Raw genomic sequence first — 86,075 nt, 5'->3', positions numbered from 1 at the left:
GGCGCACGCGGTGCACGCGGGACCCTCCGCGCTGCTGCCCGGCGGCAATTCGGCCGGGGCCGGGTTCGCGAGTTCCTGGTGCCGCGGCCCGCTTCGCCGTTGTCCTGTGGATCGGTCCCGGTCAGTGCGAGGCGAGGACGCGATCGTCGCCGGCGGCGGTATCGGAATCGAGCCGTTGGGTGAGCTTCTCACCTTCGATATCGAGCGACGGCACCAGGGGCGCCAGCCATTTCGGCAGCCACCAGATCCGTTCGCCGACGATGAGCATGAACGCCGGGACGATCAGCATCCGGACCAGGAATGCATCGGCCAGGACACCGACCGCGAGGGCGAAGCCGATGGTCTTGAGGATGACGTCGTCGGTGAGGGCGAACCCGGCGAAAACACCCACCATGATGATGGCCGCGGCGACGACCACGCGGGCACTGTGGGCGAACCCGTCGATCACGGCGCGGCGGGCGGGGGCCCCGTGGACGTAGGCCTCACGCATCCGGCTGACGAGGAACACCTCGTAGTCCATCGCGAGCCCGAACAAGATGCCGGTCAGCAGGATCGGCAGGATGAACAGCACGGGACTGGTCGAATCGAGTCCGATGAGCTGGTTGAGCCAGCCCCATTGGAAGACCGCGACCGTGGCGCCGAGGGAGACGCCGACCGAGAGCAGGAAGCCCAGCGCCGCCTTGATCGGCACCCACAGGGAGCGGAACACCGCGATCAGCAGGAAGATCGCCAGGCCCGCTACCACGGCCAGGTAGATGGGGAAGACCTGGCTGAGTTTGCCGGCGATATCGACCCCGACCGCGGTCTGGCCGGTGACCAGGGCGCGGGCGCCGGTCTCGGACGGGAGGTCGGCGACGGTGGTGCGGATCTCGTCGACCAGATCCTTGGTGGCCTGCTCCGAGGGGCCGGACGTGGGAATCACGGTGATGGTCGCGAACCGGACCGTCTCGAGCTGCCGGGTGAAGATCTGCTGGTCCTGCGGGGAGGTACCGGTGACCGCCGGGACGACGGTGGCGATACCGGACCCGGCCCGGCCGGCCAGGGTCTGCAGATCGTCGGTGGCGGCCTGCACGGCCGCGGCGGGGTTCGACGCCTGTGCGGTGTCGACGACCACGACGAGCGGACCGTTGGCGCCCGCGCCGAAGTTGTCGGAGATGAGGTCGTAGGCGGTCCGGGCCTCGCTGCCGACGGGTTTGCTGGAGTCGTCGGGCAGGGCGAGTTGCATGGACGTCATCGGGATGGCGGCCACGGCCGCGAGGGCGATACCGCCGGCGAGCGCAGGCCATTTGTGCCGGGAGAGGGCCTCCACCCAGCGGCGGCCGTGGGTGCGGTAGTCCGCACCGCCGTCCGCGGTGGTCATATAGCGGGGCCGCCCCTTCATGACCTTCGCACCGGCGAAGCCGAGGATCGCGGGCAGCAGGGTCAGTGAGATGAGGACGGCGATCGCCACGGTGAACGCGCCGCCGAGGCCCATCTGGGTCAGGAACCCGATATTGCACACCGCCAGGCCGACCAGCGCGATGATCACGGTCAACCCCGCGAATACCACCGCCGAACCGGCCGTGCCGACCGCGCGTCCGGCCGCCTCCTCGAGCGAGCGGCCCGCGCGGACCTCGCTCTGGTACCGGGACATGATGAACAGCGCGTAATCGATACCGACCGCCAGGCCGAGCATGGTGCCCAGCGCCGGGGTCACCGAGCTGAGCTCGACGAACCCGGTGAGGGTGGTGATGGCCAGCATCCCGATCCCGACACCGACGAGGGCGGTCAGCAAGGGCATGCCGGCGGCCACCAGCGAGCCGAAGGTGATGGCCAGCACCACCAGGGCGACGGCGACGCCGATCACCTCGGCGAGCGGCATCTCGACCTCGTTCAGCGCGTCGCCGCCGATGGCGACCTGCAGCCCGCCGCGTTCCGCGGCGTGCCCGGCGTCCTCGAGCGCCGTCCGGTCGGACTGGGGGAGTTCGGTCGAGGTCTTGTTGTAGCTCACCGCGGCGTAGCCGACCCGGCCGTCCTCGGACAGGGTGCCGCCGGTGAACGGATCCGCCACCGATTGCACGTTCTCGGTGGTCAGTCCCCGCAGTGCGGTGGTCACGGCGGCGTGATAGTCGGGTTCGGTGAGCGACCGTCCCTCGGGCGCCTCGAACACGACGCGTGCGGTGGCGCCGTCGGGGGCCGCCTGCGGGCTGCGCTGCTCGATGAGTTCGAACGCCTGCGTGGATTCGATACCGGGGAGTTCGAATTTATCGCTGGTCTTTCCCGACAGGGTCCCCGCGCCGACCGCCAGCACGGCGAGCAGCACCACCCAGATGGCCGCGACCGCCTTGCGGTGCACGAATGACCAGCGGCCGAGCCGGAACAACTGCCACGCCATGGGGTCTCCTCCAAGCGGCTATGTGGACCATATGGTCCGGTTATGCTTCAGGGTATGAGTGAGCGGACCCGAGGGTCCACTTGAAGGAGGCGGATGTGGAGGAACTCACCCCGACCCCTGTTGTGAGACGTGGGTCTCACTGCGAATGGATATGTCCCGATACGGGTTACGCGAGACCATGACCGGTATGACGACAGCGAAGTCGGATGCGCCGGTGACCGATGCGGAGAACTGGGCCGGACGCCGTGCCGATGCCCGCCAGAACCACGAGCGGGTCCTGGCCGCCGCGATCGATGTATTCACCGAACACGGAATCGGCGCCACCATTCCACAGGTCGCCGCCCGTGCGGGTGTCGGCAAGGCGACGGTCTATCGCAGCTATCCCACCAAGGCCGATCTGGTGCGCGCGCTGGCCCGGATGCATTTCGAATGGTTCCACGAACTCACCGCCGCTGCCGTGGCGGATGCACGGGTCGATGCCTATCACGCGCTCGAGGGCCTGCTGGAGCGGATAACCGCCCGCCTGGCCCAGGACCGGCTGATGATCGAAGTCCTCAGCGGTGTCGAGGGGCTCGGCGATGAGCGCCTCGAACGGCAGCTGGAACAGATCCTGGCCCTCGGTCGTGCGCAGGGCAGTCTGCGCGCGGATGCCAGCGGGATGGATGTCCAGGTGCTGGTGTCCGGTGCGGCCCGCGTATTGATCGATCTCGGTATCCGGGACCCCGATATCTGGCGCCGCTACGCGCGCCTGGCGCTGGCGGCACTGCGCGCGCAGCCCGGCGCGGACGAGGGCTGACCGGGGTCCGGTCACCCGCCGGCCGGGTTCCGGTCAGACCAGGGGTTTGCCGAGGGCCCGTCGTCGCCGCATATCCGCGAGATGCCGGTTCAGCGGGTACAGCCGCCAGCTTTCGGGACCGGCCGCCGTGATCGTGCCGATGACCCGCATGACCAGTTCGAAAGCCCGCTGCCTGCCCGGACCCCACCGCAGGCCCAGTTCCTCGCGGAAGCGCGGAGGCAGGAAGCCGGTGGTGAAGAATCTGTTCACGCGGCGGAAGAGCAGCTGTTCGAGCCGGTTGTAGGGGCCCAGATCGACCACCTGCTCGAGGAGGTAGGCCTTCACCTCGTCGTCCAGGCAGATCAGGGCACTCGTCGATGCCCAGTATTCGGCGAAGGCCGAGCGATCGGCAGGCCACATCTCCGGGCGCATCTGCAGTGTGGTGCCGAACCTGGCCGATTCCCGATACAGCTCGTCGGCGTCCTCGTCGCCGAGCGGGCCGTAGAGGAAGGTCAGCGAATCCACAACCCCGCGGTAGATGCACGCGGCGACCCACCGTTGCAGCTCCGGGTCGAAGGCGTTGTATTTCACCGGGCTTCCGGGCCTCGACCGCACGTGCCGATGCGAGGAATCGGTGGCGGCACGGTAGGCCTCGCGTTCCTCGTCGGTTCCCAGCATGGCGACGGCCAGGTAGGTCAGTGTCGTCCGCCCGCGCTTACGCGGATGTAGATCGAAACGCCCGCTCTCGACGGTGCTCTCGACGACGCCGCGGCCGACCGGCGCCAGGCTCAGTTGCATCACCACATTCGCCGGACCGCCGAGCAGGGCGCCCGGACCGGCCAGGTACTTGTGGCGTTCCCTCGGATCGGGCTGCCGTTCATCCGGCTTCGCCGACGCAGAACCTGACATCGCGCCTCCATGCATGATCGAGAGGAATTCTCTTCCATACTCTCACAAGCTATGTAGTATTCCAATCCATGATTGATGGTTTACATGCATAGTTGAGGCATTAAGTGATTCAGTATTCACACCAAATGTGGTTTCCGACCTCACACTGTCGGCCTCGGCGGGCATACGTGGAGGTGGATGGCCGCCGAACGTCCGGAGGTTTCTGTGCCGATGAAATTGCCCTCGCCGCGAGCGTCGTTGCGGACGATCACTGATGCGGTGGCTGCGGCCGCCGTCCTGCGCCGGCGCGGCATGCTCGACCCGAAGCGTCCCGACGAGCTGGTCCGCACCGCGCGCAATGCACGGGTGTACGGTCCGTTCGCCACCGTGCTCGCCCATGCCGTGCGCCGCCGCCGGCACGCGGCCGCTCTCGTCGACGAGCGCGGGACCCTGACCTTCGACCAGCTCGATCGTCAATCGAACGCACTCGCACGGGGTCTGCGGTCGGCCGGAATCGGACCGGGGACGGTGGTCGCGGCGCTGTGCCGCGACCACCGCGGTCTGGTGCTGACTCTGCTGGCCGCCGGCAAGCTCGGCGCCCGGGTGGTGTTGATGAACACCGGGTTCGCGAAACCCCAGCTGGCCGATGTCGCCCGGCGCGAAGGCGTCGGGGCGATCCTCGCCGATGTCGAGTTCACCGCGGTGCTCGACGGCATCGGGCCGGCGACGCCACGGATCTACACCTGGACCGATGCCGTTCATCCGCTGGACCCGTCGGCGGTGACGATGGACGCGCTGATCGCCTACAACTCCGACGACGCGCTGCCGGCTCCCGAGCGGGCCGGCGGCACTGTGATCCTGACCAGCGGCACCACCGGAACGCCCAAAGGCGCACCCCGCGACAAGGTCTCGCCGTGGCAATCGGCGCAGTTCCTGGACCGGGTGCCGGTGCCGCGCGACGACACCATGGTGATGGCGGCCCCCATCTTCCACGGCACCGGTCTGTCGCAGTTCACGCTCGGCTGGGCGCTGGGCAACAAAGTGGTGCTGCGCCGGCGGAGATTCGATCCGCGGGAGACCCTCGCGGCGGTCGCGCAGAATCGCGCCGCGAGCCTGGTCCTGGTGCCGACCATGCTGCAGCGCATCGTCGACCTCGGGCCCGACGTCCTCGCGCAGTACGACACCTCGTCGCTGCGGGTGATCTTCTCCGCCGGATCTCCGGTGTCACCGGACCTCGCTCACCGCACCGCCCGGGCATTCGGGGATGTCCTCTACAACCTCTACGCCTCCACCGAGGTCGCGGTCGCGGCCGTCGCGACGCCGGAGGATATGCGGGTCGCGCCCGGTACGGTGGGCCGCCCTCCGGTCGGATGCCGGGTCGCGATCTACGACGAGCACCGCCGGAAGGTCACCACTGCCGGTGTGGTGGGCACGATATTCGTCGCCAGCGGCCTGAGTTTCGCCGGCTACACCGACGGCCGGAACAAGGAGATCGTCGACGGGATGCTGTCCAGCGGCGATATCGGCCATTTCGACGTCGGCGGACGGCTGTTCATCGACGGTCGCGACGACGATATGATCATCTCCGGCGGTGAGAACGTCTTTCCCCTGGAAGTAGAGAATCTGCTCGCGGGGCGCGCCGATATTCTGGAGGCTGCGGTCATCGGCGTGCAGGATCGCGATTTCGGCACCCGCTTGCGGGCGTTCGTCGTCCCGGCCCGGGACGCGGTTCTCGACCAGGAGGAGATCAAACTGTACGTGCGGGCCAACCTCGCACGGCACAAGGTCCCCCGCGATATCGTCTTCATCGACGAACTGCCCCGCAATGCGACCGGCAAACTGGTCCGCCGCGAGCTCGAAGGCTACGAGATCGCCTACGAGACAAGGCTGCAGATGCCGCGGGCGGACTGAAGCCGCCGCATCGAGCGATCCGGAAAGCGGTCCCGGATACCGGGGCCGCGGCGGACTGCCGGTATCGGTGGCGGCCGCCGCCGGTGCGCAGGAGCATCGTGTTGCGGGCAATTCAGGTTTCGGTGTCCACCGCGTCCTGCTCGACCAGCTGCCGGACCTGTGCCTTCGCGATCTTCCCGCCGGGAGCCATCGGCATCCGGGGGAGTACCCGCAGCCGTTCCGGGAGATACTCGCGGGTGATACCGCGTTCGCGCAGCCAGGTGGTGAGTTCCCCGAGGGTGAGGTGACCGGATCCCGGCGTCAATGTGACGGCCGCGCAGAGCCGTTCACCGAAGATCGCATCGGGGACCCCGACGGCCGCGACCATTTCCACCGCCGGATGCTCACGCACGAAATCCTCCACTTCGAGTGCGGAGATGTTCTTTCCGCCCCGGATGATCAGATCCGCCAACCGGCCCACCACCCGCAAGCGGTCCGCGTCGTCGACTTCGACGATATCGCCGAGCAGCATCCAGCCGTCGTCGGTGAACAGTTCGGCGTTCGCGGCCTCGTCGTTCCAGTAACCGGGGGACATGAGCGGCCCGCGTACCGCCGGCTGCCCGCGCCGGCTGCCCGGGATCGCCGGGGGTGCACCGTCTTCGAGGATACGGACGTTCATCTCCGGCAGGAGGCGGCCGCCGGTGCGGAGCCGGGTCCGCTCGTCGTCGTCGACCGTGGTGGCGCTGGCCGCACCCGTCTCGTTGGAACCGTAGAACTGCAGGACCAGCGCCCCGGTGACGTCCTCGAAACGTTTGGCTTCGGTGTAGGGCACGGCCTCACCGCCGGTGAACATCACCCGCAACGCGTCCGCCCGGGCCAGGGCCCGGTCCGGTGTTTGCAGCATCATCCGGAATTGCGTGCTCACACAGGCCAGAACGGTGGCACGGTACCGGGCCATCAGGTCGATCGCCGCGGCCGCGTCGAAACGATCCATCACCAGCGCCGGCCGCCCGAGCAGCGCGGGCAGGAAGTGTGAGGTCCACAGCCCGAATCCGAACGGCGCGGGCACGAAAGCGGCGATGGTCTCCCCTTCGCTCATCGCGGCGTTGCGGCAGGCGATCGCGGCGAAGCTGCTCCATCGTCGCTGGGTCTGCATCACCAATTTCGGCCGGCCGGTGGTGCCCGATGTGCTGTTGAGCAGGCATACATCGTCCACCGTGAACGCCGGACCGGTGCGGGGAGCGCGTGGCCGGTCGACCGGCGCGGTGGTGGAGAGCCGGTCGCCGTCGACCAGCACCAGATCGGCGTCGGGGGCGTCCCTGGCTCGCAACTCCCGCAACAGGTCCGATACCGGCCGTCCTCTGTTGTCGCTGGTGGTGACCAGCACGGTGGAGTTCGACTGCGACATCAGATGGGCGAGCTCCGCCGGCCCGGAGCGCGCCCCGACGGCGACGGTGAGCACTCCGGCGCGGTAGGCACCGACCAGGGTCGCGTGGAACTGCACGGTATCGGGCAGATACACCGTGGCCGCCGGAACATCGCCGAGCGCGAGCAGGGTCTCGCAGACGCGGTCGGCGAGCCGATCGTATTCGGCCCAGGTCGTGACCCCGCCGGGGCCGATATAGGCGGGGTCCGCCGACCGGGTGCGGGCCCAGTGCCGGACCAGGTCGGCGACGGAGTATTCGGTGAACGCGGCGGGGTCGGCGGCGAATCCGGCCGAATCGGCGAGAGCGGCGGTGGGTGCGTGCTCCTTCACAGAGCCTCCTCGAGTATCCCCATGGCGGCCCGGTAGGCGCTACCGAGCGCGTCGGCGTCGGCCTCCGGTGCGGACACGGACCCGCGGAGCATGACATATCCGCGGTCCACGATCCGGGACACGCGGTGCAGTGCCGGTTCGGCGACGATCACCGTCATTCCGGAGTCCGCGAAGCCGCGCACATGGTCGAGCAGCTCCCCGGCGATCTTCGGTGACAGCCCGGTGGTCATCTCGTCCAGGAGCAGTGCCCGGGGCATGACCAGCAGGGCACGTGCCAGAAGCAGCATCTGCTGTTCACCGCCGGACAGGACACCGGCGAGCTGTTTGGACCGGGTCCGCAGAATCGGGAACCGCTCGAACGCTGTGTCGAGTACCTCGTTTCGCGCGCCCAGGACCCGGGCACCGATCTCCAGATTCTCCCGGACGGTCAGGCGCGGGAACAACTGCCGGCCCTGGGGGACGAAGGCGACGCCGGCGCGCAGCCGCCGCTGCGCCGCGGTCCCGCCGAGGTCATCGCCGTCCACGGTGACGGTGCCGGTCGCCGGGGTGCTGCCGAAAATCGCGGACAGCAGACTCGATTTTCCGGCGCCGTTGGGTCCGACCACGGCCGTGACCTCACCGGATCGTGCTGCCAAGGCGACGCCCCGGACGGCGACGGCCTTTCCGTACCGGACGGTGAGTTCGCCGGTGGTGATCATCGTGCCTCCTCGGCGCTACCGAAATACACCGCGCGCATCTCCGTGCTGCGCATACAGTCCTGCGGGGTGCCGGTGAACGCCACCCGGCCGTCCGCCAGCAGTACCACCGAATCGGCGAGTTCGGCGAGCAGGTCCACATTGTGGTCGACCAGTACGACCGATCGTCCGGAGTCGCGTACCTGGTGGATGGCGTGGGAGATCGCCGCAATGCCTTCCGTATCCGATCCGGCGAACGGTTCGTCCAGCAGCAGCACCCGTGGCCGCGCGGCCATGGCGCGCGCGATTTCGACAAGCCGCTGGGACCCGAGACCGAGGCTGCCGGTGGGCACGGGATCGGTGGTGACGCCGTACTCCTCGGCCACGGACCGCGCCCGGGCGAGCACCGGCGGCGGCATTCCACCGAGACCTCGCAGGAACGCGCGTAGTGCGGCGCCGTAGGAGCCCATCGAGCGTCCGACGATACCGGGCACGATGTTCTCGACGGGCGTCAGCTCCAAGGCCAGCTGCGGGTGCTGGAAGGTGCGGGCCAATCCGGCCCGGGCCCGCGCGGCGGGACCGGCGGGCAGTGCCCGGCCGTCCAATCGCATCGTGCCCGCGTTCGCGGACTGGGTGCCGACGATGCAGTCGACCAGCGTGGTCTTGCCCGCGCCGTTGGGGCCGACCAGGCCCAGGACAGTACCGGCGGGCAGGTCGAATCCGACATCGTCGACGGCGGTGACGCCACCGTACTGTTTGGTCACTCCGGCCACGGACAGCAGGGCCGGGGAGTTCGCCGGGGCCATCGTGGTCACCCCCTGTCCTGTGCGCGCGACGGTACGAGTCGTTCGAGAATCTGCCGGGCCCAGCCGATGACGCCGCCGGGTGCGAGCAACAGGATCACCAGCACCACGACGGCCAGCAGGAGTTCGCCCGAACCCTGGTAGCCGGGCATGTTCAGGGTGACGGCCACAACGATCAGCGCGCCCAGCGGAGCGCCCCAGGCCGATCCGCGACCCCCGATGATCGGCATGAAAATGGCCAGGAAGACCAGGTCCAGACCGAACGTCTCCGGGGTCACCGCCTGCACCGACACCGTGAACAGGGCACCGCCGGTCGAGGCGATCGCCGCGCCCGCGGCCAGTGCCACCACGGTCAGATGGGTCGGCGAGATTCCGGCGGACTGCACCGCCGGCGCATTCTCGCGGGCGGCGGACAGCGCAAGCCCCCACGGGGATCGGCGTAGCCGGTCGATCAGCACCGCGACCACGCAGACGAAGACCACGGCGGCCACCACCTGGGCATAGCGGGGCGGTTCCCAGCCGAACACGGTGGGCACCGGGATACCGGAGATACCCGAGGCGCCGCCGGTGATCGTGGTGGCGTCGCCGAGCCAGTGTTCGAACGCGATCGCGAAGAGCAGAGTGACGGCGGCGAGATAGAAGCCGGAGAGCTTCCTGGTGGCCATCGCGAGCACGAGGGCGACCCCGGCGGCTATCACCGTGCCGGTGAGCCAGCCCCACCACGGGGACAGCCCCTTCTCGACCGACAGGTACGCGACCGCGTACGCGCCGAGCGCGGCATAGGCGCTGTAGGCCATGGACAGCGAGCCGGCCAGCACGAAGGGCAGATACATGCCCAGCGCCACCAGTGCGTAGGTGGCGGCCAGGAAGACAAGATCCTGGCGGTACAGACTGGGTCCCATCCAGAGCAACACCACCGCGACGACAGCGACGCCGACGACGAGTTCCCCGAGTGCGGTCCGGACGGCGGGCCGGGCGGTCACGAGCGCGGTATCACTCATCACACACGCACCTTTCGTTGGAACAGGCCTTCGGGCCGGAACGCGAAGAACACGAGGGCGACCAGGAAAGTGGCGAACGAACTGCCGGTCGCGCCGAAGTAGAAGCTGCCGAACACCTGGACCCAGCCGAGCGCGAGTCCGCCGATCAGTGGCGCCCAGGGTTTACCGGTACCGCCGACGACGAGCGCGAGGAACCCGGTGAGGGTCCAGGACAATCCGCTGGTGAACTGGGCGCCGGATTTGGCCGCGAAGACGATTCCCGCGATTCCCGCGATGGCTCCGGACAGGCCGAACGCCCACAACCGGACCCGGTTGACGTTCACACCGACCATCCGCGCGGCGTCGTGGTTGTCGCCGACAGCGCGTAAGAACTGCCCCGTGGCGGTGATCCGTAGCCAGAGGACGGTGGCGAGCAGGACGACCAGGGTGACCCCGACGATGGTGGCGGTCATACCCTGCACGGCGACCGATCCGATGTGGAAGTCCGGGATGGGAAAGACATTCGCCACCGGTACGGGGGTCCGGCCGAAAATCGTGCCGGCGAACTGCTGGATGGCGAACAGGGTTGCCGTGACCGCGACCAGGGCGGGAAGTTCGGCGCCCCCCGATCTCCGCTGCACCGGCCGGACGACGACGACCTCGGTCACCAGTGAGACCGCCACCGCCGCGGCGATTCCCAGCACGGCACCCAGCAGGATCGGCAGGCCCCAGGTGGCGGCCGCGTATCCGGTGAGCAGGGCGGCGGCCATCGCGTACGGTCCCGCCGCGAAGTTGAAGAACGAGGCGCCCACGACCACCAGGTAGATCGACAGGGCGACGAGAGCGAAGAAGCAGCCGATCTCGGCTCCGGCGAGCCACAACTGTGGATCACTCATCGCGCGGCCCCCTTCGGTGTGCAGTCCGGCTGGTATTCCGGCCAGGGACCGGTGGGCACATTGCCGGGGCCGAACTCGGTGAGCACCAGCCCGCAGGCCGAATCCGGGGCGATATGGTCGTCGGGCGCGAACGACAGGGTCAGCGGTGCCCGCCCGAAACTGGCCGGAAGGCCGCGGACCTGCTGCATCGCCTGATTGAGGCGCTGCCGGTCGGTATGGGTTCCGGCGAGTTCGATCGCGCGGGCGAGCAGCATCACCGAGTCGTAGGCCTGTGCGTCGTAGGCGGTGACGGAATAGTCGGGTCCTTTGACCGTGCGCAACCATTTCTGCAGATCCGCGGTGCGTGGATTGTCGTTGCTGAGACTTCCCATGTACACGAGACCGTCGAGGGAGCCGGGCGTGGCCAGCTTCCACGACTTGGGCTGGTTGCCGATCGAGGCCAGGGAGAATCGCTGTAACCCGGGCGCCAGCCGGTGCAGCGTGTTCTGCGCGAGGAGCTCGAAATGCCCGCCGACGCTGGCGACGAGCACGACATCGGGATCGCTGTCGAGCAGCCGGGTCACACCCGCGGTGAGATCGGCGGTGTCGACGGCGGCCTTCTGGGTGCCGACGACTTCGATGCATTTGTCCAGCGCCGGATCGAGCGTGGCGAGGATGCCCGCGATCGCGGGGCTCGAGTCGGCCAGGACACCGAGCCGCTTCTTGCCCTGCGCGGCAAAGGCTCCGCAGTACACGTCCGCGTACTGGGCCAGCGGGTTGGGAACCATATAGGCGAACTCGTTGCCCGGGGGCCCGGCCACCGCATCGGTCAGCGCGGCGGGCGCGATGGTGACGACCTCGGTGGACTGCGAAATCTGTTTGGCCTGCAGGGCCGATCCGCTGCCGGTGGCCAGGATGATCGCCGAGGCGCCCTGATCGACCAGTTTGCGGATGATGGACGGCGTGTTCGTCGGACTGCTCTCGTCGTTCTCCACCACCAGACGGACCTGTTTGCCGGCGATACCGCCTTCGGCGTTGAGGCGCTCGACCGTCGCCCGGACGGTGTCGCCGGCGATCGTCGAGTAGGACGCGCCCGGTCCGGTCGAATCCTCGTCCATACCGAGGACGATGTAATCGTCCACCGGTTCCCGGACCTGAGCGCATCCCGCGAGCAGTAACGCCGCGGCCAGTACCCAGGGAAGCATCCGGGTACGTCTCATGAGACCACCACCAATCAAGCGAACGCTTGGTTTGAACCAAGCGAGTGCTTGAGAGTGTGTCCTGTGCCACTCCGGCTGTCAATGGGTTGCCTGCGCGGCTGCCCTGCCGGCGCCCGGCTAGGAGTCGGTGAGCAGCGAATTCGCCAGGATTTCCAGCTGCCGTTCGATACGGTCGAGCCGATCGGTGATCGTCCGGGAGTCGGTGGGCGGGCCCGTATCCGGGCGGGCGGCCGGCGCTGCGCCACCGTCGACGAACGCGGCGACCACCGTATCGGTCACCTCATCACAACGCTCCGCGAGGTGTTCCCGGTGATAGCGGATCGACCACCACACACCCTCGCGGAGCATCCGCGCGAACTCGACGGGATCGAGACCGGCCCGCAGTTCGCCGCAGGCACTGGCCTTGGTCGCCGCGGCGATCCAGAAGGTGTGCGCCTCGCGGACCGCGTCCGCGATCTCGGCGGGTGCCTCGGGGCCGTGATACGTCTTCTCGTTCTGATAGATCTCGGTCGCGTACGCGTGCGCGTCGGCGACCTCGATCGACGAATGGACCAGCGCGCGCAACTCCTCGCGCATCCCCGTGACATGCGGTAACACCGAGCGGTAGCGCGCGTTCAGATCGGTCAGGAAATCGCTGAGGATCGCGAACGCGATCGCATCCTTGGACGGGAAATGGTGGTACAGGCTGCCGGACAGGATGCCGACGCCCTCGGCGATATCGCGCACGCTGGTACCCGCCACCCCGTGCTCGACGAAGAGCCCGGCGGCCACACGTTTGATCTGGTCTCGGCGGTTACCCATCCGCACATGCTTACCGCCGGTACGCGCCGCTGTCGAGCGTCACAGGGGTGCGTTCACAGACCTGAGCAGGTCTCGGCGTTCGGCAGCGCCCGGTCATGGTCCGAGGGCCGTCAGGCCATGCCGCCGGCGCCGGTTGCCCGATCCAGGCGCCTACAGCATTACCGGGTGATCGGGCACCACGCGGCCGCCCAGGTGGACCCAGCCGTCGGGATCGTAGTCGGTGAACAGCTGGGAGCCCCGCCCCTGGGTGATCTCCAGACCACGACCGAGGCGGCCGGTCAGGGCGATGGCGGCGGCGCCGGTGGCCTCGTCCTCGGCGATGCCCATGGCCGGGGCGAACATCCGGGCGCGGACGGCGCCCCGCCGGCGGTCGGTCCAGGCCCAGAGATAGTGGTGGCCACTGTCGAATTCGGCGGGGTCCACGGTGGCGAGAAGTTCGAGGTCGTCGAATTCGTGGAAGGTGAAATCGGGCGCCCACTCCGGGCGCGCACGGACTCGGACGAGACCGTCGGCCTCCGCGACGGCCACCGGCCCGGCGGGTACCTCCAGGGTGGTGACCGGTGTGCCCTGATCGGCCAGCCACCAGGCCGCGCCGACCGTGGGGTGACCGGCGAAGGGGAGTTCCACAGTGGGCGTGTAGATGCGCATCCGGGCGGTGCCGCTCCGCGGGTTGTCGACGACCACGGTTTCGCTGTAACCGAGCCGGGCGGCCAGGGCCTGATGGTCGGCGCCGATCACATCGCCGGCGCGGGCGATGCCGAGCGCATTGCCGAATCCGCCGGTGGCGTCGGTGAAAACCCGGACCACCTCGATCTGAATGCCGCCATCCACCGGAGTATTCACCCGGGTGAGCCTACCCGGTGCGCCCAGCGGGATTCCTCAGGCGGACAGGGCGCGGGCCTGTGCGAATTCGATGATGTCGTGCGCGTAGCCGGACGGCTCACGACCGGCGAAGCACTGCCGGAGCCGGCCTATCGCGTCCTCGAGGTCCGGTCCGGGCCCGCGTTCGGCCAGCAGAACCACGATCGCCTCCCAGGTCCCCAGGCGGGGGTCGGGTTGCCGCAGCAGTTCGTCGAGGTACCGGCCGGGATCCGCGAGTTGCAGGGCGCGGCGGGCATGGGCGTGGACGCGCCGGGGCAGCTCGTCGCGGATGGTGTCGATATCGTGTTGCAGGGCATGCCCACCGGGCCGGTCCGGGTCGATACGCAGGGACCACACCGGTTCCGGCCCGCCCGGCGGACCGGTATCCACCAGATCGGGGCCCGTGGCATCCTCCAGCGGTACGGGTGGCAGGCCCATCCGGGCGTTGCGCCAATTGCCGAACTCCCACCACGCCGCGGGGGTGGCGCTCGAGTACAGCCCGAATCCGACGACCTGCTGCCCGGCACTCCAGGTCCGCGAGATCCGGGTGCGGCCGACCGAGGCGACCCCACCCGCTTCGATCCGCACCCAGCGCGGTTCGTCACCGTGGAAGCCGTACGGCTGCAGCAGTTTCGCCGTGTCGCGCATGAGGCGTCGCAGTGCCGGATCGGGTTTGACCATCCCCGCAGAATAACGACGCGGCCCGACAGGTGCCCGGGGCTCGCGCTCCGGCATCGGGGACCGGCGCATTCCGGCTACAGCTTCACCACCATCTCCAGTCCGCCCCGGAACGGGAGGGTCTGGGTGAGCAGGCCGTTCGCCGGGTCGTCGAGGTAGTCGAAAGTGTCGCGATAGATTTCGGGCCGGTCCTCGGTGTTGTCGATGAGAAGTACCCCGCCCGCCCGGAGTTTCGGTGTGAGCAGTTCGAGGGCGGGCCGTGCCATCGCGGGCCAGATATCGATCAGCGCGAGGTCGACGGGTTCGTCCAGATCGAGCAGGGTGCGGCGGAGGTCGCCTTCCCGGAGGTCGATATAGGACTGCAGGCCCGCGGCGCGGAAATGGTCGCGGGCGGCCGCCGCCTTCGCGGGCTCGTGCTCGGTGCCGATCACCGTTCCCGAGCCGCCGTCCGCCGCCACCACCATCCGGACGGCCTGGGCGAGGTAGAGCGTCGAAACACCGTACGAGGTACCGATTTCCACGATTCTGCGGGCCCGCAGCGCCAGGCAAAGGCGATGGCAGAGCAGCGCCTTGTCGTGTTCGAGGGCCACGAGCTTATCGGCCAGGAACGCGGCGGAGCGGGAGTCGAGATCGACGAGGTCCGCGGCGTCGCCGCGCTCGGCGCGCCCGGCGAAATAGGACGTGATCGACGGGACCTGGTCGGCGCTGCGCCGCTGGAGTTCGGTGACCAGGGTGTCCAGTGCGGGATTGCGGAGATCGCCGGTGTTCATCGGCCAGCCTTTCGTACGGGAGATACCGGCACCTCGGGGCAGTGGCGGCCTCACCAGTGTGCGAACGCCGCTCCTTGATGTCAATGCATTGTGAACGGCAATGATCGTGGGTAGGGTGCGGTCATGTCCCAACCGCTACCGCCGGGACGGCGCCGCCGCAGTCCGGTGACACGGGCCGGTCGTGCGACGCTGAACGCCGAGTCCATCGCGGCCGCCATGCTCGAACTGGCGGGCCGGTCCGGATTCGCGGCCGTCACGATGCAGGATCTCGCCGCCCACCTCGGTGTGACGGTCCGGGCCCTGTACCGGCACGTACGGGATCGGCAGGATGTCGTGGACCGGGCGGTGGAGCTGTGGCTGTCCGGATTACCCGATCCGGTTCTGGACCCGGGGGAGTGGCGCGCGAGTCTGCGCGGTTTCTGCGAGCTCCATCGCGCCGCCGGCCGGCGGCACCCCCGGGCTCTGCTGGTCGCGTTGGACGAACAGGTCGGTGACGCGCGGATACCCGCTCGGCGCCTGACCGCGCCCGAGGACTTCCTGGAATTCCTGACCGCTGTGGGACTCGAGCTGCGCGATGCCCTGCTGGTGCACAGCGATCTGATGATCCGGCTCTACGGTTTCGTGCTCTTCGTCGACTACCGGGCCGATGCCGGAGCTCCGGTCGCCGAACAGTATCCGGTGCCCCGGGCGTGGCTCGACAATCGCCCGGAGCTCGAGCTGCCACTGCTGCGACGGGCCCGGGCCGAAACCCGCTTCGACGCCGACGCGCTGTTCGACCATATCGTCGCGGACGTGATCCGCGCCGTGGAAATTCGCGCGTCCCGGACGGTGCCCTGACCGAGGCTGTGCCGTGTCGTCGATGGCCGGGAGCCGCCCGCCACCGCCGGTGACGGGCGGTCCGCAGCGTCTACGGCTTGGGTTCGAGAGTGGTTCCGACGTCGGACTTGCGATCGGCCTTGGCCTTCTTGTCCGCTCGCTTTTCCTTCAGGGTCTTACCGGACTTCTTGGAATTGGCACTCCGCGGAGATTTATCGGACATCGGCGTCCTCCTGATGGGGGAGACCCGTGCGGCCCCGTTGGCCCGACGGTACGCCACGACGGTGGACAACCTGCGGAAATACGATGGTGTGCCGGTGTTGTGTCGACCCGAGCCGGTCTCATCGGACCCGGACCGCGACGGCGTCCGTGCCGGTGGCGAACTGGTGGGCCTGGAAGACGAACAACAGCGCGAGCAGGCCCAGCAGACCGAGGGCTGCGTCGAGCCCCAGCACGGCGGTGAGAGCCGCGATGAGAACACCCTCCAGGGCGATTCCCGTGTAGGCCACCCGGTTCAGCTTGCCCAGCGCCGTTTCCTCGGACCCGGCCGCGGCGGTGTGGCCGACCGTGGCCGTGCAGAAGGGGTGCAGATTCGACAGCCCGAGGCCCGCCGCCGCGGCACACAGCAGGGTGATGGCGGCGGGACCGTGCCAGAACGGCTGGACGATCCCGGCGATGCCCGCGACCAGGAGTACGCCGCAGTACCGGGCGAAACGTACCCGGTCCAGCCGTCCACTGAGTGGTCCGTAGGCCAGACGGCCCGCGCACAGCGCGCCGATGAACACGGTCAGCGCCGTGCTCGCCGCCGTCAGCGAACCGCCCGCGTTCACCACCACGACGGTGAGCCAGTTCATCAGCGCGCCCTCCAGCAGCAGGGCGGCGAAACTCATGGCGGTGAGACGGCGCAACTGCGGCGGATAAGCCGCGCGCAATCGGGCCGACAGCGATCTGTCCGGGCGGTCCGGCGCCGCGGTCGCGTGTGTGTTGCCCGGTGTGGGATCGGCAACCTGCCCGGGTGGCGTTCCGCTCGCGGGCGTGGCACCTCGGTCGCCCGCGGTCACCGTGCCGCGGTCGCGCTCGGGGGAACTACCGCGGGTGCCGGCCGGTGCCGACGGATCGAACCGGCGCAGGAGTGCGAAGACCAGGACTGCGCCGAGGGCGCCCACCCCCGCCAGGACGGTGAACGAGACCGTCAGCCCGACGCGCCCCGCGGTGGCGGCGCCGAAGGCGGCACCGAGTACACCGCCGACCGCCTGGAAGCCTTCCAGTGGTGAGAGCAGACTGTTGGCCCGCGTATCCGGGCCGGTTTCCATCCGGAATTTCTCGAGCCGGACAGCGATGACGTTCTGGCCGATATCGAGCAGCGCGTTCGCCGCTCCCGCGACCAGCAGCCAGCCCACCATCGACCACAACCCCAGGCCGGCGCCCGCCAGCCCGATGCCGAGGAGGTAGATCCCGGCCGCGATCGGCGCGGCCCGGCGGGCCCGCGCCCGCCGCACCAGCTGCGGTGCGACGAACATGGTCGCGGTCAGGCCGACGACGAATCCGGTCCGCGCGAAGCCGAGCTGGGCGTCGGTCAGCCCGTAGGCGTCCCGCAGTTCCGGCAACCGCGATGCCAGTGCCGCATAGCCCAGACCGTTGAGCATGAACAGGCCCAGGGCTGCCACGTACCAGCGATAACGTTCGGCCGCCGCGACCGGCCCACGCTGTGCCATTTCGCCTCCTCCTCAGCACATCGACCTGTGTGCACCACGGTCGGCGAGCGCGTGGTGGACCGGGATGGCGACACCGTCCCAGGTCGCCGAGGCCTGCGCTGCGGCGACGGTTCGCACCAAGGTCATCTCCTGGTCCCGGATCGTGGCGGGGGCCGGTCCGGAGGACAGCCCGCCGGACACGGCGCCGGCCTGGAGCAGATGGCATTCGGCAGTGGTGGGCACCGGGGCGAGCCTGCGCACCGCGGACCCGTTCCGCGGGTACAGGATGGGCGGGTTGTTGCGGGCCCACCGCGAATCCTGGTCCGTCGGCAGGTCCACATGGATCGACCCCAGAGTCCCGTACAACGTGATCCCGCAATCGTCGGAGGTGCTCACATGAGGCGCGTCGTAGGCGGCGTGGATCTGCAGTTCGACATCGGCGCCGTCGCGGATGGTCACCCGGGCGGTGTCCTCGCTGCCCCAGCCGGTGTTGATCTGCCAATCCCGCGCGACCACCGTGAGCTGTCCGGGTGCCAGGAAACGCAGCGTCTGCGACAGCATATGGGGCACCAGATCACCACGGACGCCGTCGCCGCGACGGAACATACCGCGCCGGGAGTCCGGGTGACCGCTGCGGCGCATCCACCAGGCGTTCACCCAGTAGAGATCGCCGATCAGCCCGGCGGCGACGAGATCCCCGAGCTCGGCGAGCATATGACGTCGCTGATAGGCAACGGCCAGGAATAGTCCGGATTTGTCCGCGCGCGCGAACAACTGCTCGGCCATGGCGATATCGTCGGTGAGCGGTTTCTCGCACAGCACATGCCAGCCGCGATCGAGACATTCGGTGACCACCGGGCCGTGGGCGGGATCCGGTACACAGACCACGGCGAGGTCGATCGGCGCGGATACTTCCGCGATGCTGCCGAACACCGGGATATCCGGATGAGCGGCGCGCAGCAGTTCCGCCTTGCCGGGGTCGATTTCGACGAGTGCGCGTATTTCTGTCGATGGGAGTGCGCCGAATGCTTCCGTGTGGCGTGGCGCGACCGCCGACGATGCCCCCACGATCGCGATACCTCGGATGCTCACAGTTCTCCTACTCGAATTCGTTTGCGGTGCCTTGTTCGATATCGGTGAACGGCGTCGTTGCCGGGAGGACGGGCAGGCGAAGCGAGTGTCGCTCACTACGCGGACAGCAGGTGCTCCGCGCGATCACCGAGGATTTCGCTCGCCCGGATGAACAGCTCTGGGAAATCCGGATCCAGCAGTACGGCGTGTTCGAAGGCGAATGTCGTCTCGGCCAGCGCATGCGCGCGGGAGAGATCGAATCTCCGCGGGTCGAGTGCGGCGAAGTAGCTCTCGGACCAGCGGTTGGCGGGATCGGTCAGCGGCTGGTAGACATCGGTGCGGTCCAGTGGCTCGTACACCGGTGTGACCTCGCATCCGAGGAGGTGAGCGTAGGCCCGCGCGAGTAGCGGCAGGGGTAGCCCAGCGAATGCGCCCGGTTCGGCCCGGGCCAGCACCTTGTAGGTGATCTGCCGGTCCACATGAGGTTGTGAGGTCATCGGCGCCAGTCCCGGCGTATCCGAGATCGTCGATTCCAGAGCCATGAGGCCGTGCTGCTTCGCTGCCAATTCGCCGGTGTAGAAGCGTCTCATCCGGGCGCGCAGGAGTGCGGCGCCGAGTGCAGGAAGCCGCTCGTTACCGGCCTGGAAGGGCACCGAGGTGCCCAGCGGGCGACCGCAGGTGGTCAGCGACACCAGTTGATCGACCAGCGGTCCGTGCGGCGTCGAGATCATGCCGCCCTCGCCGATTCCGATGGATTTCGAGGACTGGAAGGACCAGGTCCCGAAATCCGCGACGGATCCCGCGGGCCTGCCGCGGACGACCCCGCCGTGCGCGTGCGCGCAATCCTCGATACTCGTGACGCCGTACTCGGCGCAGACCCGCGCGATCTCCGGCATATCGACCATCCGGCAGTAGAGATCCGGAATGACGGCCGCGGCGATTTCGCGGTCCCGATCGGCCTCGAGCGCGCGGACGACGGTGCCGGTGTCCAGGACCCCGGTCGCCGGATCGATGTCCAGGAAAACCGGTGCGAGCCGCCGGTCCACGGGCGCGGCCGGGGTGGCCTGCCAGGTGAGGCCGGGGACCAGGACTTTCATCCCGGGCAGCAGGGCGCGACGTCCCAGCAGCGGCGCGGCGACCGCCGCGGCCATCAGCGCGACCACGATCGCCCTGGTCCCACTCGACACCGGTACGGCGTGCGGAACCTGCTGGTAGTGCGCGAACTCCGCCGCGGCGCGGGCCTGTTCCACGCCGAGCCCCGCCGCGACGGTCTCGTCTATCGCGGCTCCGGGCAGCAGTGGCCTGCCGCCGACACTGTCGAGTCCCCAGTGTCCCGATTCGAGTACGGCGTGCACGAACTCTCGTTCGGTGTCGAAGTTCGTCGTGGTGGCCGCCGGATGGTGGTTGCGCAGCGGCCGTCCGAGTACGGACAGTGCCGCCGTTTCCGCGCTTGTCAATGGAACCCCCTTCAGGAGCATCGATCCGCCGAATAGCGGTGTGACACCGCGACCCGATTCCGTGCGCATCCCCGAGCGTGCGGAGTACGTGATCTCATGAGCTCTGCTTCAGGCTCGCACGGCGGCCGTCGGACGTGTGGAAACCCGATATGAACATCTCCGGTAGCGTTCCTTAATGGACGACCGGCCGATGGGTGATGGAAAGTGTTGCGCGAAAAGCAGTTTCGGTGATACGTGATGCTGCTCGGCGGCAGTGGCGAAATCCCGGTTAGCATCGACGTCCGTGGCTACCGAGGCGGCGAAGCCGGACCATCCGATCCTGGTGATCGGCGCCGGGCAGGCCGGCCTGTCCGCGGGTTATCACCTGCGCCGCCGCGGCCTGCTGCCCGGCACCGATTTCCTCATCGTCGACCACGCCCCCGGCCCGGGCGGGGCATGGCAGTTCCGCTGGCCGACGCTGACCCTGAGTACGGTGAACCGCGTGCACGACCTGCCCGGTATGTCGTTCACGGATAATCTGCCGCCCACCACGACTCCGGCCGCCGAAGTATCCGCGGCGACCGCCGTGCCCTACTACTACCGGCGGTACGAAGAGCATTTCGATCTGCGGGTGCGCCGACCCGTGACGGTCCGGGTCGTCTGCGATCGCGCCGACCGCGACGGGCTGCTGCACGCCGAGACCGACAATGCGGGCACCATCCGGGTCCGCGGCCTGATCAACGCCACCGGGACCTGGGAACATCCGTTCATTCCGCACTATCCCGGCGCCGAGACCTTCGCCGGGCGGCGGCTGCACACCCGCGACTACCGCGGGCCGGAGGAATTCGCCGGGCAGCATGTGGTGGTGGTCGGCGGTGGCATTTCCGCGGTGCAGCTGCTCGACGAGATCTCCCGGGTCACCACCACGACGTGGGTCACCCGGTCCGAGCCGGTGTTCCGGGAGATCCCGTTCGGCGAGGATGCCGGCCGGCGCGCAGTGGCGATGGTGGAGGACCGCGTGCGGCGTGGACTGCCGCCCGGTTCGGTGGTGTCGGTGACGGGGCTGCCGCTCGACGACCGGCTGCGCGCGGCCCGGGACCGCGGAGTGTTGCGGCGCCTGCCCATGTTCGACCGCATCGAACCCGACGGCGTGCGCTGGGCGGACGGCAGTTTCCGGGCCGCGCAGGTGATTCTGTGGTGCACCGGTTTCCGCAGCGCACTGGACCATCTGGCGCCGCTGCGGTTACGCGGCCCCGGCGGCGGGATCACCATGACCGGCCGGCTCGCCACCCGGGTGGCGGCGGATCCGCGCATCCACCTCATCGGATACGGCCCCTCGGCCAGTACCGTGGGCGCGAACCGGGCCGGCCGGACGGCCGCGGCCGAACTCACGGAGTACCTCGGGCCGAATCCGGGGTAAGCCCCCTGAGCGGCAAATCTGTTGCTGCCGGGCGTGTTTCCCGAAACCCGCCGGTGGGTAATCCGTTGCGACCCCCATTCGAGCGGCGTCGCTCGGCACCTATGTGTAGTGTCTCTGAAATCTGAAACACTCATGGGACGAGTAGAGGCGCAGTGATCGGAATCGACGGATGTCTGGAACGCATCATGGACATCCCGGGGGCTCGCAGTGTGACATTGGTGGACGGTGCGAGCGGTCTGGCCGTGGCCGGCGCGGGACGGCACGAACTGGTCGACCAGCACGAGGACGCGGCGGCCACCACGGATGTGGTGCGGGCCGTGCTCGCCTGTCCGGCGCTGGCCACCGGGGACACCGATGACGACATCACCGAGATCATCGTGTGCGGAACCGGTGGCTACCACCTGCTCAACCTCGTCGACGGGGATTTCGACGGCCGCCTCTTCGTTCATGTGCTGTTCGACGAGGACACCGGCAATCTGGCGATGGCGCGCTTCCGGTTGCGCGGCATCCTCGCCGAACTGACCGAGGACGAGCATGGCCGTTGAGCTCGCCGAGGAACTGCGGCGGCTGGAGGACGAGGGGCGCACCGGCGTCCTGCACGCGGGGGACGGGGTGTTCCACCTGGCCGGCGGTGCCATCGCCTCCGCGGCCTGCCGCCGGACCACCGGTCTCGACCGCCTGGTGGTCGAGGCGGGGGTGGCCAGCGCCGAGGACTGGCAACGCGCCGGGGAGGGCGATCCGAGCCCGGTCCTGGGACGCCCGCTGCTGGAGACCCTGGCGCTGCTCTCGGTGTTCGATGCCGCATATTTCCTGCTGTCCACGCCGGTGATTGCCGAATTCCGGCCCGCGCCCGCGCATTGGCTTTCGGAAGTCTGCCATATCCGGCCGCGGGCACTGGTCCACGAATGCGTCCGGCGCGGGGATCCCGAATCCGGGCCGTGGCCGGCGGAACTGGTGGATCGGGCCGTGGTGGTGCCGGTTCGCCGGGTCCGGCGACGGCGGGTGGTGCTCACCGGAGGTCAGGCCGAGGTCCTGGCGGCGGCCGACACCCGCCGCAGTGTGACCGGTATCGCCCGGGAGCTGGGCCGGACCGCCTACGGCTGCCTGGAGGCGGTCCGGGAACTGACCGAAGCCGGGCTGATCGAGCCGCCGGTGACGGCCGCGGGTCCTGCGGCACCTCCGGTGATCGCCGCTCCGATTGCCCAGCAGGTGATCACCGGCCCGGTCCCGGCCGAGCCACCACTGCGGCGACGGGTCCGGCAGGCCACCCCGGTTCCCGAAGCCGATGACTGGGAGCCGGTGGACCGTGACCTGCTCGTCCGCCTCCGGGCGGCGCTGGAGGACCTCGCGTGACGGCGCGCAAGAATTTGTTCGGTGAACTGATGGGGAGGCTGACCAAGGTGCCGATATCCGGACCCGATCCCGATGCGCTGGTGCTCGCGGAACTACGGCGATTGCGGGACCGCGTCCCCGGGCTGACCGGTTCGCTGGTCGCCTCCAGCGATGGGTTGCTGGTCACCCACGATCTACCCGAGCATATCGAACCCACCGGGATGGCCGCGCTGGCCGCGGCCCAGCTGTCGCTGTCGGATCGGCTGGCAGGCACCGCGCACGGGGGTGTCTTCCAGGCCGTGGTGGTGGACGGTAGCGCCGGGCATGTGGTGATCTACGCGGCCGGCTGGGCGGCGCTGACGGTGCTCGCCGGTCCGGAGGTGAACATCGGCCGGCTGCATCTGGAATGCCGGCCGGTGGCACGCGCGATCGCCGAGCACCTGGCGGTGCGCTCCCGGCAGTCCGGGACCACGAACGCACGGAACTAGGCCCGCGGGGCCCGGAAAAGAAACAGCGAGAGGAATGACCTATGTCCGATCTGGATTTGGCGCTCAAGGACATGATGTCGATCGACGGCGCGCTCGGCGCCGCCGTCGTCGACTGGAACAGCGGTATGGCACTGGGAATCGCGGGTAGCTCGAAAGCGCTCGATCTGCACGTCGCGGCGGCAGGTAACACCGAGGTGGTGCGGGCGAAACTGCGCACCATCGAACAGCTGGGCCTGCAGGAGGATATCGAGGACATCCTCATCACGCTCAGTGCCCAGTACCACATCATCCGCCCGATGACCGGCCGCAAATCGAAGGGCCTCTTCCTCTACCTGGCTCTCGATCGCAGCCGGGCCAATCTCGCGCTGGCCCGGCACCGCCTGCGTGGGATCGAAGAAGAACTCGAGGTCTAGTCCCGGCGGGAAGCCGGGGATCGCCGGCACGGTGGTCGATCCGGACGCCATGCCGGCGCCGGGATCGAACCGCCGGCGACGCCGGGGCTCAGCTCGCGGGGGCCGGAGCGGGTTCGGCGGTGGGTTCGCGCACATCCGCGGCAGGCCGGTCGCTGTAGAGCCCGTCGATCCGGTCCGCGTACTTCCGCTGGATCACGGCGCGTTTGAGCTTCATGGTGAGGGTGACCTCGTCCCCGCCCGCCTCCCAGAACACCGGCAGGATCACGAACCGTTTGATCTGTTCCACCCGGGCCAGCCGGGAGTTGCCGGCGGCCACCCCCGCCGAGATCGCCGCCACCACCGAGGGTTCGGCGGCCAGGGCGGCGGCGGATGCGTCGGTGAGTCCGTGCTGCCGGGCATAGGGTCCGGTGGATTCGGCGTCGAGCACGATGAGCGCGGTGTTGTACGAGCGGCCCTCGCCGATCACCGCCATGGCGCCGATCAGCGGGGTCGCGGCCTTGATGGTGTTCTCGATATGGGTGGGGGACATGTTCTTGCCCGACGCGTTGATGATGATCTCTTTTTTGCGATCGACCACGCGGAGATAGCCGTCGTCGTCGGTGGTGACGATATCGCCGGTGTGCAGCCACCCGTCGTCGTCGATCGCCTCGGCGGTCTGGTCCGGCTGCCGCCGATAGCCCTTCATCACCAGCGGGCCCCGGATATGGAGTTCGCCGTCCGGGCCGAATCGGGATTCCATTCCGGGTAGCAGCCGTCCGACGGTGCCGAGCCGGACGTCACGGGGATGGCTGACACTGCAGATACACGATAGTTCGGACATCCCCCAGATCTCGGTGATCGGCACCCCGAGACCGGCGAAGAACCCCAGCGTCGCAGGCGGGATCGGGGCCGCACCCGACATCGCCCAGCGGACCCGGTCCAGCCCCAGCGCCGTCCGCAGCCCGCGCAGGACCAGTTCGTCGGCGCGCTGCCATTCGGCGTCGAGTTCGCCGGGAATCGGTTCTCCGGTGAGCAGGTGTTCACCGCGGGCGGTGGCCACCGACAATGCCCACCGCAGGGCGCCGCGCCGTTGCTCGTCGGGTTCGGCGGCGACCTTGAATTCGATACCCGCCCGCAGTTTCTCCCAGACCCGCGGCACCGCGCCCCAGATCGTGGGGCGCAGATCGGCCAGGGCCGCCGCGATGTTCTTGGGGTCGTCCACGCAGGTCACCTGGGTGCCGAGGACTTCCTGGACGTAGAGCGCGGTGAGCCGGTCGGCGATATGGGCGCTCGGCATGAACGAGGTGATGGTGTCGCCGAATTCGATGCCCAGCACCTCCGCGATCCCGTAGACCTGGAACAGCAGATTGGCGTGAGTGGTTTCCACGCCTTTGGGCGCCCCGGTGGTACCGGACGTGTAGATCAGGGTGGCGATATCGCCGGGGCGGACCGCACGCCAGGCCGAGTCGAAATCGAAATCGATACGCGCCGAGGCGAGGAGTTCGTCGATCGACCAGGTGCCGTCCGGTGCGTCGTCGATACAGACCAGGTGATCGATATCCGCGCCGCCCGCGCGCAGCCGGCCGGCGTACTGCGATTCGCAGATCACCACGCGGGGACCGGCATTGCCGAGCACATGGCCGAGCTGGTCCGCGGCCAGGGTGTTGTACACCGAGAACGAGGTCGCTCCCAGATGCTGCGCGGCCACCTCGAGCGGATAGAACTCGACCCGATTCGACATCATCAGCGCGACGGTGTCGCCCCGGCGTACGCCCAGCCCGGCCAGCCCGGCCGCGTATTCACGCACCTGCTCGGCGTATTCGCCCCAGGTCAGGGTCTGCGCGCTGCCCGGAGTGCGCAGCGCGATCGCATGGGGCGCGAGTGCGGCGATGTGCTGGAACGCGGCGGGCAGGGTGCTGAAACGAGCTGTGCTCACGGGGATCCCTTCCGGATCAGACCGCGGCTGCGGTGGAGTCGAGTACCGAGGAGACGAAACGGGCGGTGCGGGCGGAGACCTGCCGTACAGTGCGCGACTGCCATGAGCCGCGCCGGGCCGGTGGTCATCGCCTCTTCTCGATCGCCCGGACGAGTTCTTGCACCGTCGAATCGGCGGCGAGACGGCTGTCCAGCACCGTATTGATCACCCCGCGCAGCAGTGCGTAGGGCTGCCATCCGCTCGGCGCGATGGTGCGGGGTGCCCGGCGGCCGATACCGTCGGCGATGGTCCGCGCCGCGGCGGCCGCGGTGATCCGGACGTTCAGCGGCCACGGCAGCAGCCCGTTGATCCGGCGGCCCAGATCGTCGGCGTCGAGCATCTCGTGGGTCATCGAGGTTTCGACGAGCCCGAAGTAGGCGATCCCGGCGGTGGCGCCGGAGGCGGCCAGTTCGACCCGCAGCGCCCGGCCGAACTGTTCCACGGCCGCTTTGCTCACCATGTAGGGCGAACCGCCCATCCCGGGGGCGAAGGCGGCGCACGAGGACACCACGACCACATGGCCTCTACTGCGGACGATCTGGTCGAGCGCGGGATGCACGGTGTTGAACACACCGGTGAGGTTGATCCGCACCACCCGGTCGAAATCGTCCGGTTCCATGGTGCGGATGGTCGCGGGCACCGGTGTCACCCCGGCGTTGGCGACGACGATATCCAGGCGGCCGTACCGCTGTGCCACCTCCTGGATCACCTGTTCCATCCGCTCCCGATCGGCGACATCGGCGCCGACGCCGTGCGCGCGCGAGCCCAGCCCGTCGGCGGCGCGCCGGGCCGCGGCCTCGTCGATATCGACGACCACCACCTCGGCGCCGCGCCGGTGCAGGAGGGTGACCAGTTCGAGGCCGATGCCCTGTCCGGCGCCGGTTACCAGCGCGACCTTGTCCTTCACATCGAAGGTGACCGCCGAGCGCAGCCCCAGGGGGTCCGGCAGTTTCGGCTTCATCGGGTCACCTCGTAGGAGCCGGCGTCGAATCGTCGGGTCCGCCGGCGGTATTCGAAACTCCAGTTGGGGTACAGCCCGGCGTTACCCCCGTCGGGGGTGGTGTAGTAGCTCTGGCAGCCGCCGGTGAGCCAGACCGTATCCGCACTGCGGCGCGCCATTTCGTCGACGAACGCGTCCTGGGTGTCGCGGCGGACCTCGACGCGGTGGGCTCCCTCGTCACGGAGGGTGGTCAGGGCGTCCACGATGTAGGTGATCTGGGATTCCAGCATGAAGATCGCCGACTGGTTACCGGCCGCGCCGAAGGGGCCGAGCGTGCAGAAGAAGTTCGGGAACCCCGCGATCGCCGTGCCGAGATAGGTCTGCGGATGGTCGTGGTAGAGATCGGCGATCGTCACGTCGTCGCGTCCGGTGATCCGCTCGAAAGCACTCGGGATCGGAGTGAAACCCGTGCCGTAGATGATCGTATCGACCGGAATCTCGTCTCCGGCGCGGGTGACGATCGACCGGGCCCGGATCTCGGCGATCCCGTCGGTGACCACGTCGACATTGTCGCGGTCCAGGGCCGGAAGATAGGCGTCGGAGAAGATCGCGCGTTTGCAGCCGATGATGTAGTCGGGGGTCGCCTTCCGTCGTACCCGGGGATCACGGATCTGGCGCCGCAGCTGGAACCGGCCGAGGAGTTCGTAGGGGTGGCGGAACCGGTTGTCGACGAACCCGACCAGGCCGAATCCTTCGATCAGCGTGTACCAGGTACCGCGGATCGCTTTCTGCGCGAGCGGCAGCCGGCGCAGCAGGCTGCGTTCGATCCCGAGGGTTTCGCGGTCCATCCGCGGCACGATCCAGGGTGCGGAACGCTGGAAAACGGCGAGCGCGGCGACCCGCGGCTGGATTTCGGGGATGAACTGCACCGCGGAGGCGCCGGTCCCGATCACCGCGACCCGTTCACCGGTGAGGTCGTGGTCGTGGTCCCAGTGCAAGGAATGGAACGCGGTGCCCTCGAAATTGTCGATCCCGGGCAGTTCGGGATATTTGGCCTCGGCGAATACCCCGGCCGCGGAGATGAAATAGTCCGCGGTGAGCGCGCCGCGCGAGGTCTCGATCCGCCAGCGGGCGCCGTCCTCGTCCCAGCGGGCCTCGAGTAGTTCGGTGTTCAACCGGATATGGCGCAACACATCGTGCTCGGTGGCGACTCCGCGCAGGTATTCGAGGATCTCCCGCTGTTTGCCGTACATCCGCGACCAGTCCGGGTTGGGCGCGAAGGAGTAGCTGTACAGATGCGACGGCACGTCGCAGGCGGCGCCGGGATAGGTGTTCGCCTGCCAGGTGCCGCCGAGATCGGCGGCACGTTCGACGACCACCAGATCGTCGAACCCGGCCCGGCGCAGGGCGATCGCCAGGCCGATACCGCCGAAGCCGGCGCCGAGGACGACGATGCGGTGGTGTTCCGCGGCCGTCGCGCTCATCGCCGGGCCCCGGAGGGGGCGGTGCGGACACGGCGGGTGGTGCCCTGGGCGATGGAACGGGTGACGAACCGGTTGACCGGGCTCGCCGCGGTGAGCAGCGGACGCAGCACCGGATTGCCTTCGAGTGCGAAGGTCCAGACCAGCCGCGTACCGGTGGCGAGCGGGAGCAGAGTGAGGTCCTCGGCGAAACGGCGCAGGCCGGGGACCGAGGCGGCGTCGACGGTGAAGGTCATCCGCGCCCCCTCGTCCCAGCGGTAGAAACGTTCGTCGAGCCGCAGGAAACCACCCAGGGTGACCTGACGGGTGGTACCGACCCCGAAGGGGCGGGCCGAGGTCCACCGGGCGGCCGTGATCACCGGGGACCACGAGACCAGCGCGTCGTCCGCGGTCAGGGTGTCCCATACCTGCTCGACGGGAGCCGGAATATCGACGACGTGGGTGTAGCGGTGCGCGGCGGTGTCGAGGAAGGTGTCGTCGGCGGTGCCGAGCGCGAATCGTGTAGCCATGAGGCGGATTGCCTTTCGCTTCAGAGATCGAGAACCAGCGATTCGCCCGCGGCGCGGGATACGCAGGTGAGCATGTGGTCGCGACGTTCACCGGCGGTGAGGGTGCGGTCGCGGTGATCGATATCCCCGGACAGGACCCGGGTCTTGCAGGTGCCGCAGAATCCCTGGCGGCAGGAGAAGACCGCGTCGGGGAGTTCCCGCCGGACGGCCTGCAGCGTGGTCTCGGTGGCGCCCACCCGCACTTGGCGGCCGGATCTCGCCAGCGTGATATGGAATTCGCGGCCGTCGCGCACGGGCGGGGCCGAGAAGCGTTCGGTGTGCAGCGATCCGGTCGGGTTCAGTGCGAACAGGGCACGCTGGGCCGCCTCGAGTACAGGTGGCGGTCCGCAGACGTAGACGGCCGCCCCGGGTGTCGCGGTGGCGAGTATCGCCGGAATATCCGGGGTTCCGGCCTCGTCGTCGGGCCGGATCTCGGCGTCCCCGGGGAGTTCGCCGAGAAACGGCATGGTCTCCCGGGATCGGCCCAGGTACACCAGACGCCCACGGTCGCCCGCCGCGCGCACCATCGGAAGGATCGGGGTGATCCCGATTCCGGCCGCGACGAACAGGTACGACGGGGCGGAATCGACGTAGGTGAACGCGTTGCGCGGACCCCGCACGCGCAGGGCCGCGCCGGGCCGCAACCCGTGGACCTCCAGCGAACCACCGGCGCCGTCCGCGATCCGGCGCACCGCGATCCGGTACCGGAAGCGCTCCCGGGGGTCACCGCACAGGGAGTACTGCCGTTGCCGTCCGGAGGGCAGGAATACATCCAGATGGGAACCGGGTCTCCAGGACGGAAGTTGCCCGCCGTCCGGGCGAACCAGGGTGATCGAGACGACGTCCCGGGCTTCCTCGCGTACCGACTCGATCCGGGCCTCGAAGTCGAAACCGCTGCGCCGGACCGGACGCGGTGGCGACAGGGCCGGATTGGTGAACACCATCTTGTAGGCGTCCATGGCGAGACCGAGCAGCCGCAGGCCCGGGGTCGCGGCGGGATCGCGGGTGGTCATGCGCGGGTCGCGGGGGAGTGCGCGAGATAGCGCAGAGCGTTGTCCATCGGCCCCAGCTGGGAGGGGTGGAAACCGGGCCGTAGATACCGCGGCATCTCGGTGAAGAACGTGGTGAAGCTGGGGATGACGCCCCGCAGCGTCGCGCTGACGAACTGCTTGCCCCAGAACCGGCCCTTGGCCGGGCTCGGGTCCTTGCGGTACATGTACGCGGTCGAGAACACGAACAGCGGCAGCAGCAGTCCGCTGGCCAGCAGACCGGTACGCATCCGGCGGGCGTAGCCGCCGTCGACGTGCATATAGGCGTCGAAGACCACACTGCGGTGTTCGACCTCCTCGGCGCCGTGCCAGCGCACCAGGTCCAGCATCGTCGGGTGCATCCCGAGTTCCGCGAGCACCTCCGATTCGAGCAGCCATTCGCCGATCACGGCGGTGAAGTGTTCCATTCCCGCGAAGAGCCCGAGGCGCTCCTTGAGCCACTCCTCTTCGGCCCGGCCGGTCAGTCCGTGATCACCGAGGACGCGGTCGACGAGCCAGGCGACCTTGTCGACGTAGGACTGCACATCCAGGCCGATCGACTGCAGGTGGTCACGGGCGCCCTCATGACTGCCGGCGTGCATGGATTCCTGTCCGATGAAGCCGGTGACCTCTTCCCGGAGCCGTTCGTCCTCGATGAACGGCAGGGCTTCGGCGAGGCAGGTCGCCATGGCGCGTTCGCCCTCGGGTAGTACCAGATGCATCACATTCGTGACATGGGTGGCGAGCACTTCCCCGGGGATGTAATGCATAGGGACGGTCGAGAAGTCGAAATGCACATCGCGGGCGTGGATGGCGTGGGCTTCGTCCCGGTAGGGGCGCGGCGCTGCACTGTCATCAGACATACCGAGAACCGTACAATGCAACAGATTGCATAGCAATGTTGTCGCAACGATTTCTTCCAATTTGTTGCAGAAGGCCCGATCGCTGCTAGCGTGGTGCCGTGTCCGCACCCGCCTCCACCTCGAAAGACCGCCCGATCGCCGACGGAATCGATACCCGCATCCTCGACGCGGCCCGTACGCAGTTCGAGGAAATCGGCGTGAAGAAGACGACGATCGGCGATATCGCCCGGCGGGCCTCGGTCGACCGCGCCACCATCTACCGGCGGATCGGATCCCGCGACGATCTCGTCCGCGCGGTCACCGCGCGTGAGGTGGGAGACCTGCTGGCCGAACTGCAGAGCATCCCCGCCCGGCACGAGGATCTCGGCGCCGTGGTCGCCGATCTGTTCGTCACCGTCATCACTCGCTGGCGGACCCATCGGCTGGTCAACCGGGTGATGACCCTCGAGCCTGGCCGGTTGCTGCCACAGATCACCACCGAGGGCGGGGCCTTCTTCACCATGGCGATCACCACGACCACCGCGCTGCTGGACACGGCGCTGCGGCAGCGGCGGCTGCCGGAGATCGCCGACCTGACCACCCGGGTGGAGATCGCCGCGCGGCTGGTGCACTCCCTGATCCTGCAGCCCGCCGGCACCCTCGATCTGGACTCCGAAACACAACTGGCGGCCTTCGCGCGGACCCGTATCGTGCCGCTGGTATTGGGCTGACGCGCGTCGAGTGGTGCGGCGACGGTACAGGGCTCGCCGCAGCCGACCGACCGACACGGCATGTGGTTCTGCGGAGGCGTCCGTGCGCGGCCGTAGTCTCTGCGGGGACACCGGTCCACGAGAGGGAGTTCGTGATGCTCTCCGATCCACGAAAATCACCGCCGCGGGCCGTGATCCGCACGGTGGAGCGGATTCGCGATGTCCTGCCGTCGCTGCATCGTCGTCTGGTGCCCGGCCATTTCGCGCTCCTGGAGATGGTGGCCGCGGGCTGGCTGTCCCAGGCGATCCACGCGGCGGCGGTCCTGGATATCGCGGGTGCGCTCGCCGACGGGCCCCGCGACGGGGCGGATCTGGCCCGGGCCGTCGGAGCCGACGAGGACGCCCTGCACCGGCTGCTGCGGCTGCTGGCCGGGCACGGGATCTTCGCGCGCCGGCGCGACGGCCGCTACGCGCTCACTCCGTTGGCGCAGGCGCTGCGGGCGGACGCGCCGGTTTCGCTGCGCGACGCGGTGCTGTTCTACGGGTCCGCCGAGCATCGGGACCGCTGGACCCACCTCGTGGACGCCGTCCGCACCGGCAGGCCGACGGTGCATGCCGACACCTTCTTCGCCCGGATCCGCGGCGACCGCGCCCTCGGTGAACTGTTCGAGCGCGCCATGGTCAGCATCGACGGTCTCGGGCAGGAACCGCTGCTGGCCGCCCACGACTTCACCCGCTACGGCACCATCGTCGATATCGGCGGCGGCCGGGGTGCGCTGCTGTCCGCGATCCTGCGGCGCGCACCCGACTGCCGGGGTGTCCTGTTCGACCTCCCGGAGGTCGTCGCCGACGCGCCGGAATGGATGCCCGAGGCGCGACCCGGTGGGCGGTGCACGGTGGTCGCGGGTTCGTTCTTCGACAGTGCCCCCGTGGGCGCCGACGCCTACCTGCTCAAACACATACTGCACGATTGGCCCGCCGAGCGGGCCGTGCATATTCTGCGGACCGTCCGTGCGGCCATGTCCCCGGAGGCCCGCCTGCTGCTGATCGAATTGGTGCTGCCCGGGCACATTCGCCCGCATCCCGGTAACTACATCGATCTCGAGATGCTGGTCCACACCGGTGGCCGGGAGCGGACCGAATCGGAGTACCGCGCGCTGCTCGCCGACGCGGGTTTCACTCTCGTCTCCTGCACTCCCACGGTCTCGCCGGAGAACATCCTGGAGGCCGTCCCGGCGCCGTGACAGACCGGATCAGGCCGGACGCGCGGATCTGGCGCGATGGCGGGCCACGTTCACCCGGTTGGCGCAGCGGTCGGAGCAGAAGCGCCGCCGCCCGTTGCGAGAGGTGTCCACGAAGACCCGCGGGCATTGCTCGCGGTGGCATCGTCCGATCCGGTGGGGTGCTTCGCAGTACAGCTCGGCCAGCCCGGCGGCGGTGTAGGCCTTGACCCGCTCGTCGATCGGCGCGCTCTCGGCGGCGTAGTGCAGGTGCGGTTCCCGGCCGTCGTGGGTCGAGATATACGGGCGGCTGGTGGTTTCGGCCAGGAGCGCGTTGATCGGATCCACTCCGGGAGTGGTGAAAACCTCGTCGAGGCGGGCGGCCCAGCGCCGCAGTTCGGCGGCCTGCCGGGCGGTCACGGTGCCGACCGGCTTGTACCCGGCGTCAGTCAGCAGGGTAGCGGGGTCGTGGTCCGGCGGCGCATTCACCAACCGGGCGGCCAGCTCGGCCGCCGCGCCGCCGTAAGGGTTGAAATGCATAGAACCATTACACCAGACTCGGGGTATGACCATCGTCTGCCTGTCCTGTTCCTGGCCCGCGCCCGGCCTGGTGTCCGCACACGGCGCGGTCCGCTACTGGCGGTGCGTCTGCGGGCAATGGCTGGTAACCGAGGACGACAGGGTCACCGCATCCCCGGGACCCAGCGATCTGGCCGCTCGTCGAATCGGGCACCGCGCATCAGGACCGCCCGGCCGGACAGTCGGGTGATGGACGGTCCGATGGCACACCGGTACGGTCGGTGCATCGAGAGGGAGGGTCCGATGAGAGTGCTCGTACTCGGCGGATACGGGGCAGTGGGACAGCATCTGGTCGGTGTGCTCCGGCACGACGGGATGGCGGTGCGGGTTGCCGGACGCGACCCGGAACGCGCGGACGTGGTCGTCGACCTCCATGAGCCGCGACTGGATTCGTATCGGGCCGCACTGCAGGACACCGATATCGTCGTCAACGCGTCCGGTACCGAGGACCCGGCCCCGGCGCTCGCGGCCGCCGAGCGCGGGTGCGCGTTCGTGGATATCACCGCGTCCACCGAATACACCGCACAGCTGGAGGCTTCGGCACCCGCGGCGCCGGTACTCCTGAGCGTGGGACTGGCCCCCGGGCTCACCACCCTGCTCGCCGCGGCGGTGCACGAGCAGTCGGCGGGTCCGATCGATATCGCGGTACTGCTGGGTGCGGGGGAGCATCACGGCGCGGCCGCCACGGAGTGGACCTACGGGTTGCTCGGCCGGCGTTTCCGCGCCGGGGACGAGACCGTGCGGAACTTCACCCGGCCGCGGACCTTCGAATTGCCCGGCGGGCGATGCCGCCGGATGTTCCGGACCGATTTCGCCGATCAGCACATCCTGACGCGCGATCTGGGTGTGGAGGTCCATACCTATTTCGCGCTCGATTCGCGGGCGGCGACCGCCGCGCTGGCCCTGGCGACGTGGATCCCGGGTGCGTCGCGGATGCCGCGCGGGCTGCCGCTGCCCGGAAGCGACGAATGGATCGTACTGGCCCGCACGGTGTCCGGGCCCGAGGTCTGGGCGCGTGGCCGGGGCCAGTCGCGGGCGACCGCGCTGCTCGCCGCCGCGGCCGTGCGGGCCGCGGCGGGCCTGGAGCCCGGGGTGCATCATCTGCACGAGGTGGTCACGCTCTCCGACCTACCCGGCGATTCGGGGATCGAGACCGGAACGCGCAGCGGTTCCGCGCCCGGGTAGTGTCCGGATCCGATCAGGACTCGGGTGGCAGGATCGGCGGGGCGAACACATCCTCCAGCGGGGTCGGGCCGGTATAGCGGCGGCACTGGCAGCCGATCCATTCCCGCAGCCCGTGCGTACCTCGCCGGGAGGACTCGGCGTGACAGGTCCCGGTCTCCCGGTCGTGCAACGCCAGGTCGTGCCCGCACCCGCACCGGGCGATGAGTTTCTTTGTCCGGGGCACACGCCGGCCGAATCGTCCACAGGCCCAGCCGACGCCGACCAGGCCGGCACCGACGGCGAGGCTCAATGGATCCAACATAAGAGCAGTGTATGTGGATCCAGGGCCGGGCTCGTCCCGGTCGGCCGGGCCGAAATGTCCGACGCCGGCCGGATATCGGTGGGGCGGCCCCGGTTCACGCGGTTTCGAGTGTGGTGTGCACGGGTGTCGCTCCGGTGGTCAGGTCCAGGACGGGGCAGTGCGCGTCGACCGCCGCCTGCAGCTCCGCGTACCGCTGCGGGGTTGCCGGCCCGCTGATCCGGACCCGGACCCGAACCGCCTGGAATCCGGCGCGGACCTGCTCGTCGAGACCGAAGAAGCCCCGGACATCGAGGTCGCCCTCGGCCTCGATGGACAGCTCGTCGACCGTGATGCCCAGCCGTTGCGCCCAGAACCGGTACGTGACGATCTGGCAGGAGATCAAGGCGCCGAGATAGACCTCGACCGGGTTCGGTGCGGTGTCCTCGCCGCCCAGGGCGGGTGGTTCGTCCACCGCGAGACGGTGCAGACCGGCGGTGACAGTGCTGCCGACCGTACCGTGCGGGGTCCCGGCGGCCCGGAATACCACGGCGGCGCCGGCGGGGTTCTCGCGTACCGCTTTCGCGGTGGCTTCGGTGATCTCGTTGAGCGATGTGGTGCCGGTGGTCATGGCGTGACAGTAGGCCCGGGACACCCGGGCAGCGAGGATTGCGCTCACAGGGAAGCGAATTGCCCGGGTCCCGGTGCCGCGAAATCTTCAGAGCAGGGCCAGCAGCAGGCTGACCACGGCGATGGAAACCACCCAGAAGCCGATCAGCAGGCGCCCGGAACCGGGCGGATCGGTGGGGCGGGTTCGCGGAGCGTGGTCGAACATCGCGGTGAGCGCGGGCATGGTGCACCTCCAGAGAAGTGTGACTGCCTGACGAGGGCGGGGTACCCGATCTCACGCGGATAATCATCCGGAACCGGAAACAATCCGGCCGGACGGCCATGTGGCACAAGAAAAACAAACGAGCGGGGCAGCGGTGATCACCGCTGCCCCGCCCGTGGGGACCTACTCGGAGAGGCGGCCTCGGTGCTGTTTCGCGAGGCCGCCTCGGGCGTCATTTCGCCAGGTTGGCCTCGATGGCCTCGATGATGCGCGGCCGCAGTTCGGCGGCGCGGATCACGGCGTCGACCGAACCGACTTCGACCGCACGGTGGATATCGTGCACGCGATCGAATTCCGCGGCGACCTCGCCCAATTTCTCGGTACGGACCGACGACCGGAGTTCGTCGAGTTCCGCGGTGAGGGTCGCACGATCGGTGCCGGACGCGTTCGCGGCCCGGGCCTCCAGATCCCGGACCCGCGAATCGGTCGCGGTGCGTTTGTCGACCTCACCGGCGAACACCACCGCGGCGGCGGGTGCGCCGCCGAGCACCGAGGCGAACGAGCCCTCCAGCGCGAGCACGGTCATATTCGGGTTCAGCGTCTTCGAGAACACCACGAACGCGCCACCGTGGTACCGCGAGATCACGGTGAACACGATGGGGCCCTCGAAGTTCACGATCGCCCGGCCGATCTCGGCGCCGTACTCCAGCTGCAATTTGCGCATCGACTCCGGCGACCCGTCGAAGCCGGACAGATTCGCCAGCACCACCAGCGGCCGGTTACCGCTGGCCGCGTTGATCGCCCGCGCGGCCTTCTTCGACGACCGCGGGAACAGGGTGCCCGCGGTGTAGGTGTCCGGACCGTCGGTGGCCGGGAAACCGCGCCGCGGCACACCGCGTGACTCGATCCCCAGCAGGCATACCGGGATACCACCGAGATGCACGTCCTGGACCACCGAGGTCTCGGCATCGGCCATTCCCGCCCACCGTTCCAGCACCTCGTGGTCCTGGTCGGCGACCGCACGCATGACCGTGCGGATATCGAACGGCTTCTTGCGGTCGGGGTTGGCGGTGGCCGAGAAGATCTCGCCGACCGTGGTGAAACCGCTGTCCGCCATGACATGCGGGAAATCGGAGATATCGCGATCCACCGGATCGGTGGTCCGCGCCCGGCGCGGTGCCTTCTCGCCGGGGACCACGTAGGTGTGGTCGTAGTGCGACATCAGCACGGCCCGGGCCGCGTGCAGGTTCGGCGCCCAGTACTGCGCCTGCCCGTTGGGTCCCATCACCCGGTCGTAGCCGCCGATACCGAAGTTGTCTTCGGCCGAGACGCCGCCGGAGAAGTCCAGGGCCTGCTTACCGGTGAGCACCATGGCCGAATCCGGGGTCATCACCAGGATGCCCTTGGTGTGCATGAGCATGGTCGCCTCGGCGTTCCAGTACGGCTGCGCCCCGACATTGATACCCGCGACCACGATATTGATCTCGCCGCCGTCCTGGGTGAATTCGACGATGCGCTTGAGCGCGGCCGCCACCCAGTCCATGTTCTCGGTGCCGGACGACATCGAGATCCGGGCGCCGGAGGACAGCGCGTACCACTCCAGCGGCACCTGCAGCTTCTCGGCGAGATCCAGTGCCGCGATGACGCGCCGGCATTCCGGTTCCGACAGGGCGCCCAGCGATTTCGTCGGATCACCGAGCAGCACCACCCGGGTGACGCCCTCGGGATGCCGTTCGGTCGGGGTGCTGACCACGCCGGCGACCATCGCCGCGGTATTGCGGCCCCTGGGCCGGTCGACCGGGACCAGCGCATGGTCTGCGTCCAGGTCGTGTTCGGTGAAATCGCCGAGCTGCCCGGTCAGTTCGTAGGGGTAGACCGTATTGCGGCTCCCGGCACGCAGCACCTTCTGGCGGTATTCGTCGAGGGGTTCGACCGGATCGTCGGTGCGGTCCCCGACGGTCACCTCGGTGCCGCCGGTGGCGTCGAAGGTGATCCGCAGTGCGAGCTTCATCAACTCGCCGGACCTCTCGTCGCGCTGGCGCGCGATGAGCAGGATCTCCTCCAGTCCCGATCCCGCCGTCGTCGGCCGGACGCGTTCGACGATGGCCTCGAGTTCGGCCCGGGTGATATCGATCGGCGGCCAGATGTACATCACGATGCGGTTGGTCTGGAAACGCTTGGCCGACGGCCGGCCCGCCTGCGCCCGGCGGATGGAGTCCAGGCAGGTGGCGATGGTGCTCTCGGCGGTGGGCAGCGCGACCAGCCGCCCGTCGTGCTCACGCAACGCGGTCAGATCGCGGACCTGCGCGAAGGCGATGAGGCGCTCGTCGGACTTGTTCTCCTTGGCCACACACCGGAACAGGTAGACCTCGTCGTCGTCCGAGGAGGGCAACCGGGTGAGGTCGAATTTGTGCAGCCGCTTCATCTGCATCCGCTGCGCGATATAGGGATGCAGACCGCGGATCAGCCGTTCCTCGACCATGCCGGTGGCGGTGGGCCGGAAGGTGAAGTGGTGGTGCATCACGGCACTGCCGCTGCCCGCGACGGTCGCGGTGATGCGATGGACCTGGTTGGGCAGCGGATGCGCGGCGAGGACATCCTGCAGCGCCGCCGCCATCGCGTCGAAATCCTCCGGCTGCTTCTCCCAGCCGAGATAGATATCGGCTTCGATGGTCGCGGTGCCCGTCGCCAGTTCGGCGAGCCCGCGCAGCGCGGTGCCCAGGGCATCGAATTTCACCGCGGCCGATACCAGGCTCAGTCCGCGGCGTTCGGCGACGACGAAGGAGGCGCCGTCGACTTCCTGGGTACGGACGTCGGACAGGCCCTTGTTGCCGTAGTAGCGCCGGGTCAGGACCTCCAGCATCACCGTGTTGTCGGCGTTGCCGCGCGACAGCCGCTGGCCGAGCAGGCGCACCAGGGGTTCGGTGCTACGCACCATCTCGGAGATACGTTCGGCGCGATCGGGGCTCGCGGGATTCGCGTCCAGATGGCTGAGGTTCTTGCGGACGTTGGTGTACACCCGGGCGCGGTTACGCCGCAGCAGCGGCTGGCCGTACCAGGCGTACACCAGGCCGCGGGCCAGATCGGCGATTACCGGGAAGCGCACCTGGGTGGCCGCCACCAGCCGCTCGAGCGTGAGACCGACCGGCTCCCGCAGCACGCGGTCCGGGACCGGCTCGCGCAGCCATTCGCGCAGCAGGGTGGTGACGACCGTGACGGTATCGGACGGTCGCTGCTGGGCCAGGAAGATCCGGAACACCGCGGCTTCGAGATCTGGGGTGCGTTCCAGATCCTCGACGCCGTAGTGCCGCAGTGCCGACGCGAGCTTGGCCCGGTACGACTCCGGCAGGCCGGCCCGCTCCACATCGAGACTCTGCAGGTAGGTGTGGAAGTACTCACGGGCGCTGTGGACGTGGCCGTGCCCGCCGTCCTCCTCCCACGACCGGTTGTGGCTCAGTTCGGCGAGATCGGCGAAGACCCGGACGAGTTCGATCTCCTCGGCCAGCGGCCGGCGGTTGTCCGCGACGGCCGCGCGGCGCGCGACGAGATAGTCCTCGACCACCCGGCGGTCGTCGTGCGGGTCGACGTCGAAGCCCATCAGCAGACTGCTCAGATCCTGCTGGCCGCGCAGCAGTTTTTCGTGCGGCCGGGCCTGCGCGGGATCGCCGGGCAGATCCAGTTCGACCGTTTCGGTCGCGGCGGTCTCCGCGTCCTCGTCACCGTCGGCGAGCGGTTCCAGCCGCAGCAGGGGCGCACCGGTCTCGACCTGGGTGCCGACCGTTACGGCGCATTCCTTGAGGCGGGCGCGGAACGGCGCGCGCAGCACCGTTTCCATCTTCATACTTTCCAGCACCAGCACCGGGGCGCCCGCTTCGACCTCGGCACCGACCTCCAGCGGAGTCGCGACCACCAGGGCGGGGGCGGGGGAGCGGACCACACCGCCCTCGTCCCGGCTGACCCGGTGGGTGACACCCTCGACGTCGACGAGGTGGATCGGTCCGTGGGTGCCGGTGACCAGGCGGTACCGGATGCCGTTGACCACGATTTGTCCGGTGTGCCGGTCGAAACGTTCCAGATCGACATCGGCGGTGCGGATATCGCCGGCCGCTTCGATTCCGATCCGGAAGCGATGCGCGCCGATCCGGGCGACCCGCACCCGGTAACCCGCGCCGCGCAATTTGAGGTCGAGCGGCCGGCCGCTCTGGTGCTGCACCTGCGGGCGGCCGCCGGACGCAGTGGACAGCAGCCGCTGCTGTTCGACGTGCTCTTCTTCCTCGTAGGCGTCGATGGCGGCGGCGGCCAGGGCGATGGCGGTGTGCTGGTGGGAGACGAGGCGGCCCTCGCCGCGAACCCGGTCGATCCAGCCGGTATCGGCGCTGGCATCGATGACCTCGGGCTGGTTCAGCAGATCGAGGACGAAACTCTTGTTGGTGGCCCCGCCCTCGATGATGACCCGGGTCTGCGCGACGGCGCGACGGAGCCGGCCCAGCGCCTCGTCGCGGTCGCGGCCGTAGGCGATGATCTTGGCGATCATCGAATCGAAATCTGCGGGGATGGTGTCACCCTGGCTGACGCCGGTATCGACGCGGATACCCGGCCCGGCCGGCAGATCCAGCAGCGCGATCCGGCCCGGGGCGGGCGCGAAATCGCGATCGGGGTCCTCGGCGTTGAGTCGCGCCTCGATGGCGTGCCCGCGTTCGGCCGGCGGTTCACCCTCGAGCCGGCCGCCGGAGGCCACCAGCAGCTGGGCGCGGACCAGGTCGAACCCGGTGGTCGATTCCGTGATGGGGTGCTCGACCTGCAGGCGGGTGTTGACCTCGAGGAAGGCGAACAGCCGATCGCCGGGGTGGTAGAGGAATTCCACCGTCGCCGCCCCGCGATAGCCGACCGCTATCGCCAGACGCTCGGCGGACGCCTTGAGCTCATCGGCCTGTTCGGGCCCCAGCACCGGGGACGCGGATTCCTCGATGACCTTCTGGTTGCGGCGCTGCACCGAGCAGTCGCGTACGCCCAGCGCCCATGCGGTGCCCTGGCCGTCGGCGATGACCTGTACCTCGACATGCCGTGCCCCGGTGACCAGCCGCTCCAGGAATACGATGCCGCTGCCGAAGGCGCGGGCGGCCTCCTGGCTGGTGCGTTCGTAGGCGTCGACGAGTTCGGCCTCGTTCGTGATCACCCGGATCCCGCGGCCGCCGCCACCGGCGGTCGCCTTCAGCATCAGCGGGTAGCCGATCTCGGCGGCGGCCGCGACCGCCGCGTCCACGGTCTCCACCGCGCCGCGGCTCCACGGCGCCACCGGTACGCCGACTTCCTCGGCGATCAGTTTCGCGCCGATCTTGTCGCCGAGTTTGCGCATCGCATCGGCGTCGGGGCCGATGAAGGTCACCCCGATCTCCCGGCAGAGCTCGGCGAAGGCCGGATCCTCCGCGACGAATCCCCAGCCCACCCAGGCGGCGTCGGCGCCGGTCGAGACCAGCGCCTTCTCCAGCGCTTTCAGGTCCAGGTAGGGGCGCGCGGACGCGGGCCCGAGATCGTAGGCGATATCGGCCTCACGCACGAACGTGGCGTTGCGGTCGACATCGGTGTGCAGCGCGACGGTTTCGATCGGGCGTGCGGTCTCCGCCGCGAGATCCCGGACGGCGTGGATGAGGCGCATCGCCGCCTCACCTCGGTTCACGATGGCGATACGGCTGAACACTCGCCCGTCTCCTTCCTCTCCTATGTGCGGGCCCGGTCGACGGGCGAGCCGGTTGTGGCTCTCGCTCTGCGTAGTGTGCACCCTCACTCCGCAGAAATGCACGGCGAACGGGTGCTACTGGCGCGTATCATGCGTTGCCGGCTTCCAGCGGCCCCATCACGGCGGTGTGAACGGGGTGCCGAGAGATCTCCGACCGTGGTCCGGCGCTGCTCCCGTGGGGCGCCCCGGTGTCGCGGGAAAGCGGCGATCACCCGGTCACTGTGCAGCTCACCCTACCGTCGTGACCATCTGGAGCCGGGTACGCCGCACGCGTCGCTGCGTCCGCGCGCCGACGGTAGCCGGGCCCGCCGGCAGATCGGCGTGGAACGGGTGCTGAATGCGCTCGGCGAACACTGGGAACCGATTCGTATCCCCGGCGCTCCGTGACCGCTCACCGCTCACCGCTCGATCCGTGCGACCGGACCCACCCGGTGGCCCCCGCTCGGATCGGCGTAGCGCGCACCGGTGAAAGCGTGCAGCGAACGCGCCATCTCCGCCACCACCCGGTACATGGCCTCGACCGCTGCCGCCTCCTCGGGATCGTCGGTCCAACTCTGCGGGGTGCCGGTGCTCATCGGTTTCCTCCTGTGCGGGCGATGCCCGGGTATCGGGTGTGATGGTCGGTGCGGCGCTGGAAGGCGTCGCCGGCCCGCAGCACCGCGGCCTCGGCGAAATGGGCGCCGGAGATCGACATCGACAGCGGGGTGCCCGCGGCGGACAGTCCGATCGGGACGGCCAGCGTCGGATTGCCCAGCGGATTCCAGTACGGCGTATGCAGGGACGGGAGAACACCCAGCGGGTCGAGCGGGTCCATCTCCGCGAGCGCGGGTGCGCCGAGATGACCGGTCGGGGTGACGACCAGGTCCACGGTGCCGAGCAGTTCGGTCATCCGCTGCTGTGCGATCCGCCGGACCCGCTGTGCCTGGACGTAATCGGATCCGCCGACGCCCGCTCCGCCGGCCAGGATGATGCGGGTCGGACGGCCGTAGTCGGTCCAGCGGGTGCGCAGGTCCTCCCGGTGGTAGGCGTGTGCCTCGGCCAGCATGACGACGATATCGATCGCGGTCAGTTCCTGGTACATGGGCAGCTCGACCGGGACCACGGTCGCCCCGGCCGCCCGCAGCGTGTCCACCGCCGCGGTGAACAGGGCCGGTTGGGCCGGGTCGATACCGCCGCCGGCGTACCGGTCCAGATCGTCCACGCCGATGGTGACACCGTGCAGGTCACCGGTGAGCGCGCCGGGGTAGTCGTCGATCGCCGCCGTCGCGCTGTAGGGGTCGGTGGCGTCGTATCCGGCGAGGGCGGCGAGCACGACCGCGCAGTCGGCGGCGCTGCGGGCCATCGGGCCGATATGGTCCAGCGTGTAACCGAGGGGCACCACACCGGATTTCGGCACCCGGCCGAAGGTCGGTTTCAGGCCGGTGATCCCGTTGAACGCCGCGGGGATGCGGATACTGCCCGCGGTGTCGGTGCCGATCGCGGCGCAGAACATCCCGGCGGCGACGCCGCTGCCCGAACCCGAACTGGATCCACCGGCCCAGCGTGTGGTGTCCCAGGCGTTGCGCGGCACCGGGAACGGTTTGTCCGGGTCGGGCGCGCCGATGGCGAATTCCATCGTGGTGGTCTTGCCGGTGACGATCGCGCCGGCCTGTTCCAGTCTGCGGACCACCGCGCAGTCGCCGATCCCGGCGCCCCATGCCGGGTCCAGCACCAGGCTCTGCGCGGTCGTCGGACCGCGCGAGTGCGCGAGAATATCCTTGACGCCCAGCGGGATGCCCTCGAGCGGTCCCAGCGGCAGGCCCGCCGCGATTTTCTCGTCGGCGCGGGCGGCGGCGGCCCGGGCATGGTCGTCGAATCGGGTGAGATACACACCGATCTCGGCGTCGGCGGAGTCGGCGGTGGCGAGGGCTCGTTCGACGAGTTCGGTGGCGGTGATCTCGCCACGCCGCAGGGCCTGGGCGGCGGAGGTGAGGGTCGGCAGGGTGGTGGCGGGTGCTGCGGTGGTCATGATGTCCTCGTTCTCGCGGTCGGACGGTACTTCTGGGTGAGGAAGCGCTGCGGGGACGCTCCGGAGTCGGGGCGGTGGCCCGGCAGGTCGGGGGTGCCCAAGTGATCAGGGGCGCGGTATCGCGGCAGTGACGTCGATACGGGGGATGCCGCCGATCGCGAGCTGGATTTCGCCCCGGCAGGTGCCGAGCGCGTAATCCACGGCGGCGCCCGTGTGATCGCGGATCGTCTGCTCGACCAGCAGCACGGGTTCGCCGGGCAGGACGTGCAGCAGGGCGGCCGCGCAGTCGTCGGCGGCACCGGCCTGGACGCCGACATCGCATCCGGTGATATCGATGCCGCCGGTGTGCAGCAGGGTGTAGAAATCGTCGCGGAACGCGGACTGGTCCACACCGCTGGCCTCGGCGGCGCGCAGATAGTTGGTGAACACCGAGATCGGGCGATCGTCGAGCAGCAGTACGTACTCGATACAGAGACAATCGGCACCGGCCTCGACGCCGGTCAGCCGTCCGGCGATCACCGGCGGCGCGGGCACCCACGCCCAGTGCAGCAGACGTGGCGTGATCCGCCCGAGCGCCAGATGTTGTTCGAGCGAACGGCCCGCGGGTGGCGGCGAACCGGCCACGATGTACTCCTCCCGGATCGGCACCGTACCGAGGCCGCGCCTGCGCTCGACGAGGCCGTCGCGGCGCAGCAGATCGAGCGCGGCCCGGACGATATCGCGGGAGGCCCGGTGCCGGGACATGAGATCGGATTCGCCCGGCAGCCGGCCGGAGCCGAACGCGCCGGAGCGCAGTTCCGCCCGGAGCAGATCGCGCAGCCTGCGGGCCGTCAGCTGTCCCGACGTGGGTAGCAGTCGGCGGACCTGGCCTCGAAAGATCGGACGGTCGCGTGCCGCCTCGCCCGGATCGAGGCGTTCGCGATATTCGGCGGAGTGGTGCATATCCGAAGGGTGCGACCGCAGCCGGTTACGCGGCAAGGTCCGTGCGTAAACGTCCGGTTACGCTCTACCGGCGCCGGATTTCCCGCCCCGGAACTGGGCTTTTCCGCTGTCCGCGGGGCAGTTGCGCGGTCTGCTCGTGACGATTTCCGGTCCGTCGTGTGGTTCGAGCCCGACTTACGCGGGCCGGGCGGTGTCGGACCCCGAACTTCCGCGCCGGAACCGGTGGGGCCACCGGCTCCGCGTCAGGTCCCGGAATCGGCCGGCACGCGGACCGCGATCTCGCCGCTCAGGGTGTGCCCGCCGACGAGCCGCAACCGGTCCCCGCTCCAGAAACGACCCGGGTCGTACCAGTCGGGGTCGCGGTTCCGCGGGAGGAGCCCCATTGCCTGATAGGTCGACGCCACGATCTCCGCGCAGTAGGCGTTTTCCACCTCCCGCGTCGCGGGACGGCGGGAGCGGCGGCGCGGCAGCCGGATCCGGCCGCGGAACCAGCGTCCGGCGAGGGTGGCGGTGGATGGGAAGGGGGTGCCGTCGAGGCGGGCGATCGTGCGCAGCGCGCCGTCCTCCATCCCGGCGGTGGCAGGTGGATCGAGCTGGCGCAACCAGGCCTGCTGACCGTATCGGTTGGCCCACACCAGAACCGCGTCGCGCAGATTGTGCAGCTGCGCGCCGCGGTGCGCGGTACCCGACCACATATCCGGCAGCGATCGCCCGAGTTCCGCATGCCAGATCAGTGCCGGCAGATCGTCGATCACCACCGACATGCCGACATGGTTGACCGGACTGTTCGTCGTCATCCGGATCATCCGGTCGGCCGTGGAATGCCCACGGAACAGCCAGATATCGCCCGTTCTGGTGATCTCGACAGCCCGATCGAGATCGATGCCCGCACCCGCCATGGACGTAGCCTAGGCGTTATGAGGTGGTGGAAGGTACTGGGAATGGCGGGTGCGGCCGGAGTGGTGGCCACCGGTGTGGTGGTGGTGCGTGCCGAGCGGCGCCGTCGCGCCTACACGCCGGACCAGGTCCGCGAACAGTTGCACGCCCGGTTCGCACAGGCGGCGGCCGAGGAGACCGCCGAGACCGCGGGATCGGAGTCGCGGCTCACGCGGCTGCGCGCACGGCTGCGCGCGATCTTCCGGCGCTGACGTGCCGCGTCCTGGATCGGGGCGTGACGGCGGAGTGCGGGAATGGCGCTCGCCGATTCGTTCTCGGACCGGGAATGGTGGGTCGGCCGGTGGGCCGATTTCGCGGCGGCGGCGGGTAACGCGCGAATCGGGATGGGCAGATGATCGACCTGCGGTATGTGGGGTCGGGGTTGTCCGATTCGGTGGCGATATCACAGGTCGGATTCCGATCGGTGGGTCCGAGGCGTGGGCCGCCCGGACAGGAGTAATAGCCGGATTCCGTCATTCTGCGAATAGCTGCCATATCACCAATGCACCACATATCGACCATTCGCATTGCGAAGGCATCAGAATACCCACCAGTGCGTGATTTCAATCCACCTCGTCGAGAATGGCCGGTATATCGGCAGTGGGGTCCGTGCCGGAGCTCGCCCGGTGCCGGTTCCGGATGCGTGAAACCGCTACGCCACGAGCTGCTTTCCGTACGGCCGGCCGGCGGGCCGTGCGTCTCATGGTTCCGGAGGCGAATCGGGCGGCGATACCGTCTCGCATCAGGCCCCTTGCCCGCGAAACGTCGGCGACCGCGACTCGTGCGAAATTCGCCGGATAATTGCCCGAGGGCCTCGGTCGATCGGAATCATGCGGTATTTGCTGGCCCTTTGCGGCGATGTGAAGAATTGCCGGGTGGTTATGCCGGTCCGATACCCGCGGCTCGGCCGCGGATATCGGATAGCGAGACCGGTGTTCGACGGATTCGCGCGGCGCGGTGCGATCATGAAATAGGCGTATTGGGTATCTACCCAGGTAGAGAGGTCGCGGAAGTAATCGCCGACCCGGCTGGACCGTGAATATCGCGCCCGAATTCTCCCGTTACAAATCCGTCACGATACGATCGCCCCCCGTGACGGACACGATGGTGAGAGCGGACGAGGCGCCCGCGGGCGAGCAACCTCGGGCCGGGAGGCCCCTACCCGGGCGATGGGCGGGGTGGGTGGCCCTGATCAGCGGCCTGTTCGCGACACTGCTGGCCGTTGCCGTACCGCTGCTGCCGGTGCACGTCGACAAGACCACGCTCATCTGGCCGCAGGAGGGTTCGACCCGCAGTATCAGCGCGCCGCTGATGTCGTACGCACCGCGAACCTTCGACGCCACCGTCCCCGGGACGGCGCTGCAGTCGCTGGCCGAACGCGGCGGCCAGGCCGTGGCGACCATGCCCGCGCGCGCACCCGATCTGGAGAAGTACGGGTTCGTGGCCCGCGTGCAGCCGGGTCCGGGCCGGGAGCCCGCGCGGCTCGAAGTGGTGCTGCGCAGTCAGTCGGTGTTCAGTGTGCCGGTGGCCGCGCTCGGTGACGCGGCCCTCACCGTGCACTCCGACAACACCTCGACCACCGCCGAACTCACCGGTACCGATATCGAGCCGGTTTTCCTGGGCGGTGACTTCCGGCCGCAGGTGGTCGGGGTGTTCAGCGATCTGCCCAGTTCCGGGGGCGCCTCGGTGAGCGTGGAGGTCGACAGCCGCTTCTCGGTGGAGCCGACGCTGCTGAAACGCGCCGCGACCGTACTGGCGGTGGTGCTTGCCCTGGTCTCGCTCGGTGCGCTGTACCGGCTGGACCGGTCCGGCCGCGGTGGGCTGCGCTGCCTGCTACCGCAGCGCTGGCGCACCTTCTCGGTGATCGACGGCCTGGTGCTGGGGACCCTGGTGCTGTGGCATTTCATCGGTTCGACCACCTCCGACGACGGCTATCAGTTCGGGATGGCCCGCACCTCGCTGGTCTCCGGTTATATGGCCAACTACTTCCGGTTCTTCGGAGTCCCGGAGAACCCGGTCGGCACGCCGCCCTACGACGTGATCGCCCATATGACCGAGCTCAGCACCGCCAGCCCCTGGATGCGGCTGCCCACCCTCCTGGCGGCCGTGCTCACCTGGCTGGCATTGAGCCGGGAAGTAATACCCCGGCTCGGTATCCGGCTGCGCCACGACAGGGTGGTGGTGGCAACGGGCGCCCTGGGCTTCCTCGCCATCTGGCTGCCCTACAACAACGGGTTGCGGCCGGAACCGATCATCGCGGTCGCCGTGCTGCTGACCTGGTGTTTCGTGGAACGCGCGATCGCGACCGAACGGTTGCTGCCGTATGCGGTCGCGATCCTGATAGCGGCCTTCAGCCTGACCGCGGCGCCGTCGGGAGTGATCTGTGTGGCGCCGCTGCTTGCGGGCGCGCGGTCGGTCGTCCGGTTCGGGGTCCGGCGGTCGGAGGAGATATCCGGCACCGGGTCCCGGGGCAGGGCGAATTTCTGGACCGTCCGGCTCCCGGTCTACGGTGCGCTGCTCGCTCCGCTGGCCGCGGCGGGCACCGTGGTGCTCGTCTTCGCGTTCGGCGTCCAGCCGCTCTCGGCGCTGTTCGAGATGACACGGGTACACAACGCGGTCGGGCCGGCGGTGCCGTGGTACGACGACTACCTCGCCTACCAGCGGCTGTTCACGCCCACCGCCGACGGTTCGATCGGCCGCCGGTTCGGTGTGGTCGCGATGTGGCTCGGCCTGCTGGTGTGCGCTTTCGTGATCCTGCGCAAGGGCGGCCGGATGCCGTTCGTGGCCTCGGGCCCGGCGAAGCGCCTGCTGGGCATCACCTTCGGGGCCATGCTGCTGATGGCGACCGTCCCCACCAAGTTCACCCATCACAACGGTGTCTTCGCGGGACTGGCCGGTGCTGTCGCGGTGGTGACCGCGGTGGCCGTGGGACCGAAGGTGATGCGCGCCCCGCGCTACCGGGCGCTGTTCGCCGCTATCGTCGCGATCGCCCTGGCGCAGATCTTCACCGGTGTCAACAAATGGTTCTACGCGTCCGGCCACGGAATTCCGTGGTGGAACACCCCGCCGTCGATCGGCGGGGTGGGGCTGAGCCAGATCTTCCTGACCGTTTCCGTGCTGTGCCTGGCGCTCGCCGCCTGGTGGCATGTGCGGGCGCCGGAGCCGGGGATACCGCACCGCGTATCGGCGCGGTCCTGGCGGCTGATCAAGATTCCACCGCTGACCGTCGCCGCGGCGTTGATCGTGATCTTCCAGGTGGGGTCGTTCGCCACTGCGGCGGCCACCCAGTATCCGGCGTTCTCGCTGGCCCGCTCCAATGTCGACGCCGTCCTCGGCAAACCGTGTGGCCTGGCGCAGGACGTCCTGGTCGAAACCGACCCGAATGCCTCCATGCTCGCGCCGCTGGCCGGCACCGCGGCCGATACCTTCGCCGCCGACGCCACCGGGTTCGTGCCCGGCGGGGTCGGCAATGTCACCTCCGACGACGACAAGGAGGGCTCCGATGACGAGGACGACAGTATCGCCGCCGCGCTGAAGGATTCGTCGGCCACCGGTACCAGCACCCAGACCGGCGGCGAGGCGCTGCCCTTCGGTCTCGCGCCCACCACGCCGGTGCTGGGCAGCGCCGGGCAGCAGGAATCGGCCGAGCTGACAACCGGCTGGTACCGCCTGCCCGCACCGGCCGACCGGGAGGGCATCCTCGCGCTCACGGCGGCGGGCCGGTTCCGTGCCGTGACCCAGGACGGCTCGGTGATGCCGGGGCAGCCGGTGGATATCGAATACGGTGTCGCGGGTTCCGCGGCCACCCCGCGGTCGCTCGGAACGGTGATGCCGATCGATATCGGACCCACGCCGTCGTGGCGGAATCTGCGGGTTCCGCTGGACCAGATCCCGGATCAGGCCGATGTGGTGCGGATCGTGGCCAAGGACAAAACACTCGATCCGCAGCAGTGGATGGCGCTGACCCCACCGCGGATTCCGCAGACCCGCACCGTCAACGAACTGATCGGATCGGATAACCCCGTCCTGCTGGATTGGGCGGTGGGCCTGCAGTTCCCGTGCCAGCGGCCCTTCGACCACGAGCACGGTATCGCCCAGGCGCCGGGCTGGCGCATCCTGCCCGACCGCCCGCTGGCCAATGCCACCAACCTGTGGCAGAGCCATGACGGTGGCGGTCCGCTCGGCTGGAGCCGGCAGTTGCTGCGCTCGCAGACGCTGGCCACCTATCTGAAGGACGATTGGAGCCATGATTGGGGCCAGCTGCAGCGACTGACCCCGCTCGATACCGCCGCGCGTCCGGGAATTCCGGAGGTCGGCCAAGAAACCCGCGACGGGCTGTGGAGCCCGGGACCGATCAACGTCGACTGGTAGCAGCGGGGGTGGTCCCCGCGCCGTCGCTCAGCAGTTGGACGGCGCGGGGTCACCGCGGAAACGGCCCTCCAGCCACATCAGCACCTGGGGGACACCGAGTACGGCCGCGGACAGATGTTCCGGGGAGAGTGTGTTCTGGGCCTGAACCGGAACTCCGGCCGCGCAGTAACGGCGGTTGGTCCGCTCGATGGAATCCACCGGAATCAATGGATCGGAGGCCGAATGCCATTCGATGATGGGCATATTCGGTATTCCGTCGAACAACTCCAGGCTGTTCTCCTCGACGACGGCGCGGGCTTCCGGATCGGTCACCATCGACATACTGCTCGCGTATTCCACGATACTTCGGCCCGCTCCGGCGGCCAGTATCTCGTTCGTGCAGCCGTTGGCAACGGTATTGCGAGCGTTGAGTCCGCGTACATTCATGGATTCGCTGATCGGGAAACGGTCGGGATATTCGCGTTCCAGGCCGATTCCGGCGGCCATCACCAAACCGAACGCCGGATGCGGGCCGGTATTCACCGCCTCGAGCATGCGCACCAGATTCATCGGCACACCGCCGGTCGCGGCGCCGGCGATATCGAGATCGGGGGCGTAGCGCGGGGCGAGCGCGGCGGCCCACGCCGTCGCCATCCCGCCGCCGGAATATCCGGCCATGGCGACCCGGCTGTTCTGCAGTCCGAGCCCCGCTGCCCGGGCCGCGCGGATACCGTCGAGGGTGATCTGACCGCCCAGCCGCGCGGCGCCGTAGGCGAAGGTCGGGCCCAGATGGTCGGGTAATGCCACACTCCAGCCGCGGGCCAGCGCCGCGTTCAGCGCGGGCGCCTCGCGGATCTGCAGCGTCGGGTCGGGGGTGTAGAGAACGCGGGAGACCGCGCAGTGGGTGCCGAGGCCGTTGATGATGTGCTGATAGGACAGCAGCGGTCCGTCCGGGCCGCGCCACTGCGGGGTGAGCACCGTGGTGGTGGCCGCGATCGGCAGGCCCCGGGAATTGTTCGACCGGAATTTCACCAGGGTCACGGTGGTGCCGGGAAATATCGGCAGCGGCGGCATCACCCGGGTGTCGAGTATTTCGCCCGGAGATTTATCCGAGATATCGGCCGGTGCCGCATAAAAGGGGTCGGGGTCGGGCGCCGGGTATACGGGGGCCGCGGCGGCCGGGGACACACCGGGCCCGGACAGCACGGTGAGGCTGCCGAGTAGTAGTGCCCCAATGGTGAGTACGACTAGATTTCGATCGATCGTCGGAATCTGCACGCGACAAGTATTACGGGAGGTCTGCGTGGATCCGGGAAATGAGCTCGTAGTTTCTTTGTGTCGTCTCCGTGGCCGTCACGTGGTTTCGGCACCCGATCCCAGGCGCGGGAACGGTTCGCCCTAGGTGTTCGGCGACTCGGGGGAGAACACCGCTACCAGGAAATCCGAGGTCTCGGAGAAGGGACGCAGGTCCCAGGTGGACAGCAGCAGATCCGTGGTGAGTCCCGCGGCGGCGGCGTCGGCCCGGAACTCGTCGAATTCGTAGCCGCGACCCGCGCCGAAACCGGTGACCACCCGCCCGCCCGGTGCCAGATGACGAACGAATCCGGCCAGGACCGCCCCCCGGGTCGGCGGCGCCAGGAAGGTCATCACATTGCCCGCGCAGACGATCACATCGAAATCGGCCTCGATACCGCGGGCGCGCAGATCGAGCTCGGCGAGATCGCCCACGAGCCAATCCGGGCCCGGGTAATCGGCTTCGGCGGCGGCGATGAGTATCGGATCGAGGTCGACACCGACCACCGAATGACCCGCATTGTGCAGATGTCCGCCCAATCGTCCCGGTCCGCAACCGGCGTCGAGGACCCGCCCGCGCCGGCCCAGCATCGCGTCGATGAGCCGTGCCTCACCGAAAATATCCTGCCCCTCCGCGGCCAGGGTCCGGAACCGCTGCACGTACCACTCCGAATGAGCCGGGTCGGCGGCGGTGAGTTCCTCCCACCGGTTCCGGACACGATCCTCGGGGGTGTGCGCGTTCATCTGTTCTCCTCGCCTCGGTCCCGCGGGCGGCCCACTGCCCGGTACCGGACTGTACGGGCCGGATCCCGGCCGCGGCCGCGCGCGGGTCCCGTGATCACATCCGCTGTTCGTAAACCGTTGCGAGATCACGCAATGCCCTGGCCGCGTCGCCGGTGAAACCGGACCCATGCATCACGGCGAGCGTGGCCGGGCGCAATTCGGCGAGTCGATGCAGCGCCGCGGGAACCGCGGGGCCCAGGGAGGTCGCGTGGAACACGTCCTCGGCCCGCGCCGCCGGTTCGACGAGATCCGTCCCGGTCAGCGCCGGCCCGTCGCCGAGCTGCGTCATCAGGTCACCGCAGAACAGCACCCCGGTGGTCTGCTCGTAGAGCACCCGCGATTCCCAGTTGTGCGGTGCGTGCGGCGTATCGATGTGCTGGATCCGGTGTCCGCCCAGATCCATGACCTCGTTATCGGCCAGCCGGCGCGGCGGCCGGTCGGCCAGATCGTCGAGTGAGACCTCGCATCCCAGTACGCCGTGCGCCACCACGGCGTGTGGCGCGGCCGCCAGGAAGAGGTTCATCGCCCCGCATTCGTCGGCCTCCACATGCCCGAAGGTGATCCAGCGCAGCTGCTCGACCGGCCGGATACGCGCGATCGCCGCGGAGACGTCCGGGAACAGTGCCCGCATCCCGGTGTGGAACAGCAACGGTTCCTCGGCGTCGACGAAGAATTGGTTGAAGGTGAATCCGCTGGGGCCCACCTCGGGAACGAAGGTGGAGAACCGGTAGATGCGGTCGGCGATCTCGTCTGTTCGGAGTGCCATGAGTGACTGTCCCGGGTAGATCCGGCCCCCGCTACGGAATCCCCGGGTTCAGGTGCCTCCACCATCGCCCGGGCGACGGAACGCGCAGTATCGCCTCCGAGTCTACTGCCGCCGCCGGCAGTGGCGGGCGGGAAACCGGTCGGGCCCGATGTATCGACGGCGCGCCAGCGGGTGTCAGGATGTTCGGCTGCCGACCGCGATCCGCCGGGACAGGGCGCGGATCATCTCGGTCGCGACCACCGCGTGGCCGCTGGTCGTGAAATGAATGAGATCGGCGCTCATCAGATCCGGCCGGTGCCGCACGGGATGATCCCAGAAGTCCACGGTAACGGCGTCGTAGCGCTGTGCGAGTTCCCGGACGATCGTGTTGAGTTCGGCCATCCGGTCCCGCATCGGCCGCATGGGTGCCATCCTCTCGGCATCCCAGACATCGGCGACGGTGAAGGTGCAGAGCTGGGCACCGATACCCGCGAGAGCCGCGAAGACGGTCTCGAGATTCTCGCGGAGCCTTCCGGCGTCGCCGCCCGGCCCGAACAGATCGTTACCGCCGCACGACACGTGGACGAGATCCGGGCCGAATTCCAGCACCCGGGCCAGTTGTTCCTCGATCACCTGGCCGGAGGTGGCGCCGATCCGGCCGGTGTTCAGGTATTCCACCCCGGGCCCGGTGTCCGCGAGCGCTTCTGCGACGCGCTGCGCCCAGCCGGTCTCCCGGTAGCCGGGGCTGGGGTCGCCGATGCCCTGGGCGATGGAGTCCCCGAGCACCGCGTACCGGCGCCAGGGGGCCGCGGCCAGCAGCTCGCGAGCGGTGGCGGGGGAGATCAGCAGGGGGTCGTCGAGTTCGGTGCGGATGAGGTGGTCGGTCATGGCTTTCTCCGGTCGGCTGTCTGCTCGGAAACAAGAAGTACGAACGTTCGTAAACAAAAATACGACCGATCGTTCGTATTCACAACACCGGAATGCCAGAATGGTGGGCATGGTGGAGACGACCGGCGATCAGCGCCTCGCCAAGGGGGCACGGTCCCGCGCGGCGATCGCCCGCCACGCGGCGGATGTGGCATCGGTCGAGGGCCTCAACGGCGTGAGTATCGGCCGCCTCGCCATCGATCTGGGGATCAGCAAGAGCGGTATCGCCACACTGTTCAAGACCAAGGAGGCGCTGCAACTGGCGGCGGTCGGGGCCGGGCGGCAGGTTTTTCTCGACCGGGTCGTCACCCCGAGTCTGCGGGAACCGCGCGGCCTGCCCCGGCTACGCGCCCTGATCGACCGCTGGCTCACCTACATCACCGAGCCCCCGTTCCCGGGCGGTTGCTTCCGCACCGCGGTACTGGCCGAATTCGAGAGCAGACCCGGCGCGGTGCGTGACGCCGTCGCCGCCGACCACGACGACTGGCTGCGCTTCCTGGCCGGCGAGATCGGTAAGGCGCAGGAGGGCGGCGCGTGGTCCGGCCGCGACGCCGTCGAGTTCGCCTTCGAACTCGACGCCGTGGTCGGCGCCGCGAACACCGCTCATCAGCTGGGGGACGAGGCCCGGGTCGCGCTGGCCCGGCGCCTCGTCGACCGCCTGCTGACGCCCTCGGGGGATGCGGGCGGGAGGTGAGGTGCCCGGCGTCGCCTAGCCTGTGGATCGGGCCGGGCGCACCGGCCCGATCCACCCGTTCTCAACCGCCGAAAGGGCCGATGTGCCGATAGAGCTGGAATTGTCGACCGACGAGCTGCTGTCCACCACCCGCGCCGTCCGCAAACGCCTCGACCTCGACCGGGAGGTTCCGCTCGAGCTCGTGCGCGAATGCCTCGAGCTGGCGGTCCAGGCGCCCAGCGGCTCGAACAGCCAGGGCTGGCACTGGGTCGTCGTCACCGATGCCGGGCAGCGCCGGGAACTGGGCGAGCTGTACCGGCGGGCGTTCGAGCAGTACGCGGCATCCGCGAGTTTCCCGGGTAATCAGGCCGGTGGGAACACCGCCGCCGATGCCACCCGGCAGCGGATCGCCGGTTCGGCGACGTATCTGGCGGAGAAGATGGGTGAGGTGCCCACGCTGCTGATTCCGTGCCAAGAGGGCCGGGTCGACGAGGCCTCCAGTGTCCGGAGCGCGTCGTACTGGTCCTCGCTGTTTCCGGCGGTGTGGAGCTTCTGCCTGGCGGCGCGTTCGCGTGGACTCGGAACCACCTGGACCACACTGCATCTGCAGTACGAGCGGGAGGCCGCCGACGTGCTGGGGATTCCGTACGAGAAGGTCTCCCAGGGTGCGCTGATCCCGGTCGCGTACACCCTCGGTACGGATTTCAAACCCGCACCTCGCAAAGACCTGGACCGGATCGTCCACGTGGGTGGCTGGTAGCAGCGGGAACGGCGCGGGTTTGGACTCGAGGTGCGGGCAATGGCTGACCGGCCCGCCTGCGCGCGCGACGATGACCCCATGACCCAGACCGCGCCGTCTCCGGACCTGGTGGTGGCCGAGCGCTACCGCGATCCCGCCCCTGCCGCCCCCGCCGAATGGAACCAGGTGCTGCAGGTGCTGCACGAGCACCGATCCGTGCGGCGTTATCTGCCCGGGCCGCTGCCCGACGGTGTGCTGGAGTTGCTCGTTTCGGCGGCCCAATCGGCGCCCACCTCCTCGAATCTCCAGGTGTGGAGTGTGGTGGCGGTGCGTGATCCGCAGCGCAAGACCCGGATCGCCGCCCTGGCCGGCGACCAGGAGCAGATCCGGCAGGCGCCGCTGCTGCTGGTGTGGACCGCCGACCTCGCCCGGTTGCGCGGTCTGGCCGCCGACCGCGGTGCCCCGCTGGAGGGTGCGGACTACCTCGAATCGAGCTATGTCGCGTTCCTGGATGCGGCGCTGGCCGCCCAGAACGCGGTGGTGGCGGCCGAATCCCTGGGACTGGGCACCGTGTACATCGGTGCCATCCGCAACAATCCGGAACAGGTGGCGGCCGAACTGGAATTGCCCGAGGGTGTGTTCGCGGTGGTGGGCCTGGTGGTCGGCCGCCCGGATCCGGCCGAAGGCGCGCGCGTGAAACCGCGCCTGCCGCAGGCCGCGGTACTGCACGAGGAGACATATTCCGCGGCCGGGCAGCGCGAACAACTGAGCGAATACGAACACCGCATCGCGCAGTTCTACGCCGAACAGGACCTCGCGCACTCGTGGTCGGAGCGGGTGCTGGCCCGGCTGGCGTCGGCGGAATCGCTGAAGGGCCGCGACCGGCTCCGCGAATCGCTGGCCGCCCGGGGCTTCCCGCTCCGCTGACCGGTTTCGATCAGGCTGAGCACACCCATCGATCCCGGCGCCCGGCGGTGTTCGACTGGTCCGATGAGCTACGGACCCCATGACCTGTCCTATACCGCCGCCGGTAGCCGCTACGAGAGAATTTCGTACCGGCGTACCGGGAATTCCGGTCTCGACCTCCCCGCCTTCTCGTTCGGCCTGTGGCAGAAATTCGGCACCGACTATTCCCCCGCCACCCAGCGTGAGATCATCCTGCGCGCTTTCGATCTCGGTATCACCCATTTCGACAATGCCGACCGCTACGGCCCGCCGCATCGCGCCGCCCAGCAGAACTTCGGGCGGGTCCTGGGCACCGATCTCGCCCGCTACCGCGACGAACTCATCCTGTCGACCAAGGCCGGAAATCCGATCGGGCCGAGCCCCTACCTGCGGGGCGGATCGCGTAAATCGCTGCTCACCTCGCTCGACCACAGCCTGCGCGATCTGGGCACCGACTACGTCGATATCTTTTACCACCACAGCCCGGATTCCGGTACGCCCCTCGAGGAAACCGTGGGTGCGCTGGTTTCGGCCGTGCAGCAGGGTAAGGCGCTCTATATCGGTATCTCCAACTATCTGCCCGAGCGTGCGCACGCGGCCGCCGAACTGCTGCGCGCGGCCGGTGTGCCGCTGCTCATCCACCAGGCCCGGTACTCGATCTACGACCGGCGGCCCGAACGCAACGGTCTGCTGGAGACCGCGGACCAGGACGGGTTCGGGGTCATCGTGTACTCCCCGCTGGCCCAGGGCCTGCTCACCGATAAGTACCTCGACGGAATCCCCGCCGGTGCCCGGGCACAGAACAGCACGTTCCTCTCACCGGATGTCATCGACGAGACCTACCGGGCGCGGACCTCCGAGCTCGCGAAACTCGCGGCTGCCCGAGGTCAGTCGCTGGCCCAGCTCGCCCTCCAGTGGGTGCTGCGGCGGCCGGAGGTCACCTCGGCGCTGATCGGGGCCAGCAGCACCGCGCAACTCGACCACAATATCGCCGCGGTGGATTTCCCGGACCTGACCGATGACGAGCTCGCCCTCATCGACGAGCACGGAATCCACGGCACCGGGCTGAATCTCTGATCCGGCCGCGCACCCGGCTCAGCCGCGCAGCAGCGGCAGGAGCCGGGTGCCCTGCCGCCTGATCTCCCGCAGATACGGGGTGTCGGACAGGACGAAATGGGTGATGCCGAGATCCTGGTAGCGGCGAAGCGATTTCGCGACATCCTCGGCGGAACCCACCAGCCAGGTGGTGGCCGCGCCACCGCCGCCGACCCGGCCGGGCGCGGTGTAGAGGTTGTCGTCGAGTACGTCGCCGCGGGCCGCCAGGTCGAGCAGCCGCTGCTGACCCACCGCGGTGTGGCGGCGGGGCGCCGCTCCGGCCGCCGCGGCCATCGCGGCCACCTTCGCCTCGGCGTCGGCCCAGGCCTGTTCGGTGGTGTCGCGGACGAATGTGGTGATCCGCAGGCCGAATCGCAGCGGCGGGTGCGCACGTCCCAGTTCGTCGCTCAGTACGCGCAGCCGGTCGATCCGCTCACCGACTCCGGCCAGGGGTTCGCCCCAGAACAGTTGCACATCGGCCTCGGCGGCGGCGACCCTCTCGGCGGCCGGCGAGGCACCCCCGAAATACAGCAGCGGATGCGGCCGGCCGGGTCGCGCGGCGATTCGCGGTTCGACCGTGGAATCGGTGACCCGGTAGTGGGTGCCGCGGTGGGTGACGTTCTCCTCCGTCCACAGCCTGCGCACCACCTGCATGAACTCGCGGGTGCGGGCGTAACGGCCGGCCTGATCCTCCTCCGCTTCGCCGTAGGCCGCGAGATCGTCCTTACCGGAGACGATGTTGACGCGGACCCGGCCGCCGGTGAGGTGATCGAGACTTGCCGCCGCGGATGCGAAATGCGCCGGGCGCCAATATCCGGGACGCACCGCGATGAGCGGCTCGAAGGTTGTGGTCCGGGCGGCGAGGGCGGTCGCGACCGTGAACGTGTCGGGCCGGCCCCAGCCGGTGCCGATCAGCGCGCCCGTCCACCCGTGCTGTTCGAGCGCTTTCGCATGAGTGGTGAGCGTGTCGACGCTGTTGTGATCGTCGGTCACCGGTTCGCCGCGATGCCCGGGCCGGGCCTGATTCGGGATGTACCAGAGAAATTCGGCGCTCATCGGCATATTCCTGGGGTCGGCGGCGGGTGACCTTCGGCCGCTCACGGCCGCACGAAGAAATGTTGCGCCGCCATTCTTTTCGCGGCTACCAACTCGATCACCATGATTCGAAACGCGGAGGCGGGCAGCATGGATCAGAGAGAAACAATCGCTCCGATCGCAACGGGCCTTCCGATCCGCCCGCGGGCCTAGCGTGGTGGCACAATCCTTTCCGGCGCGAACAGGCGGTGGCTTCCCGATGACGATTTCTGCGACCGAAACCATTTCCCCGCGATCGGTGATCACGGTTTCGCCCCAATCGGGCTACACCGGGGCCGAGATCACCGGGGTCGACCTCGCGGAGGATCTCTCCGACGAGGTGATCTCCGAGATCAGGCGGGCACTACTGCGATGGAAGGTGGTGTTCTTCCGCGATCAGACCATCGGGCACGCGGCACAGATCGCTTTCGCCCGCCGATTCGGCAAGGTGACTCCGGCACACCCATACGAAGAGAGCCCGCCCGAGGGATTCCCGGAAATCCTGCCCATCGACAGCCGCCGTTACAGCGCGCAGTACGGCCGGAAACGCACCTCCTACGACAGCAGTTGGCATACCGATGTCACCGCGTTGGTGAACCCACCCGCTTTCTCTATTCTGCGGGCCGAATTCCTGCCTCCTTACGGCGGTGATACCGCATGGACCAATCTCGTTGCCGCCTATGAGAATCTGCCCGCCGAATTGCGTGCCTTCGTCGATACCCTCGACGCCGAGCACACTTTCGACAATCGGGCGAGTGCCGGCAGCAACCGGGCGCGGGCCGTTGCCCGCACACCGCTGCGGACCTTCCATCCGGTCGTGCGGGTGCATCCGGAAACGGGGGAGCGGGCACTGTTCGTGAGCCCGGGATTCACCCGGCACGCCAGGAACATCCGCCATCTGGGTCCCCGGTTGAGCGCCCATCTGCTCGACGCGCTGTGGGAGGAGGCCACCCGCACCGAGTACACGGTCCGGTTCCGCTGGCAGCCCGGCAGTGTGGCGTTCTGGGACAACCGGGCCACCGCGCACCTGGCGATTCCGGACGCCGGGCACCTCGGTCACGACCGGGTGCTCTACCGGGTGACACTCGAGGGTGAGGTACCCGAAGGCGTGGACGGGCGCCGGTCGGAATCGGTGGAGGGTGATCCGTTCTACGGGTCCTGAGCATCCCGCGGGCCGGTGGGTCACCGTCGTGATCGCGGGCGGCCCACCGGCGCGGTGTCTGTATCCCCGGCCGGTGGGGCGCGGTTGACAAGCGGACGAGTTGTCTGCAAAGGTCTCGGATCAGGTCATGAGTGCCAGCGTCAAACCCCGGTTTGCTGGCCGGCAACCCTCCTCCGCGGTGGGGTGCCCCGGGTGACGACCGGGCCGCGGCTCGACCGAGCGCGGCAAGCGCGGACTCCGTTCTCCGACAGATCCGGAGTCCCTCCACCGAAGGGATTGCGTGATGACCGCTGTACTCGACCCCACCTGTGCCCCCGCCCGGGTGACCGGCGACGACCTCCGGGTGCCCCTGGTGCAGGGCGGCACCCTCGACTACGCCAATTTCGACTACGCCGCCAGTGCGCCGGCACTGGCCGGGGTCGCCGCACGCGTCGACGAACTGCTGCCCTACTACGCGAGTGTCCATCGTGGAGCCGGCTACGCCTCCCGGATATCCACGCGCTGCTACGAGGCCGCGCGGGACACGGTGGGCCGGTTCCTGGGTTGCGATACCGATCAGGTCGTGGTGTTCACCCGCAACACCACCGACGCGCTGAACCTGCTCGCCGGCTGCGTACCCGGCGATACCGTGGTGCTCGATATCGAACATCACGCGAACTTCCTGCCGTGGCAGCGTCACGGCCGCCGGGTCGTGTGTGCGGCGGATACGCTGGACGAGACAGTGTGCCGGCTGGCCGCCGAGTTGTGTGCGAAACCCGCGGCGCTGCTGGCGGTGACCGGCGCGTCGAATGTGACCGGTGAGGTGCTGCCGCTGGAGCGGCTCGCCGAACTGGCCCATCAGTGCGGGGCGCGGATCCTGGTGGACGCCGCGCAATTGGCGCCGCATCGGCGAATCGATCTGCGGGCCACCGGTATCGACTATCTGGCGTTGTCCGGGCACAAACTGTACGCACCGTTCGGCGCGGGAGTGCTGGTCGGCCGGCGCGACTGGCTCGACGCGGCGCCGCCGTATCTGGCCGGTGGCGGTGCGGTCACCGAGGTCACCCCGGACGATACGAGTTGGGCGGCCGCGCCGCACCGGCACGAGGCCGGATCGCCGAACGTCCTGGGTGCCGCGGCGCTGGCCGCCGCCTGCGACGCACTGACCGAATCGAGCGCCCCGGCCCAAGCCCGTGAGCGAGTTCTCACCGAACGGTTACGGGCCGGCCTTGCCGATATACCGGGCATCCGCTGCCTGCGGATCTGGCCGGATACCGCCGACTGCGTCGGCATCGTGGCCTTCACGGTGGACGGATACGAACCCGGCCGGGTCGCCGCCTACCTGTCCGCCGAGCATGCGATCGGGGTTCGCGACGGCCGGTTCTGCGCCCACCCGCTGCTGGCCCGGTTCGGTATCGAGGCGGGCCTGCGTGCCAGTATCGGGCTGGGGACCACCGAGACCCAAATCGACCGCCTGCTCGGGGCCGTCCGCGCACTGGTCACGCACGGACCGGCCTGGAACTACACGGGCGCGGGCGGGCGGTGGGATCCGGTTCCGGAGACCCGCCCGGGGCTGAGCGTGGACGGTTCCGCGGGCGCCGCTCCCTGCGTCTGAGGGCGGGTTCCGGACCGCATCCGGAGGTGCGGGCCGGATACCACGCGGCCGCCCCTGCCGCCGAGGTTCGTGGGGTTGCCTGCACGGCGCATATTCAACGGACCGGGAATCAGTGGGCCGGGGCTGCGGATCCGTGCCCGCTGAGGGGCCGGGAGCGTGCGGCCCGAAAACCGGCCCGACCACACGGCCTGGTCACGAGAGGTGCGGCATCTGGCAGCAGGAGAACAGAATTACCGATTTGCGCATACGGAGACTCCTGAAGGGATAATCTGGCTTCCTGTAGAAGAGAGCGGCGATTCATCGGGGTGTGGTGCCGGTCGGAAGTGCCCACGCGCATCACGCTGTCCCGCCGCGTACCGCATGACGCGATCGAAGGAGTTCGCCGGTGCCTCAGGAAGACCCGATCTACTGGGACCCCTTCGACCGTGGGATCGCACGCGACCCCTACCCCGTCTACCGGCGGATGCGTGCGGAATCGCCGCTGTACTACAACGATCGGCACGACTTCTACGCCCTGACCAGGTACGACGATATCGACCGCGCCCTGCTCGACTGGCAGACGTTCTCCTCGGCTCGCGGCCCGATCCTCGAGATCATCAAATCGGGCGTGGAGATCCCGCCGGGCACTCTGCTGATGGAGGATCCACCGGCCCACGACATCCACCGGGCGCTGCTCGCCCGGGTTTTCACGCCGCGCCGGGTACTCGCGCTCGAACCGCAGATCCGGGCTTTGTGCACCCGTGCGCTCGACCGGCTGACCGGTGCGCACGAATTCGACCTCATGACCGCCTTCGCGAACGAGGTGCCGATGCGGGTGATCGGGATGCTGCTGGGGATCCCGGAGGCCGATCAGCAGGCGGTCCGGGACCGCGCGGACGCGAATCTGCGCACCGAACCGGGACAGCAGATGCAGATCTCGGATCGGGCCATCCCGAACGCCGGTTTCTTCGCGGAGTACATCGACTGGCGTGCCGAGCATCCCTCCGACGATCTGATGACGGAATTGATGCGCGCGGAATTCGTCGATACCCGTGGCGTGACGCGCACGCTGACCCGCGAGGAGATCCTGACCTACGTCTCGGTGGTCGCGGGAGCCGGTAACGAGACCACTGCCCGGCTGATCGGCTGGCTGGGCTGGTTGCTGGCCCGCAACCCCGGGCAGCGCGCGGAGCTGGCCGACGACCCGCGTCTGATCCCGAACGCGATCGAGGAGACCCTGCGCTACGAACCCACCGGTCACGCCCTCGCCCGGTATGTCACCACCGATATCGAACTGTACGGCCACACCGTGCCCGCGGGCAGCGCGATGATGCTGTTGGTCGCGTCGGCGAATCGCGACGAGAACCGCTGGGCGGACCCCGACCGCTTCGATATCCACCGCCGGATGAGCAATCTGCGGACGTTCGGTTTCGGAACCCACTTCTGCCTGGGCGCGGCACTGGCGCGGTTGGAGGCCCGGGTGGCGCTCGAGGAGTTCCTGCTCCGGTTCCCGTCCTGGCAGATCGATCCGGACGCGCCGGAGCTTTCCTCGACCTCCACCATGCGCGGCTGGGAGACCTTGCCGCTCACCGTCGGCTGACCGGCACCGCGCCGGTCAGCGCACTGGTTGGCGGCCCCGGGGCCGCCAACGCATACCCGCTCGTTCCCGAGGAGAAACAATGGGAAAGCTCGAGGGCAAGGTCGCCTTCATCACCGGCGCCGCCCGCGGCCAGGGCCGCAGTCACGCCATCCGGCTGGCACAGGAGGGCGCCGATGTGATCGCGGTCGATATCTGCGAACAGCTGGCTACGGTTCGCTATCCGATGGGCACCACCGAAGAACTCGACGAGACCGTGCGTGAGGTCGAGAAACTGGGGCGGCGAATCGTGGCCCGCAAGGCCGACGTGCGTGACTTCGCCGCGCTGAAACAGGCCTTCGAAGAGGGTGTTTCGGAATTGGGCCCGGCCGGCATCGTGCTGGCCAATGCCGGTATCGGGGCGGGCGGCGCGGTCGCGGCCGAGGACGACGAATGGGACGAGGTGATCGGCGTCAACCTGAAGGGTGTCTGGAACACCGGCCGCGTGGCGATCCCGTCGATGCTGGAACGAGCGCAGGGCGGGTCGATCGTGCTGACCAGTTCCACCGGCGGCCTCATGGGTGTCGGCATCCCGACAGCGGGCTTCCTGGGCTACACCGCCGCCAAACATGGTGTGGTCGGGCTCATGCGATCCTGGGCGAATTTCCTCGCCCCGCATCATATCCGGGTCAACAGTGTCGCGCCGACGGCGGTGCGTACGCCGATGGCGGCCGACGGCGATCTGCAGGCGATCATGGAGCGCGCGCCGGAACTGGCGCGGGCACTGTCGAATGCCATGCCGGTCGATTTGGTGGAGCCGCTGGACGTCTCCAACGCCATTGCCTGGCTCGTCTCCGACGAGGCGCGCTACATCACGGGCACCGTCGTCCCCGTCGACGCCGGTCAGCTGAACAAGCGGTAGCGGCGGCTCGATGTCCGGGCCCGGTGCAGGGGATCATTCGTTCCCCGCCGCCGGTGGCCGGTGGACGCTGTGCCCGCGGGCGGCCCCGGCACGGCGCCGCCCGCGCGCTTCGTCATCCGGGCCGCTGACCCACCAGCCGGCCGTCGCGGTCGCCGTCCCGCAGCCCGCGCAGGAATCGGCGCCAGACCAGGGCCGCGGTGGCGCCGAAGCCGACGCAGAGCCCGAGCCACACACCGGGTGCATCCCAGCCGAGGGCGAAGGCGAACAATCCCATGGCAGGCACCCCGATCGTGAAGTACCCGATGAGGGTGCTCTGCATACCGGCCTTGGTGTTCCCGATACCACGCAGCAAACCGATACACAGGTTCTGCGAACCCTTGCAGTACTGCTGGACGATCGCGAACCACAGCAGTGTCCCTGCCGCCCCGATCACCGCGGCATCGTCGTGGTGTGACCCGAGAAACGGCCGCAGCACGAGGTCCGGCACCAGGATGTACACCAGCCCGACCGCGGTCATGAAGCCGGCGCCCAGCGTGACCGTGCGCCGGGCGACGGCAGCCACCTCGGTGCGGTCACCCTGGGCGACGGTACGGCTCACCAGGATCGAGGAGCCCTGGGACAGCCCGATATTGACCTGGTAGACGATATAGGCGAGCTGATTGACGATATTGCTCGCGGCCAGCGCCACCGGTCCGAAACCGCCGATCAGCACCGCGGCGATCGAGGTGATCGCCGCCTCCGCGCCGTAGGTCAGTGAGATCGGTGTTCCCATGCCGACGATGCGCCTCACCGTCGCGCGGTCGGCCTGCCAGGCACGCAGCGATAACAGGTCACCGAGTACGGCGTCCCGGCGCAGACCGGCCAGATAGGTGCCGAAGGTCCAGCACTGGACGAGTGTGGTGGCCAGGCCGATACCCGCGAGTCCCAGCTTCGGGATGCCGAACCAGCCGAAGATGAACAACGCGTTCAGCAGCGCGTTCACACCGATCGACCACAGGGTGACCCGCAACAGCGAACCCGCCCGGCGCATGCCGACCGCGAACTGGCGCAGGACGTTCAGCCACAGCATCGGCACCAGCCCGGGAGCCAGGGCCCAGATGATCGGCCGCGCGAGGTCCACCACTGTATCGTCCTGGCCCAGCCAGGGCAGGGCGTACCCGAGTGCCACGAGCGCGACCGCGCCGGCCGCGGCGGTCAGGGTGGCCACGAGCAATGCGGCCCGCAGATAGCCGCGGATCTCGGTGTGTGCCTGCTCGTCGAGCCGGTCCTCGCCGGTGCGCTTCTCGCCCCGGCCGGCCGCCGCGGCGATGAGGTTCCCTACCCCCGTGACCATCCCGACGCACATGGTGCGCAGCTGGTTGTACAGCAGCAGTGCGAGGCCGCCCGCCGCGACGCACGTGACGCCCAGCAGACCCATCATCGCGAGGTCGACGGTCGTCAGTGCCACCTGCGCCAGCTGGATACCGGCGAGGGGCGCGGCGAGTGCGAGGATCGCCCGGTAGTTGTGCCAGTACCGGATCATCGCCGGATCACGCTCCCGCCCTTTCGATATCGGAACCCGCCAGCCGCACCGACTCGTCGTACGCGCGGAACAGCCGGACGATGCGCTGCCGGGTGGCTTGATCGTAGAGTCCGCGGGCCGCGAGCCAGTCCTCGTCGTAGACGGTATCGAGGTACTTCTCACCCGCGTCGCAGACGAGTACCACGACCGTGCTCCCGGCCGGGAGCAGAACCAGCCTTCGCAGCGCCGCATAGACCGCCGCACCGCCGGTGCCGCCGATCAGGATTCCGGTGCGCCGCGCGACCACCCGCGCGGTGGCGAAGGCCTCGGTATCGCCGACCCGGCAGTTCTCGTCGATCATCCGGTATTTCACGTTGCCGCCTACCGGGAATCCCGCCGGACTGCCCGCGCCGGTCTGCCAATAGCCTCCCGGATCACCGCCGAAGATGATGGAACCCACCGGCTCCACGCCGATCGCGCGGACGGTCGAACCCAGCCTGCGCAGTTCCTCCACCGTGCCGCACAGCGATCCGCCCGTGCCGACCGCGCCGATCAGGCAGTCGATATCGGTCGCGAGGTCTTTGCGCAGTTCGCCCGCGAGTTCACGGTATCCGGCGTTGTTGTGTGGGTTGTTGTGCTGGTCGGGCCGGAACGCGCCGGTACCGGCGGCGATATCGGCCGCGACCTCCCGCCGCCGCACACTGCTGGGGCCGTGGGCGCTCGCACTGTCCACGGTGACCAGTCTCGCGCCCATCGCCTTCATGGCACGCAGCTTGTCCGCGGCGGCGTGATCGTCGACCACCGCGGTGAAGGTGTAGCCACGCTCCAATGCCAACAGCGCCAGTCCGGTGCCGGTGTTGCCGGAGGTGGGTTCGACGATGTGACCGCCGGGGCGCAGCTCGCCGCTGAGTTCGGCCTGGAGCACCATCTCCCGGGCCATCCGGACCTTCGCCGATCCGGTCGGATTGAACTGCTCGAGTTTCAGCAGCACCCGGCTGCCCGCCCCGGTGCGTACCAGGTCGAGCAAGGGGGTGGCGCCGATCAATTCGGAGGCGTAGCGGACGACGTTCTCGCCGCCCACGGGCCGGTGCTCGGTCATCGATCGAGCCTCCAGCGCATCCGCCCGGCCTCTTCGGACATCACGATCTTCGGCGGCAGCGGGAGCTGATGGAATTCGCTTTCGTTCTTGTCCATCTGGTATCCGGCGGTATTCGGATAGAGCAGCAGATCGCCGGGCCGGGGTTGCTGGGACACCGTCACTTTGCGCCAGGTGAGCACGTCGTATTCCATACAGCTGGCGCCACCGACGCAGGTGACGGCGGGCCGCGGCCGCGGCTCGGCGCGTCGCGGGACCAGCACCGGATCGGGTAGGAACTCGCTGCCTTTCCACTGTTCGGACACGCTCATACTGAGCCCGTGCACGGTGGTGATGCCATAGTCGGAGTGCTGTTTGAAGCCGAGAACCGGGAAAACGCTGAAGCCCGAATCGATGAGCAGCGCGCGGCCGGGCTCCAGATACAGGGCGATACCGGCGTCGCGCAAATGCCCGGCCAGCGTGCGGCCGCGGAACGTCCGGCCGAGAACGGCGTCGAGCATATCGGCACCGGTGGGCTGCTGGGCGTACGGGTAGAACTTCTCGAACCGCTTGTTGGCATGGAACCACTCGTCGGTGTGGTCCCGGGTGAACGTCTCCCAATCCTGTTCCCGCACATAGCGGCAGGCGAAACCGCCGCCGATGGATATCGCCGACACCGGCAGGCCCAGCGCCCGCGCCCGTTCGCACCAGCCGAGCATGTCGTGGGCCAGCTCGGCCCGCGGGTCCACCGCGTACCCGTCGAGATGGAACGAGAATCCGGTGAGTGCGATCCGGTCGCGCAGGTCGGCGCAACGGGCGACGGCGCGCTCGAGGTCCGGGTCCGCCGAACCGAAGCGGCTGTGCGGCGCCGTCGGCGGCAGCCGCCGCAGCAGGATGCGCAACCGGCCGGCGTCGCGGGCGATCTCGGCGGCGCGTTCGAGTTCGTCGAGTGCGTCGATGGCGACGAGGCAGTCGTGGCGGGCCGCCAGTCGCAGTAGTCCGTCGGTTTTCGCGGCACCGGTGACGCCGATATCGCGACCGCGCACGCCGTGTGCGAGGGCGTGGACGAGTTCGGGTTCCGAGGCCACATCCACCCCGGCGCCGAGATCGGCCACTTCGGGAAGCCAGCATCCCGCCTTGTTCGCCTTCTTCCCGTAATACACCGCGCCGTCGACCCGGTGCCGGGTCAGAACGTCCTGGAAGGCACGCAGATTGTCGGCGAACCCAGCGGGATGGACCACATGGAAAGGCCCGCCCACCGCGTAGTGGATATCGAACAGCAGATGCGGATCCTCCCGGATCCGGCGTTGCCACGGGAGTTCGATGGCGGGCAGGGCCGGGAGGCCGGTGGGTGCGGTGCTCAGCTCCACAACTGCACCCGCTGTCCGCGTCCGGCCGCGACGGCCCGGGTGGCCAGGGCGTGTGCGACCGGGATGTCGGTGATCACCATGCCGCTCGAAAAGGCGAACACCCGATCGGACTGTGCGCGCCGCCCGGGCGCCCGCCCGGCCACGATATCGGGCAGTTCCGCGTCGATGACGAGTTCCCCGCCCGCTCCGGCCAACCGGGTCCCGGTGACGCCCAGCTGGCCGGTGCTGGTCGCGACGGCGTAGTCGGCGGCGCGTAGCGCGCCGCTCTCGACACCCTTGCTCGCCACCGAGATCAGCAGCCCGCCCGGCGGCAACCAGTCGGTACGGACTTTCGGATGCGCGGCGCGGCCCGAGGCGACGACGACGATATCGGAGTCCGCGGCGGCGGTGCGCACATCGTCGACGAGTTCGAGTTCGCGGTCGGGAAACCATCGGCGCAGTGCCGCCCGGCTGGCGGCGATCCCCTCGGGATGGGTGCCGAACAGACGTAACCGCCGCAGCCCGGGCAGGGCGGTGAGCAGGTAGGGCAGCGTATTCCGGCCCTGGACACCGGTACCGATCATCAACGCGGTCTCCGCGCCCTCGCGCGCAGCATGTCTGGCGGTGATGGCGGTGGTGGCCGGTGTCCGGGCCGCGCCGACCCGCTGGCAGTCCATGAGCGCGAACGGTGCCCCCGTGGTGTCGTCGTAGAGGCTGATCGTCGTGTAGTACTTCTCCGCGCTGTCGCTGCCCTGACGATACGAGGTCTTGAATCCCAGGTGCTCGAGCGAGCCGTCGTAGCCGAGCATGGAATAGGACACGGCGTCGCGTGCGGTATTCGGCAGCGGCATCATGAGTTTCACCGGGCAGGAAGAATCACCGCGGGCGAAAGCGAGATATCCCTCCTCGACGAGTTCGATGACCTCCTCGGGCGTGATTTCGATATCGGCCAGATCGGTGCGGGTGAGTATATGTAACGCGTTGCTCATGAAACTCCGATGTCGTGCGAATCGAGGGTGCCGGCCGGCCGGGGCGCCGGGTGATGCGGTTCATCGGACCGGGACCGCCGGTACGGGCCCGGTTGGTGCGGGCGTCGTGAGGCACTGCCCGGTCGGGGCGGTAATACTCCTCGGATTTGTCAATGGTTGTGGAACCTGCTGCAGCAGTAGGTGTTTCGTCCGACGTCCGGATGCGGGCAGCATCGAAGTATACTGATAATGACAATCATTACCAGTAGCGTGTGAGATGGAACACCCGCCGGGACGTCCGGTTGTGTCGTCTGCGCGTGGTGGCCGGAGGTGCGGTGGCCGGAGGTGGGCCACCCGGCACCGCGCCGGGCGGGGTTCCCGCGCACCGCGGCGGACGGAGAGGATGATGGGCGGCGTGACCGCTGATCCCACCGCACCCGATATGAAACCCCGCAGCCGCGATGTCACCGACGGCCTGGAGAAGACCGCGGCCCGCGGCATGCTGCGCGCCGTCGGCATGGGCGACGACGACTGGGCGAAAGCCCAGATCGGCGTCGCCTCCTCGTGGAACGAGATCACGCCGTGCAACCTGTCGCTGGACCGGCTGGCGGGCGGATGCAAGGACGGCGTATTCGCCGCCGGCGGGTATCCCATGCAGTTCGGCACCATCTCGGTCTCCGACGGAATCTCGATGGGCCACGAGGGAATGCATTTCTCGCTGGTGTCCCGCGAGGTCATCGCGGACAGTGTCGAGACGGTGATGCAGGCCGAACGGCTCGACGGCTCGGTGCTGCTCGCCGGTTGCGATAAATCGCTGCCCGGGATGCTGATGGCGGCGGCCCGCCTCGACCTGGCCAGTGTGTTCCTCTACGCCGGATCCATCCTGCCCGGAATCGCGAAACTGTCCGACGGCAGCGAGCGGGAGGTGACCATCATCGACGCCTTCGAAGCGGTGGGCGCGTGCTCGCGCGGACTGATGAGCCGCGCGGACGTCGATGCCATCGAGCGCGCCATCTGTCCCGGTGAAGGCGCCTGCGGCGGTATGTACACCGCCAATACGATGGCCAGCGCGGCCGAGGCGCTCGGTATGTCGCTCCCCGGTAGCGCGGCGCCGCCGGCCACCGACCGGCGCCGCGACGGATACGCCCGCAAGAGCGGCCAGGCGGTGGTCGAGCTGATCCGGCGCGGGATCACCACCTCCGATATCCTCACCCGCGAGGCGTTCGAGAACGCCATCGCGGTGGTCATGGCGTTCGGTGGTTCGACCAACGCGGTGCTGCACCTGCTCGCGATCGCCCACGAGGCCGGAGTGGCGCTGAGCCTCGACGATTTCGCGCGGGTCGGCCGGCGGGTACCGCACCTCGCCGATGTGAAGCCGTTCGGACGCCACGTGATGACCGATATCGACCGCGTCGGCGGTGTCCCGGTGCTGATGAAGGCCCTGCTGGACGCCGGGCTGCTGCACGGCGACTGCCTCACCGTCACCGGCCGCACGGTCGCCGAGAACCTCGCCGAAATCGCCCCGCCGGATCCGGACGGCAAAGTGGTCCGGGCGCTGTCCGAGCCGATCCACCCGACCGGAGGTATCACGATCCTGCACGGTTCCCTGGCGCCCGGCGGCGCCGTGGTGAAATCGGCCGGTTTCGAATCCGATGTGTTCAGCGGTACCGCGCGGGTCTTCGACCGGGAGCGGGCCGCCATGGACGCACTGGAAGACGGCACGATCTCGGCGGGGGATGTGGTGGTGATCCGGTACGAGGGCCCCAAGGGCGGCCCCGGGATGCGGGAGATGCTGGCCATCACCGCCGCCATCAAGGGCGCCGGCCTCGGCAAGGAGGTACTGCTGCTGACCGACGGCCGGTTCTCCGGCGGTACCACCGGTCTGTGCGTCGGTCATGTGGCTCCCGAGGCCGTCGACGGAGGGCCCATCGCCTTCGTCCGCGACGGTGACCGGATCCGCCTCGACGTCGGTTCGGGGACGCTGGACCTGCTGGTCGAGCCGGAGGAGCTGGCCCGGCGCGGCGAAGGCTGGGCACCGCTACCACCGCGGTACACCCGCGGTGTCCTCGCGAAATACGCGCGACTCGTGGGATCGGCCTCCTACGGCGCGGTCTGCGACTGAACCGGGTCGCGAACCGCCGCCGGGCGGTGCGCCTCGCGGGAAAACTGGAACGTGTTCTTGCCTTGCGCGTCGTCTTGCCCGATGCTGGGGCGATGGAAATCGGGATCGCACTGCCGACCATGTGCCGGGGCTACGACCGGGCGTCCACCGTCGAATGGTGCCGCCTCGCCGATGCGGGGCCGGTGTCCAGCGTCTCCTGCGGTGAACGGATGACCTTCCACAATGCCGAGATGTGGACGACGCTCGCCGCCGCCGCGGCGCTGACCGAACGGGTGCGGATCATCGCGAACGTATCGGTGCTGCCCGCCCATCCGGTCGCCCTGGTGGCCAAACAGGCCGCGACCATCGATGTGCTCTCCGCGGGGCGATTCACGCTCGGCGTCGGCGTCGGCGGGCGGGGCGCGGACTACCGGAGTCTCGGGTCCGGGTCGCAGCGCCGGCACGACCGGCTGGATCGCGCGGTCGCCGAACTGCGTTCCCTGTGGGCGGGGGAGCCGCCCTTCGACGGTGCCGACCCGGTGGGCCCGCCCTGCGTCCAGGCCGGTGGCCCGCCGGTGCTCGCCGGTGCGCTCGGCCCGAAATCCCTGGCGCGCGCCGCGCGCTGGGCCGACGGCGTGGTGGCCTTCAGCGTCGGTGGCTCCCCGGAGGAGATCGCGTGGTCGGCCGAGGCGGCCCGCCGGGCGTTCGCCGATGCCGGGCGTGACGCGCCGCGGTTGGTGAGTGGCTGCTTCTACACCCTGGGGGTGGCCGAACCCGATACGGTGCTGCGCGATTTCACCGAGGAGTACCTCGGTTTCCTGGGGGCCGGTAACGCCGCGGCCGCCGCGGCCGCGATGAAAACTTTCGAGGCGGACGCCCTGCACCGAACCCTGGACGCGGCCGAGGCCGCGGGCCTCGACGAATTCATCCTGGTGCCCGGGTCGCCCGGGGTGCCGGTGCTGGAGGAGACCCTGGAACTGATCGGTTCCCGCTGAGGCGGCCGGCGACCCGGCGGGTCCTCAGCTGAACCGGGCGATCGAAAGCATGCCCGCGACCAGTGAATACATCGCGAACGGCAACAGTGTGCGGGTCTGGAAATAGCGCTCGAGATAGCGGACGGCCAGCCAGGACGACACGCCGGAGACGATGGCCCCGGCCAGGATCGGCCCGCGGATCTCCGCGGCCGCCGGCCCGGCCAGTTCCGGCGCTTCGACCAGCCCCGCGCCGAGAATCGCCGGGGTGGCCAGCAGGAAGGCGAATTTGGCGGCATCGGGATGCTCGAGGCCACGCCACAACCCGCCGACCATGGTGAGCCCGGCCCGGCTGAAACCGGTCAGCAGAGCGCCGAGCTGGGTCAGGCCGATCGCGACGGCGTCGGCGATATCGAGGGCCGCCAGCCGCCGGTCCGATCGGCGCGGCGGATTATCGGCAGTGGTGATCGAATTCGTACGCGTCAGCCGGAGCGCGTGGCGCCGGCCGTATTCGGCCAGGGTGGGTTCGTTACGCCGTCGCAGACCTTCGCCGACGAGGAGTACGACGCCGTTGAGGGTCAGGAACACCGCCGCGAAGACGGGTGCCGCGAACACAGTGTGCAGCGGATCCACCAGCAGCGGGCCGGCCACGGCCACCGGGACGGTGGCCAGTATCAGCAGGACGCCCAGGCGCTGCGGCACCGTATCGAGCCGCCCGGTGCGCAGGGTCGTGGCGAACCCGGCGATGATCGCCCACCAGTCCCGGCGGTAGTGGCCGATCAGCGCGACCGCCGTCGCCACATGCAGGGCGACCACGAACGCGAGATAGGGCGTCTCCGTCTCGGATTCGCCGGACCCGACCAAGGCGGCCCAATCGTCTCCGAGCCAGCCGGCGAGCAGTACCGAATGGCCGAGACTCGAGATCGGGAACAGTTCGGTGACACCCTGCACCGCGCCGATCACGGTCGCTTGGAGGTAGGTGAGCATCGCGACGATTCTTGCACGCTGCCGAAAGCGTCTGCGCAGCGCGGATACCCGATTCTCAGTGCAGGTGGACCAGGGCTTGGCCGCGCGCCGCGCCCGGAGGAGTGCGAAACGCCGACTCGTCTTGCGGGCCGGACGACCGGTGTGCCGCTGTCGCGCGTGGTGTTCGGGGACGGCACCCGCGCCGTCTGTCTCGACTACGTCGAGCGGAACCGGACCGATAGGCGGCCGGCCGGCCTGCGCGACGCGACGGCCGGGCGATAGCGCCGGGCGACGGCGCCGCGGGCGATACAGTCGAAGGTGATGCGTACCGATCGGAAAGTCATCGTCCTGTCGACGGTTCTGCTGACGGCTCTCGCTTCGACACTGGCCGGGTGCTCCTCCGGACCGCCCGAACCCGATACCGTCGCCGAGAGTTTCGCCGCCGCGCTGACCGCCGACGATATCCGCGCCGCGGCCGACCTCACCGATGACCCGGCCCGTGCCGCCGAGAGCCTCGCCGGTCTCTACGACGGCCTGGGCAAGGAAGCGACCTTCGAGGTGAGCGGAGTCGAGGACGACACCTTCACCTTCGACGCCACCTGGAAACCGGTCGCCGGAAACGCGGCGGAATGGAAATACCGCACCACCGGCAGCGCCGCGGAGACCGATGCGGGCTGGCGGGTCCGGTGGAATCCCGCGACCGTCGCACCGGGCCTCGATACCGGTGCGCTGTCCGCCGCGCCGGTATACCCCGAACCGGCCCGCGTGCTCGACGCGGCCGGTGGCGACCTGATGACCCAGCAGGTGGTCACTCTGGTCCAGCTCGCGCCGGGCGCCGATACCAGCGCTGTCGCGGGCCTGCTCGCCCCGCTGGCCCCGGGCGTCACCGCCGCGACCCTGAACGCCGATCTGACCGCCGCCCAGGGCAAACCGGTCACGGCGATCAGCCTGCGCGATGCCGATATCGCCCCCATCCGCGAACCCTTGGCCGCGACCCCCGGTGTCACCCTGGCCCCGCAGACGCGGCTGCTCACCACGGACAAGACGCTGTCCTCGCCGACCCTGTCCGGGCTGGGTGACCTGTGGCAGCAGCAGGCCGACGCGGCGGCGGGCTGGGCGGTGCGGGCCGGGACCGGCGACGAGGTGCGCCGGATCGCCGGGGCGGATCCGCGGCCGACCACCGATATCCGGTCGACGATCGATATCGGTCTGCAGCGGGCCGCCGACACCGCACTCGACCCCCTCGCTTCACCGGCGGCGGTCGTCGCTCTGCGCCCCTCGACCGGGGAGGTCCTCGCCGCGGCGCAGAACGGGGCGGCCGACGCGGAAGGCCCCATCGCGCTCACCGGCCTGTATCCGCCCGGGTCGACCTTCAAGACGATCACCACCGCAGCGGTACTCGATGCGGGCCTGGCCACCCCGGATACGGTGCTGCCCTGCCCGGGGGTCGCCGATATCGAGGGACGTCGTATCCCCAACGACGACAGTTTCGATCTCGGGCGGGTGCCGTTGCACACCGCGTTCGCCCGCTCCTGCAACACCACCATGGCGGGGCTCGCGGTACGGCTGCCGCCGGACGCTTTGACGACCACCGCCGAACGTCTCGGGCTCGGCGTGGACTATGTGACACCCGGGCTGACCACCGTCACCGGCAGTGTGCCCCCCGCGGAGAACCCCGCCCAGCGGGTGGAGTCGAGTATCGGCCAGGGACAGGTGACCGCGTCCCCGTTCGGGATGGCGATGGTCGCCGCGTCGGTCGCGCATGGCTCGCCGCCGGCGCCGGTCGCGGTGGCGGGGTCGCCCGGCACACCCGACCGGACCCCGCCCCCGCTGCCTGCGACGGTCACCGAGCAGGTGCGGACGATGATGCGGGAAACCGTCACCGGCGGAACCGCGACCCAGCTGGCCGATATCCCGGGGCTGCTCGGCAAGACCGGAACCGCCGAATACGGTGACAACACCTCCGCACACGGCTGGTTCATCGGTATCCAGGACGATCTCGCGTTCGCGGTGTTCGTGGCGGATGCCGGAAGTTCGGCGCCCGCGGTGGAGGCGGCGGGCCGGATGCTCCGGGCGCCGCGCTGAATTCCGGGCGCATTCACGGCCGGTCCGGCGGCACCGCTTCCGGGCCGGGTCCGGCGGCACGTAACCACCGCGCCGCCCGCGCACGGTATTTGATGATGCCCTTGTAATCGGCCATATCGTCGGGCAGCTCCGCCAGTACCGCCGCCGTGCGCCGCCGCCAGGGTTCGACCGCGGCCAGCTCGGCCAGCGGCAACAGATAGGTGCGGATGAGAAACATCACCGCACCGGAATCGGGCAGCCGGAGTAGATGCTGTACTTCGACGCGCAGATGAACGAGCCGGCCGAAGGTTTCGTCGTCGGCATACCGGATCATCTCGCGATCCGGGCCCCATTCGGGATACCGCTCGGTGGAGACATCCAGCCGGCGCCCGACCGTCAGCGTCCAGTTGGTACGCCGGTAGGGATCGTGCGGTTGCAGGCGGAGCAGGAAATCGTGTGCCCGGGTGATCACGCCGTCGCGCCGGATCCGCGGCACCGGGCCGTGGATTTCCAGGAAGCTCATCCCCACGTCGAACCCGAAACTCCAATCGGCGGCGAAGGTCACCACGCCGGCGTCGGCGAAGAGTTGCCCGCCACGCTGATCCAGGAGGACCACATCCTCCTGGAGTTGGCCGCAGATATAGCGCAGTGGTTCGGCGGGCAGGCCGCCGTCGTCGCCGTACACGAATTCCTGGGTGATTCCGAGGAGATCGTTCTCCCAGCGCCAGACCTGCCCGGCGACCCGGCACAGTCGCATATCGTCCGGATGGGCGGCGGCCAGTTCGCGCATCAGGGTGAGCATCGCGTCCCAGGCGGCGGGGCGCATATGGGGGAGTACCGCGTGGCGGGTGGGGTCGGCGGCCAGGATCGCGGCGCGTGCACCGATCTCCCGGTGGTAGTGGCAGTCGACGTCGACGAGCGCGCCGCCCCAGTGACCGGCCTCCGTCCGGACCGGGTGGCGGGCGGGTTCGACATTGGTGCTGTAGCGGTAGGAGTCGCCGGGGAACGGGAACGGGAACCCGGCCACCGGTGATGTATGCGATGCCGTGGTCACAGCGGTACCTCCAGAACGGTGCCTCCGCGAGCACGAGAGACACAGGGCATGATCGCCGCGCCGGACTCCTTCTCCCGGTCGCTGAGATAGAGATCGCGGTGGATCGGCAGGCCGCCGCCCAACGGGGTACGGCATTCGCCGCATACGCCCTGCCGGCAGAGGCTGGGGATCCGGATGCCGCTCGTCTCGAGGGCGTCGAGCAGGCTCGTCCCGGAGGGCACCGCGACGGTGCGACCCGATTCGGTGAGGGCGACGGTGAACGGCTCCCCGGCACCGAGGGCATCATCGCGGAAACGTTCGAAATGGATACGTGAGCGCGGCCAGCCGGCGGTGGCCGCCGCGGCAACGACGTAGTCGATCATCGCGGGCGGCCCGCAGACGTAGAGATGGGTGCCCAGCGGTTGCGCGGTCAGGGCCGCGGTGAGCCGTTGCGTGAACGCGGCCCGATCGGTGATCAGTTCGGCCGCGGACCCGCCCAGGTCCGCCACCTCGGGGACATGGGCGCCGTGTCCGGCACGGAAGGTGTACAGCACCTGCACCTCCCGGCCCCACCGCCGCGCCGCCCGCAGATGCGACAGTATCGGGGTGACGCCGATACCACCGGCGACGAGCAGATGTTTCGCGGCCCGGGCGATCGGTGGGAAGGCGCTGCGCGGCGGCCGTGCGCTCAGGGTTTCGCCGACCGCGAGGGTATGCAGCAGGCGTGAACCGCCGCGCCCGTCCGCCACCCGCAGCACCGAGATCGCGTACTCGGCGGGATCGAAACCGTCCGAGGTCAGGCTGTAGGCGTTGGCGCGGCCGCCCACACGCACCACGAGATGACTGCCCGGGATGAACCCCGGCAGCCGGCTTCCGTCGGTGGCCGCGAGGGTGAGACCGCGAATTCCGGGGGCGGGGTCGGCGACTCCGGTCACCACGAGGGTCATCTCGCGACCGGGCGGGCCACCCGCCGGGCCGGGCGCGGTCCGGGCGGCGGTCACGGCGACCACTGCTCGGCATCGGCGGCGAACCCCAGGAATTCCCCGGTCCGGCGGGAAACATGGTGGTAGACGACCAGATCGCGGCCGCATCCGGAGCATCCGGCGATCTCGCCGACGCTCTGGGCTGCCGCGGTCACGGTCGCGCAGTGCGCGCAGTACACATCATGGATCCCCGCGCCGGTGACCCGGGCGTACAGTTCGTCGTCTTCCACCCCGGCAGCGGTTGCGATACCGCGTAGCCGCAGGCAGGCGCCGGCGGGCCCCGCGATCCGCACTCGCGTGCCGACGGTGCTCTCGTGCAGGGCGGCGGCCAGGAGGCGCCCGCCCTCGCCGGGGTCGTCGGCCAGCAGTGCGCGGACTGGTGCGGGACTCAGGTCACCGGACCAGTTCCGCACCGCGGCACGCGCATCGGGACCGACCCCGACGAGCAGGTAAGCGGTTCCTGTCCGGTCGGGTGGTGGGCTGTCGCCGGGCAGCGGGGTCCGCGCCCAAAGCGGAATACTGGAATAGCAGATCTGGGACATCGGCGCTCACAGCAGCTCGGCGCCGCGGTGCCCGGCGTAGAAGGCCAGTGCGTAGCCGGGGGTGCTGAAATAGATCTTCGATCCCTTCGGGAAGAAGATCGCGTCATGGGCCCGGGCGGTGAGCGACTGGCCAGTTTCTTTGTTCTCCAGCAGGAATTCGCCCTCGAGTACGACTTTCATCTCGTCGTACTCGTATTCGTAGTACAGGGGAGCGTCGGTGTGCCGGAGTTCGAAGTAGCCGCTGCACATCACACTGTCGTCGGGGTTGATGTACACATCGCCGATGAAGCCCTCGGTGCCGGGGAATTCCGCGACCGGCATTCTCGGCAGGTCCTTCCAGGCTCCGCTGGTGACGCGGAAGGGCGGTGTCGGTGCGTCCGCTGCGTGCATTGTTCTCCTGCTCCCGAGATGGATCACCTAAAGAATCGTTGTTTCATTTAATGAAACCCGGCTGATGTTTCCGGTCCGTAACGCGGACGTTGAGAGTCGAAATCGTCGCCGTGCTGTGCGAGTTCGGCGGTGTGATGGTTCGGTCGCGCGAATGTGACACGTCCGGCTGTCTACTAGTAGGAAACCTCGACTAGAGTTGGTCGATGACCGATAGCATGCCGAAAACCCAGCGGATCCACCGGGACACCGGTGATCCGGCTCCGGTGCAGCGCGAGGTGATCGGGGAGCCGCCCACCGGCGGTGATCTGGAGGCGGCGATCGCGCGGCAGGTCCGGGCGCTGCGCCGGTCCAGTGGATTGTCGGTCGCGGATATGGCCGCGAAGGTCGGTATCTCCAAGGCGATGCTGTCGAAGATCGAGAACGCGCAGACGTCGTGCAGTCTCTCGACGCTGGCCCGGCTCGCGGCCGGCCTCGATGTACCGGTGACCTCGTTGTTCCGCGATGCCGACACCGTCCGGGAAGCCGTCTACGTCGCGGCGGGGCAGGGCGCGGTCATCGTGGGCCGCGGCACCCGGATCGGGCACCACTACGAACTGCTCGGTTCGCTACGCGGCCAGCACAAACGGCTCGAGCCGGTCCTGGTGACACTCACCAGCGACAGCGAGGTGTTTCCGCGTTTCCAGCACGCGGGCACGGAGTTGATCTACATGCTCGAAGGCGTGATGGTGTACGGCCACGGCTCGGCGGAGTACACCCTGCGGCCCGGGGATTCGCTGTTGCTCGACGGGGAGGGGATCCACGGCCCGAACGACCTGGTGCGGTTGCCGATCCGTTTCCTCGCGGTGACCGCCTATCCGGACAATCACGAGGAGAACTGAACGGGCCGGTCCCCCCGGGGAAGGAGGGGACCGGCCCGGCTGGGACGGTGTCAGTCGTTCGCGTGCGCGCGTGCCGCGTCCGCGGTGAGGGATTCGGCGGCGGCGACCGCCTCGTCGGGCCGGACCGGCTTCCCGGCTTCGGCCCCTGCGAGCTCGAGGACATAGGCCATCTCGCCGTGTACGGAGACGTCCAGGCCCTCGAGTTCGCTTTCGGCGGGTACCCGCAGGCCCAGCGTCATATCGATGAGCTTCGCGATCACCAGGGTGACCACGAAGGTGAACGCGAGGACAGCGAGCACCGCGACGACCTGACGCCAGAGCACATCGAGTCCGCCGCCGTAGAAGAGCCCGGCGACGCCGTTGGGGGCGGCGGGATCGGCGAGCAGGCCGATGAGGACGGTGCCCAGGATGCCGCCGACCAGGTGGATGCCGACCACATCGAGGGAATCGTCGACGCCGAACCGGAATTTCAGCGAGACCGCCAGGCAGCACACCGAACCGGCTGCCGCGCCGATGATCAGCGCGCCGATCGGCGAGACGGCGCCGCAGGCGGGGGTGATGCCGACCAGGGCGGCGATGAGTCCGGAACTGGCACCCAGCGAGGTGGCATGACCGGCTCGGAGTTTCTCCACGATCAGCCATCCACAGATACCGGCCGCCGCGGCGGCGACGGTATTCAGGATGACCACCGAGGCGCTGTTACCCGCCGCGAGCGCGGATCCGCCGTTGAACCCGAACCAGCCGAAGAACAGCATGCCGGAGCCGAGCACCGTCAGCGGAAGGTTGTGCGGCCGCGGTGGGTTCGGGAACAGTCCCCGTTTGCCGAGCACGAGGACCAGCGCCAGCGCCGCGACTCCCGCGTTGATGTGGACGGCGGTACCACCGGCGAAGTCGATCGCGCCCAGCGTATTCGCGATCCAGCCGCCGACCAGCGAGCCGTCCTCGGAGTCGAAGGCGAAGACCCAGTGGGCCACCGGGAAGTACACGATCGTCGCCCAGATTCCGGCGAACAGCATCCAGGCGCCGAATTTCATCCGGTCGGCCACCGCGCCGGAGATCAGGGCCACGGTGATCACGGCGAACAGCAACTGGAATCCGGAGACCAGGGCCGGCGGCAGTCCGGGTTCGGTGGGGGCGGTGAGCAGGTCGGAGGACCCGAAGTACTCGAACGGATCGCCGAGCAGGCCGATTCCGCCGAGTGAGTTGCCCAGGACGGCGGAGTACCCGAACAGGATCCACAGCACGCCGACCACGGCGAAGGCGCCGAAGGTCATCATGGCCATATTGAGTGTGTTCTTGATGCCGACCATGCCGCCGTAGAACATGGCGAGCCCGGGCACCATAAGGCTGACGGCGGCGAATGCCGCGAGTATCCACGCGGTATCGGCCGCGGCGATGGCTTCTGTCATGTTTCCCTCATCTTCGTTGCGTCCGGTGCGCCGATCGTCTCGCGATAGTGGACCGGTTCGTCTATCAGTAGACGTCCCTTTGCGTTGCGTAAATCGTTCCGCGAGTGACTTTCCTGTTAACTCCCGCCCCGCTGTGCACCAGTTTTCACGTGACCCGGTACTGACCGGGACGTAACCTGGCTGTCATCTGGCGGGAGTTTCATGAGAAAGGACAGCAGATAGTCACAGGAAACCCAAGCGAGGATGCCGGTGAGGGAAACCCATAACTACGTGATCGTCGGCGGCGGCCTCGAGGGGCTCGCTATCGCGTGGTCGCTGGCCGACCGCGGCGAAACCGATGTCGTGGTGCTGGAACGGGATACGCTGTGCTCGGGCATGACCGGCAAGTCCAGCGGTGTGGTGCGCTGCCATTACGGCGTGCCGTCGCTGGCCGCCATGGCCTGGTACGGCGTGGACGTCTTCACCCGGGCCACCGAGCTGTTCGGCGACGATATGGGTTTCCGGCAGTGCGGCTATGTGGTGGGCGTGGGTGCGGACAATATCGCGCCGCTGCGCGCCAACGTCGCCATGATGCAGGGGCTCGGCATCGACGTCCGGTTCATCGACCACGCGGAGATGGCGCAGCTGTGGCCCGGGTTGTCTCTCGAGGATTTCGCGGCGTTCGCCTACGAACCGCTCGGCGGTCGTGGCGAAGCCTATCTGGCGGGCATGGCATTCGGCGCCGCCGCCCGCAGGCTCGGCGTGTGCATCCGGCAGTCCACACCCGTCTGGGAGCTGATCACCGGCCCCGACGGCGCGGTACTCGGTGTGCGCCTCGGCGACGGGACCGAAATCCACGCCGGGACGGTGGTGCTGGCCGCCGGGCCGTGGACACCCGGACTCGCGGCGAGCGCCGGGGTCGACCTGGATGTGCGTGCCCAGCGCGCGCAACTGGTCCTGGTCGATCCGGGAGCGCCGCTGCCGGAGGTGCCGGTGCTCTCCGATCTGGCCGGGCTGTCGTATCTGTGCCGGGAACCCAACGGCGAACTGCTGGTGGGCAACTCCGATCACCGGGCACCGGAATACCTCGACCCCGACCGCTACCCGAACCGCGCGGACGAACGCACCGTGGACACGGTGATCGGCAAACTCGGTCACCGGCTGCCGGGTATGCCCGATCCGCGGGTCACCGGATCCTACGCCGGCGCCTACGACGTGACCCCGGACTACAACCCGATCATCGGGCCCGGACCTGTGGAAGGGCTGTTTCTGGCCACGGGTTTCTCCGGGCACGGCTACAAGATCTCGCCCGCCGTGGGGCGGCTGGCGGCCGATCTGCTCACCATGGGCAAGACCGACCTCCCCGGCGTCGACGCCGCCGACTTCCGGTACTCCCGCTTCGCCGAGGGAGCGCCCCTGGTGAGTCCGCACCCGTACCAGGGCGCGGGGGAAATGCGCTGATCCCCGACCACTCTTCCATCGATCGACCACCTGGAGTTCCCATGGCACTCGATACCGTACCTGCGCCGGTCTCCGGCCCCGCCACTGTCCCCGCCGCCGCGCCGGCGACGCTCACCGCGCTGGCCGAGGCCGCAGGCGTCGATTACGTCCTCGCGCTGTTCACGACCCTGTCGGGTAAGCCCTGCGCCAAGCTGGTACCGGTCGAAGCGGTGCGCCAACTCGAGGCCGAAGGCGCGGGTTTCGCCGGCTACGCCGCCGGCGCGATGGGCCAGCAGCCCGCGGACCCCGACCTGGTCGCCGTGCCGGATCCCGCCTCGTTCACGCCGATTCCGTTCGTCCGCCCGGGATTGGCGCTGGTGCACTGCGATCCGCATGTCGAGGGAAAACCCTGGCCGTACGCGCCGCGGGTGGTCCTGGCCGCGGCGCTGCGCCGGGCCGCCGCCCGCGGGCTGACGGTGAAGGTCGGCGCGGAGATCGAATACTTCCTGGTGAACCGGGACGCCGATGGCACCCTGCACACCGCGGACCGCTCCGACACCAGCCGGCAACCCTGTTACGACGCCCGCGACGTGACCCGGATGTACGACCACCTCACCGAAATCTCCGCGGCGATGAACACTCTGGGCTGGGAGAACTACGCCAGCGATCACGAGGACGCCAACGGTCAGTTCGAACAGAACTTCGCCTACGCCGAGGCCATGACGACCGCGGACCGGGTGATCACGGCGCGTTATCTGCTCTCGGTGATCGCGGAGAAACGCGGTATGCGGGCCACTTTCATGCCCAAGCCCTTCGCCGACCGCACCGGTTCCGGGATGCATCTGCACCTGTCGCTGTGGGACGCGGAGAAGTCGCTGTTCCCCGACGGCGCCGATACCCGCGGCCTGGGGCTCTCGCCGATCGCCTATTCCTTCATCGGCGGCCTGCTCGAGCATGCCTGCGCCCTGCAGGCGGTGCTTGCCCCGACGGTGAACTCCTACAAACGGCTCGGTGCCCTCTCGACCAGTAGCGGCGCCACCTGGTCACCCCGGTACGCCACCTACGGCGGTAACGATCGCACCCATTATCTGCGGGTGCCCGATGGGAACCGGGTGGAACTGCGCGGCGGCGACGGTTCGGCCAACCCGTATCTGGCGATCGCGGCCGGGGTGGCGGCCGGCCTCGACGGCATCGCGCGCGAACTCGATCCCGGTGCGCCCGGCGCCGGGCGCAGCGGCGACATGCTGCCGATGACCCTGCTGCACGCGATGGACGCGCTCGACGCGGATCCGGTGGTGTCCGGGGCGCTCGACGGCGCGGGTGCGGGCGTCGGCGAATACTTCTCGCGGCTCAAACGTGAGGAGTTCTTCGCCTGGCACAACACCGTATCCGCGTGGGAAATCGACGAATACCTGACCGCTTTCTGAAATCCGCGACAGCACTAGGAGCAATCGATGTGCGGAATAGTCGGCCTGCATCTGCGTGATCCGGCGCTCTACCCACGGCTGGGCGAACTGCTCACCGGCATGCTCGACCAGATGTGCGAGCGGGGGCCGGATTCGGCCGGGATGGCCATCTACGGAGACCCGGTGTGGTCGCCGCCGGGCGCGGTGACGGTCACCCTGCTCGATGCGCCGATACCCGCCGCGGAACTCGCGGCCGGGATCGGCACCGATATCGGCGCGCTGGTCACCGGCATCGACCTGGCACCGACCACCCTGCTCTACGCCGACACCGATACGCCGACCCTGGTCGAGGCGGCGCGCCGGGCGGCACCGGCGGCGCGGGTCATCGGGTCCGGTCGGGATCTCGCGGTGCTCAAGGGCGTCGGAGATCCCAGTATGCTCGCCCGCCGGTTCGGCCTGCCGTCGGCGGCGGGCTGGCAGGGTGTCGCCCACACCCGGATGGCCACCGAATCGGCGGTTACCGCCGCCGGGTCGCATCCATTCTCGGTCGGGTCCGACCAGTGCCTGGTGCACAACGGATCGTTTTCGAACCATATGAGCGTCAAACACGAGCTCGAGCGGGCCGGGGTCGTCTTCGACAGTGCGAACGACACCGAGGTGGGCGCCCGTTTCGTCGCCCGGCAACTGGCCGAGGGCGCCGATCTGGACAAGGCACTGCGTCTGCTCGCCGAACGGTTCGACGGCTTCTACACCCTGCTCGTCGCGACCAGCGAATCCTTCGCGGTGGTACGCGATCCGATCGCCTGCAAACCCGCGGTGGTCGCCGAAACCGATCGGTGGGTGGCCATGGCCTCGGAATTCCGGGCGCTGGCCGCGTTGCCCGGCGTGGACCGGGCCCGCCTCTTCGAACCCGAACCGGAGGAGATCTACGTATGGCACCGACAGTGAGCGCCGCCGCTCCCGTCACCCGGGCGGACCACGAGGCAGCGGTCTGCCTGGACCTCGGCGTCCGGACGGTCCGGGAGGTCAACGCCGCGTTGCACGCCGCGGACGCACCGCGCCGGGTCACCCTCACCGCGCCGCGGGGAGCGCATGCGGTGGCCTGCGGGCTCGACGACGATATCGAGGTCACCGTGCAGGGCCACGTCGGCTACTACTGCGCGGGAATGAATCAGCGGGCACACGTCACCGTGCACGGCAACGCGGGGGTGGGCCTGGCGGAGAACATGATGTCGGGGACCGTCCGGGTCACCGGTGACGCCTCCCAGTCGGCCGGCGCCACCGCGCACGGTGGTCTCCTGGTGATCGAGGGAAACGCGGCCGCACGGTGCGGTATTTCGATGAAGGGCGTGGATATCGTGGTCGGCGGCGATATCGGGCATATGAGCGCGTTCATGGGGCAGGCGGGGCGCCTGGTCGTCTGTGGCGATGCCGGTGAGGCGCTGGGTGATTCGCTGTACGAGGCGCGGATCTATGTCCGCGGCACGGTGGCCTCGCTCGGTGCGGACTGTGTCGAGAAGCCGATGCGTCCCGAACATCTGGCCGAACTGCGCGATCTGCTCACGGCGGCCGGATTCGACGCCGACCCCGGCGATTTCACCCGCTACGGCTCCGCCCGCACCCTCTACAACTTCCACGTCGACAATCTCGGCGCCTACTGAGCCGAATCAGGAGACCGCTATGACCACTCCCGCGCCGCCGAATCCGGCCCTGCGTGAATCCGCCACCTTTCCGCGTTCGGTGATCGCCGAGATCCAGCGGGCGGCCGATACGGGTATCTACGATATCCGGGGCTGGGGTGCGAAACGCCCGCTGCCGCATTTCGACGATCTGCTGTTCCTGGGCGCGTCCATGTCGCGATACCCGCTCGAGGGTTACCGGGAACGGTGCGACACCGATGTCGTGCTCGGTGATCGCCACGCCGGGAACCCACTGCACCTCGATATACCGATCACCATCGCCGGAATGAGTTTCGGCGCCCTGTCCGGCCCGGCCAAAGAGGCGCTCGGACGGGGTGCGAGTGCGGTCGGCACCTCGACGACCACCGGTGACGGCGGGATGACGCCGGAGGAGCGCGGCCAGTCGAAAACGCTCGTCTACCAGTATCTGCCGTCGCGATATGGAATGAACCCCGACGACCTGCGCAAGGCCGACGCCATCGAGATCGTGCTCGGGCAGGGTGCCAAACCCGGTGGCGGCGGGATGCTGCTGGGGCAGAAGATCACCGAGCGGGTGGCCCGGATGCGCACTCTGCCGCAGGGGGTGGATCAGCGGTCGGCCTGCCGGCATCCGGATTGGACCGGCCCCGACGATCTGGCGATCAAGATCATCGAACTGCGCGAGATCACCGGCTGGCAGAAACCCGTCTATGTGAAGGTCGGCGCGACCCGGACCTACTACGATGTGAAACTCGCCGTGCAGGCGGGCGCCGATGTCGTGGTGGTCGACGGTATGCAGGGCGGAACCGCCGCGACGCAGGACGTGTTCATCGAACATGTCGGTATTCCGACGCTCGCGGCGCTGCCGCAGGCGGTGCGGGCGCTCCAGGAACTCGATATGCACCGCAAGGTGCAACTCATCGTCTCGGGCGGGATCCGCAGCGGTGCCGATGTCGCCAAGGCGATGGCACTGGGCGCGGACGCGGTGGCGATCGGGACCGCCGCCCTGATCGCGCTGGGCGACAACAGCCCACGCTACGCCGAGCAGTACGCCGCGCTCGGCTCGGCCCCGGGCTGCTACGACGATTTCCAGGCGGGCCGCGATCCGGCCGGGATCACCACCCAGGATCCCGAACTCGCCCGCAACCTCGACCCGGTGGCGGCCGGACATCGGCTGGCGAACTATCTGCGGGTCCTCACCATGGAGGCGCAGACACTGGCCCGGGCCTGCGGTAAATCGCATCTGCGCAATCTCGAGCCGGAGGATCTGGTGGCGCTGACCGTCGAGGCCGCCGCGATGGCCGGTGTGCCGCTGGCCGGTACGACCTGGATTCCGGGGCGGATATGACGGGGTCGGCGGTGCGGGCCTTCGATTCGCTCTGGCAGGAGATCGCCGATATCGGCCGGTCGCCGGATACCGGGGGCTACCGGCGCTTCGCGTGGAACGACGCCGATCTCACGCTGCGCGAATGGTTCACCGGCTGCGCGACCGCACGCGGTATGCCGGTGGAGACGGATCGCAACGGCAATCTGTGGGCGTGGTGGCTGCCGCCGGGATCGACCGGCGACCCGGCCGACGCGTTCGTCACCGGATCGCATCTGGATTCGGTGCCCGACGGCGGTGCGTTCGACGGGCCGCTGGGGATCGTGAGCGCCTTCGCCGCCCTCGACGAGGTCCGCGAGCGGGGGATCGTGCCGCGGCGTCCGGTGGCGGTGGTGGCGTTCTGCGACGAGGAGGGCGCCCGGTTCGGCGTGGCGTGTGTGGGTTCGCAACTGAGCACCGGGGCGCTGACCCCGGACCGGGCGCTGGGCCTGCGCGACGCCGACGGACTCACCCTGGCCGAGGCGCTGACCCGGGCCGGACGCGACCCGCATCATCTGGGACCGGACCCGGCGCTGGCGAAACGTGTCGGGGTGTTCGTGGAGTTGCACGTCGAGCAGGGACGCGCCCTGGACGTTCTCGATCGCCCGGTCGCCGTCGCCTCCTCGATCTGGCCGCACGGACGGTGGCTCTTCGCGTTCACCGGTGAAGCCAACCACGCGGGGGCGACCAGGCTGCGCGATCGGCGCGATCCGATGCTCACCTATGCGGGCACCGTCCTGACGGCACGGCGCGCCGCCGAACTCCATGCGGCGGTGGCGACCTTCGGCAAGGTCCGGGTCCTGCCCAACGGCGCCAACGCCATCGCGTCGGAGGTCCTGGCCTGGCTCGACGCCCGGGCGGCCGACGAGGACACCCTGCGCCGCCTGGTCGCCGATATCGGCGACCAG

General features: G+C 69.1%; 77 protein-coding genes, 2 pseudogenes and 1 riboswitch. Of the genes and pseudogenes, 33 read left to right on the top strand and 46 right to left on the bottom strand.

Translation table 11 applies throughout. The annotated features are described in order from the left end of the window. Positions 1 to 121 precede the first annotated feature (121 nt). Positions 122 to 2,374 carry an MMPL family transporter gene (locus tag AB0F41_RS18610; protein WP_357425317.1) on the bottom strand — a complete coding sequence of 751 codons (2,253 nt, stop codon included), beginning with the start codon at positions 2,372 to 2,374 and terminating at the stop codon, positions 122 to 124. A gap of 187 nt (positions 2,375 to 2,561) precedes the next feature. Between AB0F41_RS18610 and AB0F41_RS18605 the strand changes: the two genes are divergently transcribed. After that, positions 2,562 to 3,170, top strand: a complete 609-nt coding sequence (locus tag AB0F41_RS18605; RefSeq protein WP_357425315.1) for a TetR/AcrR family transcriptional regulator — start codon at positions 2,562 to 2,564, stop codon at positions 3,168 to 3,170. Positions 3,171 to 3,203: 33 nt separating this feature from the next. On the opposite strand, the gene AB0F41_RS18600 is transcribed toward AB0F41_RS18605, so the two are convergent. Then, positions 3,204 to 4,058, bottom strand: a complete 855-nt coding sequence (locus tag AB0F41_RS18600; RefSeq protein WP_357425313.1) for an oxygenase MpaB family protein — start codon at positions 4,056 to 4,058, stop codon at positions 3,204 to 3,206. A 210-nt stretch (positions 4,059 to 4,268) separates the two neighbouring features. On the opposite strand from AB0F41_RS18600, the gene AB0F41_RS18595 reads away from it, so the two are divergent. Continuing rightward, positions 4,269 to 5,948, top strand: a complete 1,680-nt coding sequence (locus AB0F41_RS18595; protein WP_357425311.1) for an acyl-CoA synthetase — start codon at positions 4,269 to 4,271, stop codon at positions 5,946 to 5,948. Between the two features lie 112 nt (positions 5,949 to 6,060). Here AB0F41_RS18595 and AB0F41_RS18590 read toward each other — a convergent pair whose 3' ends face one another. From AB0F41_RS18590 to AB0F41_RS18545, 10 genes are all read right to left on the bottom strand, one after another. Then, positions 6,061 to 7,683 carry a class I adenylate-forming enzyme family protein gene (locus AB0F41_RS18590; protein WP_357425309.1) on the bottom strand — a complete coding sequence of 541 codons (1,623 nt, stop codon included), beginning with the start codon at positions 7,681 to 7,683 and terminating at the stop codon, positions 6,061 to 6,063. Continuing rightward, entirely contained in the window at positions 7,680 to 8,381 is a 702-nt protein-coding gene (locus tag AB0F41_RS18585) for an ATP-binding cassette domain-containing protein (RefSeq protein ID WP_357425307.1), read from the bottom strand. Before AB0F41_RS18585 ends, AB0F41_RS18590 begins: the two co-directional genes overlap by 4 nt. Next, positions 8,378 to 9,163, bottom strand: a complete 786-nt coding sequence (locus AB0F41_RS18580; RefSeq protein WP_357425330.1) for an ATP-binding cassette domain-containing protein — start codon at positions 9,161 to 9,163, stop codon at positions 8,378 to 8,380. The genes AB0F41_RS18585 and AB0F41_RS18580 overlap by 4 nt, the downstream gene beginning before the upstream one ends. A gap of 5 nt (positions 9,164 to 9,168) precedes the next feature. Beyond that, positions 9,169 to 10,161: a branched-chain amino acid ABC transporter permease gene (locus AB0F41_RS18575; RefSeq protein WP_357425305.1), complete on the bottom strand. Its 993-nt coding sequence runs from the start codon at positions 10,159 to 10,161 to the stop codon at positions 9,169 to 9,171. Continuing rightward, positions 10,161 to 11,036, bottom strand: coding sequence for a branched-chain amino acid ABC transporter permease (locus AB0F41_RS18570; RefSeq protein WP_357425303.1), 876 nt, complete (start codon positions 11,034 to 11,036; stop codon positions 10,161 to 10,163). Before AB0F41_RS18570 ends, AB0F41_RS18575 begins: the two co-directional genes overlap by 1 nt. Continuing rightward, complete coding sequence (locus AB0F41_RS18565; RefSeq protein WP_357425301.1) at positions 11,033 to 12,235, bottom strand: ABC transporter substrate-binding protein; 1,203 nt, start codon at positions 12,233 to 12,235, stop codon at positions 11,033 to 11,035. The genes AB0F41_RS18570 and AB0F41_RS18565 overlap by 4 nt, the downstream gene beginning before the upstream one ends. A 117-nt stretch (positions 12,236 to 12,352) precedes the next feature. Then, positions 12,353 to 13,036 carry a TetR/AcrR family transcriptional regulator gene (locus AB0F41_RS18560; RefSeq protein WP_357425299.1) on the bottom strand — a complete coding sequence of 228 codons (684 nt, stop codon included), beginning with the start codon at positions 13,034 to 13,036 and terminating at the stop codon, positions 12,353 to 12,355. Between the two features lie 150 nt (positions 13,037 to 13,186). After that, complete coding sequence (locus AB0F41_RS18555; protein WP_357425297.1) at positions 13,187 to 13,879, bottom strand: PhzF family phenazine biosynthesis protein; 693 nt, start codon at positions 13,877 to 13,879, stop codon at positions 13,187 to 13,189. Between the two features lie 36 nt (positions 13,880 to 13,915). Further along, positions 13,916 to 14,578, bottom strand: coding sequence for a hypothetical protein (locus tag AB0F41_RS18550; RefSeq protein WP_357425295.1), 663 nt, complete (start codon positions 14,576 to 14,578; stop codon positions 13,916 to 13,918). 74 nt (positions 14,579 to 14,652) lie between these two features. Beyond that, complete coding sequence (locus tag AB0F41_RS18545) at positions 14,653 to 15,345, bottom strand: class I SAM-dependent methyltransferase (protein WP_357425293.1); 693 nt, start codon at positions 15,343 to 15,345, stop codon at positions 14,653 to 14,655. 123 nt (positions 15,346 to 15,468) lie between these two features. Between AB0F41_RS18545 and AB0F41_RS18540 the strand changes: the two genes are divergently transcribed. Beyond that, a complete protein-coding gene (locus AB0F41_RS18540) occupies positions 15,469 to 16,182 on the top strand; it encodes a TetR family transcriptional regulator (protein WP_357425291.1) in 714 nt (237 codons plus the stop codon). Between the two features lie 70 nt (positions 16,183 to 16,252). Here the strand turns inward: AB0F41_RS18540 and AB0F41_RS18535 are convergent, their stop codons facing one another. From AB0F41_RS18535 to AB0F41_RS18520, 4 genes are all read right to left on the bottom strand, one after another. After that, positions 16,253 to 16,384 (bottom strand): hypothetical protein, encoded by a 132-nt coding sequence (locus AB0F41_RS18535; RefSeq protein ID WP_357425289.1) that lies wholly within the window; start codon positions 16,382 to 16,384, stop codon positions 16,253 to 16,255. Positions 16,385 to 16,502: 118 nt separating this feature from the next. Next, positions 16,503 to 17,876: an MFS transporter gene (locus AB0F41_RS18530; protein ID WP_357425287.1), complete on the bottom strand. Its 1,374-nt coding sequence runs from the start codon at positions 17,874 to 17,876 to the stop codon at positions 16,503 to 16,505. Between the two features lie 12 nt (positions 17,877 to 17,888). Further along, positions 17,889 to 18,947, bottom strand: a complete 1,059-nt coding sequence (locus AB0F41_RS18525; RefSeq protein WP_357425285.1) for a Gfo/Idh/MocA family oxidoreductase — start codon at positions 18,945 to 18,947, stop codon at positions 17,889 to 17,891. A 95-nt stretch (positions 18,948 to 19,042) separates the two neighbouring features. Next, positions 19,043 to 20,383, bottom strand: coding sequence for a DegT/DnrJ/EryC1/StrS family aminotransferase (locus AB0F41_RS18520; RefSeq protein WP_357425283.1), 1,341 nt, complete (start codon positions 20,381 to 20,383; stop codon positions 19,043 to 19,045). A 283-nt stretch (positions 20,384 to 20,666) separates the two neighbouring features. On the opposite strand from AB0F41_RS18520, the gene AB0F41_RS18515 reads away from it, so the two are divergent. The 5 genes from AB0F41_RS18515 (at position 20,667) to AB0F41_RS18495 (ending at position 24,015) form a co-directional block, all read left to right on the top strand. Then, complete coding sequence (locus tag AB0F41_RS18515; RefSeq protein ID WP_357425281.1) at positions 20,667 to 21,782, top strand: NAD(P)-binding domain-containing protein; 1,116 nt, start codon at positions 20,667 to 20,669, stop codon at positions 21,780 to 21,782. A 152-nt stretch (positions 21,783 to 21,934) separates the two neighbouring features. Continuing rightward, complete coding sequence (locus tag AB0F41_RS18510; RefSeq protein WP_357425280.1) at positions 21,935 to 22,327, top strand: hypothetical protein; 393 nt, start codon at positions 21,935 to 21,937, stop codon at positions 22,325 to 22,327. Further along, on the top strand, positions 22,317 to 23,135 hold the full coding sequence (locus AB0F41_RS18505) for a hypothetical protein (RefSeq protein ID WP_357425278.1): 819 nt from the start codon (positions 22,317 to 22,319) through the stop codon (positions 23,133 to 23,135). The genes AB0F41_RS18510 and AB0F41_RS18505 overlap by 11 nt, the downstream gene beginning before the upstream one ends. Beyond that, complete coding sequence (locus AB0F41_RS18500) at positions 23,132 to 23,602, top strand: roadblock/LC7 domain-containing protein (RefSeq protein WP_357425276.1); 471 nt, start codon at positions 23,132 to 23,134, stop codon at positions 23,600 to 23,602. The genes AB0F41_RS18505 and AB0F41_RS18500 overlap by 4 nt, the downstream gene beginning before the upstream one ends. A gap of 41 nt (positions 23,603 to 23,643) precedes the next feature. After that, positions 23,644 to 24,015, top strand: coding sequence for a hypothetical protein (locus tag AB0F41_RS18495; RefSeq protein ID WP_357425274.1), 372 nt, complete (start codon positions 23,644 to 23,646; stop codon positions 24,013 to 24,015). Positions 24,016 to 24,103: 88 nt separating this feature from the next. Here the strand turns inward: AB0F41_RS18495 and fadD11 are convergent, their stop codons facing one another. The 6 genes from fadD11 to AB0F41_RS18465 all read right to left on the bottom strand — a co-directional run bounded on the left by fadD11 (position 24,104) and on the right by AB0F41_RS18465 (position 30,829). Further along, on the bottom strand, positions 24,104 to 25,930 hold the full coding sequence (gene fadD11 / locus AB0F41_RS18490; RefSeq protein WP_357425272.1) for a fatty acid--CoA ligase FadD11: 1,827 nt from the start codon (positions 25,928 to 25,930) through the stop codon (positions 24,104 to 24,106). A gap of 124 nt (positions 25,931 to 26,054) precedes the next feature. Beyond that, the gene (locus AB0F41_RS18485; protein WP_357425270.1) at positions 26,055 to 26,930 is read right to left on the bottom strand and encodes a short-chain dehydrogenase/reductase; all 876 of its coding nucleotides are present in this window, start codon (positions 26,928 to 26,930) and stop codon (positions 26,055 to 26,057) included. Next, a complete protein-coding gene (locus AB0F41_RS18480) occupies positions 26,927 to 28,393 on the bottom strand; it encodes an NAD(P)/FAD-dependent oxidoreductase (protein ID WP_357425268.1) in 1,467 nt (488 codons plus the stop codon). Before AB0F41_RS18480 ends, AB0F41_RS18485 begins: the two co-directional genes overlap by 4 nt. After that, complete coding sequence (locus tag AB0F41_RS18475; RefSeq protein ID WP_357425266.1) at positions 28,390 to 28,899, bottom strand: SRPBCC family protein; 510 nt, start codon at positions 28,897 to 28,899, stop codon at positions 28,390 to 28,392. The genes AB0F41_RS18480 and AB0F41_RS18475 overlap by 4 nt, the downstream gene beginning before the upstream one ends. Before the next feature lie 20 nt (positions 28,900 to 28,919). Further along, the gene (locus AB0F41_RS18470) at positions 28,920 to 29,951 is read right to left on the bottom strand and encodes a PDR/VanB family oxidoreductase (RefSeq protein WP_357425264.1); all 1,032 of its coding nucleotides are present in this window, start codon (positions 29,949 to 29,951) and stop codon (positions 28,920 to 28,922) included. Further along, positions 29,948 to 30,829, bottom strand: coding sequence for a metal-dependent hydrolase (locus AB0F41_RS18465; protein WP_357425262.1), 882 nt, complete (start codon positions 30,827 to 30,829; stop codon positions 29,948 to 29,950). The genes AB0F41_RS18470 and AB0F41_RS18465 overlap by 4 nt, the downstream gene beginning before the upstream one ends. A gap of 98 nt (positions 30,830 to 30,927) precedes the next feature. Here AB0F41_RS18465 and AB0F41_RS18460 point away from each other — a divergent pair, with 98 nt between their 5' ends. Next, entirely contained in the window at positions 30,928 to 31,539 is a 612-nt protein-coding gene (locus AB0F41_RS18460; RefSeq protein WP_357425260.1) for a helix-turn-helix domain-containing protein, read from the top strand. Between the two features lie 134 nt (positions 31,540 to 31,673). After that, a complete protein-coding gene (locus tag AB0F41_RS18455) occupies positions 31,674 to 32,762 on the top strand; it encodes a methyltransferase (protein ID WP_357425258.1) in 1,089 nt (362 codons plus the stop codon). Between the two features lie 9 nt (positions 32,763 to 32,771). Here the strand turns inward: AB0F41_RS18455 and AB0F41_RS18450 are convergent, their stop codons facing one another. Then, a complete protein-coding gene (locus tag AB0F41_RS18450) occupies positions 32,772 to 33,278 on the bottom strand; it encodes a CGNR zinc finger domain-containing protein (protein WP_357425256.1) in 507 nt (168 codons plus the stop codon). Positions 33,279 to 33,303: 25 nt separating this feature from the next. Here AB0F41_RS18450 and AB0F41_RS18445 point away from each other — a divergent pair, with 25 nt between their 5' ends. Together AB0F41_RS18445 and AB0F41_RS18440 are read left to right on the top strand one after the other, a co-directional pair. After that, a complete protein-coding gene (locus AB0F41_RS18445; protein ID WP_357425254.1) occupies positions 33,304 to 33,507 on the top strand; it encodes a hypothetical protein in 204 nt (67 codons plus the stop codon). Positions 33,508 to 33,560: 53 nt separating this feature from the next. Next, positions 33,561 to 34,502, top strand: a complete 942-nt coding sequence (locus tag AB0F41_RS18440) for a saccharopine dehydrogenase NADP-binding domain-containing protein (RefSeq protein ID WP_357425252.1) — start codon at positions 33,561 to 33,563, stop codon at positions 34,500 to 34,502. A 13-nt stretch (positions 34,503 to 34,515) separates the two neighbouring features. Here AB0F41_RS18440 and AB0F41_RS18435 read toward each other — a convergent pair whose 3' ends face one another. From AB0F41_RS18435 to AB0F41_RS18400, 8 genes are all read right to left on the bottom strand, one after another. Then, on the bottom strand, positions 34,516 to 34,803 hold the full coding sequence (locus AB0F41_RS18435) for a hypothetical protein (protein WP_357425250.1): 288 nt from the start codon (positions 34,801 to 34,803) through the stop codon (positions 34,516 to 34,518). Positions 34,804 to 34,897: 94 nt separating this feature from the next. After that, a complete protein-coding gene (locus AB0F41_RS18430) occupies positions 34,898 to 35,410 on the bottom strand; it encodes an OsmC family protein (protein ID WP_357425248.1) in 513 nt (170 codons plus the stop codon). A gap of 87 nt (positions 35,411 to 35,497) precedes the next feature. Further along, positions 35,498 to 35,632, bottom strand: coding sequence for a hypothetical protein (locus tag AB0F41_RS18425; RefSeq protein ID WP_357425246.1), 135 nt, complete (start codon positions 35,630 to 35,632; stop codon positions 35,498 to 35,500). 211 nt (positions 35,633 to 35,843) lie between these two features. Then, entirely contained in the window at positions 35,844 to 41,309 is a 5,466-nt protein-coding gene (locus AB0F41_RS18420; protein WP_357425244.1) for a carboxyl transferase domain-containing protein, read from the bottom strand. Between the two features lie 437 nt (positions 41,310 to 41,746). Continuing rightward, complete coding sequence (locus AB0F41_RS18415; protein WP_357425242.1) at positions 41,747 to 41,923, bottom strand: hypothetical protein; 177 nt, start codon at positions 41,921 to 41,923, stop codon at positions 41,747 to 41,749. After that, positions 41,920 to 43,356, bottom strand: a complete 1,437-nt coding sequence (locus AB0F41_RS18410; RefSeq protein WP_357425240.1) for an amidase — start codon at positions 43,354 to 43,356, stop codon at positions 41,920 to 41,922. The genes AB0F41_RS18415 and AB0F41_RS18410 overlap by 4 nt, the downstream gene beginning before the upstream one ends. Before the next feature lie 105 nt (positions 43,357 to 43,461). Beyond that, positions 43,462 to 44,298, bottom strand: a complete 837-nt coding sequence (locus AB0F41_RS18405; protein WP_357425238.1) for a GntR family transcriptional regulator — start codon at positions 44,296 to 44,298, stop codon at positions 43,462 to 43,464. Between the two features lie 242 nt (positions 44,299 to 44,540). Further along, positions 44,541 to 45,197, bottom strand: coding sequence for a hypothetical protein (locus tag AB0F41_RS18400; RefSeq protein WP_357425236.1), 657 nt, complete (start codon positions 45,195 to 45,197; stop codon positions 44,541 to 44,543). A gap of 18 nt (positions 45,198 to 45,215) precedes the next feature. Here AB0F41_RS18400 and AB0F41_RS18395 point away from each other — a divergent pair, with 18 nt between their 5' ends. Continuing rightward, positions 45,216 to 45,446, top strand: a complete 231-nt coding sequence (locus AB0F41_RS18395; protein WP_357425234.1) for a hypothetical protein — start codon at positions 45,216 to 45,218, stop codon at positions 45,444 to 45,446. 970 nt (positions 45,447 to 46,416) lie between these two features. Further along, on the top strand, positions 46,417 to 49,605 hold the full coding sequence (locus tag AB0F41_RS18390; protein ID WP_357425232.1) for an arabinosyltransferase domain-containing protein: 3,189 nt from the start codon (positions 46,417 to 46,419) through the stop codon (positions 49,603 to 49,605). Positions 49,606 to 49,632: 27 nt separating this feature from the next. Here the strand turns inward: AB0F41_RS18390 and AB0F41_RS18385 are convergent, their stop codons facing one another. The 4 genes from AB0F41_RS18385 to AB0F41_RS18370 all read right to left on the bottom strand — a co-directional run bounded on the left by AB0F41_RS18385 (position 49,633) and on the right by AB0F41_RS18370 (position 53,293). Then, complete coding sequence (locus AB0F41_RS18385; protein ID WP_357425230.1) at positions 49,633 to 50,862, bottom strand: lipase family protein; 1,230 nt, start codon at positions 50,860 to 50,862, stop codon at positions 49,633 to 49,635. Between the two features lie 120 nt (positions 50,863 to 50,982). Further along, a complete protein-coding gene (locus AB0F41_RS18380; RefSeq protein WP_357425228.1) occupies positions 50,983 to 51,621 on the bottom strand; it encodes a class I SAM-dependent methyltransferase in 639 nt (212 codons plus the stop codon). Between the two features lie 94 nt (positions 51,622 to 51,715). Beyond that, on the bottom strand, positions 51,716 to 52,426 hold the full coding sequence (locus tag AB0F41_RS18375) for an MBL fold metallo-hydrolase (RefSeq protein ID WP_357425226.1): 711 nt from the start codon (positions 52,424 to 52,426) through the stop codon (positions 51,716 to 51,718). Positions 52,427 to 52,600: 174 nt separating this feature from the next. Then, positions 52,601 to 53,293 (bottom strand): SGNH/GDSL hydrolase family protein, encoded by a 693-nt coding sequence (locus AB0F41_RS18370; protein ID WP_357425224.1) that lies wholly within the window; start codon positions 53,291 to 53,293, stop codon positions 52,601 to 52,603. 109 nt (positions 53,294 to 53,402) lie between these two features. Between AB0F41_RS18370 and AB0F41_RS18365 the strand changes: the two genes are divergently transcribed. The 4 genes from AB0F41_RS18365 (at position 53,403) to AB0F41_RS18350 (ending at position 56,766) form a co-directional block, all read left to right on the top strand. Beyond that, positions 53,403 to 54,026: a TetR/AcrR family transcriptional regulator gene (locus AB0F41_RS18365; protein ID WP_357425222.1), complete on the top strand. Its 624-nt coding sequence runs from the start codon at positions 53,403 to 53,405 to the stop codon at positions 54,024 to 54,026. Between the two features lie 88 nt (positions 54,027 to 54,114). Continuing rightward, on the top strand, positions 54,115 to 54,765 hold the full coding sequence (locus AB0F41_RS18360; protein WP_357425328.1) for a nitroreductase family protein: 651 nt from the start codon (positions 54,115 to 54,117) through the stop codon (positions 54,763 to 54,765). Positions 54,766 to 54,843: 78 nt separating this feature from the next. Next, positions 54,844 to 55,671 carry an NADPH-dependent oxidoreductase gene (locus AB0F41_RS18355; RefSeq protein WP_357425327.1) on the top strand — a complete coding sequence of 276 codons (828 nt, stop codon included), beginning with the start codon at positions 54,844 to 54,846 and terminating at the stop codon, positions 55,669 to 55,671. Positions 55,672 to 55,734: 63 nt separating this feature from the next. Then, positions 55,735 to 56,766 carry an aldo/keto reductase gene (locus AB0F41_RS18350; protein WP_357425220.1) on the top strand — a complete coding sequence of 344 codons (1,032 nt, stop codon included), beginning with the start codon at positions 55,735 to 55,737 and terminating at the stop codon, positions 56,764 to 56,766. 18 nt (positions 56,767 to 56,784) lie between these two features. On the opposite strand, the gene AB0F41_RS18345 is transcribed toward AB0F41_RS18350, so the two are convergent. Continuing rightward, positions 56,785 to 57,846 (bottom strand): LLM class flavin-dependent oxidoreductase, encoded by a 1,062-nt coding sequence (locus AB0F41_RS18345; protein ID WP_357425218.1) that lies wholly within the window; start codon positions 57,844 to 57,846, stop codon positions 56,785 to 56,787. A gap of 232 nt (positions 57,847 to 58,078) precedes the next feature. On the opposite strand from AB0F41_RS18345, the gene AB0F41_RS18340 reads away from it, so the two are divergent. The 4 genes from AB0F41_RS18340 to AB0F41_RS18325 all read left to right on the top strand — a co-directional run bounded on the left by AB0F41_RS18340 (position 58,079) and on the right by AB0F41_RS18325 (position 63,091). After that, entirely contained in the window at positions 58,079 to 59,020 is a 942-nt protein-coding gene (locus tag AB0F41_RS18340; protein WP_357425216.1) for a TauD/TfdA family dioxygenase, read from the top strand. 123 nt (positions 59,021 to 59,143) lie between these two features. Then, positions 59,144 to 59,257: riboswitch (SAM riboswitch) on the top strand. 46 nt (positions 59,258 to 59,303) lie between these two features. Continuing rightward, a complete protein-coding gene (locus AB0F41_RS18335) occupies positions 59,304 to 60,614 on the top strand; it encodes an aminotransferase class V-fold PLP-dependent enzyme (RefSeq protein ID WP_357425214.1) in 1,311 nt (436 codons plus the stop codon). Positions 60,615 to 61,077: 463 nt separating this feature from the next. Then, positions 61,078 to 62,193: a cytochrome P450 gene (locus tag AB0F41_RS18330; RefSeq protein ID WP_357425325.1), complete on the top strand. Its 1,116-nt coding sequence runs from the start codon at positions 61,078 to 61,080 to the stop codon at positions 62,191 to 62,193. Positions 62,194 to 62,272: 79 nt separating this feature from the next. Continuing rightward, positions 62,273 to 63,091 (top strand): mycofactocin-coupled SDR family oxidoreductase, encoded by an 819-nt coding sequence (locus tag AB0F41_RS18325; RefSeq protein WP_357425212.1) that lies wholly within the window; start codon positions 62,273 to 62,275, stop codon positions 63,089 to 63,091. A 112-nt stretch (positions 63,092 to 63,203) separates the two neighbouring features. Here the strand turns inward: AB0F41_RS18325 and AB0F41_RS18320 are convergent, their stop codons facing one another. From AB0F41_RS18320 to AB0F41_RS18305, 4 genes are read right to left on the bottom strand one after another with little or no spacing between them, the layout of a single operon-like run. After that, on the bottom strand, positions 63,204 to 64,613 hold the full coding sequence (locus tag AB0F41_RS18320; protein ID WP_357425210.1) for an MATE family efflux transporter: 1,410 nt from the start codon (positions 64,611 to 64,613) through the stop codon (positions 63,204 to 63,206). Between the two features lie 7 nt (positions 64,614 to 64,620). Next, the gene (locus AB0F41_RS18315; protein WP_357425208.1) at positions 64,621 to 65,691 is read right to left on the bottom strand and encodes a cysteine synthase family protein; all 1,071 of its coding nucleotides are present in this window, start codon (positions 65,689 to 65,691) and stop codon (positions 64,621 to 64,623) included. Beyond that, positions 65,688 to 67,037 (bottom strand): Y4yA family PLP-dependent enzyme, encoded by a 1,350-nt coding sequence (locus tag AB0F41_RS18310; protein ID WP_357425206.1) that lies wholly within the window; start codon positions 67,035 to 67,037, stop codon positions 65,688 to 65,690. Before AB0F41_RS18310 ends, AB0F41_RS18315 begins: the two co-directional genes overlap by 4 nt. Beyond that, positions 67,028 to 68,005 carry an ornithine cyclodeaminase gene (locus AB0F41_RS18305; RefSeq protein WP_357425204.1) on the bottom strand — a complete coding sequence of 326 codons (978 nt, stop codon included), beginning with the start codon at positions 68,003 to 68,005 and terminating at the stop codon, positions 67,028 to 67,030. Before AB0F41_RS18305 ends, AB0F41_RS18310 begins: the two co-directional genes overlap by 10 nt. 421 nt (positions 68,006 to 68,426) lie before the next feature. Here AB0F41_RS18305 and ilvD point away from each other — a divergent pair, with 421 nt between their 5' ends. After that, entirely contained in the window at positions 68,427 to 70,106 is a 1,680-nt protein-coding gene (gene ilvD / locus AB0F41_RS18300) for a dihydroxy-acid dehydratase (protein WP_357425323.1), read from the top strand. Positions 70,107 to 70,198: 92 nt separating this feature from the next. Then, on the top strand, positions 70,199 to 71,080 hold the full coding sequence (locus AB0F41_RS18295; protein ID WP_357425202.1) for an LLM class flavin-dependent oxidoreductase: 882 nt from the start codon (positions 70,199 to 70,201) through the stop codon (positions 71,078 to 71,080). Between the two features lie 24 nt (positions 71,081 to 71,104). Here the strand turns inward: AB0F41_RS18295 and AB0F41_RS18290 are convergent, their stop codons facing one another. Continuing rightward, positions 71,105 to 72,043: an undecaprenyl-diphosphate phosphatase gene (locus tag AB0F41_RS18290; RefSeq protein ID WP_357425200.1), complete on the bottom strand. Its 939-nt coding sequence runs from the start codon at positions 72,041 to 72,043 to the stop codon at positions 71,105 to 71,107. 153 nt (positions 72,044 to 72,196) lie between these two features. Between AB0F41_RS18290 and AB0F41_RS18285 the strand changes: the two are divergent. Together AB0F41_RS18285 and AB0F41_RS18280 are read left to right on the top strand one after the other, a co-directional pair. Further along, positions 72,197 to 72,304, top strand: a pseudogene (locus AB0F41_RS18285) (MbtH family protein); the annotation flags it as partial. Between the two features lie 39 nt (positions 72,305 to 72,343). After that, positions 72,344 to 74,107 (top strand): penicillin-binding transpeptidase domain-containing protein, encoded by a 1,764-nt coding sequence (locus AB0F41_RS18280; protein WP_357425198.1) that lies wholly within the window; start codon positions 72,344 to 72,346, stop codon positions 74,105 to 74,107. A 40-nt stretch (positions 74,108 to 74,147) separates the two neighbouring features. Here the strand turns inward: AB0F41_RS18280 and AB0F41_RS18275 are convergent. From AB0F41_RS18275 to AB0F41_RS18260, 4 genes and pseudogenes are all read right to left on the bottom strand, one after another. Further along, positions 74,148 to 75,140: pseudogene (locus AB0F41_RS18275) on the bottom strand (DUF3445 domain-containing protein); the annotation flags it as partial. After that, entirely contained in the window at positions 75,137 to 76,066 is a 930-nt protein-coding gene (locus AB0F41_RS18270) for a PDR/VanB family oxidoreductase (RefSeq protein WP_357425321.1), read from the bottom strand. The pseudogene AB0F41_RS18275 and the gene AB0F41_RS18270, both read right to left, overlap by 4 nt. Before the next feature lie 50 nt (positions 76,067 to 76,116). Continuing rightward, positions 76,117 to 76,644 carry a dimethylamine monooxygenase subunit DmmA family protein gene (locus tag AB0F41_RS18265; RefSeq protein WP_357425196.1) on the bottom strand — a complete coding sequence of 176 codons (528 nt, stop codon included), beginning with the start codon at positions 76,642 to 76,644 and terminating at the stop codon, positions 76,117 to 76,119. Positions 76,645 to 76,650: 6 nt separating this feature from the next. Continuing rightward, positions 76,651 to 77,034, bottom strand: a complete 384-nt coding sequence (locus AB0F41_RS18260; RefSeq protein ID WP_357425194.1) for an ethanolamine utilization protein — start codon at positions 77,032 to 77,034, stop codon at positions 76,651 to 76,653. A gap of 203 nt (positions 77,035 to 77,237) precedes the next feature. On the opposite strand from AB0F41_RS18260, the gene AB0F41_RS18255 reads away from it, so the two are divergent. Continuing rightward, positions 77,238 to 77,912, top strand: coding sequence for an XRE family transcriptional regulator (locus AB0F41_RS18255; RefSeq protein ID WP_357425192.1), 675 nt, complete (start codon positions 77,238 to 77,240; stop codon positions 77,910 to 77,912). Between the two features lie 50 nt (positions 77,913 to 77,962). Here the strand turns inward: AB0F41_RS18255 and AB0F41_RS18250 are convergent, their stop codons facing one another. Continuing rightward, positions 77,963 to 79,321: an ammonium transporter gene (locus AB0F41_RS18250; RefSeq protein WP_357425190.1), complete on the bottom strand. Its 1,359-nt coding sequence runs from the start codon at positions 79,319 to 79,321 to the stop codon at positions 77,963 to 77,965. A gap of 249 nt (positions 79,322 to 79,570) precedes the next feature. Between AB0F41_RS18250 and AB0F41_RS18245 the strand changes: the two genes are divergently transcribed. The 6 genes from AB0F41_RS18245 to AB0F41_RS18220 all read left to right on the top strand — a co-directional run. Continuing rightward, positions 79,571 to 80,761, top strand: coding sequence for an FAD-binding oxidoreductase (locus AB0F41_RS18245; protein WP_357425188.1), 1,191 nt, complete (start codon positions 79,571 to 79,573; stop codon positions 80,759 to 80,761). Positions 80,762 to 80,802: 41 nt separating this feature from the next. Beyond that, positions 80,803 to 82,167 (top strand): type III glutamate--ammonia ligase, encoded by a 1,365-nt coding sequence (gene glnT, locus AB0F41_RS18240; protein WP_357425186.1) that lies wholly within the window; start codon positions 80,803 to 80,805, stop codon positions 82,165 to 82,167. A gap of 27 nt (positions 82,168 to 82,194) precedes the next feature. Further along, entirely contained in the window at positions 82,195 to 83,094 is a 900-nt protein-coding gene (locus AB0F41_RS18235) for a glutamine amidotransferase family protein (protein WP_357425184.1), read from the top strand. Beyond that, entirely contained in the window at positions 83,079 to 83,807 is a 729-nt protein-coding gene (locus AB0F41_RS18230; protein WP_357425182.1) for a protein glxC, read from the top strand. Before AB0F41_RS18235 ends, AB0F41_RS18230 begins: the two co-directional genes overlap by 16 nt. Before the next feature lie 19 nt (positions 83,808 to 83,826). After that, on the top strand, positions 83,827 to 85,152 hold the full coding sequence (locus AB0F41_RS18225) for an FMN-binding glutamate synthase family protein (RefSeq protein ID WP_357425180.1): 1,326 nt from the start codon (positions 83,827 to 83,829) through the stop codon (positions 85,150 to 85,152). An 11-nt stretch (positions 85,153 to 85,163) separates the two neighbouring features. Continuing rightward, positions 85,164 to 86,075, top strand: a 912-nt coding sequence (locus tag AB0F41_RS18220; protein ID WP_357425319.1) for an allantoate amidohydrolase, incomplete at its 3' end; no start/stop codon positions are given.

The sequence above is a fragment of the Nocardia sp. NPDC024068 genome (genome assembly GCF_040638875.1).
GTDB lineage: Bacteria > Actinomycetota > Actinomycetes > Mycobacteriales > Mycobacteriaceae > Nocardia.
This window is presented reverse-complemented; position numbering and strand designations above follow the sequence as displayed.

Bases quoted from the DNA above. Each gene is read 5' to 3' on its own strand.
- AB0F41_RS18255 (WP_357425192.1), top strand. From the start codon at position 77,238: ATGACCGATAGCATGCCGAAAACCCAGCGGATCCACCGGGACACCGGT.
- AB0F41_RS18415 (WP_357425242.1), bottom strand. From the start codon at position 41,923: ATGAGCACCGGCACCCCGCAGAGTTGGACCGACGATCCCGAGGAGGCG.
- AB0F41_RS18355 (WP_357425327.1), top strand. From the start codon at position 54,844: ATGACCCAGACCGCGCCGTCTCCGGACCTGGTGGTGGCCGAGCGCTAC.
- AB0F41_RS18465 (WP_357425262.1), bottom strand. From the start codon at position 30,829: ATGTCTGATGACAGTGCAGCGCCGCGCCCCTACCGGGACGAAGCCCAC.
- AB0F41_RS18550 (WP_357425295.1), bottom strand. From the start codon at position 14,578: ATGGTCAAACCCGATCCGGCACTGCGACGCCTCATGCGCGACACGGCG.
- AB0F41_RS18430 (WP_357425248.1), bottom strand. From the start codon at position 35,410: ATGACCACCGGCACCACATCGCTCAACGAGATCACCGAAGCCACCGCG.
- AB0F41_RS18375 (WP_357425226.1), bottom strand. From the start codon at position 52,426: ATGGCACTCCGAACAGACGAGATCGCCGACCGCATCTACCGGTTCTCC.
- AB0F41_RS18505 (WP_357425278.1), top strand. From the start codon at position 22,317: ATGGCCGTTGAGCTCGCCGAGGAACTGCGGCGGCTGGAGGACGAGGGG.
- AB0F41_RS18580 (WP_357425330.1), bottom strand. From the start codon at position 9,163: ATGGCCCCGGCGAACTCCCCGGCCCTGCTGTCCGTGGCCGGAGTGACC.
- AB0F41_RS18265 (WP_357425196.1), bottom strand. From the start codon at position 76,644: ATGTCCCAGATCTGCTATTCCAGTATTCCGCTTTGGGCGCGGACCCCG.
- AB0F41_RS18260 (WP_357425194.1), bottom strand. From the start codon at position 77,034: ATGCACGCAGCGGACGCACCGACACCGCCCTTCCGCGTCACCAGCGGA.
- AB0F41_RS18315 (WP_357425208.1), bottom strand. From the start codon at position 65,691: ATGACCGAGCACCGGCCCGTGGGCGGCGAGAACGTCGTCCGCTACGCC.
- AB0F41_RS18595 (WP_357425311.1), top strand. From the start codon at position 4,269: ATGAAATTGCCCTCGCCGCGAGCGTCGTTGCGGACGATCACTGATGCG.
- AB0F41_RS18565 (WP_357425301.1), bottom strand. From the start codon at position 12,235: ATGAGACGTACCCGGATGCTTCCCTGGGTACTGGCCGCGGCGTTACTG.
- AB0F41_RS18400 (WP_357425236.1), bottom strand. From the start codon at position 45,197: ATGGCGGGTGCGGGCATCGATCTCGATCGGGCTGTCGAGATCACCAGA.
- AB0F41_RS18380 (WP_357425228.1), bottom strand. From the start codon at position 51,621: ATGAACGCGCACACCCCCGAGGATCGTGTCCGGAACCGGTGGGAGGAA.
- AB0F41_RS18270 (WP_357425321.1), bottom strand. From the start codon at position 76,066: ATGACCCTCGTGGTGACCGGAGTCGCCGACCCCGCCCCCGGAATTCGC.
- AB0F41_RS18345 (WP_357425218.1), bottom strand. From the start codon at position 57,846: ATGCCGATGAGCGCCGAATTTCTCTGGTACATCCCGAATCAGGCCCGG.
- AB0F41_RS18540 (WP_357425291.1), top strand. From the start codon at position 15,469: ATGTCCCAACCGCTACCGCCGGGACGGCGCCGCCGCAGTCCGGTGACA.
- AB0F41_RS18225 (WP_357425180.1), top strand. From the start codon at position 83,827: ATGACCACTCCCGCGCCGCCGAATCCGGCCCTGCGTGAATCCGCCACC.
- AB0F41_RS18330 (WP_357425325.1), top strand. From the start codon at position 61,078: ATGCGTGCGGAATCGCCGCTGTACTACAACGATCGGCACGACTTCTAC.
- AB0F41_RS18370 (WP_357425224.1), bottom strand. From the start codon at position 53,293: ATGACCGACCACCTCATCCGCACCGAACTCGACGACCCCCTGCTGATC.
- AB0F41_RS18325 (WP_357425212.1), top strand. From the start codon at position 62,273: ATGGGAAAGCTCGAGGGCAAGGTCGCCTTCATCACCGGCGCCGCCCGC.
- AB0F41_RS18290 (WP_357425200.1), bottom strand. From the start codon at position 72,043: ATGCTCACCTACCTCCAAGCGACCGTGATCGGCGCGGTGCAGGGTGTC.
- AB0F41_RS18450 (WP_357425256.1), bottom strand. From the start codon at position 33,278: ATGCATTTCAACCCTTACGGCGGCGCGGCGGCCGAGCTGGCCGCCCGG.
- AB0F41_RS18485 (WP_357425270.1), bottom strand. From the start codon at position 26,930: ATGAAGCCGAAACTGCCGGACCCCCTGGGGCTGCGCTCGGCGGTCACC.
- AB0F41_RS18365 (WP_357425222.1), top strand. From the start codon at position 53,403: ATGGTGGAGACGACCGGCGATCAGCGCCTCGCCAAGGGGGCACGGTCC.
- AB0F41_RS18455 (WP_357425258.1), top strand. From the start codon at position 31,674: ATGCTCTCCGATCCACGAAAATCACCGCCGCGGGCCGTGATCCGCACG.
- AB0F41_RS18605 (WP_357425315.1), top strand. From the start codon at position 2,562: ATGACGACAGCGAAGTCGGATGCGCCGGTGACCGATGCGGAGAACTGG.
- AB0F41_RS18230 (WP_357425182.1), top strand. From the start codon at position 83,079: ATGGCACCGACAGTGAGCGCCGCCGCTCCCGTCACCCGGGCGGACCAC.
- AB0F41_RS18405 (WP_357425238.1), bottom strand. From the start codon at position 44,298: ATGCACCACTCCGCCGAATATCGCGAACGCCTCGATCCGGGCGAGGCG.
- AB0F41_RS18530 (WP_357425287.1), bottom strand. From the start codon at position 17,876: ATGGCACAGCGTGGGCCGGTCGCGGCGGCCGAACGTTATCGCTGGTAC.
- AB0F41_RS18480 (WP_357425268.1), bottom strand. From the start codon at position 28,393: ATGAGCGCGACGGCCGCGGAACACCACCGCATCGTCGTCCTCGGCGCC.
- AB0F41_RS18600 (WP_357425313.1), bottom strand. From the start codon at position 4,058: ATGTCAGGTTCTGCGTCGGCGAAGCCGGATGAACGGCAGCCCGATCCG.
- AB0F41_RS18435 (WP_357425250.1), bottom strand. From the start codon at position 34,803: ATGTTGGATCCATTGAGCCTCGCCGTCGGTGCCGGCCTGGTCGGCGTC.
- AB0F41_RS18535 (WP_357425289.1), bottom strand. From the start codon at position 16,384: ATGTCCGATAAATCTCCGCGGAGTGCCAATTCCAAGAAGTCCGGTAAG.
- AB0F41_RS18250 (WP_357425190.1), bottom strand. From the start codon at position 79,321: ATGACAGAAGCCATCGCCGCGGCCGATACCGCGTGGATACTCGCGGCA.
- AB0F41_RS18445 (WP_357425254.1), top strand. From the start codon at position 33,304: ATGACCATCGTCTGCCTGTCCTGTTCCTGGCCCGCGCCCGGCCTGGTG.
- AB0F41_RS18440 (WP_357425252.1), top strand. From the start codon at position 33,561: ATGAGAGTGCTCGTACTCGGCGGATACGGGGCAGTGGGACAGCATCTG.
- AB0F41_RS18335 (WP_357425214.1), top strand. From the start codon at position 59,304: ATGACCGCTGTACTCGACCCCACCTGTGCCCCCGCCCGGGTGACCGGC.
- AB0F41_RS18395 (WP_357425234.1), top strand. From the start codon at position 45,216: ATGAGGTGGTGGAAGGTACTGGGAATGGCGGGTGCGGCCGGAGTGGTG.
- glnT (WP_357425186.1), top strand. From the start codon at position 80,803: ATGGCACTCGATACCGTACCTGCGCCGGTCTCCGGCCCCGCCACTGTC.
- AB0F41_RS18475 (WP_357425266.1), bottom strand. From the start codon at position 28,899: ATGGCTACACGATTCGCGCTCGGCACCGCCGACGACACCTTCCTCGAC.
- AB0F41_RS18545 (WP_357425293.1), bottom strand. From the start codon at position 15,345: ATGAACACCGGCGATCTCCGCAATCCCGCACTGGACACCCTGGTCACC.
- AB0F41_RS18320 (WP_357425210.1), bottom strand. From the start codon at position 64,613: ATGATCCGGTACTGGCACAACTACCGGGCGATCCTCGCACTCGCCGCG.
- AB0F41_RS18610 (WP_357425317.1), bottom strand. From the start codon at position 2,374: ATGGCGTGGCAGTTGTTCCGGCTCGGCCGCTGGTCATTCGTGCACCGC.
- AB0F41_RS18570 (WP_357425303.1), bottom strand. From the start codon at position 11,036: ATGAGTGATCCACAGTTGTGGCTCGCCGGAGCCGAGATCGGCTGCTTC.
- AB0F41_RS18340 (WP_357425216.1), top strand. From the start codon at position 58,079: ATGACGATTTCTGCGACCGAAACCATTTCCCCGCGATCGGTGATCACG.
- AB0F41_RS18295 (WP_357425202.1), top strand. From the start codon at position 70,199: ATGGAAATCGGGATCGCACTGCCGACCATGTGCCGGGGCTACGACCGG.
- AB0F41_RS18280 (WP_357425198.1), top strand. From the start codon at position 72,344: ATGCGTACCGATCGGAAAGTCATCGTCCTGTCGACGGTTCTGCTGACG.
- AB0F41_RS18350 (WP_357425220.1), top strand. From the start codon at position 55,735: ATGAGCTACGGACCCCATGACCTGTCCTATACCGCCGCCGGTAGCCGC.
- AB0F41_RS18495 (WP_357425274.1), top strand. From the start codon at position 23,644: ATGTCCGATCTGGATTTGGCGCTCAAGGACATGATGTCGATCGACGGC.
- AB0F41_RS18585 (WP_357425307.1), bottom strand. From the start codon at position 8,381: ATGATCACCACCGGCGAACTCACCGTCCGGTACGGAAAGGCCGTCGCC.
- AB0F41_RS18560 (WP_357425299.1), bottom strand. From the start codon at position 13,036: ATGGGTAACCGCCGAGACCAGATCAAACGTGTGGCCGCCGGGCTCTTC.
- AB0F41_RS18575 (WP_357425305.1), bottom strand. From the start codon at position 10,161: ATGAGTGATACCGCGCTCGTGACCGCCCGGCCCGCCGTCCGGACCGCA.
- AB0F41_RS18235 (WP_357425184.1), top strand. From the start codon at position 82,195: ATGTGCGGAATAGTCGGCCTGCATCTGCGTGATCCGGCGCTCTACCCA.
- AB0F41_RS18470 (WP_357425264.1), bottom strand. From the start codon at position 29,951: ATGACCACCCGCGATCCCGCCGCGACCCCGGGCCTGCGGCTGCTCGGT.
- ilvD (WP_357425323.1), top strand. From the start codon at position 68,427: ATGAAACCCCGCAGCCGCGATGTCACCGACGGCCTGGAGAAGACCGCG.
- AB0F41_RS18410 (WP_357425240.1), bottom strand. From the start codon at position 43,356: ATGACCACCGCAGCACCCGCCACCACCCTGCCGACCCTCACCTCCGCC.
- AB0F41_RS18305 (WP_357425204.1), bottom strand. From the start codon at position 68,005: ATGAGCAACGCGTTACATATACTCACCCGCACCGATCTGGCCGATATC.
- AB0F41_RS18425 (WP_357425246.1), bottom strand. From the start codon at position 35,632: ATGCCCGCGCTCACCGCGATGTTCGACCACGCTCCGCGAACCCGCCCC.